The 88181-nt window shown below is 62.3% G+C and carries 81 protein-coding genes, 1 tRNA gene and 3 pseudogenes; 39 read left to right on the forward strand and 46 right to left on the reverse strand.

From position 1 onward, the window contains the following. Positions 1-128: 128 nt before the first annotated feature. Both ATY76_RS09380 and ATY76_RS09385 read right to left on the reverse strand, forming a co-directional pair. Positions 129-504 (reverse strand): annotated as a pseudogene (locus ATY76_RS09380) (hypothetical protein). A gap of 93 nt (positions 505-597) precedes the next feature. After that, a complete protein-coding gene (locus ATY76_RS09385) occupies positions 598-1998 on the reverse strand; it encodes an MFS transporter (RefSeq protein WP_088674486.1) in 1401 nt (466 codons plus the stop codon). Between the two features lie 124 nt (positions 1999-2122). Here ATY76_RS09385 and ATY76_RS09390 point away from each other — a divergent pair, with 124 nt between their 5' ends. Then, positions 2123-3085 (forward strand): LysR family transcriptional regulator, encoded by a 963-nt coding sequence (locus tag ATY76_RS09390; RefSeq protein ID WP_088674487.1) that lies wholly within the window; start codon positions 2123-2125, stop codon positions 3083-3085. 7 nt (positions 3086-3092) lie between these two features. Here the strand turns inward: ATY76_RS09390 and ATY76_RS09395 are convergent, their stop codons facing one another. Together ATY76_RS09395 and ATY76_RS09400 are read right to left on the reverse strand one after the other, a co-directional pair. Then, positions 3093-3473 (reverse strand): VOC family protein, encoded by a 381-nt coding sequence (locus ATY76_RS09395; RefSeq protein WP_088674488.1) that lies wholly within the window; start codon positions 3471-3473, stop codon positions 3093-3095. Between the two features lie 277 nt (positions 3474-3750). Beyond that, positions 3751-4656 (reverse strand): S1C family serine protease, encoded by a 906-nt coding sequence (locus ATY76_RS09400; protein WP_088674489.1) that lies wholly within the window; start codon positions 4654-4656, stop codon positions 3751-3753. Between the two features lie 200 nt (positions 4657-4856). Between ATY76_RS09400 and ATY76_RS09405 the strand changes: the two genes are divergently transcribed. Both ATY76_RS09405 and ATY76_RS09410 read left to right on the forward strand, forming a co-directional pair. Next, complete coding sequence (locus ATY76_RS09405; protein ID WP_088674490.1) at positions 4857-6260, forward strand: PLP-dependent aminotransferase family protein; 1404 nt, start codon at positions 4857-4859, stop codon at positions 6258-6260. Between the two features lie 220 nt (positions 6261-6480). Then, a complete protein-coding gene (locus ATY76_RS09410) occupies positions 6481-6849 on the forward strand; it encodes a DUF983 domain-containing protein (protein ID WP_088674491.1) in 369 nt (122 codons plus the stop codon). A gap of 2 nt (positions 6850-6851) precedes the next feature. On the opposite strand, the gene ATY76_RS09415 is transcribed toward ATY76_RS09410, so the two are convergent. Then, a complete protein-coding gene (locus tag ATY76_RS09415; protein ID WP_088674492.1) occupies positions 6852-7745 on the reverse strand; it encodes a LysR family transcriptional regulator in 894 nt (297 codons plus the stop codon). A gap of 138 nt (positions 7746-7883) precedes the next feature. Between ATY76_RS09415 and ATY76_RS09420 the strand changes: the two genes are divergently transcribed. The 4 genes from ATY76_RS09420 (at position 7884) to ATY76_RS09435 (ending at position 10585) form a co-directional block, all read left to right on the forward strand. Further along, positions 7884-8495, forward strand: coding sequence for a glutathione S-transferase family protein (locus ATY76_RS09420; RefSeq protein WP_088674493.1), 612 nt, complete (start codon positions 7884-7886; stop codon positions 8493-8495). A gap of 52 nt (positions 8496-8547) precedes the next feature. Then, positions 8548-9477, forward strand: a complete 930-nt coding sequence (locus tag ATY76_RS09425; protein WP_088674494.1) for a pyridoxamine 5'-phosphate oxidase family protein — start codon at positions 8548-8550, stop codon at positions 9475-9477. Between the two features lie 74 nt (positions 9478-9551). After that, positions 9552-10013, forward strand: coding sequence for a nuclear transport factor 2 family protein (locus ATY76_RS09430; protein ID WP_088674495.1), 462 nt, complete (start codon positions 9552-9554; stop codon positions 10011-10013). 11 nt (positions 10014-10024) lie between these two features. Next, positions 10025-10585, forward strand: a complete 561-nt coding sequence (locus tag ATY76_RS09435; RefSeq protein ID WP_088674496.1) for a TetR/AcrR family transcriptional regulator — start codon at positions 10025-10027, stop codon at positions 10583-10585. Positions 10586-10742: 157 nt separating this feature from the next. Here the strand turns inward: ATY76_RS09435 and ATY76_RS34440 are convergent, their stop codons facing one another. Beyond that, the gene (locus ATY76_RS34440) at positions 10743-10874 is read right to left on the reverse strand and encodes a hypothetical protein (protein WP_280950928.1); all 132 of its coding nucleotides are present in this window, start codon (positions 10872-10874) and stop codon (positions 10743-10745) included. A gap of 157 nt (positions 10875-11031) precedes the next feature. Here ATY76_RS34440 and ATY76_RS09440 point away from each other — a divergent pair. Both ATY76_RS09440 and ATY76_RS09445 read left to right on the forward strand, forming a co-directional pair. Further along, a pseudogene (locus ATY76_RS09440) lies at positions 11032-11717 on the forward strand (hypothetical protein). 20 nt (positions 11718-11737) lie between these two features. After that, on the forward strand, positions 11738-12043 hold the full coding sequence (locus tag ATY76_RS09445) for a Dabb family protein (protein WP_088674497.1): 306 nt from the start codon (positions 11738-11740) through the stop codon (positions 12041-12043). 156 nt (positions 12044-12199) lie between these two features. Here ATY76_RS09445 and ATY76_RS09450 read toward each other — a convergent pair whose 3' ends face one another. Continuing rightward, positions 12200-13432 (reverse strand): MFS transporter, encoded by a 1233-nt coding sequence (locus tag ATY76_RS09450; protein ID WP_088674498.1) that lies wholly within the window; start codon positions 13430-13432, stop codon positions 12200-12202. A gap of 501 nt (positions 13433-13933) precedes the next feature. On the opposite strand from ATY76_RS09450, the gene ATY76_RS09455 reads away from it, so the two are divergent. The 12 genes and pseudogenes from ATY76_RS09455 to ATY76_RS09515 all read left to right on the forward strand — a co-directional run bounded on the left by ATY76_RS09455 (position 13934) and on the right by ATY76_RS09515 (position 28291). Continuing rightward, positions 13934-14182 carry a hypothetical protein gene (locus tag ATY76_RS09455; RefSeq protein WP_088674499.1) on the forward strand — a complete coding sequence of 83 codons (249 nt, stop codon included), beginning with the start codon at positions 13934-13936 and terminating at the stop codon, positions 14180-14182. Between the two features lie 54 nt (positions 14183-14236). Beyond that, positions 14237-14908 carry a response regulator transcription factor gene (locus ATY76_RS09460; protein ID WP_088674500.1) on the forward strand — a complete coding sequence of 224 codons (672 nt, stop codon included), beginning with the start codon at positions 14237-14239 and terminating at the stop codon, positions 14906-14908. Continuing rightward, positions 14898-16301 (forward strand): HAMP domain-containing sensor histidine kinase, encoded by a 1404-nt coding sequence (locus tag ATY76_RS09465; RefSeq protein WP_088674501.1) that lies wholly within the window; start codon positions 14898-14900, stop codon positions 16299-16301. Before ATY76_RS09460 ends, ATY76_RS09465 begins: the two co-directional genes overlap by 11 nt. 118 nt (positions 16302-16419) lie before the next feature. Then, positions 16420-16845: a hypothetical protein gene (locus ATY76_RS09470; protein ID WP_088674502.1), complete on the forward strand. Its 426-nt coding sequence runs from the start codon at positions 16420-16422 to the stop codon at positions 16843-16845. A gap of 67 nt (positions 16846-16912) precedes the next feature. Further along, positions 16913-18077: pseudogene (ccmI, locus tag ATY76_RS09475) on the forward strand (c-type cytochrome biogenesis protein CcmI). Then, positions 18074-18556, forward strand: a complete 483-nt coding sequence (ccmE, locus tag ATY76_RS09480) for a cytochrome c maturation protein CcmE (RefSeq protein WP_088674504.1) — start codon at positions 18074-18076, stop codon at positions 18554-18556. Before ccmI ends, ccmE begins: the two are co-directional and overlap by 4 nt. After that, a complete protein-coding gene (locus ATY76_RS09485; RefSeq protein ID WP_088674505.1) occupies positions 18553-20547 on the forward strand; it encodes a heme lyase CcmF/NrfE family subunit in 1995 nt (664 codons plus the stop codon). Before ccmE ends, ATY76_RS09485 begins: the two co-directional genes overlap by 4 nt. Positions 20548-20711: 164 nt before the next feature. Further along, positions 20712-21209 carry a cytochrome c-type biogenesis protein gene (locus ATY76_RS09495; RefSeq protein WP_190233624.1) on the forward strand — a complete coding sequence of 166 codons (498 nt, stop codon included), beginning with the start codon at positions 20712-20714 and terminating at the stop codon, positions 21207-21209. A 177-nt stretch (positions 21210-21386) separates the two neighbouring features. After that, positions 21387-22964 carry a Do family serine endopeptidase gene (locus ATY76_RS09500; protein ID WP_088674506.1) on the forward strand — a complete coding sequence of 526 codons (1578 nt, stop codon included), beginning with the start codon at positions 21387-21389 and terminating at the stop codon, positions 22962-22964. Between the two features lie 76 nt (positions 22965-23040). Next, on the forward strand, positions 23041-23787 hold the full coding sequence (locus ATY76_RS09505) for a response regulator transcription factor (protein ID WP_088674507.1): 747 nt from the start codon (positions 23041-23043) through the stop codon (positions 23785-23787). Further along, positions 23784-25196 carry a HAMP domain-containing sensor histidine kinase gene (locus ATY76_RS09510; protein WP_088674508.1) on the forward strand — a complete coding sequence of 471 codons (1413 nt, stop codon included), beginning with the start codon at positions 23784-23786 and terminating at the stop codon, positions 25194-25196. Before ATY76_RS09505 ends, ATY76_RS09510 begins: the two co-directional genes overlap by 4 nt. Positions 25197-25333: 137 nt before the next feature. Then, positions 25334-28291: a bifunctional [glutamine synthetase] adenylyltransferase/[glutamine synthetase]-adenylyl-L-tyrosine phosphorylase gene (locus tag ATY76_RS09515; RefSeq protein ID WP_088674509.1), complete on the forward strand. Its 2958-nt coding sequence runs from the start codon at positions 25334-25336 to the stop codon at positions 28289-28291. Here the strand turns inward: ATY76_RS09515 and ATY76_RS09520 are convergent. The 3 genes from ATY76_RS09520 to ATY76_RS34445 form a co-directional block, all read right to left on the reverse strand. Further along, positions 28288-30597 carry an ATP-binding protein gene (locus ATY76_RS09520; RefSeq protein ID WP_088674510.1) on the reverse strand — a complete coding sequence of 770 codons (2310 nt, stop codon included), beginning with the start codon at positions 30595-30597 and terminating at the stop codon, positions 28288-28290. The genes ATY76_RS09515 and ATY76_RS09520 overlap by 4 nt on opposite strands. A 192-nt stretch (positions 30598-30789) precedes the next feature. After that, positions 30790-33438, reverse strand: coding sequence for an aminopeptidase N (pepN, locus tag ATY76_RS09525; protein WP_088674511.1), 2649 nt, complete (start codon positions 33436-33438; stop codon positions 30790-30792). A 187-nt stretch (positions 33439-33625) separates the two neighbouring features. Beyond that, positions 33626-34732, reverse strand: a complete 1107-nt coding sequence (locus tag ATY76_RS34445) for a methyl-accepting chemotaxis protein (RefSeq protein ID WP_088674512.1) — start codon at positions 34730-34732, stop codon at positions 33626-33628. A gap of 331 nt (positions 34733-35063) precedes the next feature. On the opposite strand from ATY76_RS34445, the gene ATY76_RS09535 reads away from it, so the two are divergent. Both ATY76_RS09535 and ATY76_RS09540 read left to right on the forward strand, forming a co-directional pair. Beyond that, on the forward strand, positions 35064-36002 hold the full coding sequence (locus ATY76_RS09535; protein WP_088674513.1) for a DMT family transporter: 939 nt from the start codon (positions 35064-35066) through the stop codon (positions 36000-36002). A 248-nt stretch (positions 36003-36250) separates the two neighbouring features. After that, positions 36251-37150, forward strand: coding sequence for a hypothetical protein (locus ATY76_RS09540; RefSeq protein ID WP_088674514.1), 900 nt, complete (start codon positions 36251-36253; stop codon positions 37148-37150). A gap of 31 nt (positions 37151-37181) precedes the next feature. Here ATY76_RS09540 and ATY76_RS33665 read toward each other — a convergent pair whose 3' ends face one another. The 6 genes from ATY76_RS33665 to ATY76_RS09565 all read right to left on the reverse strand — a co-directional run bounded on the left by ATY76_RS33665 (position 37182) and on the right by ATY76_RS09565 (position 44569). Beyond that, the gene (locus ATY76_RS33665; RefSeq protein ID WP_176538976.1) at positions 37182-37325 is read right to left on the reverse strand and encodes a hypothetical protein; all 144 of its coding nucleotides are present in this window, start codon (positions 37323-37325) and stop codon (positions 37182-37184) included. Between the two features lie 44 nt (positions 37326-37369). Beyond that, positions 37370-37561, reverse strand: coding sequence for a hypothetical protein (locus ATY76_RS09545; RefSeq protein ID WP_088674515.1), 192 nt, complete (start codon positions 37559-37561; stop codon positions 37370-37372). A 132-nt stretch (positions 37562-37693) separates the two neighbouring features. Further along, positions 37694-38584: a uracil-DNA glycosylase gene (locus tag ATY76_RS09550; protein WP_088674516.1), complete on the reverse strand. Its 891-nt coding sequence runs from the start codon at positions 38582-38584 to the stop codon at positions 37694-37696. 68 nt (positions 38585-38652) lie between these two features. Continuing rightward, a complete protein-coding gene (locus ATY76_RS09555; RefSeq protein WP_088674517.1) occupies positions 38653-39945 on the reverse strand; it encodes an Hsp70 family protein in 1293 nt (430 codons plus the stop codon). 221 nt (positions 39946-40166) lie between these two features. Beyond that, the gene (locus tag ATY76_RS09560) at positions 40167-43283 is read right to left on the reverse strand and encodes an efflux RND transporter permease subunit (protein ID WP_088674518.1); all 3117 of its coding nucleotides are present in this window, start codon (positions 43281-43283) and stop codon (positions 40167-40169) included. Beyond that, on the reverse strand, positions 43280-44569 hold the full coding sequence (locus ATY76_RS09565; protein WP_088674519.1) for an efflux RND transporter periplasmic adaptor subunit: 1290 nt from the start codon (positions 44567-44569) through the stop codon (positions 43280-43282). The genes ATY76_RS09560 and ATY76_RS09565 overlap by 4 nt, the downstream gene beginning before the upstream one ends. A 273-nt stretch (positions 44570-44842) precedes the next feature. Here ATY76_RS09565 and ATY76_RS09570 point away from each other — a divergent pair, with 273 nt between their 5' ends. After that, positions 44843-45721 carry an aminoglycoside phosphotransferase family protein gene (locus tag ATY76_RS09570; RefSeq protein WP_088674520.1) on the forward strand — a complete coding sequence of 293 codons (879 nt, stop codon included), beginning with the start codon at positions 44843-44845 and terminating at the stop codon, positions 45719-45721. Positions 45722-45729: 8 nt separating this feature from the next. Here ATY76_RS09570 and ATY76_RS09575 read toward each other — a convergent pair whose 3' ends face one another. Then, on the reverse strand, positions 45730-46518 hold the full coding sequence (locus ATY76_RS09575) for an SDR family oxidoreductase (protein WP_088674521.1): 789 nt from the start codon (positions 46516-46518) through the stop codon (positions 45730-45732). Positions 46519-46764: 246 nt separating this feature from the next. On the opposite strand from ATY76_RS09575, the gene ATY76_RS09580 reads away from it, so the two are divergent. Together ATY76_RS09580 and ATY76_RS09585 are read left to right on the forward strand one after the other, a co-directional pair. After that, on the forward strand, positions 46765-48429 hold the full coding sequence (locus ATY76_RS09580) for an electron transfer flavoprotein-ubiquinone oxidoreductase (protein ID WP_088674522.1): 1665 nt from the start codon (positions 46765-46767) through the stop codon (positions 48427-48429). A 135-nt stretch (positions 48430-48564) separates the two neighbouring features. Then, complete coding sequence (locus ATY76_RS09585) at positions 48565-49179, forward strand: L,D-transpeptidase (RefSeq protein WP_088674523.1); 615 nt, start codon at positions 48565-48567, stop codon at positions 49177-49179. Between the two features lie 83 nt (positions 49180-49262). On the opposite strand, the gene ATY76_RS09590 is transcribed toward ATY76_RS09585, so the two are convergent. Continuing rightward, on the reverse strand, positions 49263-50168 hold the full coding sequence (locus ATY76_RS09590) for a DMT family transporter (protein ID WP_088674524.1): 906 nt from the start codon (positions 50166-50168) through the stop codon (positions 49263-49265). Between the two features lie 145 nt (positions 50169-50313). Between ATY76_RS09590 and ATY76_RS09595 the strand changes: the two genes are divergently transcribed. Continuing rightward, positions 50314-50787, forward strand: coding sequence for an Lrp/AsnC family transcriptional regulator (locus ATY76_RS09595; protein ID WP_088674570.1), 474 nt, complete (start codon positions 50314-50316; stop codon positions 50785-50787). A 27-nt stretch (positions 50788-50814) separates the two neighbouring features. On the opposite strand, the gene mgtE is transcribed toward ATY76_RS09595, so the two are convergent. Both mgtE and ATY76_RS09605 read right to left on the reverse strand, forming a co-directional pair. Beyond that, complete coding sequence (gene mgtE, locus ATY76_RS09600; RefSeq protein ID WP_088674525.1) at positions 50815-52188, reverse strand: magnesium transporter; 1374 nt, start codon at positions 52186-52188, stop codon at positions 50815-50817. Between the two features lie 256 nt (positions 52189-52444). Next, the gene (locus ATY76_RS09605; RefSeq protein WP_088674526.1) at positions 52445-53680 is read right to left on the reverse strand and encodes an MFS transporter; all 1236 of its coding nucleotides are present in this window, start codon (positions 53678-53680) and stop codon (positions 52445-52447) included. 300 nt (positions 53681-53980) lie between these two features. On the opposite strand from ATY76_RS09605, the gene ATY76_RS09610 reads away from it, so the two are divergent. After that, positions 53981-54925, forward strand: coding sequence for a diacylglycerol kinase family protein (locus tag ATY76_RS09610; protein ID WP_088674527.1), 945 nt, complete (start codon positions 53981-53983; stop codon positions 54923-54925). A gap of 3 nt (positions 54926-54928) precedes the next feature. Here ATY76_RS09610 and ATY76_RS09615 read toward each other — a convergent pair whose 3' ends face one another. Further along, complete coding sequence (locus tag ATY76_RS09615) at positions 54929-56281, reverse strand: glutamine synthetase family protein (RefSeq protein ID WP_088674528.1); 1353 nt, start codon at positions 56279-56281, stop codon at positions 54929-54931. Between the two features lie 83 nt (positions 56282-56364). Here ATY76_RS09615 and ATY76_RS09620 point away from each other — a divergent pair, with 83 nt between their 5' ends. After that, positions 56365-57732, forward strand: a complete 1368-nt coding sequence (locus tag ATY76_RS09620; RefSeq protein WP_088674529.1) for an aspartate aminotransferase family protein — start codon at positions 56365-56367, stop codon at positions 57730-57732. An 11-nt stretch (positions 57733-57743) separates the two neighbouring features. Here the strand turns inward: ATY76_RS09620 and ATY76_RS09625 are convergent, their stop codons facing one another. From ATY76_RS09625 to ATY76_RS09650, 6 genes are all read right to left on the reverse strand, one after another. After that, positions 57744-58046: a type II toxin-antitoxin system RelE/ParE family toxin gene (locus ATY76_RS09625; protein ID WP_088674530.1), complete on the reverse strand. Its 303-nt coding sequence runs from the start codon at positions 58044-58046 to the stop codon at positions 57744-57746. A 4-nt stretch (positions 58047-58050) separates the two neighbouring features. Next, entirely contained in the window at positions 58051-58302 is a 252-nt protein-coding gene (locus ATY76_RS09630; protein WP_088674531.1) for a type II toxin-antitoxin system ParD family antitoxin, read from the reverse strand. An 81-nt stretch (positions 58303-58383) separates the two neighbouring features. After that, the gene (locus tag ATY76_RS09635) at positions 58384-59868 is read right to left on the reverse strand and encodes a glycosyltransferase family 39 protein (RefSeq protein WP_088674532.1); all 1485 of its coding nucleotides are present in this window, start codon (positions 59866-59868) and stop codon (positions 58384-58386) included. Next, the gene (locus tag ATY76_RS09640) at positions 59865-61367 is read right to left on the reverse strand and encodes a glycosyltransferase family 39 protein (protein ID WP_088674533.1); all 1503 of its coding nucleotides are present in this window, start codon (positions 61365-61367) and stop codon (positions 59865-59867) included. Before ATY76_RS09640 ends, ATY76_RS09635 begins: the two co-directional genes overlap by 4 nt. A 12-nt stretch (positions 61368-61379) precedes the next feature. After that, complete coding sequence (locus ATY76_RS09645) at positions 61380-62396, reverse strand: glycosyltransferase family 2 protein (protein ID WP_088674534.1); 1017 nt, start codon at positions 62394-62396, stop codon at positions 61380-61382. Between the two features lie 138 nt (positions 62397-62534). Further along, positions 62535-64028 carry a glycosyltransferase family 39 protein gene (locus tag ATY76_RS09650; RefSeq protein ID WP_088674571.1) on the reverse strand — a complete coding sequence of 498 codons (1494 nt, stop codon included), beginning with the start codon at positions 64026-64028 and terminating at the stop codon, positions 62535-62537. 182 nt (positions 64029-64210) lie between these two features. On the opposite strand from ATY76_RS09650, the gene ATY76_RS09655 reads away from it, so the two are divergent. Further along, on the forward strand, positions 64211-65173 hold the full coding sequence (locus ATY76_RS09655) for a lysylphosphatidylglycerol synthase domain-containing protein (protein ID WP_088674535.1): 963 nt from the start codon (positions 64211-64213) through the stop codon (positions 65171-65173). Here ATY76_RS09655 and ATY76_RS09660 read toward each other — a convergent pair. Genes ATY76_RS09660 through ATY76_RS09675 form a run of 4 tightly spaced genes read right to left on the reverse strand, consistent with a single transcriptional unit; the run spans position 65141 to position 67481 of the window. Continuing rightward, positions 65141-66382: an RNA polymerase sigma factor gene (locus ATY76_RS09660; protein WP_088674536.1), complete on the reverse strand. Its 1242-nt coding sequence runs from the start codon at positions 66380-66382 to the stop codon at positions 65141-65143. The two genes, ATY76_RS09655 and ATY76_RS09660, sit on opposite strands and share 33 nt — an antisense overlap. A gap of 10 nt (positions 66383-66392) precedes the next feature. Continuing rightward, positions 66393-66752, reverse strand: a complete 360-nt coding sequence (locus tag ATY76_RS09665) for a YciI family protein (protein WP_088674537.1) — start codon at positions 66750-66752, stop codon at positions 66393-66395. Between the two features lie 2 nt (positions 66753-66754). Then, positions 66755-67114 carry a YciI family protein gene (locus ATY76_RS09670; protein WP_088674538.1) on the reverse strand — a complete coding sequence of 120 codons (360 nt, stop codon included), beginning with the start codon at positions 67112-67114 and terminating at the stop codon, positions 66755-66757. Positions 67115-67124: 10 nt separating this feature from the next. After that, the gene (locus ATY76_RS09675; protein WP_088674539.1) at positions 67125-67481 is read right to left on the reverse strand and encodes a YciI family protein; all 357 of its coding nucleotides are present in this window, start codon (positions 67479-67481) and stop codon (positions 67125-67127) included. A gap of 155 nt (positions 67482-67636) precedes the next feature. Here ATY76_RS09675 and ATY76_RS09680 point away from each other — a divergent pair, with 155 nt between their 5' ends. Continuing rightward, complete coding sequence (locus tag ATY76_RS09680) at positions 67637-67852, forward strand: hypothetical protein (RefSeq protein ID WP_245309779.1); 216 nt, start codon at positions 67637-67639, stop codon at positions 67850-67852. Between the two features lie 10 nt (positions 67853-67862). Here ATY76_RS09680 and ATY76_RS09685 read toward each other — a convergent pair whose 3' ends face one another. The 5 genes from ATY76_RS09685 to ATY76_RS09705 form a co-directional block, all read right to left on the reverse strand. Then, positions 67863-69365 (reverse strand): AMP nucleosidase, encoded by a 1503-nt coding sequence (locus ATY76_RS09685; protein WP_088674540.1) that lies wholly within the window; start codon positions 69363-69365, stop codon positions 67863-67865. Between the two features lie 88 nt (positions 69366-69453). Further along, the gene (locus ATY76_RS09690) at positions 69454-69633 is read right to left on the reverse strand and encodes a hypothetical protein (RefSeq protein ID WP_088674541.1); all 180 of its coding nucleotides are present in this window, start codon (positions 69631-69633) and stop codon (positions 69454-69456) included. 206 nt (positions 69634-69839) lie between these two features. Continuing rightward, positions 69840-70136 carry a type II toxin-antitoxin system RelE/ParE family toxin gene (locus ATY76_RS09695; protein WP_088674542.1) on the reverse strand — a complete coding sequence of 99 codons (297 nt, stop codon included), beginning with the start codon at positions 70134-70136 and terminating at the stop codon, positions 69840-69842. Next, complete coding sequence (locus ATY76_RS09700; RefSeq protein WP_088674543.1) at positions 70133-70402, reverse strand: CopG family ribbon-helix-helix protein; 270 nt, start codon at positions 70400-70402, stop codon at positions 70133-70135. Before ATY76_RS09700 ends, ATY76_RS09695 begins: the two co-directional genes overlap by 4 nt. 73 nt (positions 70403-70475) lie before the next feature. Continuing rightward, positions 70476-70814: a DUF2147 domain-containing protein gene (locus ATY76_RS09705; protein ID WP_088674544.1), complete on the reverse strand. Its 339-nt coding sequence runs from the start codon at positions 70812-70814 to the stop codon at positions 70476-70478. 442 nt (positions 70815-71256) lie between these two features. Here ATY76_RS09705 and ATY76_RS09710 point away from each other — a divergent pair, with 442 nt between their 5' ends. Next, on the forward strand, positions 71257-71526 hold the full coding sequence (locus tag ATY76_RS09710; RefSeq protein WP_088674545.1) for a sel1 repeat family protein: 270 nt from the start codon (positions 71257-71259) through the stop codon (positions 71524-71526). A 178-nt stretch (positions 71527-71704) separates the two neighbouring features. Here ATY76_RS09710 and ATY76_RS09715 read toward each other — a convergent pair whose 3' ends face one another. From ATY76_RS09715 to ATY76_RS09725, 3 genes are all read right to left on the reverse strand, one after another. Beyond that, on the reverse strand, positions 71705-72820 hold the full coding sequence (locus tag ATY76_RS09715; RefSeq protein ID WP_088674546.1) for a pyridoxal phosphate-dependent aminotransferase: 1116 nt from the start codon (positions 72818-72820) through the stop codon (positions 71705-71707). A 72-nt stretch (positions 72821-72892) separates the two neighbouring features. Further along, entirely contained in the window at positions 72893-73324 is a 432-nt protein-coding gene (locus ATY76_RS09720; protein WP_088674547.1) for a pilus assembly protein PilZ, read from the reverse strand. 234 nt (positions 73325-73558) lie between these two features. Next, entirely contained in the window at positions 73559-73960 is a 402-nt protein-coding gene (locus tag ATY76_RS09725; RefSeq protein ID WP_088674548.1) for a DUF2177 family protein, read from the reverse strand. Between the two features lie 162 nt (positions 73961-74122). Here ATY76_RS09725 and ATY76_RS09730 point away from each other — a divergent pair, with 162 nt between their 5' ends. Continuing rightward, the gene (locus ATY76_RS09730) at positions 74123-74569 is read left to right on the forward strand and encodes a host attachment family protein (RefSeq protein ID WP_088674549.1); all 447 of its coding nucleotides are present in this window, start codon (positions 74123-74125) and stop codon (positions 74567-74569) included. Positions 74570-74631: 62 nt separating this feature from the next. Here the strand turns inward: ATY76_RS09730 and ATY76_RS09735 are convergent, their stop codons facing one another. Continuing rightward, a complete protein-coding gene (locus ATY76_RS09735) occupies positions 74632-75498 on the reverse strand; it encodes a LysR family transcriptional regulator (protein WP_088674550.1) in 867 nt (288 codons plus the stop codon). A 91-nt stretch (positions 75499-75589) separates the two neighbouring features. On the opposite strand from ATY76_RS09735, the gene ATY76_RS34095 reads away from it, so the two are divergent. After that, entirely contained in the window at positions 75590-75841 is a 252-nt protein-coding gene (locus ATY76_RS34095; protein ID WP_088674551.1) for a hypothetical protein, read from the forward strand. On the opposite strand, the gene ATY76_RS09745 is transcribed toward ATY76_RS34095, so the two are convergent. Beyond that, positions 75792-76124, reverse strand: coding sequence for a hypothetical protein (locus ATY76_RS09745; protein WP_088674552.1), 333 nt, complete (start codon positions 76122-76124; stop codon positions 75792-75794). The two genes, ATY76_RS34095 and ATY76_RS09745, sit on opposite strands and share 50 nt — an antisense overlap. Positions 76125-76476: 352 nt before the next feature. Between ATY76_RS09745 and ATY76_RS09750 the strand changes: the two genes are divergently transcribed. Beyond that, entirely contained in the window at positions 76477-76917 is a 441-nt protein-coding gene (locus ATY76_RS09750) for a glyoxalase superfamily protein (protein WP_088674553.1), read from the forward strand. 278 nt (positions 76918-77195) lie between these two features. Here ATY76_RS09750 and iolB read toward each other — a convergent pair whose 3' ends face one another. The 5 genes from iolB to ATY76_RS09775 all read right to left on the reverse strand — a co-directional run bounded on the left by iolB (position 77196) and on the right by ATY76_RS09775 (position 84120). Beyond that, a complete protein-coding gene (gene iolB / locus ATY76_RS09755; protein ID WP_088674554.1) occupies positions 77196-77993 on the reverse strand; it encodes a 5-deoxy-glucuronate isomerase in 798 nt (265 codons plus the stop codon). A 193-nt stretch (positions 77994-78186) separates the two neighbouring features. Continuing rightward, complete coding sequence (gene iolE, locus ATY76_RS09760; protein ID WP_088674555.1) at positions 78187-79104, reverse strand: myo-inosose-2 dehydratase; 918 nt, start codon at positions 79102-79104, stop codon at positions 78187-78189. Positions 79105-79170: 66 nt separating this feature from the next. Next, on the reverse strand, positions 79171-81021 hold the full coding sequence (gene iolD, locus ATY76_RS09765) for a 3D-(3,5/4)-trihydroxycyclohexane-1,2-dione acylhydrolase (decyclizing) (protein WP_088674556.1): 1851 nt from the start codon (positions 81019-81021) through the stop codon (positions 79171-79173). A gap of 196 nt (positions 81022-81217) precedes the next feature. Beyond that, a complete protein-coding gene (gene iolC / locus ATY76_RS09770; RefSeq protein ID WP_088674557.1) occupies positions 81218-83152 on the reverse strand; it encodes a 5-dehydro-2-deoxygluconokinase in 1935 nt (644 codons plus the stop codon). A gap of 92 nt (positions 83153-83244) precedes the next feature. Further along, positions 83245-84120 carry a MurR/RpiR family transcriptional regulator gene (locus ATY76_RS09775; RefSeq protein ID WP_088674558.1) on the reverse strand — a complete coding sequence of 292 codons (876 nt, stop codon included), beginning with the start codon at positions 84118-84120 and terminating at the stop codon, positions 83245-83247. A gap of 207 nt (positions 84121-84327) precedes the next feature. Between ATY76_RS09775 and ATY76_RS09780 the strand changes: the two genes are divergently transcribed. From ATY76_RS09780 to ATY76_RS09795, 4 genes are all read left to right on the forward strand, one after another. Further along, complete coding sequence (locus ATY76_RS09780; protein WP_088674559.1) at positions 84328-85443, forward strand: Gfo/Idh/MocA family oxidoreductase; 1116 nt, start codon at positions 84328-84330, stop codon at positions 85441-85443. A gap of 87 nt (positions 85444-85530) precedes the next feature. After that, positions 85531-86748 (forward strand): FAD-dependent oxidoreductase, encoded by a 1218-nt coding sequence (locus tag ATY76_RS09785; protein WP_088674560.1) that lies wholly within the window; start codon positions 85531-85533, stop codon positions 86746-86748. A gap of 109 nt (positions 86749-86857) precedes the next feature. Then, a tRNA-Ser gene (locus tag ATY76_RS09790) sits at positions 86858-86948 on the forward strand. A gap of 566 nt (positions 86949-87514) precedes the next feature. Next, a partial coding sequence (locus ATY76_RS09795; protein ID WP_141104997.1) for a porin occupies positions 87515-88181 on the forward strand: 667 nt, incomplete at its 3' end.

The raw sequence follows: 88181 nt of genomic DNA on the forward strand, positions 1-88181 counted from the left end.
CTCATTGTTCCGCAGCGCAATTCTTGCTGCCGAACAGCGCGCCGGCTCTTTGTTTTAACGCATGTCGTTGCGGCAAAAGCGCTTCCCTTTGCCCGGGAAAACCGCTGCACACTTTTGCGCGACATGCTTTAGCTGGCGGCGCGCCTTTCGCGTGGCAATCCCTGTATCGCATATCGGTCGTAAACGGGCGTTATCGGCTTCGGCGGCTTCTTCAGCTTGCCGAAGTGGTGTTCGAGTGCAAGCGAAAGCATCTCTGGAGACGTTACACCCTCCTGGAAGAGCTTGATCAGCAGCGTCGCTGCCACATTGAAGCTCGCTCCGTCGTCGATCACGATCTTAGCTTGGTAACCGGCGTCATCGAGCACGGACTGGAGCATGTCGAGATCGGATGACGTAAGATATGGCTTTTCGGAGGTGGAAGACATCGGTCCTCCTTTCGTCGGGGCTAGGGCATCAAACCCTCATCGGCAGCGCCCGTGCTATAGCTGCCGAAGGCGGGATCATGCGCCTTTCGTCCCGGCAACACAACGGGATTCTTGCCGCCGATCACCCGCGCCATCATGGAGGCCCGCACCTATCGGATGCGGGCCGATTGCGTCATTCCGCCGGCTGGTAGGCTGCGGGTCTGGTGGTCGATTTGCGGGGACCGGCAGCCGCGAGCAGGGTGATCGCAAGCGCAAGCAAGCCTACGAAGGCGATGCCGGCGAAGTAGGGATCCCAGCCGAAATGCGGCGATGCGCCGAAGACGGCGGAGGTGGCCGCAAGCACGATGCCGCCGCCGATCTGGAAGGACGCGAAGAGCAGCCCGGAGGCGAGTCCCGACTTGTCATCCTCCACGTCGGAAAGGGCCGCGACCTGCACCGAGGGGTAGGTCATGGCGTAGCCGAGGCCGAGCGGGATCTGCGAGAAGATGACGAGCAGGATCGGATCCACATGTCCGAGCGCGGCGACCCAGAAGATGTAGCTGAACGCTTGCAGGCCGACACCTGCCGCCATCAGTCCGGTGGCGCCGCGGTTCTGCGCGACGCTTGCAAAGCGTGGCGCCAGGAACATCACGAAGACGCCGCCAAGCGCGAAGCAGAAACCGGTCGTGAAGGCCGACCAGCCGATGACGTTCTGATAATAGAGCGTCGCCAGGAACTGGAAGCCGACATAAGCGCCTTGGAACAGGGCGGCAATCGCATTGGCATGCCGGAGCTTGGCCCTGCGGAACATGCCGAGCGGCACCATCGGATCGGCATGGCGCGCTTCGACTGCGAGAAACAACAGCATCAGCACGAGCGACGCCAGCAGCGAAGCCCAGGTCGGGAAAGCCTGCCAGCCGGCGGCTGCGGCATTGGTGATGCCGAAGACGAAGAGCAGCAGCCCTGGCGTGATCGTCAGGGCGCCGGCCCAGTCGAAGGCGGGCCGCGGTCCCGTCCGTTTCGGATCTGCTGGCAGCGCCAGCGGCGCAAGAACGAGCGTCAGGATGGCGACGGGCGCGCCCATGACAAGCGTTGCCCGCCAGCTGAACACCGTCGCGGCGCCGCCGATCACCATGCCGAGCACGAAGCCGGTTGCGCCGGTGGAGGCGAAGACGCCGAGCGCTTTCGCCCGCGCGGCTCCTTCGCCGAACACGGAGAGCAGCAGGGCGAGTGCTGCCGGCGCCGTGAAGGCGGCGGCAATGCCCTTGATCAGGCGGGCTGCGATCAGCGTCGGCCCACTGTCGACGAAGCCGCCGGCGATGCTGGCGGCGGCAAAGATTGCCAGCGACCAGAGGAAGACGCGGCGGTGGCCGAAGACATCGGCGACCCGGCCGCCGAGCAGCAGGAAGCCGCCATAACCGAGCACATAGGCGCTGACGGCCCATTGCAGCGATGTCGCCTCCATGCCGAGTTCGGCCTGGATGGCGGGGAGCGCGACACCAATGGTGGAGACGTCCATGGCGTCGAGGAAATTGGCGGTGCAGAGCAGCAGCAATGCCAGCCATGCGCCATTTTGCGATTTGGAAAGAGTCATCAAAATCGTTCCTTGTTGGCTGCCGCCTCATCGGGGGAGGGTGCCGCAGCGGCAGGGAACGAGAAAATGTACAGCTTCCGATCCTATTGCAAATTGATAGTAGCCATGCCAGGTATTACTCATAATGATGAATGACGCCACGCTCCGCAAAATCGATCTGAACCTCCTGCTGGCCTTTTCCGTGCTGATGCAGGAGCGCAATGTCAGCCGCGCCGCCGAGCGCCTGCTGCTGGGGCAGCCGGGCCTGTCGGCGGCTTTGCGGCGGCTTCGCGAGGCGCTGGATGACGAATTGTTCGTGCGTGTCGGCCGCGGCCTGCAGCCGACGCCGCGCGCCCTTTCCATCGCTCCGGCGATCGAGGATGCCCTGTCGGGCATCGAGCGCGCCATCCGCCCGCAGGCCGAATTCGATCCGGCCAGCTGGCAGGGCGAGTTCCGCATCGGCATGTGCGATAATCTCGAATCGGCCTTCTTCGGCCCGCTTGCCGCCCGGCTGCTCCAGCTATCGCCGGGCGCCCGGCTGATCGGCATTGCCTCGGAAAAGCGCGATGCCGCGCGCCGGCTGGACGAGGGCGTTTTCGACTTCAGCGTCTCCGTGCATGACGAACCGGCCTCCTGGCATATCCGCGCGCCGCTGTTCAACCAGGCGTCGATCTGCATTTACGACGACGCCCAGCTGCGGCTGAAGGCGCCGTTGAGCCTGCAGGATTTTGCCGATGCTGCGCATGTCACCGTCTCGTTCGAAGGCAATGCTTCGACGGGCATCGATATCGCGCTCGGCCGCACCGGCCGCAGCCGCCGGGTAGTGGCGACCGTGCCGCGCTTTTCGGCCCTGCCGACGGCGCTGAGGGCGATGCCGGCAATCGCCACCGTGCCGGAATCGATTGGCCGCTGCATGGCGCAATTGCATGGGCTGACCATTTGCGCGCCGCCGCTTTCGCTGCCGGCCGATCCGGTCACCATGCTCTACCGCCGCGTCGACCAGGCGGACGGCCGGGCGCGCTGGTTCCGCCGTCTGTTCATCGACGTCGCCGGCGAGGCGCTCGAAGCCTCCGGCTGCCGCGTCTCGATATCCAGAGCTGCGGCCTGAAGGTCCGTTACAGCTCGCCTTTGTGGAAATAGGCTTCGAGACGGTAGCCATCGGGATCGATGACGAAGGCAGCGTAGCAGAACCGTCCGTAATCCGGCCGGATGCCCGGTTCGCCATTATCCGTGCCGCCGGATGCGACGGCCGCGGCATGAAAGGCGTCGACGGCGGCTTCGTTCGGGGCGACGAAGCAGAAATGCAGCCCTGAGCGCATGTCTGCGACAATGGGATGCGCGACCTGCATCACCCACAACCCGACGCTTTCCGGGCCATAACCGATCATGCCGTCGGAGTTGGACAACCGCTCATATCCGAGCGGTGCCAGCGCCGCATCGTAGAAGCGGCGGGCTCTTTCGAGGTCTTTCACACCGATGGAGACATGATCGAACATGGACTGCGAACTCCTCTTCGTCGCTTCATGCCTGGAACGGATACCCCCAAGGAGATGGCGCGACCATATCCTCTTTCAACCGCTGTCTCAGGTCAACGAAGATGCACGCCCATCAGAGGATCGGGAAATTGGCGTTCCAGGCCGGCGATACTGTCAATCAGCCTGAAGAAGAAATCGGGCGCACCGACATTGCCGCTCCTCAATCCGAGACCGAGCGGTCCGGACCAGTCGGCAACGAGAACACCTGAAAATCGTTGAGGCGGAGTAAGGCAATGCCCTACTGCAACTGCGGTTTTCTGAGAAAGCTGTTGCGATCGGCGGACTTGATGCGCAGCCATGCTTCCCGGCCATTGCGCAGGATTCGCATGGGAATTTCGGCGCCGGCGGGGCCGCTGCTCCATACCTTGCGATAAAAATCGGCCAGGCCATCGACCTCTTCATCCCGGATTTCGGAGATGATGTCGCCCTGGCGTAAACCTGCCTGCGCGGCGGGGCTGCCTTCGGCGACACTCATGACCACCACGCCGCCATTGCTCTCGGCCGAGAAAGCACCGAGCCAGGGGCGCGGTGGCTTGTTGACCTGGCCGCGATTCAAGAGGTCGTCGAGGATCGGCAGCAGCAGGTCGATCGGCACGGCCATGTTGATATCGGCGGTCTCGCTGCCCTGGCTCATCTGAAGGCGAAGCGAACCGATGCCGAGGAGCTTGCCGTCGGAGTCGATCAGCGCCGCACCGCCCCATGCCGGATGGGCCGGTGCCGTGAAAATCGCCTCATCGAGCAGATATTCCCAGTAACCGGCGAATTCCTGCCTGGCGACGATATTCGCCTCGACGAATTCGCCCATGCCGTCGACAAGCACGACGGGATCGCCCGGCTTGGCTCCGGGTGCATCGCCGAAGGGCACTGCCGGAGCGCCGAGCGTGCCGAGCGCCTGCACCAGGCCGAAGCCGCTTTCCTGATCATAGGCAAGGGGATGAGCGGGAACAACGCGCCCGTCGCGGGTCGTCAGCCATACCTCGTCGGCCTCGGTGATGAGATAACCGATCGTCAGCACCAGCCCGTTGTCCCTGATGACCACACCGCTGCCTTCCCGAACGGTGCCCAGCGTCTCGGCGGTGAAGGCATCTTCCGGAATTGAGGAGCGCACGGCCACGACAGACCGCAGGATCGGATCGATATTCATGCTTTCATCCCAATGGAGCGCCGGCGCGGAAGCTGGAAGCCGCGCATCCCGCTTGAATAGGTAAGAAGATGGACGGGCGGAGGCAAGGCTTGGCGAACGGATTTTCAATGCCGCGTGACGCGTCATATTTTTGATGACAGGAACTTTATGCAACAATATACAGTCAATCCTATCAGCAATCAGCCTGGCATGGATCCGAAATGAAGGATTGGCATCCCGACCTCAGCCGCAGCAGCAGCCCCCGCTACATGGCGATTGCCGATCTGATCGAAATGGATCTGCGCAGCGGGTATCTGGCGGCCGGCGACCGGCTGCCGCCGCAACGCGAACTCGCCAAGCGGCTGAATATCGACTTCACCACCGTGGCAAGAGGCTATGTCGAGGCGCAAAAGCGCGGCCTTGTCGATTCCCATGTCGGCCGCGGCACTTTCGTCACCGGTGGCGCCGACAGGGAACGCCGGGCTTTCGCGCCGGACACCGCGTCCGATCCCCGCCGCGCATCCGTCGTCGATTTTTCGATGAACATGCCGCCGGAGCCGGATGATCCGGAACTGATCGCGCGCATGCGCGAAGGCATGTCTGCGGTTGCGGCAAACCTCGTTCCGCTGCTGCGCTACCAGGGTTTCGGCGGCGCCGGCATCGACAAGGAAGCCGCGGCCGCCTGGCTCGGCCGCCGCGGACTGAAGCCCGCGCAGGAACGGATCTTTGTCACGCCAGGCGCCCATCCAGCGCTGCTTGCGATCTTCGGCCTGCTTGCAAAACCCGGCGAGACCGTGCTTTCGGAAGTGATCACCTATCCCGGCATGCGCTCGATCGCCGCCCAGTTGCGGCTCAATCTCACAGGTCTGCCGGTGGATGAGGACGGTATCCTGCCGGACGCCTTTGCCAAGGCCTGTGAGAGCCTGAAGCCGAGGGCTCTCTATCTCAATCCGACGCTGCAGAACCCGATGACGCTGACGATCCCCGCCGGGCGCCGCGAGGAGATCGCAGCCGTTGCGCGCAAATATCAGGTGCCGATCGTCGAGGACGATGCCTACGGCTTCATTCCCCTGGAGGGTCCGCCGCCGCTTGCGGCACTAGCGCCTGATCTGACCTGGCATATCGGCGGGCTGGCGAAATGCATCGGCGCGGGCCTGCGCCTTGCCTATGTCGTGGCGCCGGACACCAAGGCCGTCTGGCCTTTCGTCAGCGCCATGCGCGCCAATAATGTGATGGCCTCGCCGCTGAACATAGCGCTCGTCACTCGCTGGATCGAGGATGGCACGGCCGATGCGATCCTGCGGTTCATCCGTGCCGAGGCCGCCGCGCGCCAGCAGATGGTCGCTGAAATCCTGCCTGCCGGCAGCTATCGCGCAGATCCGCTGAGTTTCAACATCTGGCTGCCCTTGGTAAACGGCTGGACCCGCTCCACATTCGGCAGCCACATGCGCGCCTCCGGCATCGGTGTAGTGGCAAGCGATGCCTTCACCGTCGAGGGCGCCGCCCCGGAGGCTGTGCGGGTCTGCCTCGGCGGTCCGATCACGCGGGAGAAACTGCAGGGCGCACTGGAATTCATGGCTCATGCCCTCGAAGGCCCGCCCGAGATGGCCGCGTCGTTCTTCTGACGAGCGAGCGCTGAAATCGCCAATCGCCAGAGCTTTCCCACCGCCACGCAAGCGGTTTCAATGCTTTGCCTGAGCGCAGCAACCAGCTGCGGTTAGCTGTCACGGATCTGCGTCATTCTGACAAATTGATTGGTGAAAACTCTTTAATGTAATTATATTGAACGCATACATTTAACGGCATTGATTGCATCAATGCCTTGCGGATCGAAAGCGAGACGTCATGGACACTGAATATCCTCCACTTCCTCCGATGCAGACCGGCATCAGAGGGCGTTGCCCGCGCTGCGGCCAGGGCCATATGTTCAAAGGCTTCCTGACATTGCGGCCGGAATGCGAGGTCTGCGGCCTCGATTATTCGTTCGCCGACCCGGCCGACGGCCCGGCCTTCTTCGTCATCTGCTTCGCCTGCATCCCGAGCGTGCTGCTCGGCGTCTGGCTGGAGGTTGCCTTTTCGGCACCGATCTGGGCGCAGTTCCTGTTCACGGGCCCGTTCATGCTCGCCACCTGCATTCCGCCGCTCCGGCCGCTGAAAGGTTGGCTGGTCGCCAGCCAGTATTTCTACAAGGCGGAGGAGGGCAGGATCGCCTGAGCCTATTTCAGCGTCGCGCGCAGGCGCGGCGTCGCAAAATCCATCAGCGCGCGCAGTTTCAAGGGCACCAGCCCCTGTGAGGGGTAGACGAGATGCACCGGCGCCGGCGGTGGCTCGAAATCGGCAAGGAGCGGCACCAGCAGGCCAATCTTCTCGGCCTGCGCGGCCTGATAGGAGAGAACGCGGGTGATGCCGAGGCCGGCGACAGCGGCATCGACCGCGGCTTCGGCCGTGTTGACAGCAAGCCGGGAGCGAATGGGCACGAGCACTTCGTGCTTCCCGTCGACGAATGTCCAGTTTCGGGTCGAGGCCATGCCCTCGAAGGTGATGCAGTCATGGTTCGAAAGATCGCGCGGATGTTTGGGTATTATATGCCGCTCGAGGTAATCCGGACTGGCATAGACAGCGCGGCGGATCGCACCGAGCCTTGTGGCGATCAGATTGCTGTCCGGCAGGTTGCCGATCCTGAGCGCCAGATCGATATGATCCTCGACGAGATTGGACACCCGGTCGCCGAGCATCAGCCGCAGATTGATCTCGGGGTAGGCCTTCAGAAAATCCACCACGACCGGCAGGACATGCAGCCGCCCGAAGACGATCGGCGCCGTCATCGTCAGTTCGCCCTTCGGCGCGCTGTATTCGCCGGCGGCCGCCCGTTCCGCCTCCTCCACCCGACCGAGAATCTCACGCGCCGCCTCCACATAGGAGCGGCCGGCTTCGGTCAGTGCGACCTTCCGGTTCGTCCTTTGCAGGAGTCGGGCGTTGAGATGTGCTTCAAGATCCGAAACCTTGCGGCTGACGGTGGCAAGCGGCAAGCGCAGATGCCGTGAAGCGGCCGACAGGCTGCCCTGTTCGACGACGGCGAGAAGCACGGTCATGGCGTCGAGGCGGTCCATTTCAGCCTTCCATAAAATGATAGAACGGCTTCCAGATTAGCATTCTAGTGGCACTGGATGGAAGGCAATAGATTTGCGTGCAGATGGCGCAACCGGCCATCGTCGAACGCGTAAGCTTGCCTTCAAGAGGACCCCGTCATGAAGCTTTATTATCACCCGCTCTCCGGCCACGCGCACCGGGTTCACCTGTTTCTATCGCTGCTTGGCGTGCCCTATGAGCTGATCGAAGTCAATTTGGCGGCGGGCGCTCATAAGGCGCCGGAATTTCTGAAGCTCAATTCCTTCGGCCAGGTGCCAGTGCTCGACGACGACGGCACGGTGATTGCCGATTCCTCTGCCATCCTCGTCTATCTCGCGCGCAAATATGGCCGCACCGATTGGCTGCCGGAGGAAGCGGTCGCGGCTGCGCGGGTGCAGAAGTGGCTTTCGGTCGCCGCGGGCGAAATCGCCTATGGGCCATGTGCCGCTCGCCTGGTCACCGTTTTCGGCGCCGATTTCCGCACCGAGGAGGTGATCGCCCGGGCGCATCGCATCCTCTCATTGATCGAGGCAGAGCTCGACGGCCGCCGCTTCCTGCTCGGCAGCGATCCTGTGATCGCTGACATCGCGCTATACAGCTACATCGCCAATGCGCCGGAGGGCAATGTCGATATTTCGGCCTATCCACGCGTCCGCGATTGGCTGGCGCGCATCGAGGCGCTGCCGGGTTTCGTTGGCTTCCGCAAGACGAAGATCGGCCTTGCCGCATAAGAGCCAACGGGGCGGATGGCCGCTCCCGCTTCCGATCACCCCAAAGGAGGTCATGATGGACCAGACAAGACAGGATGCTCCGTCGCCTTGGCACGAAGGCGAGCTCGCCATGCAGCGCAGCGTCGGCGTCGTCGAGCGCATGGACGGGCCCGGACGGAATTTCGTCCGCCGGGCCATGCCGGAACAGCACCGCGCCTTCTTTCCGGTGCTGCCCTTCGTCGTGCTCGGCGCGGTCGATGCGAAGGGTGACGTCTGGGCGACGGCGCGGGCCGGACGGCCGGGTTTCATGTCCTCGCCGGACCCGGAGGCTCTTGACGTCCGCCTGCCGCGCGACCCGGCCGATCCAGCCGACTTTGGCATGGAGGATGGCGATGCGATCGCAATGCTCGGAATCCAGCTGGAAACGCGGCGGCGCAATCGGCTGAACGGCGCGATCCGCAGGATGGAGGCCGAGGCCTTCCGCGTGCGCGTCGGCCAAAGTTTCGGCAATTGTCCGCAATATATCCAGCTTCGCTCTTCTGCCTTCGTCCGCGATCCCGATGTGCCGACAACAGTGCCGCCGCGACATTCCGTTCAGCTCGATGATCGGGCGCGGCGGCTCGTCGAGCAGGCCGACACGTTTTTCGTCGCCTCCTATGTCGACCGCAAGAACGGCGGGCGGCAGGTGGATGTGTCCCATCGTGGCGGTTATGCCGGTTTCGTGCGTGTCGGCGCCGACGGCGTACTGACCGTTCCCGATTTTCCCGGCAATCGGTTTTTCAACACGCTCGGCAATTTCCTGGTCAACCCGAAGGCGGGGCTGGTCTTCGTCGATTTCGAAACCGGTGACCTGCTGCAGATGACGGGAAGGGCAGAGGTGCTGCTCTCTTCGCCTGATATCGCGACCTTCCAGCGGGCGGAACGGCTGTGGCGCTTCACGCCCGAACGCGTCGTATTTCGCCCGGACGCTCTGCCGCTGCGATGGAACTCGGAGCCCGTCTGAAATCCAGTCCAAAGGCGCCTTGCCAATCTTTGTACCGATAGGTACAGTCAAGACTGATAAGTACAGGAGATCCGATGTCCAGCCTCATTCCGCCCTTCACCCTGGAAACCGCCACCCAGAAAGTCCGCCTTGCCGAGGATGGCTGGAACAGCCGCGATCCCGAGCGCGTCTCGCTCGTCTATACGCCCGACAGCCGCTGGCGGAACCGTGCCGAGTTCATCACCGGCCGCGCCGAGATCGTCGCCCTCCTCACCCGCAAATGGGCAAAGGAGTTGGATTACCGGCTGATCAAGGAGATCTGGGCCTTCACCGATAATCGCATCGCGGTGCGCTTCGCTTATGAATGGCGTGATGACAGCGGCAACTGGTTCCGTTCCTACGGCAATGAGAACTGGGAATTCGATGCCGCCGGCCTGATGCAGCGTCGCTTCGCATCGATCAACGACCTGCCGATTCGAGAATCGGAACGCAAATATCACTGGCCGCTCGGCCGGCGACCGGACGATCATCCCGGTCTCACCGAACTCGGCCTCTGAAGGTCGTTCGGGTGAAGACCGTCCATGAACGCGCCGACGTCGTGCCGCTGCTGGCGGAAATCTTCCGCGAACTCGGCTACGAGGGCACGTCGCTCAGCCGGATCACCGAACGCACCGGCATCGGCAAGGGCAGCCTGTATCACTTCTTTCCCGGCGGCAAGGAGGAGATGGCAAGCGCAGTCATTGCCGAGATCGACGCCTGGTTCGAAGACGCGATCTATCGGCCGCTGAGAAACGACGACGCCCGCAAGGCGATCGCCGCGATGTGGACGAATGTGAACGATTATTTTCGCTCCGGCGGCCGCATCTGCCTCGTCGGGGCTTTCGCGCTCGATCACACCAGGGAACGGTTTTCGGCCGCGATCGGCAATTATTTCACCCGCTGGATCGACGCATTGCGTGCGGCGCTGATGCGGGCGGGCTGCACTGGGGAAGAGGCGCAGGCGCTCGCCGAGGAATGCATCTCCGGCATCCAGGGCGCGCTGGTGCTGTCTCGCGCGTTAGGCGACAAAACGGTTTTCACCCGGTCGCTGGAAACGCTGGCGAGACGGCTTGACGCTGCGGTGCAATGAGATCTCAGCCGAAGAGACATCAAAAAACCGGCCATTATCGACTGGCCGGGGCATTGGGCGGGCATTGACGGCGCTTTAGGTGGGGCGTGGCGAAGCGCTGGAAAGAGCGGCTCGATCAAGCGCTGGCCTTACATCGGCGCCGCTTTGAGTATATGTCTCAGCGCTGCTGTTGAGGTTGCTGGGCCGGACGGGGATTTTCCCGTTCAAGGCGAATCTGGCGCCACTCATTTTCCATCTGGTCGACCACGTGCTGGGGAATGGTGGTTTGTGTATTGGCGGGCGTCTGCATCGGAAGTCTCCTCTTTCGGGGTCAAGGCTTCAGGGCAGGCAGATGCATTGCACAAGATAATTGGCGTGTAAATCAGGGGGTTAAACGCTTTAAACGATTAAGTTGATTTTAATCGATTAAGGTGATGTTAACTTTGATACGACAGGTAAAGCGCGGGATGGTTGTCCACATGGATAGGCTACTCTTTTTTGACGCGGTGCGGGGTGCACTCTTCAAAGGGGAAATCACTCAGCTTCAGGTAGTGGGCATCACTGCGATTCTCGACGCTTGGGAACGGCGCTTTGCCGATGCCGACCGTCGGTGGCTCGCTTACATCCTGGCAACCGCCTTTCACGAGACCGCCTATACCATGCAGCCCGTGCGCGAGACGCTGGCGGAAAGCGATGTGCGGGCGATCGAGATCCTCGAAGCGGCCTTTTCAGGAGGCAGGCTGTCCTGGGTGAGGACGCCGTATTGGCGGCCGGACGAGGATGGCCGCAGCTGGCTGGGGCGCGGCCTGGTGCAGCTCACCCATAAGCGGAACTATGAGGCGATGAGCGTGCTGACCGGTATCGACCTCGTTGCCGAGCCCGACCGGGCGATGGAAATGGATGTGGCGGTGACGATCCTGATCGAAGGCATGCTGCAGGGCAGTTTCACCGGCCACAAGCTCGAAGATCACCTGAATGAGACGACCGAGGACTGGCTGAATGCCCGCCGCATCGTCAACGGCACCGATCGGGCGGAGAAGCTCGCGGCCTATGCCATGGCCTTCGATGCGGCGATACGTCTCGATGCTGCATCTGACCGCTTGCGCGGTTGAAGGCCCGGGGCTTGCGTGTTATCGCGCGGCTGACACTCTGAAATCTGACAGGAGCTTCCGCGTGATCCGCCACATCGTCTTCTTCACCGTGCCGGAGGAACATCTGGAGGAGGTGAGGGCCGGGCTTTCGATCCTGACCGGGATTCCCCATGCGCGGCTGCTCGAGATCGGCACCAATGTGAAGACCGATCAGCTGGGCACCGAGATCGACCTTGTGGTCTATGGCGAATTCGACGACGAGGCGGCTCTTGCCGCCTATAAGGCGCATCCGGATTACCAGCTCTCGATCGAGCGCGTGCGGCCGCTCCGGGAAAAGCGCATCGCCGCCGATTACGACAGCCGCACGGCGGTGAAGCAGGCGCTCTGAATTTCGCAGGATCTCGCGGCGTTTCATTAAGATTCAAATCGATGAATGATTTGCTGGAGTCAGATCGCCCGAAGTTGATTCAACATTTGAGCCACCGGATTCAACGTTCGAAAAAGCAGCGGCAAGCGATTCAAAAGATTCGCGATTGATGCCTCATCAAAGCTCCTGGGGCACGACTGGGCTCGGCTGCGAAGCGCGGGCGCCGCGCACCAGCGCCATGAGCATGAGCACGAAGACCAGCGACAAGGCCGCCAGAACGGCGGCGGTTGCGAGCGCCGGGCCGGTGCCGGCGCGGTCGAGGATGGCGGTGAAGATGACCGGGGCGATGGCGTTGGCGAGGTTTTGCGGCAGCGACAGACGCGCCGATTGCAGGCCGAATTCGCGCGGTGAAAACAGCGCGAGCGGCAATAGCGCGCGGGCGACGGTCATGACGCCGGCGCCGAAGCCGTAGAGCAGGATGAAAGAGATCAGCAGCGGCGTCGACGGGCTGGCGGCCAGCATGATCAGAAAACTGCTCGCCATCATGCCGATGCCCATTGCGGCGCTGAGCATGGGGTTGCCGCGTCGGCCAAGCAGCATGTCGAGGAAACGCGCCGAGATGCCAAGGATGCCGCGGGCCGAGCCGAGCTGCAGCGCGAAGGCCGGCGAGGCGCCGGACTGGCGGAAGATTTCGAGCAGCGACGGCGAGATGCCGAAGGTAATAAAGGTCGTGATCGTCGTGGCGGCTGCAATCAGCAGGAAGGCCTTGCGCTGCGCCGTCTTCGACAGCGGCACCGGGGCGATTTCCGCCGCGGCGCCTTCGACATGCGTCGCGCTCGGCTTCGGCAGGGCGAAAAGATGCAGCGGCAGGCAGATGAAGAATTGCAGCGCCGCGCAGACGACGAAGGTAAGGCGCCAGCCGATCGCTTCGTTGAGCAGGCTAAGGATCGGCCAGAAGATGGCGCTCGAAAGCCCGGTGAACAGCATCAGAATGGCGATGACGCGTTTGCCGTTCAGCCCTTCACGCTCGACGACGGCCGTATAGGCCGGCGCCGATAGGCCGAGCGCGCCGCCAAGGCCGATGACGATCCAGCCGGCGGCATAGAGCACGATGCCGCTTGCGGCGGCAAGCAGAAGCAGGCCGAGCGCGAAGATCAGCGAGGCGGCCGAAAGCACCCGAGCGGCGCCATAGCGGCCGAGCCAGCGGCCGGTCGCGGGACCGGCGATGGCGCTGACCGTCATCATGATCGTCAGGCCGGCAAACGCCACCTCGTTCGGCAGGCCGAGATCGGGCGCGACGATGCGGCCCATGACGCCGAGCATGTCGAACGTCGTGCCCCAGCCGATCAGCTGGGTAACGGCGAGGACGATGACCGTCTGCGCCGAGCGGTGGCGGAAGAATTTTGGCATCGGTGCTGAGAAGGCGTGAAATGCGGGAGTTGCGCGAGCGTAGCAGTTTCAATCGGCCGGTGAAAGCCGCCAAACCAGCTTCGCGCTCCGGCCTGCGCTTGTTCTCGCCAGGAGGAAAATAGAAGCGATGGCATGATTGACATGAAAGATCGGTACAATTCCTGGACGATTGAGGCACTGAGATGTGTCGGCGCCGCCCGTGACCATGATGGGCTGCGGCGCAGCCGATTCGGGACTGTGGCCGCGCGTGGTTTCTCGCCGGCTGCCCGTTCTCTTGGGGAGGCATGCAAGCCCCTTGACCATATCGGGCGAAGGGCATCGTTTCGAGGTGTGGGCATTGGCGCCGAGGCTTGCCGCGGCGGCGGTTTCAGCGGCTGAAATCGGCGATCGCCAAAAGGCGAGAACGGTTCTAAATACCCTGCATTACAGCGCATTCATTTGCCATTCAGGTCGCGTGAGTACATATTCGCAGCAAGTTGGATTACCTTGAAAGCATAGCACATGGCCTTTCCTCTGAGCGTCGCAGCATTGGCCGCCGGACTGGTGGTATCGGCGCCCTCACCGGACGCCGCGGAAACATTTGTCGTGCGGGTGGCGGGCGATTGCAGCGCCGCCGCAGCCCAGGTCGTAGAGCAGACGGGCGGCCAGTTGCTGTCTGTGCAACCGGTGGGCGATACCTGCATCATCACCGTTCTCGTGCAGGGGAACGGCCAGCGTCCACGCAAAGTGACGGTAAAGGTTCCGATGTAAGCGGAATCGGCTTATTCAGGACATGATCGATTTGAAGCGGACGAAGGCGGACCGATGCGCATTCTGGTAGTCGAAGACGACGTCAATCTGAACCGGCAGCTTGCCGACACGCTGAAGGAGGCGGGCTATGTCGTCGACCAGGCGTTCGACGGCGAAGAGGGCCATTACCTCGGCGATACCGAACCCTATGACGCCATCATCCTCGATATCGGCCTGCCCGAGATGGACGGTGTGACGGTGCTCGAAAAATGGCGCGGCGCCGGCCGCGGCATGCCGGTGCTGATCCTGACGGCGCGCGACCGCTGGAGCGACAAGGTCGCCGGCATCGACGCCGGCGCCGACGATTACGTCACCAAGCCGTTCCACGTCGAGGAAGTGCTGGCGCGCATCCGGGCGCTGATCCGGCGTGCGGCCGGGCATGCCTCGTCCGAGATCGTCTGCGGCCCTGTCCGGCTCGATACCAAGTCCTCCAAGGCAACGGTCAACGACACGGCGCTGAAATTGACCTCGCACGAATATCGTCTTCTTGCCTATCTCATGCATCACATGGGCGAGGTGGTCTCGCGCACGGAACTGGTCGAACACATGTACGACCAGGATTTCGACCGCGATTCCAACACGATCGAGGTCTTTGTCGGCCGCCTGCGCAAGAAAATGGGCGTCGATCTGATCGAAACGGTGCGCGGTCTCGGCTACCGTATCCAAGCGCCGAAACATGCGAATTAAGTCGCTCACCGCACGTGTGCTGCTGTTGACCACGGTCTGGTCGACGGTAGCGCTTGTGGTGATCGGCCTGCTGATCTCCACGCTGTATCGCAAGAGCGCGGAGCGCGGCTTTCAGGACCTGCTGCGGGCGCAGCTCTATAATGTCATCAATTCGGTGACGATCGGCGACCAGGGCGCGCTGAGCGGCAGTCCGCAGCTCGGCGACTTGCGCTTTGCCCAGCCGAAAACCGGCTGGTATTGGGTGGTGGAACCGCTCGGTACCTATACGACCGCGCCGCTGGTATCGCCCTCGCTCGGTTCGGCGCTCATTCCGGTTCCCTCCGTCGTCGAGGCGCCCTTCGACAAGAATTACGAGCGCTACTATCAGGTAACCGATGCCTCTGGAAACCGCGTGCAGGTGGCAGAAACCGAAGTGGTGCTCGATACCGACGGCCGCGCGGCGCGTTTCCGCGTCACCGGCAATGTCGACGTCGTCGAAGACGACGTGCGCACCTTTTCCCACAGTCTCTATCTGGCGCTTGCCGGCTTCGGCGTCGGCAGCCTGATCGTCAATGCGCTGGCGATTCTCTATGGCCTCAAGCCGCTCGACAAGGCGCGCGCTGCCTTGGAGCGCATCCGCGCCGGCGAAAGCGAGCAGCTGAAGGGCGATTTCCCGCGGGAGATCCTGCCACTCGCCAACGAGGTGAACGCGCTGATCGACAGCAACCGCCGCATCGTCGAGCGGGCGCGTATGCAGGTCGGCAATCTCGCCCATTCGCTGAAGACGCCGATCGCCGTTCTGCTGAACGAAGCGCGGGTGCTGGAAAAATCCCATGGCGAACTGGTGCGCAGCCAGGCGGAATCCATGCAGGGCCAGGTGCAGTCCTATCTCAACCGGGCGCGCATCGCCGCACAACGCGAATCCGTGCTCGCCCGCACCGATGCCGAGCCGGCGCTGGAGCGGCTGGTGCGCGTGATGCGCCGGCTGAACGTCGACACCCAATTCGATCTTACGGTCTCGCCGCCGCATCTTGCCGTCGCCATGGAGCAGCAGGATCTGGAGGAGACGGTCGGCAATCTGCTGGAAAATGCAGCGCGTTTCGCCAAGAGCCGCGTACGGCTTTCTGCCATTGAGGCCGGCGAGGATGTGAAAGGGACGGAGGCGAGCGCGCGCCGCCACTGGGTGGAACTCGCCGTCGAAGATGACGGGCCGGGCCTGGAGCCGGATCAGATCCGGGAAGCGCTGAAGCGCGGCCGCAGGCTCGATGAAAGCAAGCCCGGAACCGGCCTCGGCCTGTCGATCGTTACCGAGATTTCCAACGAATATCAGGGGCGGCTCGAGCTTTCCCGCGGCGAATGGGGCGGGCTGAAGGCGAAGCTTATCCTGCCCGGCGTCACAAAGGATGTTGCATGAGCAACTGCTTGATGTCACAAAGATAGTGGCGATTGCATAGCATGCTTTGCCTTAATGCTGACACGGGGACGCTGCACTTCGATCGGCTGATTTTGACCTCTGATCGTGGTTCGACGCAATGATTTTACGCTCGCAAGGCATGATCGTTTCAGCCCTTTTCGTCGCCGTTGCGCTATCCGGCTGCACGACGACGAAGGGCGCCGCTTCGCGCGGCATTTTTTCGGGCAAGCCTCCGGCTTCGGCCACTTTCATTACTGCGCTCCAGGGCGGCATCGTCGGCCGCAGCGGCGTGAGCCTGAGCGACAGCGATAAGCAGCGGGCGCTCGAGGCGGAATATCGGGCGCTGGAAGGTGCGGCCGTGGGCCAGCCCGTCCTCTGGACCGGCAAGGGCGTCAGCGGCAAGGTCGTTGCGGCAGCACCCTATCAGGTCGGTTCGCAGAACTGCCGGCAATATACCCACACGATCACCGCCGACGGCAAGGAAACGGTAGCGCGGGGCGCTGCCTGCCGCAATGAAGACGGCACATGGTCGCCGCTGGGCTGAGGTGGCTTTCAGTCCATATTGCGGCGAATAGCCTCAAATCTTCGTCATTCCGGCTTTGGCAGTTGGAATAGCGGCGCGCTTCACGTATTTGGGCCGATATGCTGTTCTGGATTCTCGTTGCCGTTCTGACGGCAGTCGTCGCCGCCATCCTGATCTACCCCCTTCTGCGCGGAGCGAAGGCGGCGGAGGATAGCCGCGCGGGCGAGGCGGCGGTCTATCGCGACCAGCTGCGCGAACTCGATCGGGATGTCGACAGCGGCCTGATCACCCCTGAAGAAGCCGATTATGCCAGAGCGGAAATCGGCCGGCGGCTGATCGCCGTTTCTGCCGATGAGCCCGCTGAGAAGCCGAAGCCTGCACGGCATCACCGTTTCACGGAAGTCTTCGTTCTTTTGCTCCTGCCCGTTCTCGGGCTCTGTCTTTATTTGACGACGGGCAGGCCGGACCTGCCGTCGCAGCCGCTGGAAGCGCGGCTGGAAAATCCCGGCACCGATGTGGCCATGCTGATCGCCAAGGCGGAGCGGCATCTCGTACAAAATCCCGATGACGGCAAGGGCTGGGACGTGCTGGCGCCGATCTATTTGCGCACGATGCGGGTCGATGACGCGCAGGCTGCCTACCGCAATGCCATCCGCATTCTTGGCCCGAGCCCCATTCGGCTCGATGGTCTGGCTGAAACGCTGATGGCGGTCTCCGACGGTGTGGTGACGGAGGAGGCGCGCCAGGTCCTCGAACAGTCGCTGACGCTGGAGCCGGACAATCCGCGGGCGCGCTTCTATATTGCGCTGAGTCTGGAGCAGGCGGGACGGCGTGACGAGGCCCGTCAGGCCTTTGAGGCGCTGGCAAAACAATCGCCCCCCGATGCGCCCTGGCTGCCGCTCGTCAGCGAGCATATTGCCATGAACGGCGGTGCGCCGGCCGCCAATCCGGCTGCTCCCGGCAACCCAACCGAGGAAGATGTGGCGGCGGCGGAGGGCATGAGTGCTGGCGACCGACAGCAGATGATCCGCGGCATGGTCGAAAGCCTCGATGCCAAACTCAGCCAGGATCCGAGCAATTTCGAGGGATGGATGCGGCTTGTCCGCTCTTACGCCGTTTTGAACGACAGGGATCGCGCAGCCGGCGCGCTGAAGCGCGGGCTTGCAGCATTTCCGCCGGCCGGTGAACAGGGCAGGCAGTTGCTGGCGCTAGCCAGGGAGCTCGGCATAGCCACGGAAGGAATGACGGAGTGACCCGCAAGCAGAAGCGCCTAGCCGTGATTGGTGGCGGGATGGGTTTCATCCTTGCAGCAGTGCTCTTGGTGATGTTCGCCTTCAGCCAGTCGGTGGCCTATTTCTACATGCCGGCGGATCTGGCGAAGACGCCGGTGGCGCCGGAAACCCGCATCCGGCTCGGCGGCCTAGTCGGTGAAGGCAGCGTCGTGCGCGGTGCCGGCTCGACCGTGGAATTTGCCGTCACCGACGGCAGCGCCAATGCGGTGAAGGTCAAATATACCGGTATTCTTCCCGATCTCTTCCGCGAAGGCCAAGGTGTGGTCACCGAGGGCATGTTTTCATCGGGAACGAATCTCTTCATCGCCGACACCGTGCTCGCCAAGCATGACGAGACCTATATGCCGAAGGACGTCGCCGACCGGCTGAAGACCCAGGGGTTGTGGAAGGAAGGCGAGGGCGCAGAAGGCCAGGGGCAGGAGGCGAAAGCGACGCAATGATCATCGAGATCGGCCATTACGCGCTGGTGCTGGCGCTGGCGACGGCGCTCATTCTTTCGATCGTTCCTGTCATCGGCGCGCGCCGCCATGACCGGGCGATGATGGATGTGGCCACCGTCGGTTCGCTGGTAATGTTCCTGCTCGTGAGCTTCGCCTTCGCGGTTTTGACCTACGCCCATGTCGTCTCCGACTTCTCGGTCGAGAATGTCTGGGAGAATTCGCACTCGCTGGTGCCGCTGATCTACAAATATTCCGGCGTCTGGGGCAATCACGAGGGATCGATGATGCTCTGGCTTCTGATCCTGACGCTGTTCAGCGCGCTCGTCGCCATCTTCGGCCGCAACCTCCCGGAAACGCTGAAGGCCAATGTGCTTGCCGTCCAGGCCTGGATCTCGGTCGCCTTCACGCTCTTCATCCTGCTGACCTCCAATCCCTTCCTGCGGCTCGATCCGGCGCCGGCCGAGGGCCGCGACCTCAATCCGGTGCTGCAGGATATCGGCCTCGCCATCCATCCGCCGCTGCTCTATCTCGGCTATGTCGGCTTCTCCGTCTGTTTCTCCTTCGCGGTGGCGGCTCTCCTCGAAGGTCGTATCGACGCCGCCTGGGCGCGCTGGGTCAGGCCCTGGACGCTCGCCGCCTGGACCTTCCTGACGCTCGGCATCGCCATGGGCTCCTATTGGGCCTATTACGAGCTCGGCTGGGGCGGCTGGTGGTTCTGGGATCCGGTGGAGAACGCCTCCTTCATGCCGTGGCTCGCTGGCACGGCGCTGCTGCATTCGGCGCTCGTCATGGAAAAGCGCGAGGCGCTGAAGATCTGGACGGTGCTGCTTGCCATTCTCACCTTCTCGCTGTCGCTGATGGGCACTTTCCTGGTGCGCTCCGGTGTGCTGACCTCCGTGCATGCCTTCGCCAGCGATCCCTCCCGCGGCGTCTTCATCCTTTGCATCCTGTTGATCTTCATCGGCGGCGCGCTGTCGCTCTTCGCCTTCCGCGCGCCGCGGCTCTCGGCCGGCGGGCTGTTTGCGCCGATCTCGCGCGAGGGTGCGCTGGTTCTCAACAATCTGATTCTGACGGTAGCCTGCGGCACGGTGCTGACCGGCACGCTCTATCCGCTGCTTCTGGAGACGATTACCGGCGACAAGATCTCCGTCGGCCCGCCCTTCTTCAACATGACCTTCGGCCTGTTGATGGCGCCGCTGATCGTCATCGTGCCCTTCGGACCGCTGCTCGCCTGGAAACGCGGCGATCTGCTCGGTGCCCTGCAGCGGCTCTATGTCGTGGCGGGGCTGGCCTTTGCGGCGGCTGTGATCCTCTTCTACATCGAACATGGCGGGCCGGTGCTCTCCGTGCTCGGGCTGGCGGCCGGGCTGTTCCTGATCCTTGGTGCGGCCGCCGATCTCTGGTATCGCGCCGGCATCGGCAAGGTCGCCATCGGCGTTGCCTGGCGCCGTCTTTCCGGCCTGCCGCGCTCGGCTTTCGGGACGGCATTTGCCCATGCCGGGCTCGGCGTCACCGTGCTCGGGATCGTTGCGGTCACGACGTTCCAGAGCGAGCACGTCATCGAGATGAAGCCGGGGCAGACGGCGGAAGCCGGCGGCTACAGCCTGCATTTCGACGGCATGCAGCCGGCAACCGGGCCGAACTACAGCGAGGAGCGCGGCCACTTCACCATCCGGCGCGCTGGTATCGCGGTTGCCGAGACCTGGTCGGCCAAGCGCCTTTACACCGCCCGGCAGATGCCGACGACGGAAGCGGGCATCGTGACATTCGGCCTCAGCCAGCTCTACGTTTCGCTCGGTGACGCCACCAATGACGGCGGCATCGTCGTGCGCATCTGGTGGAAGCCCTTCATCCTCTGCATCTGGGGCGGAACCCTTCTCATGGCCCTCGGCGGTTTCATCTCGCTGTCCGACCGGCGCCTGCGCGTCGGCGCGCCGCGCAGAAAGGCCAAGGCGAAGCCAGCAGCACCCGCGATGGAGCCGGCGGAATGACCGACGCTTCCTCCTCCTCATTCCTGTGCTTGTCACAGGAATCCAGCGCGCCCAAGTCCTTGGGCGCAGGAGACTCTTATTCGCCAAAAGGTCTATTCACGGCGCCGACGCGCCGTGGCTGGATTCCTGTGACATCCCTCGGGCGGAGCCCTGAGGACACAGGAATGAGGGAAGGAGAGGTTCGGCGCGTCTCACAAGGGTCGCGGCTGCTCTCCTGGTTTTTCCTTGTTCTCTTCATCCTTTTCACACCCTTCTCCGCCTTCGCCGTCAATCCAGACGAGGTGCTGGCCGATCCCGCCCTTGAAGCACGCGCCCGGACACTTTCGGCGGAATTGCGCTGCATGGTCTGCCAGAACCAGTCGATCGATGATTCCAACGCCGATCTCGCCAAGGATCTGCGCCTCTTGGTGCGCGAGCGCATCAAAGACGGCGACAGCGACGATCAGGTGTTGAACTATATCGTCTCGCGCTACGGCGAATTCGTGCTGCTGAAGCCGCGCTTCAATATCAAGACGGTGCTGCTCTGGGGGGCGCCGGTGCTGCTGGTCATTGCCGGCGGCTTGTCGCTGCTGGTCTTTGCCCGTAAGCGGGTTGGCAAACCGACGGGAAGCAAGCTGACGCCGGAAGAACAGGCGCGGCTGAGCGAGCTTCTGGATAAGTGACGCCGAAGCCGCAATCCTTCGTCGTGATGCTCGGATGCGGGCAAGCAAAGATCTCAAACATTACGAACTTTTCATTGGGCGGACAGTTCGCAGTAAGGTGCGGCGTCCTATATCTTCAGTCATCGACTGATCCGGCGCTGCCGGTCTGAAGATTTAAGAACAAGAGAAGGTGCTCCAATGCTCAAGAATTTCAACGGACGTCCGTCCCTCGCCACCGTGCTCAAGGCGTCTACTGTCGCCGGTATCGCGGCCGCTGTGCTCGCAACTGGCGTTCCGCTCGAAATTACCCGGTCCTATGCTGAAGCCGTCAAGGTTCAAGCGCCCGCGGTTCCGAGCTTCGCCAACGTCGTCGATGCCGTTTCGCCGGCTGTTGTTTCCGTTCGCGTCGAAAACCGCGTCAATCCCGTCGCCGACAACAATGACGGCTTTTCCTTCGATTTCAACGGCCGCGGCTTCGACGATCTTCCTGACGATCACCCGCTGAAGCGGTTCTTCCGGCAGTTCGGTCAGGACCCGAACGACCAGCAGGGTCATTCGCGCCGCTTCGGCCAGGGCCCGAATGGTCCCGGCGGCAAGGGTCGTCTGCGTCCGGTCGCCCAGGGCTCCGGCTTCTTCATCTCCGAAGACGGCTATATCGTCACCAACAACCACGTCGTTTCCGATGGCCAGGCCTTCGTCGCCGTCATGAATGACGGCACCGAGCTCGACGCCAAGCTGATCGGCAAGGATCCGCGCACCGACCTCGCCGTGCTGAAGGTCGACGGCAAGGGCAAGAAGTTCACCTACGTCAACTGGGCCGATGACAACAATGTCCGCGTCGGCGACTGGGTCGTCGCCGTCGGCAACCCCTTCGGTCTCGGCGGCACGGTGACGGCCGGCATCGTCTCGGCCCGTGGCCGCGATATCGGCTCCGGTCCCTATGACGATTACCTGCAGGTCGATGCCGCCGTGAACCGCGGCAACTCCGGCGGCCCGACCTTCAACCTCAGCGGCGAAGTCGTCGGCATCAATACCGCGATCTTCTCGCCCTCGGGCGGCAGCGTCGGCATCGCCTTCGCCATTCCGGCCTCCACCGCCAAGGATGTCGTCGCCGACCTGATGAAGGACGGCCAGGTCTCGCGCGGCTGGCTGGGTGTCCAGATCCAGCCGGTGACCAAGGACATCGCCGAATCGATTGGTCTTTCCGAGCCGAGCGGCGCGCTCGTCGTCGCCCCACAGGCAGGATCGCCCGGCGACAAGGCCGGCATGAAGGCCGGCGACGTCGTGACCGCTCTGAACGGTGAAACGGTCAAGGATGCGCGTGATCTCAGCCGCCGCATCGGTGCGATGCAGCCGGGCAGCAAGGTCGAGCTTTCGGTCTGGCGCGGCGGCAAGGCCCAGTCGCTCACCGTCGAACTCGGAACGCTGCCGGCCGACCAGAAGGATGCGAATGCCGATGACGACAACCAGCCGCAGCAGCCCCAGGCACCGGCCTCCGAAAGGGCGCTTGCCGATCTCGGCCTGACGGTCGGTCCTTCCGATGACGGCAAGGGCCTGGCGATCACCGGCATCGATCCGGACTCCGACGCCGCCGACAAGGGCATCAAGGAAGGCGAAAAGATCACCTCGGTCAACAATCAGGAGGTCTCCAGCCCCGACGATGTCGTCAAGGTCCTGAACCAGGCGAAGAAGGACGGCCGCACTCGCGCGCTGTTCCAGATCCAGTCCAGCGAAGGAAGCCGCTTCGTAGCGCTTCCGATCAACGGCCAGGGCTGATCTCCCCGGGAAACTGGAGCCGTGCGGGCGAAAGTCCGCACGGCTTAATTCATCTGACCTTTGAAGGACGATCTCGATGAGCGCCGCCCCGCAGGAACATGCTTTGAGCCTTGCCGAAACGCAGCCGGCGGGTAATGTCGGCCGCATGAAGATTCTCATCATCGAAGATGATCTCGAAGCCGCGGCCTACCTCACGAAAGCCTTTCGCGAGGCGGGCATCGTCGCCGATCACGCCAGCGACGGCGAGAGCGGCCTGTTCATGGGATCGGAAAATACTTACGACGTCATCGTCATCGACCGCATGCTGCCGCGCCGGGACGGCCTCTCCGTCATCAGCGAATTGCGCCGCAAGGGCATTCATACGCCGGTCCTCATCCTCTCCGCTCTCGGCCAGGTCGACGACCGCGTGACCGGCCTTCGCGCCGGCGGCGACGATTATCTGCCGAAGCCCTATGCCTTCAGCGAGCTGTTGGCGCGCGTCGAAGTGCTCGGCCGCCGCAAGGGAACGCCGGAGCAGGACGTCGTCTACCGCGTCGGCGATCTCGAACTCGACCGGCTTTCCCACGAGGTGCGCCGAGGCGGCAAGGAAATCCCGCTGCAGCCGCGCGAATTCCGCCTGCTCGAATATCTGATGAAGAATGCCGGCCAGGTGGTGACCCGCACCATGCTGCTCGAAAACGTCTGGGACTACCACTTCGATCCTCAGACCAACGTCATCGACGTGCATGTCTCGCGCCTGCGCTCGAAGATCGAGAAGGACTTCAGCCAGCCGCTCCTGAAAACCATTCGGGGCGCGGGGTACATGATCAAGGATGAGGGATGAGCCGCTTCCGGGTTCTCTTCAAGTCCACCGCAGTCCGCCTTTCGGCACTCTATATCCTGCTTTTCGCCATCTGCGCCGCAACGCTCGTCTTCTATGTGACGGCGATGTCGGAGCGGCTGCTGACGGGCCAGATCCGCGACGCCGTCAAGCAGGAGGTGGAGCAGGTGCAGCGCGCCTATGACGCCGGCGGAATGAACCTTCTCCTGCGCACGATGGAGCGGCGCGCCCGCCAGCCCGGCGCCAATCTCTACATCATCGCCGGCCCCTCCGGGGATATCCTTGCGGGCAACGTCGCATCTGTCCAGCCGGGTGTTTTCGAGGAGATCGGCTGGACATCGGCTCCCTTCGCCTACCAGCGCTATACCGACGGCGGCGGCGTCGAGCGCCGCCATAAGGCCATCGCCAATATTTTCGTGCTCGACAACGGCTTGAGAATCCTGATCGGCCGCGACCTTGGCGACCCGGAGCGGTTTCGCCTGCTGGTACGCCAGGCGCTGATGGTTGCCTTGGCGATCATGGGGCTCGGCGCGATCATCATCTGGTTCGGCATCGGCCGCAACGCCCTGAAACGCATCGATCGCATGTCGGATGCGAGCAAGAAGATCATGGCCGGCGACCTCTCGCAGCGCCTGCCGGTCGGTGGATCCGGCGACGAATTCGACCGGCTGTCGATGTCGCTGAACACCATGCTCGAACGCATCGAGAAGCTCAACGAGGGTCTGCGGCAGGTTTCCGACAATATCGCGCATGATCTCAAGACGCCGCTGACGCGGCTGCGCAACAAGGCGGCCGATGCGCTCGACATGAGCGACGGCGATACCCGGCGCGCAGCGCTGGAAGGCATTATTTCCGAATCGGACCAGCTGATCCGCACTTTCAACGCGCTGCTGATGATCTCCCGGGTCGAGGCCGGATCGGTCGCGGCGGAGATGTCGCCGGTGGAGCTCTCGGCCATCGTCGCCGACAGCGCCGAGCTTTACGAGCCGGCGGCGGAGGAAGCCGGGCTTGGCTTGAGATCCAGCATCGAGCCGGATGTCGAGGTGCTGGGCAATCGCGAGCTGATCGGTCAGGCGATCTTCAACCTGCTCGACAATGCCATCAAATATTCCTCCGACACGGAAGGAGCAGGCGAGGTGACGTTGAAACTCGCCCGGCACCCGGACGGGATCTGCCTTTCGGTGGCCGACCACGGACCGGGCGTTCCGGCCGACAGGCGTGACGACGTGGTGAAACGCTTCGTTCGCCTCGACGAAAGCCGCACCAAGCCCGGCACCGGGCTCGGGCTTTCGCTTGTTGAAGCGGTGATGGAACTGCACAATGGCCGGCTGGAACTCTCCGATACCGATCCCGGCAAGCCCGAACAGCGCGGCCTGACCGTCAGCATGATCTTCCCGGCCAAGGCTGCCTGATTTTTCCGCCGAAATCCGATCGGCTGAATCGCGTATTGGCGGTTTGCCGCCGGGGCTCTAGTTTATTGGCGATCGAAGGAGGTGCTCCCGCGATTCTGCGTGGACGGCGTCCTTCAGCGGTAAGACAGGGAGAGCGCATGCTGACGAAATCGACGCATGGCCTGAAGGATGTGGCCGAAGGACTGCTGCGTCCGCTGAGCCAGACGGAGCTGAAGCTGGCGCTGGCCGACCTCCAGGAGGCCGGTAAAAGCGAGCCGTCGGTGGCCGCGATGCTGAAGACGGAGGGGCCGCTGCGTGATTTCATCGCGGCCGTGCTGACCCTGTCGCCCTATCTGCGCGAAATCGTCAATCTCGATCCTGCCGTGCTGGCGGGCGCCGTCAGCGAACCGCTGGAGCCGCAGATCGAGGCGTTGGTGGCCGAGGCGCGCGGCTGCTGGCAGCCGGACGGCGAGGGAACTGCACCCACCGAATCCGCGGTGATGAGCAGGCTGCGCATCATCAAACGCAAGGTGGCCTTCCTCGTGGCGCTTGCCGATCTCTCGCGTATCTTCGACGGGCGGGTGACGACAGCCTGGCTGAGCAGGCTTGCCGAGGCTTCGGTCGCTGCCGCGATCGACCATCTGCTGCTCTCCGCGCATGAGGGCGGAAAGCTAAAGCTGCGGGATCCGGCGAAGCCGAGCGAGGGCTCGGGGCTTATCGTGCTCGGCATGGGCAAACTCGGCGCATCCGAACTCAACTATTCCTCCGATATCGACCTCGTCGTCTTCTTCGACGAAGAGGCCGGCATCGTTCCCGACCCGGATGATGCGATCGAGATCTTTCCCCGGATGATGCGGCGGCTGGTGCGCATCCTGCAGGAGCGTACGGCGGACGGTTACGTCTTCCGCACCGATCTCCGGCTACGCCCCGACCCCGGTTCGACACCGCTCGCGATTCCCGTCGACGCGGCGATGATCTACTATGAGGGCAGGGGGCAGAATTGGGAGCGGGCGGCCTTCATCAAGGCGCGCGCCGTGGCCGGCGACCTCACGGCAGGCGGCGAATTTCTGCGCGGGCTCGCCCCCTTCGTCTTCCGCAAATATCTCGACTATGCGGCGATCGCCGACATCCATTCGATCAAGCGGCAGATCCATGCGCACAAGGGTCACGGCGCAATCGCGGTGAAGGGCCATAACGTCAAGCTCGGCCGCGGCGGTATCCGCGAGATTGAATTCTTCGTCCAGACCCAGCAGCTGATCGCCGGCGGCCGTATGCCGGCGCTGCGCAGCAGGGGAACGGAAGAAACGCTTGGCGAACTCACCAAAGCGAAATGGATCGACGCGGAAACCCGTGACGAATTGACGGAGGCCTACTGGTTCCTGCGCGATGTCGAGCACCGCATCCAGATGGTCCGCGACGAGCAGACCCACTTGCTGCCGGAAACCGATGCCGATCTGAAGCGCATCGCCTTCATGGCGGGATTCACCGATACGCCGAGCTTCGCCGAGCGGCTGGTCGGCGTATTGAAGACGGTGGAGCGACGTTATGCCCAGCTCTTCGAACAGGAGAGCAAGCTTTCCGCTGAAACCGGAAATCTCGTCTTCACCGGCCAGGGCGACGATCCGGATACGCTGGTGACCCTGAAGAAGCTCGGCTTCGACAGACCCTCCGACATTTCCCGCATCATCCGCACCTGGCACTACGGCCGCTACCGCGCGACGCAATCGGTGGAAGCGCGCGAGAGGCTGACCGAGCTGGCTCCGGAGCTCCTGCGCGTCTTCGGTGAAAGCAAACGCGCCGACGAGGCGCTGCTGCGCTTCGACAGTTTCATCTCCGGCCTTCCCTCCGGCATCCAGCTCTTCTCGCTGCTCGGCAGCAACCAGGCGCTCCTGTCGTTGATCGTCAACATCATGTCCTCAGCGCCGAAGCTGGCCGAGGTGATCGCCGCCAAGCCGCATGTCTTCGATGGCATGCTTGACCCTGGTCTGATGGCCGAACTGCCGACACGCGATTATCTCGGCGAGCGGCTGAAAGGTTCGCTCGTCCAGGCGCGCCACTATGAGGAAGTGCTCGACCGGCTGCGCATCTTCGCCGCCGAACAGCGCTTCCTGATCGGCATCCGCCTGTTGACCGGCGCGATCAACGGCGCGATGGCCGCGCGCGCCTTCACCCATCTGGCAGACCTCATCATCGCGGCGGCGCTCGATGCCGTGGTCAGCGAAATGCGGACCGCGCATGGCGCTTATCCCGGCGGGCGCATTGCCATTGCGGGCATGGGCAAGCTCGGCAGCTTCGAGCTGACGGCGGGTTCCGATATCGATCTGATCCTGCTCTATGATTATGACGGCACCGCCTCCGAATCCGATGGGGTAAAGCCGCTCGATGCGACGCGCTACTTCACCCGCATCACCCAGAGGCTGATCGCCGCCCTGTCGGCGCCGACCGCCGAAGGTGTGCTCTACGAAGTCGACATGCGGCTGCGCCCCTCTGGCAACAAGGGTCCGGTCGCCACCCGCATCAATGCTTTCGGCAAATATCAGCGCGAGGAGGCATGGACCTGGGAGCATATGGCGCTCAGCCGCGCCCGGCTGATCTCAGGCGACGGCAGCCTGATCGCCGAGGCGGAACATATCGTCCGGGAGGTGCTGACTTCAGATCGCGATATCGCCAAGGTGGCGCGTGACGTGGCCGAGATGCGCGATCTGATCGAAAAGGAAAAGCCGCCTTCCGGCCCCTGGGACCTGAAGCTGATGCCCGGAGGCGTCATCGATCTCGAATTCATCGCGCAATATCTGGCGCTGATTGCGCCGACGAGGGGCGTCGGAATCGCCGTAAATGGAATGAGCACCGGCGAGGCCCTGAAGGCGCTCGGTGACAGGCTGATGCCGGCGGCCGATCTCGACATCTGCCTAGAGGCCTTCGCGCTCTACACCAGCCTTTCGCAACTGATCCGCCTCTGCATCGACGGCCTGTTCGACCCGAATGACGCGCCGGCCGGCCTCATCGAGCTCGTCTGCCGCGCCGGTGACTGCCCCGACATCAGGACGCTGGAAGGGGAGGTGAAGCGGCTTTCGAAGGCGGTCAGGAAGATATTCCTGACGACGGTGAAAGCCTAGACGTCATCCGGAATACGCAGCGAGATCACCGTGCCCACCGCTTCACGGGAGCGGATCTTCATGCGTCCGCCATGCAGCGAGGTCAGCGAGCGGGAGATGGCAAGCCCGAGGCCGGAGCCGCCCTTGCTCTTGGCATACTGGCTCTGTACCTGCTCGAAGGGCTGGCCGATCTTGGAGAGCGCCGAGCGCGGGATGCCGATGCCGGTGTCGGCAATGGTGACGAGGACGGCGCCGTCAATGCGGCGTGTGCGCACCGCGATGCGGCCGCCATTGTCGGTGAACTTCACCGCATTGGAAAGCAGGTTGAGAAGCACCTGTTTCATCGCTCGGCGGTCGGCCGTCAGCGTCAGGCCGGAGGAGATGCGCTGGTCGATGACGATGTTCTTTTCGGCGGCCGGAATGGCGGTGAAGCGCAGGCTTTCCTCGATCAGCGGCACGAGATCGATCCGCTCGCGGTGCAGCTTGAGGTGACCGGCTTCGATCTTCGACATGTCGAGAATGTCGTTGATGACGTTGAGCAGATGTTTGCCGCTGTCGTGGATATCGCGGGCATATTCGTCGTATTTCGCCGAGCCGAGCGGCCCGAACATCTGGTTCTGCAGGATTTCGGAGAAGCCGAGGATGGCGTTGAGCGGCGTGCGCAGCTCGTGCGACATGTTGGCGAGGAATTCCGATTTCGCCTTGTTGGCCGCCTCGGCGCGGTCCTTCTCCGCCTGGTAATTGGCGTTCGCCGTCGAAAGCTCGGATTTCTGGATCTCCAGCGTCTGGCGCGAGGCGGAAAGATCGCCGATCGTCGCCATCAGCCGGCGTTCGGATTCGCGCAGCCGCTCCTGATGGCGTTTCATCAGCGTGATGTCGGTGCCGACCGAAACCCTGCCGCCGTCGCGGGTGCGTCGTTCGTTGATCTGCAGCCAGCGCTCGTCGGCAAGCTGCACTTCCGTCGTGCGCGAATAGCCGGAGCCATCGGCATCGGCGATCCGCCGCTCGATGACAGGGCGGGCGGCGGCGGCATTGACGATCGAGCGCTCGGTGCCGGGCACCAGCACACTGTCCGGCAGGCCGTAAGCTTGCTGGAAGTGCGTATTGCACATGACCAGCCGATCATTCTTGTCCCAGAGCACGAAGGCCTCGGAGGTGCATTCGATGGCGTCGGCGAGCCGCTGGTCGGCTTCCGCATAACGCTGGGCGAGCCGATGCTGCTCGGTCACGTCCATGGCGATGCCGATCAGGTGCATGCGGCCGGAATTGCTGCGGATCACCTGGGCGCGGGCGCGCATCCACACATAGTGGCCGCCGGCATGGCGCATGCGGAAGATCTGATCGACCTGGCCGGAGTGGCCATTGGCGATGGCACGCGCGATCTCGTAGAGCCCGCCATCATCGGGGTGCATCAGCCGCGCGGCCTCGCCGAAGCCCATCGTCTTGTCGGAGCCCGGCAGGCCGAGCATGTCGTACATCGAGCGAGACCAGAAGAATTCGCGGTTCTCAAAATCGAAATCCCAAAGGCCGCAGCGGCCGCGCGACAACGCCGTCTCGACGCGCAGGTTCGATTCCAGGAAGATGTCGTCGGCGTCGCGTGCGCGCTTCACCTGCGTGTAATAGGCATAGAGGATGACGAGCAGGATCGAGGAAATGCCGGCAAACAGCGTCACATTGAGCGCTAGCTCCTCGCGCCAGAGCCGGCCGACCTCCTCGAGCGAGGTGGCGGCGACGATATAGCCGCCGGCATTGCCCACCAGCGTGATCTCGGCATAGTGCGGCACGCCGCCGATCGTCGTTTCGATGACGCCGGCCCGATCGCCGAAACGGCGGATCGCCGAAACCTCAGGAAAGAAATCGCCGACGTTGTTGCCGACATGCGGGAGCCCGGCGGTCGTCGCCGCAAAAACCTTGCCGCTTGCCTGCACGAGCAGCACGAAAGCGCCGTTGTCCAGCCGGTCCTGAGGCAGGTACTTGGCGAGGCGGGCCTGCGCCTTGCCGATATCGCCGCTGTCGAATATCTCTGCCGCATCGTCAAACACGGCGGCGGCGGTCGCTGCCGAAAGTGCCGTGGCATGGCGAGCCGAGGATTCCAGACGCGTGTATTCGCTCATCATGCCGAAGAAATGCGAAGCGGCGACGACGGAGAGGAAGGCGACGATCAGAGCCGGAATGGCGCGCTTCAAGGCAAGCTCGGCCTTCGGCAGGTGACGAAGAAGCGGCTCCGATTTTGCCTGACCGGAAAGGCTGTCGCGCCAGGCTTTCAGCCCGCCAAAATCGACACGCAGCCGTCCTCCGGCCACGGTTGCCCGCCGCACGTCCATCATCTCTTCGCCTTGTCCCTCGTGTGATTCGCGCGCCGCTCGCTCGAACCTGACCTAGAGAATCATGGGTGATTCGCCTTGTCCAGAGGCAAAGGTAAAAATCCGTTAACTATTTATATTCTCGTGTTTTTCGGGTGATTCGAATCACTGGCCGACCAGCCGCCGCACTTCAGCGTCGCGGCTGGTCGAATGAAACTACCCTTTAAGCGTGCGTTCGACGATATCGCGCACGTCGGTTGAAAGAGCAGTAGATCGCTCGATCTCGGTGAGTGCGGCGCGCGCATGATCGGCGCGCACCGGTTCCAGCGCGCGCCAGGAACGCATGGAGGTGAGAATGCGTGCGGCAAGCTGCGGGTTGCGCCCGTCGATATCGAGAATCTGGCCGGCGAGGAAACGGTAACCTTCGCCGTCGGCGCGGCCGAAACCGGTCGGATTGGCAAAGGCGAAGGTGCCGACTAGCGAACGCATGCGGTTGGGATTGGTCCGCTTGAAGAGCGGATTGTCCATGAGGGCGCGGACCCGCTCCAGGGTTTTCGCACCCGGAATCCCGGCCTGGATCGCAAACCACTTGTCGATGACGAGCGCATTCTCCGCAAAACGCTGACGGAAGGCGGCCAGCGCTTCGTTCGTCTCCGCGCTGTCGGGGAAACGATGGGCGAGGATCGTCAGCGCATGGCTGAGATCAGTCATGTTGTCGGCCGCGTCGAAAGCGGCCTTGGCGCGGGCCGGCGTCTGTTCGGCATACGAAAGATAGGTCAGCGCGCTGTTGCGAAGGGCGCGCAGGCCGGCGCTCTTGGCGTCCGGGCTGAAACCGCCGGATGCCGTCGTCGCTGTATGGAGCGCGGCAAAGACGCCCTTTCCGGCATCGGCGATCTGCTTCAGGATCGCCTGACGGCCGGCATGGATGGAGTCGGGATCGTTGTTGCCGCCGAGTTCGCGGGCGATGTCGGATTCGCTCGGCAGCGCCAGTGCCTGGGCCCGGAAGGCAGGCTCGAGCCTCTCGTCGGCGGCGGCCGCGATCAATGTTTCGATGAAGGTCGCCTCGCAGACGACAGGCTTGCCCTCGCGGGCGTCGCGGGCCGCTTTCAGCAGGTTCGGCAGCGCCAGATCGGTCAGGGCCTGCCAGCGGGCAAAATGATCCGTCTCATGGCGGGCGAGATGCGCCAGATCGGCCGGGCTCTGGTCGAAGTGAAGGCTGATCGGCGCCGAAAAGCTGCGGTTGATCGAAACGACCGGCCGTGAGCCGATGCCGTGGAACACCACCGTCTGCGTGCGGCCGGTCAGGTGCAGCACGTCGTCGGTATATTCGGCGCCCTCGACCGAGGTCGGCTCGATCTTGCCGCCGTTTTCGCCGAAGAGCGCGAGGCTCAGCGGAATATGCATCGGCTCTTTGTTCGCTTGGCCGGGAGTGGCGGGCGTCATCTGCTCGAGCGACAGGGTGAAGCTGCCGGCTGCCGCATCATAGCTGCCCGATGCGGTGACGAGCGGGGTGCCGGCCTGGTGATACCAGAGCGAGAATTGTTTCAGGTCGCGACCGCTTGAATCCTCGAAGCATGTGACGAAATCCTCGATCGTCACGGCTTGGCCGTCGTGACGGTCGAAATAAAGATCCATGCCCTTCTTGAAGCCATCCTTGCCGAGCAGCGTCGCGATCATGCGCGTGACTTCGCTGCCCTTCTCGTAGACGGTCGTCGTGTAGAAATTGTTGATTTCGCGATACTTCGTCGGCCGAACCGGGTGGGCGAGCGGACCGCTGTCCTCGGGAAACTGCTCCGATTTCAGATGGCGCACTTCGGCGATGCGCTTGACCGGACGCGAGCGCTGGTCGGACGAGAACTCGTGGTCGCGGTAAACCGTGAGACCTTCTTTGAGGCACAGCTGGAACCAGTCGCGGCAAGTGATGCGGTTGCCGGTCCAGTTGTGGAAATATTCATGCGCGATGATCGCCTCGATATTGGCGTAGTCGGCGTCGGTCGCGGTCTCGGGATCGGCAAGGACGTATTTATCGTTGAAGATATTGAGGCCCTTGTTCTCCATCGCGCCCATGTTGAAGTCGGAGACCGCGACGATCATGAAGATGTCGAGATCGTATTCGCGCCCGAACCGCTCTTCGTCCCACTTCATCGAGCGTTTCAGCGCGTCCATGGCATAGGCCGCGCGCGGCTCCTTGCCGTGCTCGACATAGATCTTCAGCACCACCTCGCGGCCGGACATGGTCGTGAACGTGTCTTCGACGACGCCGAGATCGCCGGCGACGAGGGCGAAAAGATAGCTTGGCTTCGGATGCGGATCGAACCAGGCGGCGAAATGCTTGCCGGGGCCGTAGCCGGCGCCGCCGAGGAAGTTGCCGTTCGACAGCAGCAGCGGGTTGGCGTCCTTGTCGGCGATGATGTTGACCGTGAACGGCGCAAGCACATCGGGGCGATCAGGGAAATAGGTGATGCGGCGGAAGCCTTCCGCCTCGCATTGGGTGCAGTAGATGCCGCCGGTGCGGTAGAGGCCCATCAGCTGCGTATTGGCCTCAGGGTTGATGATCGTGGTGATCGTCAGCTCGAAGGGGGCACTTTCCGGCAGATCGCGCACGGTCAGGCTTTCCGGTGTCGCGTCGTAGCGTGAAGGATCCAGTTCCACCTGGTCGAACAGCAGCCCCGACAGCGTCAGTTCATCGCCGTCGAGAACGATCGGCGCCAAGGGGTCGGCGCCGGGGCGGCGGTGAAAGATGAGACGTGCCTCGACCTTCGTCTCCGTCGGGTCGAGTTCGAAAGTCAGGTCCACGCGTTCCAGCACGAAGTCGGTGGGACGGTAATCTGCCAGATGAATGACCTGGCCGGTATCTGTTCGCATGGTGTTTCCTGAAGACCGTTATTGGACACTGCGGAATACAGAGGCGGGCGCACTCTGCCATAAATTTGCCGGGCATGATTACATTAAAGTCTGAACTAAAGTTAAAGCAAATTGCCCGCGAACACGAAGTTCGCGGGCAAAATATCTTATTTCAAACTGATGAAGTCAGCGCCCGGAAGAAAGGCCGCTATTTCAGATTGAGCGCCGCCTTGATCTCCGCGTCGCTGTCCGTCCGCTGCACGACCACGCCGTACCAGCCGAGCCCGTCATAATCCTCGTAGCCGAGGGTGCGCGCGAAGGCGACGATGGAGCCGTTATTGTCATAGTAGCTGCCTTTTGCCTGGCCCGAGGGATTGGCGAGCGCGAAATGGGAAAAGAGCAGGGCGGGATTGGTGGTGGCGATGACCCTGCTCTTGCCGTCGAGCAGCATGACCGTCGTCTTTTCCGCCAACTGCGGCGGCAGGTTCGCCTCTTTCTCGACGATCGCCTGGCCCTGGTTCTGCCAGTCGAAATAGACGCCGAGCGTGCCGATCAGCTTTCCGTTCAGTTTGCCGCCTTCGCGGATGCCTGTGGCATAGACGAGCGCATGCCTGTTGTTATGGAGCGGGCTCGCCTTGACCTCGTCGACGATATAGGCGTCGCCGGAGGCGCAGGCCGAAGCGGCGCGGAACCACGGATCGCCGGCAAGGCTCGTGCTGGCGATCTTGCGCTGGAAATCGGGATTTGCGGATGCGATGACCTTGCCCGAAAGGTCGGTCATCACGAGATCGAGATAGACGGTATAGAAGCGGTTGATGGCGCCGAGCCGCTCCGCCGCAAACGCGACTGTGTCTCGGCCGGGCTCCTGCAGCGCATGCCAGAGCGCCGGATCCGTCGCCCACCAGCGCACGTCGGCGGTGCGCTCGAAGAGATTGCGGACGATGAGCTGCACCAGCGTCTGAGCAAGATCGGTGAGGCGGACGCCCTCCATCTCCTCGACCAGCGAATCGGCCATGGCGCGGCTGAGGCCGATGCGGCCGAGCACGTTGCTCTCGAACCTGCCGGTGATGTCGGTGGCGATCTGCGCCAGCCGCTGCACCTCATTGGCAACGACCGCAAAGCCCTTGCCGGTCTCGCCGGCTCTTGCCGCTTCGATCAGCGCGTTGATCGCCAGCAGTTTGATCTGCTTGACGATATGGGTGTTGTCGGCGCTGAACCGCTCGAGATCGATGCTGATGCCGTCGGTGACGATGCGCATGGAGCGCGGCGTCGCGTTCTGCGACTGGGCAATGGTTTCTGCGCTGAGCGGCTTCATCAGATGATCCTGGACGGTCGGGCAATCGTTTGGCGGTGAAGAAAATTTCTAGATAAGCGTGGGAAAACGATGCTTGGCTATGGTTTTCAATTGGTTAACGAGGCGCGCCGAGTGCTGAACATTTTAGGGGGAAATAGCCCAAGGGAGAGAATTTCAGCGCCATAGGCGCGGCCGGGCTTGCGGCGGGAGGCGATTTTACGATTCTCCCTCACTGCCTGCGGTTTTTTCGCCCATTAGGATTTTCTTTCGTTACGATGGAAGGTGTTCCGCAGCGTTCCCGAGTCGAACGCGTCTCCCCATTCTGTTCAAGTCAGCATCAAGAGCCAGGATCATGCACTCGGTTCTCAAAAACCCGATGAGAGGCATTGCGCTGAAAGTCTCGTCGGTCGTGGTCTTCCTGGCCATGCAGACCTTCATCAAGCTGGCCGGTTCGGACATCCCGCCGGGTCAGGTCACTTTCTGCAGGTCCTTCTTCGCGCTCTTTCCGATCATGGCCTACCTCGCCTATATCGGGCAGTTGCGCGCCGCCTTCTACACCGCCAATCCGGTCGGCCACCTGAAGCGCGGCACGATCGGCATCCTGTCGATGGCTTTCGGCTTTTACGGTCTCCTGCATCTGCCGCTGCCGGAAGCGATCGCGCTCGGTTACGCCTTGCCGCTCGTCGCCGTCATCTTCGCTGCGGTTTTCCTCGGCGAGACCGTGCGCATCTATCGCTGGAGCGCCGTTCTGATCGGCATCGTCGGCGTCGCCATCGTCTCCTGGCCGAAACTCACCCTGTTTCGTGATGGCGGCATGGAGGCCGAACAGGCCATCGGCGCGCTCGCGGTACTGCTTTCGGCCGTTCTCGGCGGCATGGCGATGATCCAGGTGCGCCGCCTCGTCGAGGAGGAAAAGACGGCGACGATCGTGCTTTATTTCTCGCTCACCGCATCGGTTTTTTCGCTCGCCTCCCTGCCTTTCGGCTGGCTCGTCCTGCCATGGCCGTCGGCGCTCTATCTGATCGCTGCCGGCTTTTGCGGCGGCGTCGCGCAGATCCTGCTGACGGAAAGCTATCGCCACGCCGATGTCTCCACCGTCGCGCCGTTCGAATACACCTCGATCCTGCTCGGCAGTATCGTCGCCTATTTCGTCTTCGGCGACGTCCCGAGCGTCACCATGCTGATCGGAACAGCCATCATCGTCGCCGCCGGCATCTTCATCATCTACCGCGAGCACCAGCTGGGCATCGAGCAGCGAGAGGCCCGCAAGGCCTCGACGCCGCAGGCCTGATCGGTGTGTAAGCTTATGATATCGAAGATATTTAACGCAGAGATTGTGGTTGTTTGAAATTTGCGCGTACAGAGCGAAAACGGTGGCGAATTCTTGTGATATCGCTCGGCGGCAGAATATGATTGTTGAAGATGAGCGAATATCATTTATTCGAAGCTGCGCATGTCTGAATGGCCGCTGATGCCGGAGAAGCTTTCGGTTTCATTGCTCCGAACGCTGGCCTGCGAGCGGCGGTGGAGAGAAGCATAATGGCGTTCACGGCGGAGCAATTGGTAAGGAATCCTTCCTTTCTGATGAGCATCCGCTTTTTGGCTGGGCAGTTGCGCGGCATGTTCGATGCCGGTCCGCGGCTGGCGCGGTTGCTCGCTTCCCAGCAGCGGTGGCTTCTGACCCAGACCGCCTTTGCCCTCAATCTGGAATATGATCCGAGCGATCCGACGTCGGGCTTGACCGCAGTGCGGCTGACCGGGCGCATCACCGCACACAAGGTGGCAAGCCGCAACACGGTGCTCGCCTTCATCGAAGAGCTCCATACCTACCGCTTCATCACCCACACGCCTGGCGACGAGCGGCGGCGGCCGCGTCATTTCGAACCCGCCGAAGTCAGTTACCAGGCGATGTTTGCCTGGATCCACTCCAATCTCGCTGCGCTCGACCTGCTCGATGGCGGTGAAAGGGCTGCCGTTTTCCAGGCAAATCCATCCCTGATGAGGCTCATCCAGCCGCGTATCGCCCGCCATTGCCTGGAAGATGCCGCCTGGCGCGAACCGCCGGAGCAGGTGGCGCTGTTCCTCTGGACGGAGGCCGGCGGCCTCGTCGTCGACCACCTCATGGCCCGGATGGATATCGAAAACGCCGAGCCCGACAGGTTCCCGGTCGGCCGCGTCGAAACCCGCGCGCTCGCCGCCGATTTCATGATGTCGCGCACCCATCTGCAGCGTTTGCTGGCAAAGGCCGCGCAGCGCGGCTGCCTCGGCTGGCAAGACGAAACACGCAAGACGCATCTTTGGGTATCGCGGGATTTCGTCGAGCAATATCGCGCCTGGCAGGCGGTCAAATTCGCCTATGTCGACGAAGCTTTCGAGTGGGCTACCGCATCGATCGGAAAACCGGAATCGATATCAGGAAAGCACAATGCGAGGACTTAGAGTGAGCCCGGATCGATGGGATGGCTTCTGATCAGAGAACGATGGCCGCGACGCTTGCGCCGGCATCGGCCGGCTTGACGGAAAGCTCGCGCTCGTATTCCCGCGCTGCACAGACCGCGACGCGAATATGTTCGAAGGTCTCGATGTTGCGCAGGAGCGATATCAGGATCGTCATCTTGTTACTCTTACAGGTAAAAGGCAGGCAGAAGCGCCTGCCGCTCAATATTGCTGGAAGTCGGAGAAGATGGCGGTCGGGCGCGCCGTGCGGCTGTTGATGCCGGTGCCGCGGGCAATCATCTGTTCGTTCGTGGCAAAGCCGAGACGGCTGTAGCCCTGAGTGGAGCGAACTGGATCGCTGGCTAGGCGAAGGGTTTCAAACCCGCAATGGATAGGACGAAATCTCTTGTTCATGGCCTTGGTTCCTGTGATTCCTCCCAAGACACAGGCCTATATTGCAATGCAACATAGATTCCGCAATGCATCCTAGCGCGATGCAGCCATGCGAAAAACGCATGGATCGATTCATAAATTATTCAATTTCGGCTAATTTCTAAGCAGAGAAAGGGACTTAAGCTTTGCCTGAAAAGCCAGCAGGTCGTTCCAGGCGAGCCGCTTGTTGACGGGCGCGGTTAACAGATCCTGAGGATGCAGGCTGGCGATCGCGGGAATGACGCGGTCGGCGACCGCAATTTCCTTCCAGCGGCCGCGCAGCCCGTGGATAGTATCGTTTTCGCCGAAGAAGAAGCGCGCTGAAAAATTGCCGAGCAGCAGGATGACCTGGGGTTCGGCCAGCGCGATCTGCCGCTCGATGAACGGGCGGCAAATGTCCATTTCGGCCGCCGAGGCTGCGCGGTTGCCCGGCGGACGCCAGGGAATGACCTGCGTCAGCAGAACGCTCGAGCGGTTCAGCCCGATCGCCGCCAGCATCTTGTCGAACAGCTGGCCGGATTTTCCGGAGAAGGGCGCGCCTTCGCGATCGTCTTCGGCGCTCGGTGCCGAGCCGATAACCATGATGCCGCTTTCGGCGTCGCCGTCGGCAAAGATGGTCGAGCGGGCGCTATGTTTGAGATTGCAGCCGTTGAAGCCTTCGAGTGCGGTCTTGAGTTCGCTGAGCGAGCGCGCGCTTTCGGCCACGAAACGCGCCTGCTGCACCGCCTCGCCATCCGGTATCGCAGGTTGCGGACTGGAAGCCGGGGCCGGACGCGCCGCTGCACTTGGACGCGGCGTTGCCTGCCGCTCTCCGGGAGACAGGCGTTCCCCCGCGCCCGGCTGCTGTTGCGCCTGAGCAGCCGGGCGGCGGGCGGCCTTCATCGCCTCGAATTCGGCGAAGCGGTCGATCGCCTCTTCCTGCAGCAGCCACTCCACGCCGGCATCCGCATGGAAATGCAGAAGCGCTGCGAGCTCGGCGGGGGAAAGGTCGTTGGCGGAGATCATGCGGCAAGTCTAGCGGAGAGAAATGGGCATTGAAAGGGCGGGCGACAGATTGCCCGCTCCTGCCTGTTCTATTGCACAGTCCATTGCGCGATGTCGTCGCGTTCGCCGATCAGCGCCAGGCCATGGGCGATCGACAGCAGCTCGCCGCCGCTTTCGATCCGGTCGCGTTCGAAGCGCTCGGTGAAGATGCGGCGCACGGCCGGCACGAAGGACGTGCCGCCAGTCAGGAACACTTTGTCGATCTCCGACGCCTTCGTCTCGGTCTTGTCGAGCACCTCGTCGAGCGCGCCTTCGATGCGGGCAAGATCCTCGGCGATCCAGCCCTCGAAGTCGCTGCGCCGGATGCTGCGATGTCCGCCACGTCCGAGCGGCGCGAAATCGAAAGGCGCTTCTTCAGAGGCCGAGAGCGCCATCTTGGTCGCCGAGACCGCCTGATAGAGCGGATAGCCCTCGTCGTGGTCGATCAGGTCGATGAAGATTTCGAGCTTTTCCGGCTCCAGGCTGGTACGCACCAGCTTCTTCAGATCCTCGAATTCGCGTGTGGTCTTGAAGATCGACAGCTGGTTCCAGCGGCCGAAGCTGGAATAATAGTTGGACGGGACTTCAAGGATCTTGTCGAAGCTTTTGAAATGGCTGCCCTTGCCGATCTGCGGCGCGACGATGTTGTCGATCATCCTGTAGTCGAAATGATCGCCGGCGACGCCGACGCCGGAATGGCCGATCGGTGTTGCCGTCAGCCTGCCGGCGATGGTCTCGAAGCGGATCAGCGAATAGTCGGTCGTGCCGCCGCCGAAATCGGCGACCAGCACGGTCGCATCCTGCTTCAGGTTCTGCGCGAAATAAAAGGCGGCGGCGACCGGCTCGTAGACATAGTGGATTTCGGGAAAGCCGAAACGCGACAGCGCCTCGTTGTAGCGTTCGGTCGCCAGGTCAGGATCGGGGCTGGCGCCGGCAAAATGCACCGGCCGGCCGGTGACGATGCGGCTGACGTCGGACGGCCAATTGTCGCCGGCATAGTTGCGCAGCCGCCTGACGAAAACCTCCATCAGATCCTCGAAATTATGCCGCTTGGCAAAGATCAGTGTGCCCTGGAACAGCGCGCTGGCCGCAAAGGTTTTGATCGACTGCAGAAAGCGGCATTCGCCGGGATTGTCGATGAACTGGCGGATCGCCGCATGGCCCGCCTCCACCTTCAGCGCCGACGCGCCGAGCTGCGCATCCTTCATGAAGGACAGCGCCGTGCGCATGCTGTCGGCCGTTCCCGCCGTGCTCGTGAACGCCATCGAGCGCGTCGCCCCGCCATCCGCCATGGCGAGAACCGTATTGGTCGTGCCGAAGTCCAAACCCAGCGCCTGAGCCATGCCCGCACCTCTTTCATGCCGATTGTTATTGAAGACGGAGCGTTGCTCCGCGAAAGGGCGTGTCAGCGCCCGGATCAAGGAGGGCGGGTGATGCCACAGAGGCGTGACACATTCAAGAGGATCGAAAGCGGATGTGGTCGCTGGCGCACTTCTTCTCCCGGGCAGGGAAAAGAAGTGCGCCGCAAGGGCTGATGGGTGATGCCGAACTCAGAGGGCCGTCATCATTCGGCAGCCATTGCCCTTGCCTCCCGTACCACCGGTTCCTCCACCTTTTTTCCGCCCATCAGGCGGCCGAGGAAGTTTCCGAAGCGGTCCATCTCGACGAAGATGACTGGGGTGATGAACAGCGTCAGCATCTGCGAGACGATCAGGCCGCCGACGACGGCGATGCCGAGCGGCTGCCGCAGCTCCGAGCTTGCGCCGGTGCCGAGCGCGATCGGCAGGGCGCCGAGCAGGGCGCAGAAGGTGGTCATCATGATCGGCCGGAAGCGCCGCACGCAGGCCTCGTGGATTGCCGCCGTCGCCTTCTCTCCCGTGGTGCGCATGGTCTCCACCGCCACGTCGATCATCATGATCGCGTTCTTCTTGACGATGCCGATCAGCATCAGCAGCCCGATCAGGGCGATGATCGACAGGTCGAAGCCCATGATCTTCAGGGCCAGCAGCGCACCGAAGGCCGCCGCCGGCAGGCCGGAGAGAATGGTCAGCGGGTGGATGAAGCTCTCATAGAGCACGCCGAGCACGACATAGATGGTCAGCACGGCCGCCAGGATCAGATAGGGTGTATTGCCCTGCGACTGCTGGAAGATCTCCGCCGTGCCGCCATAGGAGGTGAAGACGTCGGTCGGCATGCCGATGTCCTTCTTGATCTGGTCGATCGCCGCCGTCGCGTCGCTGAGCGAGACGCCCTCCGGCAGGTTGAAGGAGACGGTCGTCGAGACGAGCTGGCCGGTCTGGTTGATGGTGACAGGACCGGTGGTGCGCTGGACATGCGCGAAGTTCGAAAGCGGCACCAGGCTGCCGTTGGACGAGGCAACGCGGATTTCCGACAGCTTCTGGTCGTCCCAGGGCTTACTCGTGTCGTATTCGACGATGACATCATAACTGTCGCCGGTCGACTGGATTTCCGCAGCCGCATATCCGCTGAAGGATTCTTGCAGCGTCGTGCGCAGCGTGTCATTGTCGATCCCGTAGGCGGCCGCCCGCTCCGTATCGATGACAATATTGGCCTGCAGGGCGTTGTTCTGGGCATCCGAGGTGACGTCGGTGAACAGCCGCTCCTTGCTCATCGCCGCCTGGACCTTGCCGGCCCAGAGGTTGGTCTGGTCGGCGCTCAGCGCCTGGATGACCAGCTGATACTGGCTGGCAGTCTGGCGGCCGCCGAAGCGCAGGCTCTGGTTCGGTGTCACAAAGGCCTGTATGCCCGGGATCTTGTTGATTGCCGTGCGCAGTTCGCGCAACGTCTGATCGAGCGGCGGGCGCTCCTTCTTGTCCTTGAGCTCGACGAACATCGAGCCGTTGTTCTGCGGCTTGTTCGGGTTGCCGCCGATCGTCGACATCACGTGGTTGACGGCCGGGTTCGCCTTCACGGCTGCCGCCGCCTGTTTCTGCAGCGCCTCCATGGCGGAATAGGAAATATCCTGCCGGGCCTGGGTGCTGATCGTCAGGCGGCCGATATCCTCCTGCGGGAAGAAGCTCGTCGGCAGCGTCATGAAGAAATAGATAGTCAGCGCCACCGAGCCGAGGAAAACCCCGAGGATCGTCAGGCGATGGCGAAGGCACCAGCCGACCGCCCTGTCATAGCCGTTAAGCGTCCGCTCGAAGCCGGCATCGAAGAGACGGATGAGAAGCGGCGGGCGGCTGTGATTGTTGGAGAGGCGCGAGCCGAGCATCGGCGTCACGGTCAGCGAGACGATCGCCGACGAGATGATGGCGATGGCGACCACCATGCCGAACTCGTTGAAGACGCGGCCGACGACGCCGCCCATCAAGAGGATCGGGATGAAGACCGCGATCAGCGAAACCGACATGGAAATGATGGTGTAGCTGACTTCGCCGGCCCCCTTGATCGCCGCCTCCCGCACCGGCATGCCTTCCTCGACATGGCGCAGGATGTTTTCCAGCATGACGATCGCGTCGTCGACCACTAGACCCACCGCGAGCGTCAGCCCGAGCAGGGAGATGTTGTCGATACTGTAGCCGAGCACATACATCATGCCGAAGGTCGCGATCAGCGACAGCGGAACGGCAAGCCCCGGAATGATCGTCGCGGTCGCATGGCCGGTGAAGAGGTAGATGACGAGGACGACGAGGCCGATGGTCAGCAGCAGCGTGAACTTCACGTCTGCGATGGCCGCGCGAATCGGCTTTGCGGCATCGTTCATGACGACAGTGGTGACCGATGAGGGGATTTCGGCGTGAAGCTGCGGCAGCTTGGCATTGATCGCATCGACGACATCGACCGTATTGGCGTCCGGCTGACGCTGGATGGCGAGGATGATGCCGCGCTGTCCGTCATACCAGCTGCCGGTATATTGGTTCTCGACGCTATCCTGCACATCGGCGACATCGCCGAGATGGATCGGCGCGCCGTTCGGATTGGCGATAACAAGCGAGCGGAACTGGTCGGCATTGGTGCGCTGGGTGTTCGCGGTGATGGTCATGCTCTGCGAATTGTTCTGCAGCGTTCCCACAGGCTGCTGACTGTTGGCCGCAGCCAGCGCCTTATTGACGGTATCGATGCCGATGCCGCGGGTCAAAAGCTTGTTCGGATCGACCTCGACGCGCACGGCATAGGTCTGCGCACCGTAAACGCTGACCTGGGCGACGCCGGGCAGCGTCGAAAGCGACGGCGAGATGATGTCTTCGGCGATCTCGTCGAGCTTGCTGCGCGGCATGGTGTTGCTTTGCACGGAGAGCAGCATGACCGGCGCATCGGCCGGGTTGGTCTTGCGGTAGCTCGGCGGCGTCGTCAGATTGTCGGGCAGCTGCCGGGTCGCATGCGAGATTGCGGCCTGCACGTCGGCCGCCGCCGCATCGATATCACGGTTGAGGTCGAACTGGAGCACGATGCTGGTGCTGCCGAGGGAGCTCGATGCGCTGATCTCACTGATCCCGGGAATGGTCTCGAACTGCTTGATCAGCGGCGTGGCGACCGAGGTCGCCATAGTCTGCGGCGAGGCGCCGCTCAGCTGCGCCGAAACGTTGATGGTGGGAAAATCGACCTGCGGCAAGGCTGCGACCGGCACGAGCTGATAACCGGCAAGGCCGGCCAGAATGACGCCGATGGCAAGCAGCGTCGTCGCGACGGGGCGCTGAATGCAGAAATTGGGGATCATTGCTGACCTCCCACCACGATCGTCTGGGACTGCTGCTGCCGAGGCTCATCGGCGGAAGCGACATCGAGCGTCTTGTCGTCGAACTGCTCCTTGATCGCCTGCTGGTCGCTGAGCTCGCCCTGACCCTCGACGACCACATGGTCGCCTTCCGAAAGGCCCGATTCTATCGCGGTAAAGCCGCCATTGGCCCGGGCGACGCTGACGGGGGTCAGATGGGATTTGCCGTCCTTGGCGACGAAGGCGAAGAAACCGTCCGGGCCGGGGCTGACGGCAACCGTCGGCACGACCACCTGCTGTTCGGCATTGTCGAAATGCACGACGATGTTGACCGACTGGCCGGGCCAGAGCGCGCCGGAGGCATTCTCGAATTTCGCCTTGGCGAGGATCGTGCCGGAGGCGGTGTCGACAGTGTTGTCGTAGAAGCTGATCTCGCCCTTGCGGACCTGCCCCTTGCTGGAGGAGGGAACCGTGCTGACCTCGACCGGGCCGGCTGCGAGCGCGTTCTTCAGCTCGCGCAGATAGCGTTCCTGCAGGTGGAATTTCACATAGATCGGATCGTATTTCGCGATGGTGACGATTGCCGAGCCGGCATTGACGAAAGCCCCCTTGCTGATGGCGATGTCGCCGAGCCGGCCGTCGAAGGGCGCGCGAATGTCGGTATTCTCGAGAATGATCTGATCCGAGGCGAGCGTCGCCTTGTCCGCGTCGACCGTGGCCGCGGCGGTGTCACGGGCGGCTCTCGCCTGATCGAGGCTCTGCTGGGTGCCTGCCTTCTGGTCGAACAGGTCCTGCGCCCGCACCAGCGCCGTCTCGGATTCCGAAAGGGTCGCGGTGTCGCGCACGATCATCGCATTGTCCTTGTCGACGGCGGCCTTGGCCGTCCGGTCGTCCAGCTTGGCGATCAGGTCGCCGGTTTTGACGGTCGCCCCATCCTGGCCGTTGATGCTGACGATCAGGCCCTGCTCCTGCGCCGCGATGGTCGTGTTATCGTCGGCATCGGCCCATCCGGACGCCGTCACATCCGTCGGCAGTGCCGTTTTCACCGCGGCGACCGTTTTGACGACCGTCGGGCCGCCGCCACCGCGCCGGCGGCCGCCGCCTTGATGTTGCCCGCCATCCGCTCCCTGATCGGCCTGCGCCTGCTCTCCGCCGGTGCTGCCTGACGGCTGTTTGATCAGCTTCGAGAGGTAAGGCACCTGGGCGGCATAGGGAATGAAATTGCCGAATTGCCAGAGGCCGACGGCGGCAACAGCGACAACGCTGACGGTGATCCAAAATTTCTTCATGGGCGAGACCGGTCTTGGGCAAGGTTGCGAAAATTTTATGCCCTGATTGAGCCGCTTATATTGCGGCGCAAAAAAGACATAATTGCCCGGTCGCGATCACTAAGTGGTTATAAGGGCTTAAATTTTTGTAATGAATATTCCGTAATATTCAAACTATACTAATATAGGAGCAACCGCGTGCGTTTCGACGGGCGATTTCGCAAGAAAGATGACGTCGATCCACAGCCCGCCGATTGCAAAACAAGAGGCGGCAAAAGAGAAGGTAGGGTCGTCATGGCTGAGTTGGACGCCAGCGAATTTCGCTCTCTCATAACAAGCGTGTTTCCTCATCTCACCGGCGCGGTCTTCCGGCTCACGGCGAAAAGCTGGGATTCGATGGCGGTCGATGTGGACGACACGCTGATCTTCAAGTTTCCCCGTCATCTCGGCGCTGAAAGAGCGCTGGTGAAAGAAGCTGCCGTACTCGCCATCATCAGGCCGTCGCTATCGATGGCCGTTCCCGATATGCGCATTCATGACGGGCCGCCGATCTTCTCCAGCCATGCGAAGCTCGAGGGCGAACATCTCATTGCCGAGGATTATGATGCGCTCGGCGAAGGTAATCGTCAGCGTCTCGCGGACGATCTCGCGCGTTTTTATGCCGAGCTGCACGAGCTCGATGCCGATCGGCTGCGATCGGCCGGCGCCGCTACAATACAGCCATGGCAATCGCCGGAAGCGGTGCGAACGAAGGCCTTGCCGCTGCTTGCGCCTGATATCCGGAACTTCGCGCAGGCCGTCGTTGCGGACTTCGAAGCCTTGCCGCCGGATCCTTACGGCAATGTCTACGGTTTCTTCGACGGTCACGGCTGGAACATGGCCTTCGACTATGCGCAGGGCAGGCTCAACGGGATCTACGATTTCGCCGATTCCGGTTTCGGCCCGCTGCACCAGGAGTTCATCTATTCGAACTTCATCTCGGCCGATCTGACCGCGCGCATCGTCTCGGCCTATGAGGGGCTGACCGGACGCAAACTCGACCGGCGGCGCATCGCGATCCTGACAGGCTTCCATCGGCTTTCCGAACTCGCCGAACTGGCAGACGATCCTCTGAATGTCGAACAGATGGCGCGGAGCGTGGCGGCATGGGCCGCCGCCTCCCGCCTCGGCTGAAAGCGCCTTCAGACGGATCGCGCCGCGCCGCCATCGCAGCGGATGAGCGAGCCGGTGATGTAACTTGCCGGCTGGCTGCACAGGAAGGCGGCCGTGGCGCCAAATTCCTCGACCTTGCCGTAGCGGCCGACCGGGATGCGCGCCTCCTTGTCGGCGCGGATTTCCTCTAGGCTCTTGCCCGTCCGCTTGGCGGCAGCACCGTCGAGATCGTCGAGCCGCCTCGTCAGGATGCTGCCGGGCAGGAGCAGGTTGGTGGTGATGCCGAAGCCCGCCACCTCGGAGGCAAGCGTCTTGCTCCAGCCGGCAAGCGCCGGGCGCAGCGTGTTCGACAGCGCCAGATTAGGGATCGGTTCGATCACGCCTGAGGAGGCGACCGTCAGGATGCGGCCCCAGCCCTGCGCCTTCATGCCGGGCAGCAGCGCATTGGTGAGCGTGATCACGCGGGCGACCATGGAGAGGAAATAGGTTTCGAGCTTTTCGGCCGTCATGTCCTCGGTCGTGCCGGGTGCCGGGCCGCCGGTATTGTTGACGAGGATATCGAGCCCTCCGAACTTCTCCTTCACCGCCGTCGTTGCCGTCTGCACGAAGCCTTCATCACCGAGATCGGCCCAAATCCAGTCGGCCTTACCTTTGCCTTCGGCATTGATCGTCTTGCAATTGGCCTCCAGCTGTTCGCCGCTGCGCCCTGAGAGCAGCACGTTTGCTCCTTCCCGCGCCAGGGCCGTGGCAATGCCGAGACCGAGACCGCGTGAGGAGGCGAGAACGAGCGCGCGTTTGCCTTCGATGCCGAGATCCATGACTTTCCCTCCGATATCTACGAGCGATGTATGCGCACGCGAGTGAAAAGAAAAGGGAGGCTGGCCGCTTGCCGCGGTTTGATAATTGACGTTAACGTAAACGTTATATAATCCTGCTTGGGAAACAAAGTCATTGGGGGAATTGGAAGATCGGCTGTCGTATCTCGGCTCGACAATCCAATTTCGTTTTGACAAGAAGTGCCCATGAGGGATGACGGCCGCCTGCGGCCAAGCGGAGACGAATGGATGAGCGAGATGACAGATCTGCCCGAACGCGAGAGCATGGAATTCGACGTGGTGATCGTCGGCGCCGGTCCGGCCGGTCTTGCGGCGGCGATCCGGCTGAAGCAGGTCAATCCGGAGCTTTCGGTCGTCGTCCTGGAGAAGGGCGCCGAGGTCGGCGCCCACATCCTTTCCGGTGCGGTGGTCGATCCGATCGGCATCGACAGGCTGCTGCCCGGCTGGCGCGAGGATGCCGATCATCCGTTCAAGACCGAGGTGACCGACGACCAGTTCCTGTTGCTCGGTCCCGCCGGCTCGATCCGCCTGCCGAATGTGATGATGCCGCCACTGATGAACAACCATGGCAATTACATCGTCTCGCTTGGCAATGTCTGTCGCTGGCTGGCGGGCAAGGCGGAGGAACTCGGCGTCGAGATCTATCCGGGCTTTGCCGCCGCCGAAGTGCTCTATGACGACAAGGGTGCGGTGATCGGTGTCGCCACCGGCGACATGGGTATCGAGAAGAACGGCGAGCCGGGGCCGAACTATACCCGCGGCATGGAGCTGCGCGGCAAATATACGCTGATCGGCGAAGGCGTGCGCGGCTCGCTCGCCAAGCAGCTGATCGCCAAGTTCGACCTGCAGAAGGACCGCGAACCTCAAAAGTTCGGCATCGGCATCAAGGAGCTCTGGCAGGTCAAGCCCGAGAACCACAGGCAGGGGCTGGTGCAGCATTCCTTCGGCTGGCCGCTCGGGATGAAGACCGGCGGCGGCTCCTTCCTCTATCACCTCGAAGACAATCTGGTGGCGGTCGGCTTCGTCGTCCATCTGAACTACAAGAACCCCTATCTCTATCCTTTCGAGGAGTTCCAGCGCTTCAAGACCCATCCTGCCATTCGAGGCACCTTCGAGGGCGGCAAGCGGCTCTCCTATGGCGCGCGCGCCATCACCGAGGGCGGTTACCAGTCGGTGCCGAAGCTTTCCTTCCCCGGCGGGGCGCTGATCGGCTGTTCGGCCGGTCTCGTCAACGTGCCGCGCATCAAGGGCAGCCACAATGCGGTTCTCTCAGGCATGCTGGCGGCCGAGAAGCTGGCGGCTGCCATCGCGGCCGGCCGCAGCCATGACGAGGTCGTGGAGATCGAGAGGGAATGGCGGGCGACCGACATCGGCAAGGATCTGAAGCGTGTCAGGAACGTCAAGCCGCTATGGTCGAGGTTCGGCACGGCGATCGGCGTTGCGCTCGGCGGTCTCGACATGTGGACGAACCAGCTCTTCGGCCTTTCGCTCTTCGGCACGCTTGGTCACGGCAAGACCGATGCGCAAAGCCTGGAGCCGGCCTCGCAGCACAAGCCGATCGCCTATCCGAAACCGGATGGCGTTTTGACCTTCGACCGTCTGTCCTCGGTGTTCCTGTCGAACACCAATCACGAGGAGGACCAGCCGGTGCATCTGCAGGTCAAGGACATGAGCCTGCAGAAGGCCTCCGAACTCGGCACCTATGCCGGCCCGTCGACGCGGTACTGTCCGGCCGGGGTCTATGAATGGGTGGAGAAGGACGGCGACAAAATCTTCGTCATCAACGCCCAGAACTGCGTGCACTGCAAGACCTGCGACATCAAGGACCCGAACCAGAACATCAACTGGGTGCCGCCGCAGGGCGGCGAAGGGCCTGTCTATCCGAATATGTGAGGCGGATCGGCATCGCGGCCGACAATTTCACGTGCTGACGTCTTCGTGATCGGCCGTTCGCGGCCGCTCTTAGCCATTCGTTAACCATAATTTCCTTAGCTTGCGACATCTTCTTGACGCACTAAGGACACATTCATGACGATCTCCCGCCGGGGCTTTCTGATTGCTCTGCCTCTTGTTGTGGCCGGCTGCTCTTCGACCGGTTTGAACAGTCAGACGAATTACGCAGCGCTTCCCGATGAAAGGTTTCCGCTGAAGCAGGTGCCGATCGACCGGATCAAGCCGGAGCTTCGGCGTCAGGAAGTCGCCTACGACACCGCGCATGCGGCGGGCACGATCGTCGTCGATACGCCGTCGCGCCGCGCCTATTATGTGCTTGGGAACGGCCGGGCGATGCGCTACGGCGTCGGTGTCGGTCGCGAGGGGCTGGCATTTGCCGGCAACGCCTATGTCGGGCGCAAGGCCGAATGGCCGAGCTGGACGCCCACCGAAAACATGCAGCGCCGCGAAGAGCGCTACCGCCGGCTCGCCGGAGGCATGCCGGGCGGCCCGAACAATCCGCTCGGCGCACGGGCGATGTATCTCTATCGCAGCGGCAACGATACGCATTTCCGCATTCACGGCACAAACCAGCCGGAATCGATCGGTCTTGCCATGTCGAGCGGCTGTATCCGCATGATGAACCACGACGTGATCGACCTCTACAGCCGCGTCGATGTCGGCGCCAGGGTCGTCGTCATCCAGGCTTGAGCGAGCGAAGCAGATTCATTGAAAAAGCCGCCGCAGCGATGGCTGCCGGCGGCTTTTGACTTAGGGCGGCTGACGCTGGCGCGTCAGTGACGGCGTGCGGCAATCCCAGTCGAGAGCGCCACGCCGATGCCGGTGATCACGGCGGCGCTGATTTCGGCGGTGCCGACCGTTTCGCCGAGCAGGAAGCCGCCGCCGAGCGTGGCCAGAACCGGCGTCAGCGCCGTGAAGGCGGCGGCCTGCGTGCCGCCGAGGGTTCGCACGGCCGTGCCGTAGGCGACCATGGCGACGAGACCGGAAAGAATGCCTTGGCTCAGCACCTGCAGGCCAATTTCCGAAAGCGGGGCTTGCGGCAGCGAGATGCCGAAGACGAGGGCCAGCACGGCCATGATCAGGAAGGACCAGGCGGCAATCAGCGCACTCGCCTGAATGGCCGTCAGGCCCGAGCGGCGGAAGGCATGCGTATAGCTTGCCCAGAGCACGGCGCCGGCCGGCAGCAGGACGAAGCTCGTCCAGGGCAGCGAGGCATCGGCGAGGCTGCGGGCCAGCAGGATGAGGACACCGCCGACGATTGCGAGCAGCCCGGCGATGCGCGTGACATCGGGCCGTTCCCGAAACAGCAGGATGCCGATCAATGCTGTGGCAAGCGGCATCGAGCCGCCGAGCAGGATGCCCGAAGAGGCGGCCGGTGTAGAGTGAATGGCAAGCGTCGTCACCAGGAAGAAGATCGCGCCGCAGCCGGCGACCATGATCGCCAGCAGATGAAGCGGCAGGCCCTTCGGCAGCAGGCCGATCCGCAGCCAGACGGGCGAAAGCGCGAGCGCCGGAATGCCGAAGCGGATGAGGCCGATATCGATCGGGCCGAGCGATGTCGCGGCGCTGTGGCGGGTCGCCAGAAACCAGGTCGCCCAGATCAGCACGGTAATGGTGCCGGCGGCATAACCGAGGGACTGCGAAGGCGATTTGTCGTTTGAAAATGCGATCGTGCTCATCGTCCTAATCCTTTCCTCCGTCCGGATCCTCTCCGGTTGAAAGAAAGATTAGCGCCAGATGCCGGGGCATGTCCTTGCTATCTGTGGCTTGAAAATCGTGCTATACGCAATCTTCTGCCAAATGATGCCGATGGATATTATAAAAATGCCAAATCTCGATAAATTCGATATCGCCATCCTGAAGTGCCTGCAGGAAGATGCACGGGCCACGAATGTCGAGATCGCCGAGAAGGTGAACCTTTCGCCGTCGCCCTGCCTGCGCCGCATCCGCAATCTCGAGCGAACAGGCATCATCCGCGGTTACACCGCCGATATCGACCGCAAGGAAGTCGGTCTCGGCCTGACCGTCTTCGTTGAATTCAAGGTAGTCCATCACAGCCGCGAAAATTCCGAGGCGCAGCAGAAGGCGCTGCTGGCCATCCCCGAGATCGTCTCCTGCTTCCTGATCTCGGGCACAGCCGATTTCCTCGCCGAAGTGGTGGTGGAGGATCTCGCCGCCTATGAACGGCTTCTGACCGAGACGCTGCTGACCCTGCCCAATGTCAGCGACATCCGCTCGAACTTCGCCATCCGCAGCATCAAGACCCATGGGCCGTTGAAACTGCCCGAGGGAAAGTGATTTCCCTCGGGCTTGCTGCGGCATGCGTTAGAGCAGCGTCCCGCTGAGGATGAGCAGCGCCACCGAGAAGTAGATGACGAGCCCGGTGACGTCGACCAGCGTGGCGACGAAGGGGGCCGAGGCGCTGGCCGGATCGAGCCGCAGCTTCTGCAGCACGAAGGGCAGCATCGAGCCGCAGATCGAGCCGAAAGTGACGATCCCGATCAGGGCGGCAAACACCGTGATGGCAACCATCGGCCAATGCGGGCCGTAGTCGTAGAGCCCGGCCGACTGCCAGAAGACGATGCGGATGAAGCCGACGAGGCCGAGGATCGCGCCGAGCACGATACCGGTCGGCAGTTCGCGCAGCAGCACCTTCCACCAGTCCGAAAGCTTCAGCTCGCCGAGCGCCAACGCCCGGATGATCAGCGACGTCGCCTGCGAACCGGAATTGCCGCCCGAGCTCATGATCAGCGGGATGAACAGCGTCAGCACGACAGCCTTTTCCAGTTCGCCCTCGAAATGCTGCATGGCGCTTGCCGTCAGCATCTCGCCGAGGAAGAGGGCGGCAAGCCAGCCGGCGCGCTTGCGGATCATGCCGGCGAAGCTGATCTTCATATAGGGCTGGCCGAGCGCTTCCATGCCGCCGAACTTCTGGGCCGCTTCCGTCGTATCGGCGATCATCGTATCGATCACGTCGTCGACGGTGACGATGCCGAGCATCTGCCCATGTTCGTCGGTCACAGGCAGAGCGAGCAGATCGTGCTTGCGGATCAGCCGGGCGACATCCTCCTGCTTCATCAAGGGATCGGCCGAAACGGGCGCGCCCTTCTGAGCCACCGTCAGGATGGAGGCGTCGGGCTCCCCAGTGATGAGGCGGCGCAGCGTCACCACATGCATCAGTGCATGGCTCACCTCGTCGAGCACATAGATGGCATAGACGGTCTCGCGCGAGCGTTCGACCTGGCGCACATGGTCGAGCGTCTGGGCGACGGTCCAGCTGTCCGGCACGCTGACGAATTCCGTCGTCATGATGCCGCCGGCCGTGCGCGGCGGATAGCCCATCAGGTGCTGGATCGCGATGCGAACCGGCTCGTCGAGGCTGGCAAACAGCCGGGCGCGGGTCTCGCCGTCGAGTTCGAGCAGCACGTCGGCGACACGGTCGTTGGACATGCCGTGCAACAGCCGTGCTGCATCCTCTGCGCCGAGCAGCGCAAGGATCTCAGCGGCGTGACGAAGCTCCGGCCGGTCGAGGATGTTGACGGCATAGTCCAGCGGCATGCCGGTCAGCACGCGTCCGGCATCCTGGACGGTGAGCGCGTTCAACGCTTCGACGCGTTCTGCGATCGTTGCGCCGCGGCTGTTGTTGATGAAGGCACGGGCGGCATGGCCTGCCCGAAGTGGGAAGCGATTGATGTTCATTGAGGCTCGCCTTTCCGTCGATCCGCCGTAGCGTCCCGAACGGGCGAGCCGACAGGAGTCGGTCAGCGCACGAGGGCCGCGTACGGCAAAGGCAATCGACTGCTACTGTCGCTTGGCATCGTTAAGATGGCTCCGTTGAAATCCGTGGAAGACGAGTGTCATCCACGTGTCATGCTAGGTGGTCCCGAATGCGGAATAAGTCAAGCGGGAGAGATGCTTAACGCCAGAATGTCGCACCCCTGGGCGGGCCGCATGATCAGGCTGAGGCCCCCTGCGGGCTGCGGCCGCGCCGCTCCAGGCGGAACGACGCAGCAAAGACGAAGAGGCCGAGGAAGGACAGTGCCGCGCCGACATAACCGGTTGCCGCAAAACCGTAGCCCCAGGCGATGACGAGGCCGCCGAGCCAGGCGCCGATCGCGTTGGCGATGTTGAAGGCGGAATGGTTGGAGGCGGCCGCAAGCGTCTGCGCATCGGCAGCGACATCCATCAGCCGCGTCTGCAGCGCCGGGCCGGCGGCAAAACCGCAGCCGACCAGGAAGACCGAGAGGCCGAGCATATAGGGGTTGGCGGCGGTCAGCGAGAAGGTGGTCAGCACGACGATATTGTAGACAAGCGAGCCGCCGATCGTGCCGAGCAGCGATTTGTCGGCAAGCCACGAGCCGATGAAATTGCCTGCATTCATGCCGACACCGAAAAGCACCAGCATGATCGCGACCGCGCTTTCGGGCAGCATCGCGACTTCGGTCGTCGTCGAGGCGATATAGCTGAACATCGCGAACATGCCGCCATAGCCGACGGCGGCAATGCCGAGCGTCAGCCACACCTGCGGCCGGCGGAAGGCGCCGAGTTCGCGCAGGAAGCTCGCTTCTTCGGAAACCCTGTCCTTCGGAACGTAAATCCAGATCAGCGCCACCGTCAGCAGGCCGACGATGCCGACCGACCAAAACGCCACCTGCCAGTCGAGCGACTGGCCGAAAAACGTCGTCAGCGGCGTGCCGAGAAGCGTCGCGACGGTGAGCCCGAGCATGACGCGTCCGACGGCGCGTGCCCGCCGATAAACCGGCACCATCGAGGCGGCGACGAGGGCGGCGACGCCGAAATAGGCGCCGTGCGGCAGGCCGGTGACGAAGCGCAGGACTGTGAAGGATTCGAAAGTCGGCGCCACGGCGCTTAATATATTGCCGATGGCAAAGACCAGCATCAGCGTCAAAAGCAGCGTGCGGCGCGCCATCTTCGCGGCGAGCACGGCAATGACCGGCGCCCCGACGACGACGCCCAGCGCATAGGCGCTGATGACGTAGCCGGCCTGCGGGGTCGTGACGGAGAAAGTCTCGGCGACGTTGGGTAGCAGTCCCATGATCGCGAATTCGCCGGTGCCGATGCCGAAGCCGCCGCAGGCGAGCGCCAGTTGAACCAAGGCTACGGTCGTTGCCGACGGCAGCTCGTCCTCCGGCTGGGTTCCGATGGAATCATTGATGGCGATCTCACTCATGAGAGCTCCTCGGGACGGTTCTGCTTGGCAATGGCCCCAGGCGCAAGCGCGGCCGCAAGGCGATCGTGATACATGGCGGGAAGTGGAGACGATCTCTCCGATATCTGATCTATCCGTGATATACCCGCGGGCGTCGAGTGCATTTTTCGCAGTGCAGCGTCCTGCTATGTGCATATGTCCGTTGCAATATTTGCATTTCTGCTGTTCTTGCGGAAAAGCGGCTGTGCTTGAAATCCCCAACGCCGCAACCATCTCAGGGGCAAAGGCAGGAGCAGTTCCGCGCCAGGGACGGGAGCCCTTATGAAGCTTGTAGGCTTTTTCAATCGCGACGGCGGCACCTTCAGGACCACCGACATGGCGGCCTACGAAAAGAGGGCGGAGGCGGCCTTTCGGGATGCCGGCCATGATTTCGATGCCATTGTCTTTTCGGGCAAGGAAATCATTCCTGCGATGGAACGAGCGGCCAAGCGCGACGATATCGACGGTATTGTCGCCGGCGGTGGCGACGGGACGATTTCGGCGGCGGCGTCGATCGCCTGGAAGAACGGCATAGCGCTCGGCGTCGTGCCGGCCGGCACCATGAACCTTTTTGCACGCTCGCTGCGCGTGCCGCTCGATATCTGGCAGGCGCTCGACGTATTGGCGTCCGGGGAGGTCGATAATGTCGATATCGCCAGCGCCAACGGCCGGCCCTTCATTCATCAGTTTTCGGCAGGCCTGCATGCCCGCATGGTGCGCTACCGCAACGCCTACAGCTATCGCTCGCGGCTCGGTAAGATACGGGCAAGCACCAAGGCCGCTCTCGGCGTGATCTTCAATCCGCCTGAGTTCGAGGTGGAGTTCGAGGCGGCCGGCATGCGCGAGCGCCGCTGGGTGTCGGCGATCTCGGTCTCCAACAATCCGTTCGGCGAAAATGCGCTGCTCTATGCCGATAATCTCACGAGCGGCGAACTCGGCTTCTATACGGCAAACCCGCTGAAGCCGCTCGGCGTTGCCCGCCTCGCGATCGACATGCTGCGTGGCAAGGTGCGTGAAAATGCCGATGTCATGGTGATGCATCCGGCCGAGGTACACTTGCATTTCCCGAAACTACGCCGCAAGGCCAATTGCGTCATGGACGGCGAATTATTGCCGCTCCAACGCGATGTTTCGATCCGGCTGCATCCGGGCGAGCTGAAGGTCCTCGTCAAGCAGGGGCTCGCAGCGCAGGTGGAGGAAGGCGAACGCCGTGAGCCCGCTGCGTGAGCTTCAGAGCCGCGGCAGATAGGTGCGGTAGTCGAAATCCGATACTGTCCGCAGATGCGTGAGCGCTTCCTTGCGCTTGCTATCGCCGTAGAGTGCCTGGTAGCGCGCGCCGAAGATATCGGCGATGAATGGCGAGGCGCGGAAGATCTCGACCGCGCTCAGGAAATCATGCGTCAACCGCGTCGTATTTGTCGGCGTGTACGACGGCGTCGTCTCCTCGCCGGGATCGAGTTCGCAGTCGAGGCCGTTGAGCATGCCGCCGAGGATCGCCGCAAGCAGCAGATAGGGATTGGCGTCGGCGCCGGCGACCCGATGCTCGATGCGCGCGGCTGGCCCGTCCTTGTCAGGTATGCGGATCGCGGTGCCGCGGTGGCCGGTGCCCCAGGTGAGATCGACGGGTGCGAAGGAGCCCGGCTGGAAGCGCCGGTAGGAATTGGCGAAGGGGGCGAAGACTAACTGCGCCTCGCGCATGGTCGAAAGCAGTCCGGCCGCGACCGATTTCAAAAGCTTCGGGTCGCCGCCCTTGGCATCAAGGATATTGCGGCCTTGCTCGTCGACGATGCTCGCATGCACATGCAAGCCGGAGCCGGCATGTTCGGAATAGGGCTTTGCCATACAGGTCGACTTCAGCCCGTGGCGGCGCGCCGCCTGCTGGGCGATGCGCTTGAGATAAAGGCAATCGTCGGCCGCAGCCAGCGCATCGGGGCGGTGCAGGAGGTTGACCTCGAATTGGCCGGGACCGAACTCCGCCGTCGTCGCATCCGCCGGCAGTCCCTGCGCTTTGGCATAGGCTCTCAGCGTCCCGAGGTAATCGTCGAGCGCATCGACGGCGCTCATGTCGTAGAGCTGGAAGCCGTTCGGTTCGCCGCGATAGGTGAGGCTTTCCGGCGGGGAGGGGCGTCCGGTCTCGCGCCAGTCCCCGGCCATGACGTAGAATTCCAACTCGGTCGCCACGACGGGTGTCAGCCCGCGCGCGGCATAGCGCTCCAGCACCGAAGCGAGGATGCCGCGCGGATCCATGAAGCTCGGGCTGCCGTCGAATTCGTGCATGGTGGCGAGCACCTGCATCGAGCCCTCCGGCGCCCAGGGCATCGGCGCGAGGCTGCGCCGATCTGGAATGACCTTGCCGTCGGGATCGCCGATCGTCAGCGACAGGCCGGTAATGTCGTCATTGTCATCGCCCCAGATGTCGAGCGATTGCGTCGACGTCGGCAAGCGGATCTCGCCGGCCCAGACCTTTTCTTCAGCGGCGAGCGGCAGTTGCTTGCCGCGCAGCTCGCCGTTCATGCCGACGATCAGGATCTCGAAACGCGGATCGCCGCCCTCGGCCTTGCCGTCCATCCTGTCGCTCGCCATGGCCTTGAAAATCCTCCGGGACAAGGCCAAGCTCCTATCCCATCGACAACAGCCTTTCAATCCGCGAAGGTCTTTCACCAGTCATGCCCGATACTTACCCGCCCTCGAACCTTGCCGCCATCGACGCCGCGCACCACCTGCATCCCTTCTCCGACATGAAAAAGCTGAATGCCGACGGCACGCGTATCATCCAGCGCGGCGAGGGCGTCTACATCTTCGACGATCACGGCAGGAAATATCTCGACGGCTTCGCCGGCCTCTGGTGCGTCAATATCGGCTACGGTCGCCGGGAGATCGCCGAGGCCGTCGCAATGCAGATGAACGAACTGCCTTATTACAACACCTTCTTCGGCACCAGCTCGACGCCGACGGTGCTGCTGGCGCAGAAGGTCACCTCCCATGCCGGCGATCGGTTCAACCATATCTTCTTCACCGGTTCCGGCTCGGAGGCGAACGACACCTGGTTCCGCATGGCCCGCGTCTATTGGAGCGCCGTCGGCAAGCCGTCGAAGAAGATCGTGATCGCGAGGAAGAACGGTTATCACGGCTCGACCGTCGCCGGCGCCAGCCTCGGCGGCATGAAATACATGCACGAGCAGGGCGACTTGCCGATCCCTGGCATCGTCCATATCGGCCAGCCCTACTGGTACGGCGAGGGCGGCGATCTCTCACCTGCCGAATTCGGTCTCAAGGTCGCTCGCGAGCTCGAAGCGAAGATCGACGAACTCGGCGAGGAAAATGTCGCGGCCTTCGTCGCCGAGCCGGTCCAGGGCGCTGCCGGCGTCATCATCCCGCCCGAGACCTACTGGCCTGAGATCGACCGCATCTGCAAGGCACGCAATATCTTGCTGGTGACCGACGAGGTGATCTGCGGTTTCGGCCGTCTCGGTGCCTGGTTCGGCCATCAGCATTTCGGCGTCGAGCCGGATCTGGCGCCGATCGCCAAAGGTCTCTCCTCCGGTTACCTGCCGATCGGCGGCGTGCTCGTCAGCGATCGCATCGCCGACGTGCTGATCAACGAGGTCGGCGATTTCAATCACGGCTTCACCTACTCCGGCCACCCGGTCTGCGCTGCCGCCGCACTCGAAAACCTGCGCATCATCGAGGAGGAAAAGCTGGTTGAACGTGTGCGCGACGATATCGGCCCCTATTTCGGCAAGGCCTGGGCGGCTCTGGCCGACCATGATCTCGTTGGCGAGGCTCGGAGTATCGGCCTGATGGGCGGCCTGCAGCTGGCCGCGGAGAAGAGCACGCGCACCCGTTATGACAAGCCCGATCGGATCGGTGCGCTGGTGCGCAACCATGCGCTCGCAAATGGCCTCGTGCTGCGCGCCACCGGCGACCGCATGCTGGCCTCGCCGCCGCTGATCATCACTCACGCGGAGGTGGAAGAGATGGCAAAGATTACCAAGCTGGCGCTGGATTTGGCCTGGAAGGAGTTAAAAGCGTGATTTCGCTCGGCCTAGAGTTCGAAATCCTGCGACTTGATATCCTCGGCGCCATGCTTGACACGTAGGACCACGATACGGTCGTGATAGGAGCGATAGTAGATGCAGCGGTTCCGATAGGGCAGGCCGCGCAAGCCTTCCGCAATATGGTCGCGGGGAGATCCGGTGAAATCCACTTCGGCGATCCACGCGATCTTTGAGGTCAGGTCAGCCAGAAATTCCTGCGCGTAGTGAGGGCTGCTCTCGGCGATGTAGCGACGAATATTTCGCAGATCCTCCATGGCGGATGGAGCGATAATCAGACGTTTCGGTTTGATGGCCTTAACCTTCGTTCATGACGTCTTTGAGGATATCTGCGCCGTTGGCATATTCCTTGCCGAGGCCAGCCTCAATCTCGGCGTCGGCCGTCTGAATATCCCTGCGCAGCGCCTGCATTTTCAGTTCGTGGTCGGCGAGCATGCGGATGCCTGCCCGCACGGCCTCGGTTTCCGTGCCGAACCGACCATTGCGAACCAGATCCGACAGGATCCCGTCATAGGTGTCGCCAAGAGAAAAGGTTTTTGCGCGTGCCATGTCAATGACTCCCTACCGCTGAGTATATGGTAAAATGCAATACTTTTACAATATCGCTCAGCCCACCGGAGTGTTCCAACATCACTGTTGATCGACCCAAGCATAGCCGAAACGATAGCTATCGTTGCCGCGTCGGTAGAGATAGGGCATGTCGATAACCGACGCCTCAGGTGCGGTTACACCGAGAACGGTTTGGAGCCATTGTGCCATGGCCGGCGGGAGAGCTTCGCCGCCCGCCTTCGGCGGCACGAGCCACACAAGAAGAAGCGGCCGGCGGCCCGAGATATCGGGCTTGAAGCCGGGATAATCCACGGAAAGGACCGGCACGCCAGGAATATCCTGCCTGAGATTGCCGGCGAGCAGGCTGTCGCCGGCAAGGATCGCTGCCGGTTCGGCCTGTTTGCGCAAGGTTGCGAGCATCTCGGCATAAGGCCTGTTCAAGCGTTCGTAATGACCTGAGAAGCGCGCGCTTGCCACGCTGCCGTAAAGGGCGACCGGCACGCCGATCATGATGACGGCGACGACGGGCATGAAGCGCCGGAAGGCTTGGCCGGTTTCGACGGCTGCCGCTTCGACCTTCAGGCAGAGATAGAGCGGTAGGATGAAGAGCATCGGCACCAGCCAGCGATCCTTGATGCCAGCCGCGCCGCCGAAGACGATCAACAGCAGAATGCCGATGACGAAGACGAGCATCATCCGTTCGAGGAGCCGCGTCCATTCCGATTGGGCGGCGAGCGCCAGGCGCAGATTCCGGCCGAACACGGCCGCGAATACCGCCACGGTCAATCCGGCGAAGCTGAGGATGGCGAGGACGAGCGAGCTGACGCCCATGGCCACCTGCATGGGATAGCTCGCATTGTCGCTCGCGGTCATCTTCTCCAGGGTACGGGCGGTGGCGAAGTCGAGATTGTCCTTCAGCCAGAAGAGATGCGGCAGGGTGATGATAAGTGCTACGACAGCGGTTACGGCCAGCCGCCGATCGAATATCCGCGCCCGCCAGCGCGCATCCGCCAGCGCGGCGATCAAGGCTGCGGCCGGCAGGATGGCGAAATTATACTTGGCGAGCAGTCCGAAACCGATGCCGATGCCTGTTATCAGATAGGAGGCGAGGCTTGGCTGCTTCAGACTGCGGACGAAACCGTAGAAGAAGATGCTGGCCGAGAAGAACACCGCGACCGTGTGCGTCAGGTCGCGCTGCATCTCGAAAACCATCTGCGGGATCGTCAGCAGCCCGAGTGTCGCGATCGCCGCGAGCGCCTTGTCGCGCAGGACGAGCCGTGCCGTCAGGCCGTACAGCAGGTAGGAGATGAAGAGCAGAAGGTTCTTCACGACGGACAGGGCAACAAGCGAAACGCCGGCAAACTGGAAGACGCCATATTGCAGCCAGTTGTAAAACGGCGGCTGCGGGCCGTAGCCGGCGGCGAGCCATTGCGAGCGGAAGACCTGTTCGGCCTCGTCGAGATCGAGCGAATGCGAGGTGGCAAGCCGCACGCTAACCTGAAGCACGAAATAGGCGGCGAGCAGCAGGAAAATCCAACGCATGTGGCGAAGGCTGGTCTCGGTCATCTACTTGCTCCCGGCTGAACCCAGGCGTAGCCCAGCGCGAAATTATCGCCCTGGCGGCCGAAATAATAGGGAAGCGACAAGGCGCCGATCTCCTGCGGCAAAATGCCCGCTGCCGCGAGCGCCGATGAAAACCGCTCCGGCATGACGGCATCCGCAGCCGTCGCCGTCTTCTTGCCGCGCCAGACGATCAGCACCGGTCCGTCGGATGTCGCATAGGCGGGGATGCCGGCAACCGGGAAGTCAGGGATAACGATGGGCACATCGGGAAGCTGCAGGCGCATGTTTCCGCCGATATAGGTATCCGAGGCAATCACCAGCGCGGGCTTGGCCTGCCGCGTCATTTCGCGCACGAGATCGGCCATCGGCACGTTCGGCCGGCTATAGGTGCCGATCAGCCCGGCGCCGACGACGCGGAAGCCGAGCGCGATCAGCACGCAGCCCATCAATACCGGCACGACGGGCCGGAAGCGGCGCAGTCCGGCGGAAAGGTCGAGCCCGGCCGCCTGCATCTTCGCCAGGAAATAGATCGGCAGCACCAATAGGAACGGGTCGAGCCAGCGTTCACGCACCATGGTGGAGCCGGTAAACAGCACGATCAGAAGGATTCCCGCGAGGCTCGCCAGCATCATCCGTTCCATCATCCCAGTCCAGCGGTTTCCGGACGATAGAGCCTGGAAGAAGTCCCGACGGAAGGCGGCGGCGAAAATCGCGACCGGCAGGGCTGCAAAGGCGATGATGGCGACGAGAAAGGCAAGAATGCCCTTGCCGATCCGCAGGGCGCCGGCCGGTTCGTTGCCGGCGGCCATCTTGACCAGAGTATCGGAGGAGGCGAAGTCGAGATTGCTTCGCAGCCAGATCGCGTGCGGCAGGACGATGGCAAGCGCAACGACGATCGCGAGGAGCACCCGCCAGTCGAGCACCCTACGCCGCCATTCGGCGTCGGGCAGGATGGCGATCAGCGCGACGGCGGGCATCAGCGCGAAATTATACTTTGCAATCAGTCCGATGCCGGTCGCAAACCCGAGCAGCAGATAGCTGACGATGCCGGGCCGGTCGAGCGTACGGAAGAAGCCGTAGAGGAAGAGCGAGCTCGCAAAGAGCAGCGCCGTCGTGTGGGTCAGGTCCTGCTGGGCCATGTAAGAGACCTGCGGCAGGGTGATGAGCGCCAGCATCCCGACCGCGGCAAGCGCCTGGTCCTTCAGCGCCTCGCGCCCGGCGAGGCCGTAAAAGAGGTAGCACAGGAAGAGCAGGATATTTTTCGGGACGATCAGCGCGCCGATCGACATGCCGGTCAACGAAACGACGGCATATTGCATCCAGTTGTAGAAGGGCGGCTGCGGGCCGTAGCCCGCCAGCAGATATTGCGAGAAGAAGGATTGCTCGGCCTCGTCGAGCTCCAGCGAGTGCGGGAGCGCGAGCCGCAGGGCGATGTTCAGCACGAAATAGGCTGCAAGCAGCAAGGCCGCGGTTCTGATCGTCCTCGTCGCGCTTTCCAGCATCGTGCTGCCGGCTTAGGCTTGGCTTTGATCGTCGAAGATCTGCCGCACGATATAGTTCGGAGACGCGTCGTCACGATAGTAGGTGCGCGCAATCATTTCCGCCAGGATGCCGGTGGTGATCATCTGCACCGAGGAAAGAAGGAGCACGACGCCGACCATCAGCATCGGACGTGTGCCGATATCGTTGCCCAGAATGAATTTGTCGAAACCGAGATAGAGCAGGATCAGCATGGCAACCGCGCCGAGGCCGAGACCCAGCGAACCGAAGAAATGCCCCGGCCGCGCCTTGTAGCGCATGAAGAACATGACGGAGAGCAGGTCGAGGATGACGCGGAAGGTACGCGAGATCCCGTATTTCGAAACGCCGTGTTCGCGGGCATGGTGGGTGACGGCCATCTCGCCGATGCGCGAGCTCGGCACGACGCCGGCGACCCAGGCCGGGATGAAGCGGTGCATTTCGCCCATCAGCTTCACCTGCTTGATGATAGAGGCACGGTAGATCTTCAAGCTGCAGCCGTAATCGTGCAGCTTGACGCCGGTGATGCGGCCGATCAGGTAGTTGGCGCACCAGGAGGGGATCTTGCGCAGGAACAGACCGTCCTTGCGGTTCTTGCGCCAGCCGACCAGAAGGTCGAGTTGGCGCCGCTCGAGCTCGGAGACCATCTGAGGAATATCCTTCGGGTCGTTCTGCAGATCGCCGTCCATCGTCGCGATCAGCCGGCCCCTGGCGGTATCGATGCCGGCCTGCATGGCGGCGGTCTGGCCGAAGTTGCGCTGCAATTCGACGATCCTGAGCGATAGCCCCTCGCGCCCGACATACTTGCGGGCGTTGACGAGCGTCGCATCGGTGCTGCCGTCGTCGACGAGGATCAGCTCCCAGCGATGGGGATATTGCGCCATCGCCGCGACGATGCGTTCGACCAACGGGCCGACGCTTTCCTCTTCGTTGAAAACGGGCACGACCAGCGACAGCTCGAGCGATTGTACCGGATCATTCGTCCCGCGAATGGGCTCTACCGTTGTCTGCAACTTTCATCTCCAAAAGGCCGGGCGGCCTGGCAGTTCCTACTGCCGCCACCGCGTTTGCGGAAGCCTACTACATGAACTGTCCGTCCGTTGCCAGCGGCCAATGCCGGTTTCCCCGCAATCGGCCGACTTGCCGCAGCGCTATTTCGCGCCTCCCTCCACCCAGGAGTAGCCAATGGAGAAGGTATGTTTGCCGTCACCGAAAAGATAGGGCAGCGTCAGGGTATTTATCTCTTTCAGATAAATACCCGATTTGACGAGATCGTTGGCGAAGCCGGGAGAAATGGTCGGATCATTTGCGGTTTCGCCGCGCCAGACAACCAACACCGGCCCCTTCGCAGCCGCATATTCGGGAACCCCCGGACCGGGGAAGAACGGGATCACGACGGGAACGTCGGGAAACTCCAGCTTCATGTTGCCCGCCACGAACTTGGTCCCGGCCACGATGAGAACCGGTTTGCGGGTCGCGGTCAGCTCGGTCACGTAGTTCGCGAAGGGGACGTTCGTTCTCGTATAGGTGCCGACATATTGAATGGCGACAATCCGCAGCAGCAGGATCGACAGGATGACGACCATGAAAACCGGCACGACGGGCCGGAAGCGTGTAAGACCGGCGGAAAGATCGAAGCCTGCCGTTTCCAGTTTCAGGAACAGATAAATCAGCAGGACGAGCAGGCACGGGTCGAGCCAGCGCTCGTGGATGTCGCTCGCGCCGGCAAAGACGACGATGCCGGCGAAGGCGAGCAGGCTGACAACCATCATCCGCTCGATCACCCGGATCATCGGATTGGACGAGGAGAGCGCCCGGAAGAAATCCCGCCGGAAAGCGGCCGCAAAGAGAACGATCGGCAATGCGACGAAGCCGAGCACGGCGATGACGAGGGACAACAGCCCCTGCCCGATGCGGGGAAGGCCGGCAGCGGCCTCGTGCTCGGCGGTCATCCGCTCCAATGTCGGGGCCGAAGCGCTGGCGAGATTATCGGGCAGCCAGAGCGCATGCGGCAGCACGATCAGAATGCCGATGACGACTGCCGGCAGCAGACGCCAGTCGAACAGACGGCTGCGCCATTCCCGATCCGGCAGGACCGCGATGAAGGCGGCAAACGGCAGGATGGCGAAATTATACTTGGAGATGACGCCTATGCCGGTGGCGATACCGATGACGAGATAGCTGCCGATCGTCGGCTGGCGCAGCGTGCGGAAAAAGCCGAAGAGGAAGAGCGAGGTCGCAAACAGCAGAGCAACCGTATGGGTGAGCTCGCGCTGCGCCATCAGGCCGACCTGCGGCAGGGTAATCAGGCTCAGCATGGCGATGGGCGGGAGAAGACGGCTTTTCAGCACTTCACGGGCCGCCAGACCGTAGAAAAGATAGCAGCCGAAGAGAATGATGTTCTTCGGAACCGAGAGCGCCCACATCGTGATGCCGGTCACCGAGACGACGGCGTACTGGATCCAGTTGTAGAAGGGCGGCTGCGAGCCGTAGCCGGCCAGAAGATATTGCGAATAGAACGATTGCTCCGCCTCGTCGAGATCGAGGGTGTGAGGCAAGGCGATGCGGAGCGCGATGTTCAGCAGGAAATAGACTGCCAGAAAAATGCTGGCGCTCTTGATGCTTTTGGTAATGCGCTCCAACATCGATCTCCAAGTCAAGCCGGCAAGGCCTCGCCATCTTTCGGTCTGCCGCGCGGATCGCCGGCTCGAGGCGGTCCCGCCGTCGCCGCCATCAACTCCGCCGTTGTGCGCAACCTTCATTTCTCCTAAAACGCCGGGGACGGAGCCGAGGCCCGTGCCGACGCCAAGCGAGGAATGCCTACTACATGAAGAGTTCGATCGTTGAAAGCCAGCAGTCTTGGTTTATGCGCAATCGCATGACGGCGCTGACGGTCGTAATTGTCGCAGCCTATGCGCTCTTCGTGCAATGGTTCTGGGGCTGGCCCGTCATCATCAGTCAATGGGCCGATGTCGGGGCAGGTCCCGTGATCGGCGCGCTTGCGGCTCTGACGGGCACCTATTTCCTGCGCACCTGGCGCATTTACGACTATTTTCCGCAGGAGACCGCGGGCCGGTTCGCGACGCTGTTCCGCGTTACCCAGATCCACAATCTCCTGAACATCATGCTGCCTTTCCGGACCGGCGAAACCAGCTTTCCCCTGTTGATGCGCACGGAATTCGGCATTCCGCTGACGCGCGGAACCTCGGCGCTCCTCGTCATGCGGCTGCTCGACCTGCATGCTCTTCTGGCTGCCGCCGGCATCGGCTTTGCGCTTGCCGCGGCTGATGCGCGCCTCGCATGGTCGCTCTGGACGGTCTTCCTGCTGCTGCCGGTCGCAGCCTTCGCAGCGCGGAAGCCACTGTTTCGGGTTGCTGCCAAGCTGTTGCCGGCAAAGGCGCAGAAATTTGTCTTCGAGATCGAAAACGGCTTGCCGCTGAATGCCGTCGCCTTCGCGCGCGCCTGGGCGATGACCATCGTCAACTGGCTGGTGAAGGTGCTCGTGCTCGCATGGGCGCTCGGCCTGATGGGCGTATTGCCTATGGCGGCGAGCTTCGGCGGTGCGCTCGGCGGCGAGCTCTCCTCCGTCCTGCCGGTGCATGCGCCGGGCGGGGTCGGCACCTATCCGGCGGGCATCACCGCCGGCGCCATTGCGCTCGGAGCTTCGAGCGAGCGGGCGGCGCTCGCTGTGCTGGCGCAGGCGAGCGTCAACGCCCATCTGCTGATCATCGTCTCGGCGCTGACGGGAACGGCGATCTCACTGCCGCTCGGGCGCCGCGGCAAGCTCTGAAATCCTTTTGCGAAGAAAAGCCTGCTCCGGCTCCTGCCGGCAGAGCGACAGCGCCGTTTCATAGGCTGCGATCGCCTCTTCTTTGCGGCTGAGACGGCGCAGGAAATCGGCGCGGGCCGAATGGGCGAGATGATAGGCCTGCAGCTCCCGGCGTTTCAGAATGGCATCGATCAGTTCCAGGCCTGTCGCCGGCCCTTCCGCCATGGCGATCGCCACGGCGCGGTTGAGTTCCACGACCGGTGAGGGCTGGGCCGCCAGAAGCAGGTCGTAATAGAAGGCGATGCGCCGCCAGTCGGTTTCTTCGGCGCTCGGCACCTTCGCATGTTCGGCGGCGATCGCCGCCTGCACCGTATAGGTGCCGATCTCGCCCGTCCGCATCGCCTCGGCAAGGAGCGCCAGGCCTTCCGTAATCTTCGCGCCATCCCAGAGCGAGCGGTCCTGATCGGCCAGCAGCACCAGCGATCCTTGCTCGCCTTGACGGGCGCTGCGGCGGGAATCCTGCAGCAGCATCAGAGCGAGAAGTCCGGAAACGTCGGGATGCGGCAGCAGCGTCAGAAGCATCCGCGCCAGCCGGATGGCCTCTCCGGTCAGGTCGGCGCGGACGATCTCGTCTCCCGAAGAGGCGGAATAGCCTTCATTGAAGACGAGATAGATGACATGCAGCACCCGATCGAGCCGCTCAGGCAGCGCCTCGCGGTCCGGCACCTCATAGGGGATGTTCGCGGTCCGGATCCTGCCCTTGGCGCGCACGATCCGCTGGGCGACCGTCGGCGCGGGAACGAGAAAGGCATGGGCGATCTCTTCGGTGGTCAAGCCGCAGATTTCCCGAAGCGCCATCGCCGTCTGCGCATCCGCGGGAAGAGCGGGGTGGCAGCACGTGAAGATCAGCCGCAGCATATCGTCCTCGATCGGTTCCATCTCGCCGATTTCCGTTTCGTCGACTGTGTAGAGACTGTCCTCGATGTGCTGCTGCGAGGCATCGAAGCGCGCCCGGCGGCGGATTGTATCGATTGCCTTGAAGCGTCCCGTCGAAACGAGCCAAGCGAAAGGGTTGCCGGGAATGCCGTCAGCCGGCCAGGTCCGCGCCGCCGCGGCAAAGGCGTCGTGCAGCGCTTCCTCGGCCCGGTCGAAATCGCCGAGCAGACGGATCAGCGTCGCCAGAACCCGGCGCGATTGCGATCGGTAGATTTCCTCGATCACGCTTTCCAACAGGCGATCCTTACTCTGGCAGGGTGAGCAGCCTCACCGGACGCAATTCGATCGATCCGACGCGGACGCTTGGAATGCCCGCGACGACCTTGCGCGCCTCTTCGAGATCGGCGGCCTCGATGATGTAGATGCCAGCCAGATGCTCCTTGGTCTCGACGTAAGGGCCGTCGGTCGAAGACAGAATGCCATGGCGCACTCTCAGGACCGAGGCGCTGTCGGAACCTTCCAATGCATCGGAATGGATCATGATGCCTTTGCGCTGAAGCTCCTCGTCATACTGGAAATGTGACCTCACGAGCTCGTCGCTCTCGGCCTGACTGAGCGTGCCATCCATATCGGCGGGATTATAGATGAGGCAGACGAAGCGCATGGCTATTTCCCATCCTGGATGGAATAGGCCGGGCGGACTTCGATCGAGCTATATCTAAGGATTGGAAAACTGGACGCGATGGTCTTTGCCTCCTCGATATTCTCGGCTTCGATCAGCACGAAGCCGCCGAGATGCTCTTTGATTTCGGCAAATGGGCCATCGGTCGCGGCGACTTCGCCGTTGCGCAGGCGGACCGTGATCGCCATCGATGGATCATGCAAGGCGAACGCCGCCTGCAGATGACCGCTGTCGCGCCAGCGGTTGTCGCTAACGATGCACTCCTGTGTGAGCGCATCCCATTCGCTCTGGGGAACCAGCTTGCTTTTTTCCGTGTCGAACCAGATCTGGCATAGGAATTTCATCGGTCTCTCCTCATTGAACTGCGAATTCGTGGACGGGCCGCACCTCGATCGCGCCGAGCCTGGCGAGAGGGATGCCGGCAGCAATGCGGATCGCATCGTTGAGATCCTTGGCCTCGATCAGGATGAAGCCGCCGAGCGCCTCCTTCGTCTCGGCGAAAGGGCCGTCCGTCACCGACATTTCGCCGCCGCGCACCCGAACCGTCACCGCCGATTGCGGCGGCTGCAGCGCCTGGGCGACGATCATATTCCCGCTATTGGCAAGGTCCCTGTCATAGGTCAGCGAATTCGCATCGAGCTCGGCCTTCTCCTCTTTGGTCATGGCGTCGAGTATCGCGCCATCGAACCAGACCTGGCAGAGATATTTCATCGCAGGCAGCCTCCTTCGCCGTGTTCCATATCCCTGGACGAATGATCTCCAAGCATTTCGACAGCGGCGGGAAAAATATTTTGTGCCGGTCATGTGTCGAAAGCGCAAGGCAGCACTCGACAAGGCTTCATCGAAACCTGTCGAGGAGAACGGCAATGACTATTCTTGAAATCGCACTCGCAAGCCAGATCTGGGCGCGCCGCCATGAGCAGCACCGGCTGGAGTTCACCGAAAGCGACGGGCTGAAGGTTCTCTTCCGCACCGCCTTCGTTTTCGTCGCCTTCACCCTGCTGATCGCAGGGCTGAACCTTGCCGCCGGCAGACCGCAGATGCTTGCGCAGCATCCGGCGCCTGTCGTGGCGGAACGATGAGGAAAACGGCCTATTGGAAGGCCGTTTCGAAGAAGCTGCGCAGCTTGCGCGAATGCAGGGCTTCCGGCGGCATGGCGGCAAGTTTCTGGACGGCGCGGATGCCGATCTGCAGATGCTGGTTGACCTGCGTGCGGTAGAAGGCAGTCGCCATGCCCGGCAGCTTCAATTCGCCGTGCAGCGGCTTGTCGGAGACGCAGAGCAGCGTGCCGTAGGGAACGCGGAAGCGGAAGCCGTTGGCCGCGATCGTGGCTGATTCCATGTCGAGCGCAATCGCACGCGCCTGGGAAAGCCGCTTCACCGGCCCGCGCTGGTCGCGCAGTTCCCAGTTTCGGTTGTCGATGGTGCCGACGGTGCCGGTGCGCATGATGCGTTTCAGCTCGAAACCCTCGTAGCCGGTGATTTCGGCGACGGCGGCCTCCAGCGCCACCTGCACTTCGGCAAGCGCCGGGATCGGCACCCAGACCGGCAGGTCGTCGTCGAGCACGTGGTCCTCGCGCATATAGGCATGGGCGAGAACATAATCGCCGAGCCGCTGGCTGTTGCGAAGGCCGGCGCAATGGCCGAGCATCAGCCAGGCATGCGGACGCAGCACGGCGACATGGTCGGTGATCGTCTTGGCGTTGGAAGGTCCGACGCCGATATTGATCATCGTGATGCCGGCATGTCCCTTCTTCTTCAGGTGATAGGCCGGCATCTGCGGCAGGCGGGCGAGCGTGGCATCCGTCTCCGGCACGCTTGAACCAGGCAGGGTGACGATATTGCCCGGCTCGACGAAGGCCGTGTAACCGTCGCCGCCCTCCGCCATCAGCTTGCGCGCCCAGCTGCAGAATTCGTCGATATAGAACTGATAGTTCGTGAACAGCACGAAATTCTGGAAATGCTCGGCATGGGTCGCCGTGTAGTGCGACAGACGCGCGAGCGAATAATCGATGCGCTGCGCGGTGAACGGCGCAAGCGGCGAAGGCTCTCCCGGCGGCGGGATATATTCGCCGTTGGCGATCTCGTCATCGGTGGTGTTGAGATCGGGCGTATCGAAGATGTCGCGCATCGGAACGTCGACGAATGCGGAGGCCGATGCTTCCACATGCGCGCCCTCGCCGAAGGCGAAGTGCAGGGGGATCGGCGTCGTCGATTCCGAGACGACGACCGGCACATTGTGGCTCTTCATCAGAAGCGCCAGCTGCTCCTTCAGGTAATGCTTGAAGAGCTTCGGCCGCGTGACAGTCGTCGTGTAGATGCCGGGCGCCGTGACGTGGCCGTAGGAAAGACGCGAATCGATATGGCCGAAACTGGTCGTCTCGATGCTGACCTGCGGATAGAAGGCGCGGTAGCGCGAGGTGATCTCGGCACCCTGCGCAAGTTCGGTGAAACTCCGGATCAGGAACGCCGTATTGCGCTCGTAAAGCGCCGTCAGAGTCTCGACCGCCTTGGCGGGATCATCGAAACTCTCAGGCTGGAAAGGAGGTGGGGAGGATACGTCGAGTGGCGATAAAGGAGAGATTCGTTTGCTCATGACGCATTATAGAGAGTTGTTGTTGACAAGCAAACGACGTGCACCGGCGAAGGCAGGATTATTTTATCGGCTGGCGTGTCCGGGCCGGTTACTGCACCGATGGCGCGCAGAAGCTGCCTTTGGTCTCCAGGCAGGTATAGGTCGCCCCGAAATGCGATTGCGTGCCGCCGCCGCCATTATGCACGACGGCCGCCGAAAATGTGATCGCGAAGATCGCTGCAAACAGTGTGACGATGCTAAGGCGTCTTGCCAGAATATAGAGGTTCATTGCCTTGCCCCCGATACGCAACTTTATCGTGACAAGAGTTTTGCCATGCCGCGGCTGAACGAGTGCTGAGATGCCGGTTCATCCGCCGTTCAGCTTGCCGGGCAGGTTTGGGCCGGCCGAGGAGGGGGCGAAACGCGCCGGGATCGGCGTGCTTGGCCGGCTGGCGGCTGCGCAAGCGCTTTATGATACGCTTCGTGTTGCTTCGGCTATTCCTCTGCCGGCCAATCTCGCGCGGTGTGGATTACACGCAGGATGACGATGCTTTCGCGCCCTGCGATTGACCGCAGCTCATAGGAAATTATGTAGGGGAGCCGAGCGAGGGATTTTTCATAAGTGCCGCTTACTCGTCCTGGCCTGCCGGTTGCAAACTCACCGAGTTTTTTACCAACATCTTCGATGGCATCCACGACCCTTTCGGCCGCATCGGGGTTGTCCTTCGCGATGTAACGCAGAATTTCCAGATTATCCTGGTGGGCTTCCCTCGACCAAAGAACCGGCCTCATCCGCGCGGGGTTTTCCGACGCTTGGCATCCTCGATGATTTCACGCATTTCGGCGACGGCTTGCTCGTGCGGCATGAGGCGTCCGGCCTCCGCATCGGCCATGCCGCGCTTGATGCCATCGATGATTTCAAGCTCTCGCTCGACATAGGCCGCTACGGCCTCGCCGGCGAGGAACGATTTGCTGCGTTGTGTGTCGGCCGCAATTCTGTCGAGCTTTTCCTTGACGTCGGGGCGGACTCGAATTGTCATGGTTGTGCTGCCAGCCATTTCGACAACTCCTGTGTTGAGATGTGTACAATCTAACAAAGATCGGCGTTGCTCGCTATCCGCCCCCTGTTTTTCAGAGCCGCGTCCAGGTCTGCGTCTTGCAGAGGATCTTCAATACGCAACCCTGCATCTTGAGCGAGTTGCCGGAAACCTTGCCGGCGCCGCTATAGGTCTTGTCGGCGGCCGGATCGGTGATCTCACCGGCATAGCTGCCGCCGGTTCCCGCAAGCGTGCCGATCTTGCGGCCGCTATATTTGCCCGTCTTCAGCGTCACGCAATAACCGCCGCCGCAGGGCGCGATCGCGGCGGTTTCACCGGATGCCGTCTTCCAGTTGCCGACGATCGGCTCCTCGGCATAAGCCATGCCGGCAATCATTGCGATGGCGGCTGTCAGAACAAAGCTGCGGATCATCTTTTCCTCCCTGATGTCCTCAATCGGCTGCGAAAATAACTGACGCGAACGTAAAGGTAAATATGCGTGGTGGTCATCTTTGCTGCCGGAAATTCAGGGACAGACATGCGTTTGAAGGGCGAACAAAGATATCGCCTGCTGATTTCATGATGAACGATCCCTTTATTTCCAATTCTGAATCTTTCGTAAAATCCAAGCGAAAATCCCTAAAGCCCAGGGAATCCGATGTTTAACAAAAATCCAATTTTACCAAGCGTTTGCACTTTGTTTGTCTCAAATTAATCATGCATTTTAGGCGTTTTTTGAAAGCCGTTCGGCATACTGAACCCATCAAACGAGCGGGGCAAACCCGCCGGACCGGAAGGGCTTCAAACCGCGATAGACGGCAAGGCCCGAAGGTAAAACAGGGTAAGTCGTAAACAGGCTAACAGGGATAAAACCGATGGCACGCTTTGAAATGCACAATGCTGAAACGGCCACCATGGGTGGCGACAACAACAGCGCCGATGTCTTCTGCGAAATGGGTCTGATGTATGCGACCGGCCGCGGCTGCGATGTCGATCTCGTTGCCGCCCATAAGTGGCTGAACATCGCCGCGATCAAGGGCAACGACCGCGCCGCCGAGCTTCGCGCCGATTTGGCCGCCACCATGAACAAGATGCAGCTCGCAGCAGCGCTGCGTGCCGCCCGCGAATGGATGACGGTTCACTGAGACCGTCTCCGGACGGCATTCGACAGGAATAACAACCTCGAAAGAGGGGGCTGGCGGGTCGCTTTGGACGGGCCGCGCCGGGAGAAGAGAACCGCGGCCGGATCCTCCACCGGCCGCGGTTTTCGTTAAATTGTCAGCACGATGCCGTCCGAAAACTGCTGATACTTTTCGGCACGCCTTATCCGCCGATCTTTTTCAGCACCTGCGGCAGCGCTTCCTCGAAGAGCGCCATATCAGGCTCGGGCCCGACGCTGACGCGGATGCAGCGGTTGAGGGGCGCGACACCCGGCATGCGGATGAAGACGCCGTGCTCCATCAGGCCGTCGACGATCGCCCGGGCATGAGCGCCATCGCGGCCGGTGTCGACAGCCACGAAATTCGTCGCCGACGGCAGCGGCTGGAGGCCGTTTGCCCTGGCGATGGCGCCGATCCGCTCCCGCGCCGCGTGGATTTTCCCGACGACCTCGATGAGATAGGCCTGGTCCTTCAGCGCTGCGAGCGCGGCGGCCGTCGCCAGCCGGTTCATGCCGAAATGATTGCGGATCTTGTCGAAGGCCTGCGCCGTGCCAGGCGTCGAGATGACGTAGCCGGTGCGCGAACCGGCAAGTCCGTAGGCCTTGGAGAAGGTGCGGGTGCGCACGACGTTCGGCAGTTCGATGAGCGAGGCGATCGACGGCAATGAATCGGCCGGTCCGGTCTCGCTGTAGGCTTCGTCGAGCACCATCAGCGTCGTTTCCGGCAGCGCCCGGGCGAAAGCGATAATGCTGTCGGCGCCCCACCAGCTTCCCATCGGATTGTCGGGATTGGCGAAATAGACGAGCGGCGCGTTTTCGCGCCTGACGGCATCGAGCAGCCCGTCGAGATCCTCACGGTCATTGACGTAGGGAACCGTCACCAGCCGGCCGTCAAAGCCTGCGACATGGAAATTGAAGGTCGGATAGGCGCCGAGCGAGGTCACGACGGGCGCACCCGGCTCGATCACCAGCCGCACGATCTGGCCGAGCAATTCGTCGATGCCGCCGCCGATGGCGATATTGGCCGGGGCCACGCCGAGATGGGCGCCAAGCGCTTCTCTCAGCGCGAAATTCTCCGGATCATTGTATTTCCAGACATTGCCGGCCTCCTCGCACATCGCTGCCAACACCGAGGGGGCCGGGCCGAAACCGTTCTCATTGGCGCCGATGCGTGCGAGCACGGCACGTCCCCGCTGGCGCTCGATGGCCTCGGGACCGACGAAGGGAACTGTGGAGGGCAGGGCGCTGACAAGCGGCGTGAAGCGCGAAAAAGCGGACATGCGGAGGCGGGTTCCCGGGCAGATTGACGGTCGGCGCAACAATAGGCCCGGGTGCGGCCAAGGCAAGCAAGATTATTTCTGCAGCTCGAGGGTTGCCGGCGTTGAGGCGCGGAAGATCGGCGCGCGCTTGGCTTCGAGCGCCTCCATGTTGCCGATGAGGAAATCCGCACGGACGACTCGGCGCAGAACTTCGGGGTCCATGATGTTGATGAACCGCACGCCGATACGTTCCTTGTGCCGATAGACTTCGGCGCAGCCGATGCGATAGGCAAGGCCGAGGATGTTGAGATAATAGTGTTTCGGCAGGCCGACGGCGGTCGAGACGATCAGCGTCGCGCCGCCCTGCGAGATGTCGATGATCTCGGCGCTTCGCATGGAGACGCCGGTCAGGCACGGCCGGACGGCGACGATCCGGGCCGGGCGCTTGACGTGGAACTCTTCCCAGCGCAGGTCGTAAACGGCGGATTTGACCGTGGCCAGGTGTGTAGCGCGGAGCATAGTCATTCACATTCTCCGTCAGTCAGGACGCATGGGGTTCTTGATTTCAAGCGGGGCCTTGAATCCAAGCAAGTTGGTCTTGATCCGATCAAGCGTCATCTCGATCTCAGCCAAGGTCACACGAATGTTTTGCGCATTCGTCAAAGATAAAATGACAATTTTAACGAGTTCGAACTTTGTGCTTTAGCGGGACGCCCGATGTGCGTTATCGGGACGGGGCTTTCATCTCCGCTGCTCGCTTCAGCCGATGATCCTGACGGCGAAATATCCGGCGGCGGAAGTCAGCGCCGTCAGAACCGTACCCCAGGCCATATCCACCAGACTGAGCGTCAGCGGCCAGTTGCGAAGCGTGGCAAGGTTGGTGATGTCGTAGGTGCCATAGGCCGCCAGTCCCAGAATGGCACCGTAGAGAAGGGCTGCTGTAACCGACCCTGCCGACAGCGCCGGCAGTACGGCCAGGATCACCACCGCGGCGGCGAAGAACAGGTAGAACAGCGCTGCGACCGCCAGATTGGGCGAGGGCAGCATCAACTCTCCCAGCTGATCGCGATAGAAATTGCGAGCGACGAGGCCAAGCCATATCCCGTCGCAGACGAGGAGCGTGAACAAGACGCCGGCATAAGCAAGAAGCGTTGTCTTCATTATCGATCTCCCGAACATCTCCTTCTACGCAGCAATGAGCGGCCGGATCGCCGCCCGATCGATTTCGGCGCGATTTTTCGAACCCTTTCAACGGCCGGGCGTTCTGCCCTGATCGATGACGCGGCGCGCGCGCTTCGAACGACGACAGTGAGGAATCAAAAAATGACCGACGTCAGAGTCCCTCGGGAATCATGGGTGGTAGTCTGCAACGGAGCCAAGGCTCTGATCATGCAGAACGCCGGCGATAACAAGCAGATGAACCTGAAGGTGCTGGAAACCCTGAAGCAGCCGAGCGAGCCGGATCGCGAGATCGGCACCGACAAGCCCGGCCGCAGCCACGCCGCCCACGGTCTCGGCGGTAGCGCCGTCGAGGAAACCCATTGGCAGGATCAAGCCGAAGCGCAGTTTCTTAAGCACGTGGCGGAGAGGCTGGACGAACTAGTGCATGAAAAGGATGCCCACCGCATCATCCTCATCGCGCCGCCGAGGGCGCTCGGTGTGCTGCGGCCCGCGCTCAAGGCCGATACGCAGGCGGCGATTTCGGCGGAACTGACGAAGGACTATACCAACATGCCGGTCGACGAGATCGAGCGGCATCTCGCCGCCTGAGGCCGTCGATAGGGTGAATCAGGAACGCGGGCTGAACGGCCCGCGTTTTTCATATTCCCATGTCACGTCAATGGCGTCTTTCCGGCAAACAGGTCTTCGTGATCGGCAAACAGCGTCGCCAGGCGGTCGATGACGGTTCTGACCTCCGGCCGTTGCCGCTCGTCGTCATGCGCGACGATCCACATCTCATAGGTCAGTTCATCGATGACAGGTCCGGCGCGCATGAGCTTGCGCTCCTGATCGCCGATGAAACAGGGCAGCACGCCGCGGCCGGCGCCTCCGCGGATGAGGTAAAAGAGCATATGCGGCGTGTTCGTCCAGCTGGTGATCCAATAATCCGGCTGTTCGAAAGTCCACTTGTCCGCCGGCGTAATGGCGATATCGGTGCCGAGCGAGATCCAGTTGCAGTTGGCCTCGTCATAAGAGGCCGCCTGATAAACCGCATGCGCCACCCTGACCGAACGGCGGATCGCGACGTTGCCACTCTCCGGCCGGCCGTGGCGGATGGCGATATGCGCTTCGCGATAGGTGAAATCCGCGCCCGCGTCACAGGTCTTGTAACACATGCGGAAATTGTCCTTCGGCGTCCAGACGCTGGCCAGATGGTCGGCGATGAAGCGCGAGGTCCAGCTGTCCACGACCGTCGATACGATCGGTAGCGTCAATACCTCGCCGCGCCAGTCGGAGATGGCGCGTGCCGCATCCTGCATCAGCCGGACGCGATCGAGCAGCTCCTGTCCGTCCTTCGCCAGCAGATAGCCGGTAGGGCCGCGGGTGAACAGCGAGCGGCCCGTCACCCGTTCGAGCGCCAGCATGCGCCGGCCGATCGTCGGTGCGCTGAGACCGGTGCGCGCCGCGGCGGCCGAAAGCCCGCCGCTGGTCGCAACATGGAAGAAGAGTTGGAGATCGTCCCAGCTTGCGTCTTTCATGGATGAAAACCCCCTTTCCCCAGCGCCTCTACATCGCAAGGGTGCGAAGCCTTAGCTCAAGTGCTCCAGCAAATAGATGGAGGACGAAGCAATGCTTCTCAACTGGGTTGTTCTTTCCAATGAATTGCAGATCCATAATCGCCGGGTGCGGCGCGATCCCTTCGCCGATCCGCTTGAGGCGCCGGAATGGCGGGGATTTCTCTGGCTCGTCCCTCTTCTCGCGCGCCTGGCCGCAAGGCCGTACGCCGAAACGAAGGCGCCGTGCCGCGATGAACCGCGGATCGAAAAGAGCTTCAGGTTTCGAAGCTCAGCCGCAATACGTGGTGCAGGAATTCCGGATTGAGCAGCATGTTGAAGCTGACCGTCACGAATTCGCCTTCGCGCTTGACCACGGTCGCGCCGATCTCGTCGTGGATGCCGAGGATTTCGAGGAAGAAATGGCTCGGCATCTCCAGGTTTGGGCTCACTTCGAGCAGCGCGCCGGCGAGTGTGATCGTGCGGATCAGGCAGCGGACCTGCGTTCCGGTGCTGAGGTGATGGCCGACGAAGATGATGTTGCCGGGCCTGTCGAGATTGAATTCCCGGTAAGCGCGTTCCGGCTTGGGATGTTCTGTGTCGAGGTGCATCTGAAAGGCCCTTTTAGCCTCCGCTTGTCGTCTGATAAAATTAGCAGGAGAATACTGACGGCTGGTGAATAATATCACTAAGATTGCAGACTTTTCAGCAGATTGCGGAAAAAACGCACCGATTTTGGCCAGATTTGCCCCAAATTTGCTCATTCCATGCGCGTGCATGCGTCATTCTTGACATGCTGGCGGCCTTCGCGCATAGAAAGGCCGGTTGGAGGCGCCGGCCGCTCGCGGATGAAAATCCATGGTGAAGCCCTCGCGATCATGGTCACGGCCCTTGTGCATGCTGACTGGCGGCAATGCGAGCACCCATCCACAGTCGAAGAGCATGCCTCCAAAGGCTCACTCCATGACGACCACCTATCCTGACATTGAAGAACTGAAAACCCAGGCCAAGCGCCTGCGCCAGGCGATGAACGATCGCGGCACCGCGCTGACTCATAGTGCGGCTCTGGAACTGATTGCCCGCCAGCACGGCGCGCGTGACTGGAATACGCTGGCAGCCCTTGCCGCAAAGCCCAATGCCAGTCCGAAGACGCAGCTCTTCGTCGGCGCGCATATTCGCGGGCGCTATCTCAATCAGCCCTTCACCGGTGAGATTTTGGCGCTTTCGGCCTTACCGGGCGGCGATCTCCACAAGATCACTATCCATTTCGACGAGCCCGTGGATGTCGTCACCTTCGAGAGCTTTTCTGCCTTCCGTCAGCGTGTGTCCGCGCAGATCGATGCCGATGGCGTCTCGCCGAGGAAAACCTCGAACGGACTGCCGCACCTGGTGCTTGATCTCTAGACTGCTCGTGTTTCTTTGATGCTTTCCGCCGCTGCGGGCAAACAAGCCGCCGGTGAACGACTTCGAAGTCGCGCGTCGATTTTCGAGAGCAGTTCACCGGCGGCTTTGTCGCCTATTCTTTGACGGCCGCCACTGCCAATGTCGCGGCTTCGGCTCGTGTGGGCCGGTATTAGGAATCGAGCTGTGCATGGTAAGCCTCCATCCTGGTTTGAATGGAGGCAATGAACCATCAGCGGCGGCTCTGCGCTGTCAGATTATTTAGCGATTCGACGCGGCCTTCACGCCTTCAGCAGCCATTCGTGCTCGGCGGCATTGTGGAACTTCCAGATCCGCTTCGGCCCGGCCATGACATTGAGATAATAAAGGTCGTAGCCGTGCGTTGCCGCGCAAGGATGATAGCCCTTCGGCACCAGCGTCACGTCGCCGTCTTCGATCGCCATGGCTTCATCGAGCGAGCGATCGTCGGTATAGACGCGCTGGAAACCGAAGCCCTGCGGCGGATTGAGGCGATGGTAATAAGTCTCTTCGAGGAAGCTCTCGTTCGGCAGGTCGTCCCGGTCGTGCTTGTGCGGCGGATAGGAGGAGGTGTGACCGCCGGGCGTGATCACTTCGACGACGAGCAGCGAATGCGCCGAGCTGTCGTCCTCAGGCATGATATTGTTGACGTAGCGGACATTCGTGCCCTTGCCGCGCGTCACCTGAGGATGCGTGCCGGGCGGAATCGCCTTGGCCTCATAGGTGCCGCCGCCGGGCGCCGAGCAGACTGCCAGCTCCAGATCGGTCTCGGCCGTCACTGACCACGTCGATTCCAGCGGGATATAGAGCGCATGCGGAGCGCCGTCGAAGGGGCTCATGCGGCCGCCGAGCGTGCCGAAATCCTTGGTGCCGGCGGATGCCTTGCCCTTGCCCGTGACCCAGACGAGGCAGACTTCCCGATCGCCGGTCTCTCCCGAAACCGTTTCGCCCGGCTTCACCCGATGCAGATCGAAGCCGACATAGGTCCAGCCGGCATTCTCAGGAGTGACATGCGTGACGCGGCCATGTGTGCCGGACGGTTTCACCTTGAGGTTTGGCATTGGTGTTTCTCCTCATACGTTACAAAATCCCCGCCCCAAACCCCTCCCCACAAGGGGGAGGGGCTTAATCTGCGGCGCTGTCTCGCTCATGTTGCGACGTTCCTTTTGCAAGGTGGCGCTGTCTGGAGCAGAGCGGTGCCTCAAGTTAGGTCCCTCCCCTTGTGGGGAGGGGTTGGGGAGGGTTTTATTTTCGTTATCCCTTCGGGAAACCTTCGGTTTCCACGGTATAGCCCGCCGCCGTCATGACGCGCATCAGTTCCGCATGGCCGATCTCGGCCATCTTCTGCGGCGGCGCCTTGCGCGGATCCTGTTCGGCTTCGACGACGAACCAGCCCTCATAGCCGTGGTCGGCGAAGCGCTGGACGATGGCGCCGAAATCGAGCGAGCCGTCGCCCGGCACCGTGAAGGCGCCAAGCGCCACTGCATCCAGGAAAGACTGGCGGCTGCGGTCGAGACCATCCACAACGGATTTGCGGATGTCCTTGACGTGAACGTGGTTGATGCGGGCGTGGTGATTGTCGATGGCGCGCAAGACATCGCCGCCGGCAAAGGCCAGGTGCCCGGCATCGAGCAGCAGCGGAATGCCTTCGCCCGAATTACGCATGAAAGCATCGAGTTCCGGCTCGGTTTCGACGACGGCTGCCATGTGGTGATGGTAGGAGAGCGGCATGCCCTGCTCGGCGCACCATTCGCCGAACTCCGTGACGCGCCGCGCATAGGCCTTCATTTCGTCGTCGGCGAGGCGCGGCTTGGTCGCGAGCGGCTTGGACCGGTCGCCCTGGATCGAACGGCCAACTTCGCCGTAAACGATGCAGGGCGCATTGACCGCCTTGAACAGCTCGATCATCGGGACGATGCGGTCCTTGTTGGCCGCAAGCTCCTCGTTGACGAGTGTGCCGGAGAACCAGCCGCCGCACAGCGTCACGTCGGCGGCGCGCAGGATGGGCAGCATCTCCTCGGGATTGCTGGGGAAACGGCGGCCCTGCTCCATACCGGTGAAACCGGCGCCGCGCGATTGCCGCAGGCATTCTTCGAGGGACACATCGTCGCTGAGTTCGGGAAGGTCGTCGTTCCACCATGCGATGGGCGACATGCCGAGTTTGGCCTTCATCAATATTCTCCTTAAAGACATTGCTGAGGAGCGGGTGCGCTCCTCCGGAAAAATGGCGGTAACTATTCAGCCGATGCGCTGGGAAGCGCGGGCTTCGACATAGCCCTTGCGCGCCTTGTTGACTTCCTCGCGCGGGCTGACTTCCGGCACCGCGACATCCCACCAGTGGCCGCCGGCCTCGGTGGTGATCAAAGGATCGGTGTCGATGACGAAGACCGAAGTGCGGTCGTTCTTATTCGAATTGGCGATTGCCTGCTCGAGTTCGGCGATGGAGCCGACCTTGACGGCGATGGCGCCCATGCTTTCGGCATGCGCGCGGAAATCGATCTCCGGCATCACTTCGTGATAAGAGTCCTTGAGCAGATTGTTGAAGTTGGCGCCGCCGGTGCCCATCTGCAGACGGTTGATGCAGCCATAGCCGCGATTGTCGAGCACGACGATATTGATCTTGATGCCGAGCATGACCGAGGTCGCGATCTCGGAATTCATCATCATGTAGGAACCGTCGCCGACCATGACGACGACCTCCCGCTCGGGACGCGCCATCTTGGCGCCGAGCCCGCCGGCGATCTCGTAACCCATGCAGGAGAAGCCGTATTCCATGTGATAGCTGCCGGGCGCCGTCGCCGGCCAGAGCTTGTGCAATTCGCCAGGCAGGCCGCCGGCGGCGCAAAGCACCGTCGTGTTCTCGCCGCCGATCGTGCGCGCCACCGCGCCGATCACCTGCGCATCGGAGGGCAGGGCGGCATTGGTCGTCGCCATGGCCTTGGCAGCCGCATCCATCCAGATCTTCTTTTCGGCAGCGGCCTTCTCGGCCTGCGCTGCCGACGCCTTCCAGCCGGAAAGCCCCGCCGAAAGCGCCTTCAGCCCCTCGCGGGCGTCTGCCACAACTGGGTGGCTGTCGTGCTTCACCGCGTCATAGGCGGCGATGTTGAGGCCGATCATCTTGAGGCCATCATTCTTGAACAGCGCCCAGGAGCCGGTGGTGAAATCCTGGCAGCGGGTGCCGACGGCGATGACCAGATCCGTATCTTCCGCAATTGCATTCGCAGCCGAAGTGCCGGTGACGCCGACCGAACCGAGCGCCAGCGGGTGGGTCTCGTTGATGGACGACTTGCCGGCCTGGGTGACGACGACGGGAATGGCGTGGGCTTCGGCAAAGGCCGTCAGCTCCTTCGTTGCCTGCGAATAAAGCACGCCGCCGCCGGCGACGATCACAGGCTTCTGCGATGCCTTGATCAGCGCGATGGCATTGGCCAACTCGTCTGCATCCGGCTGCGGCCGGCGGGTGGTCCAGACCTTTTCCTCGAACAGGCTCTCCGGATAATCGAAGGCTTCGGCCTGAACGTCCTGGCAGAGCGACAATGTCACCGGGCCGCAATCGAGCGGATCGGTCAGCACCTGCATGGCGCGCTTCAGCGCCGTGATGATCTGCTCCGGCCGGGTGATTCGGTCGAAATAGCGCGAGACCGAACGGAAGGCGTCATTGGCCGAAACCGTGCCGTCGCCGAAATCCTCGATCTGCTGCAGCACCGGATCGGGCGCGCGGTTGGCGAAGACGTCGCCGGGCAGGAAGAGAACGGGAATGCGGTTGACATGCGCGACACCGGCGGCCGTCACCATGTTCAAGGCGCCGGGGCCGATCGAGGTCGTGCAGGCCATGAAGCGCGTGCGGAAATTCGCCTTGGCATAGGCAATCGCGGCATGCGCCATGCCCTGTTCGTTATGGGCGCGATACGTCGTCAACTCGCCGCGCACCTGATAGAGCGCCTCGCCGATGCCGGCGACGTTGCCGTGGCCGAAGATCGCCCAGACGCCGCCGAAGATCGGCACCTTCTTGCCGTCGACAACAGTCATCTGCTTTTTGAGGAAATGCGCGACGGCTTGAGCCATCGTCAACCGTATCGTCTTGCCCATCGGGGTCTCCCGCAATTCGTTCTCTTTACGTTTTCCCCTCCCCAACCCCTCCCCACAAGGGGGAGGGGCTAACCTCCTCGGCTATCTGCATTACCGCCGCAACCTTTCATCCAGAAGATGTTCGGTCCCGGCGTGGGGCGGTGCCTCAAGTTAAGTCCCTCCCCCTTGTGGGGAGGGGTTGGGGAGGGGCTTGTTCTTAATACTGCCCGCGGGTTTTCAGCCACGCCTCTGTCAGTTGCTGGAAGCGGCCAGCCATGTCGGCGGTCGCTTCCTCGTCATTCATGGCGCCGGAAAGCCAGGCGCGCGCCGCATCGGCAAAGATCGTCCGGCCGACGGCGAAGCCCTTGACGGAAGGAGCGGCCAGCGTCGCCTCGAAGCAGGAAATCAGCTCGTCGGCGGGCGCTTCGAGCCCAAGGAGCACGATCCCTCGGCACCATGGATCATTCTTGGCGATCACCGCATCGATCTTTTTCCAGGCTTCGCGCGAAGCCTGCGGCTCCAGCTTCCACCAATCCGGCTTGATGCCGAGCGCATAGAGCTCTTCCAGCGCGGTCGCGACCGTATCGTCGGTGAGCGGTCCGTTCTTGCCGGCGATGATCTCCACCAGCAGCTCGCGCCCCACTTTGCGCGCAGCTTCGAAAAGCGTGCGCAGCTTCTCCTGCTGTTCCGTCTTCAATTCCGCCGGATCGTCGGGATGATAGAAGCACAGGCACTTGATGCAATGGCCGAGCGGCCATTCGACAAGCTGGGAGCCGATATCCTGGCTGAATTCGAAGCGCAGCGGCTTCGAGCCCGGCAGTTCCACCGGCCGGCCGATCCAGGAGAAGCTCTTGGCCGCTGCATCGAAGAAGGCATCGCGGCCGAAACGTTCGTCGATCAGCATGCCGTAGCCGTCGCGGCCGTTGGAAACCCGCGAAGCCGCCTCGACCGCCAGCCGCTTGAAGGCGACGATCTTCTCGTGGCCGACACCGAGTTCGTCGGCGACGCTGACGAGCTGCGAACGGTGGTCGATCGCCAGCGCCATCAACAGCGGGATTTCGCCGCGCCGGGTCGATGCCCAGTGGATATGGTTGATCGCCTCGTCCTTGCGCAGCGCCCGATGTTTGCTGCCCGTCTTGAGGAAGAAATCGAGTTCCGCCCAGGTCGGATATTCCGGCGAGCAGAGCAGGCGGGAGACGGCGAAGGCGCCGCAGGCATTGGCCCAGGTGGCGCAGGTCTTCAGCGGCTCGTCACGCAGGAAGCCGCGCAGGAAGCCGGACATGAAGGCATCGCCGGCGCCGAGCACGTTGAACACTTCGATTGGGAAACCCTGGCCGACAATGCCGGCTTCGAGGTCATCGGCGATCGGTCCGTCATAGACGATGCAGCCCATGGCGCCGCGCTTCAGAACGATCGTCGCCGGCGTGAGGCGACGAATTTCCTTTAGCGCGCCGAGCACGTCGTCGGCGCCGGAGGCGATCAGGATTTCTTCTTCGGTGCCGACGATGAGGTCGCAATCCGGCAGCGTCTCTTTCATTTTGGAAGAAACGCGATCGGATTTCACATAGCGCTCGAAACCTGCGGCATGGCCGGCGAGCCCCCAGAGGTTCGGCCGGTAATCGATGTCGAAGATTACCTTGCGGCCGTTCTCCTTGGCGATGCGGATCGCCTTGCGCTGAGCCGCCTCGGTATTCGGCCGCGAGAAATGCGTGCCGGACACCAGGACCGCGCGCGACGATTTGATGAAATTTTCGTCGATATCGCCTTCATCCAAGGCCATGTCGGCGCAGTCGGAGCGGTAGAAGATCATCGGCGAGACGCCCTCGGCCTCGACCGCAAGCAGCACCAGCGCCGTCAGCCGCTCCTTGTCGGTGACGATGCCGTCGGTCGCGACACCTTCGCGCGCCGCCTGCTCACGGATGAATCGTCCCATCTGTTCGTCGCCGACGCGGGTGATGAGGCCTGACTTGAGGCCGAGTCGCGCGGTGCCGATGGCGATATTGGACGGGCAGCCGCCGACGGATTTGGCGAAGGAGGCAATATCCTCCAGCCGCGAACCGATCTGTTGACCATAAAGATCGACCGAGGAACGGCCGATCGTGATTACATCAAGCGCCGGCTCCGGCTGTTGGTCCGGATTCGATTGTACCATGATGTCCTCCCGCTAGATTTTGCGCGGCTTCCTGTGCCTGCGAATTTTCAATAATGAAACATTGGTTCCGCGATCTTGTCAATTCAGAATGTTTATTCCATTTTCGCTTTTGCAGGTTTTGAGTGCTGGCGCTTGCGCCGCCGCTCGGCGATGGCGACCGGCAGCGCCATGGTGAGCGCCATCGAAGCTGAAAGCGAGCGGAAGCCGGCGAAATCGGCCTCAGCCACTTCGAACCAATGCGTGGCGCAGGCGGCAAGCGGCGAAAAAGCCGAATCGGTGATCGCGATGACCGGGACGCCGCGGTCGGCAAGTTCCTGGCTCTGGTTGAGACTGTCGGCCGCATAGGGCGAAAAGCTCGCCGCGATCGCCGCATCCTTCGCTGTTGCGAACTGCACCATCTCAGGATCGACGCCGTTCGGCGATGCGACGATCTGGTGACGGATGTTGAGCTTGGAAAAAGCGTAGGTCATATGCGCCGTCAGCGGGTAGGAACGCCGCTTGGCGATCAGATAGATCGTCTCGGCGGCGGCAAGGATGTCCACGGCTTTTGTGAAAGTGTCCGTCTGCACCGTCGCCGCCAGCCGGTTGACCGATTGATTTGCCGCGGCAATGAAACCCGAGAGCAGATTGGCGTCCTCATCGTCGCCGCTCGCCTGCTCCAGCGTGACGAGCCGCTCTTCATAACTCAGCGTCCGGTCGCGCAGCCTTTCGCGGAAGATGCTCTGCAGATCGGAAAAGCCTTCATAGCCCAGATGGTGGGCCAGCCGAACGAGAGTCGAGGGCTGGACGTCGGAGGCGGCGGCGATGCTTGCCGTCGTTCCGAAGGCGATCTCATCGGGATTGCTGAGCGCGAAGGCGGCCACCTGCGCAAGCCGCTTCGGCATACTCGCCTTGCGCTCGATGATGGTGCTGCGCAGACTTTCGAAATCGCGCGGCACGCGCGTGCGACCCTGGGGACCGTTATCCATGCTTGCGGCTCACGATATGAAACAAATATTCCATATTGCCGAGCATAGACGATTTCAAACGGTGCGCCTAATTGTTTTTAATCGCCTGTAAATCAAGGCTTTTGAGACAGAAATCCCGAGATGGCGCGAAATGTACCGCGAGTCGTCTCTTGTCAAAATGATCCAAATATTCCAAAAATCGCCCCGCAGCTCTGGAGGAGACGGAAAATGAAGCCACTCGGCATCGGTTTGATCGGCACAGGCTATATGGGCAAATGCCATGCGCTGGCGTGGAATGCTGTGAAGACGGTGTTCGGCGATGTCGAGCGTCCGCGCCTCGTTCATCTTGCCGAAGCCAATGCCGCACTGGCCGAAGCGCGCGCCGGCGAGTTCGGCTTCGAGAAGGCGACGGCTGATTGGCGGGTGCTGATCGCCGATCCGGAGGTCGACGTCGTTTCCGTCACCACGCCCAATCAGTTCCATGCCGAGATGGCGATCGCGGCGCTTGAGGCGGGCAAGCACGTCTGGTGCGAAAAGCCGATGGCGCCGGCCTATGCCGATGCCGAGCGCATGCTGGAAACGGCGAAGAGATCCGGCAAGGTCGCCGTGCTCGGCTATAATTACATCCAGAATCCCGTCATGCGGCACATCAAGACACTCATCGGTGAGGGCGCCATCGGCACGGTCACGCATATCCGCGTCGAGATGGACGAGGATTTCATGGCCGATCCCGATGCGCTTTTCTATTGGAAGAGCGAGCTTTCCTCCGGCTACGGCGCACTCGACGATTTCGCCGTGCACCCGTTGTCGCTGCTCTGGTATCTTTTCGGCCACGTCGAGGCCGTCATAACCGATATGGTGAAACCCTACGCCGACAGACCGCTAAACGAGAGCGGCCGCCGCGCCGTCGAAAATCATGACGGCGCCAGCGTTCTGATGCGGATCGGTGGCGGCATTTCCGCCGTATTGATGGCGAATCGCGCCGCCTGGGGCCGCAAGGGCCGCATCGCCCTGCAGATTTTCGGTTCGAAAGGCTCGATCGTCTACGATCAGGAGCGCATGAACGAATTCGAACTCTATCAGGCCGAGGGGCGCGGCTCCGAACAGGGTTTCCGCAAGATACTGGCGGCGCCCGCCCATCGGCCTTATGATCGCTTCATCCCGGCGCCTGGCCATGGTCTCGGTTTCAACGATCTGAAGATCATCGAATGCCGCGAGCTGATCCGGGCAATTTCAGGTGAGCCGTCGTCGATCGTGACATTTGAAGACGGTCTCAGGATAGAGAAGTCGGTGCATGCCATGGCACAGTCTTTCCATGAGCGTCGCTGGATCGAGATCGGCTGAATGTAAGAGGCCGCTTTCCGTTGACGGCGTATAGGGCAGGGGATAGGCCTTGGCGTGAGTGTCGGGCCTCGTTTCAGGAGTGAGATCGTGACGGATAGAGTGGTGATCATCGGCGCTGGACAAGCCGGTTTCGCATTGGCGGCCAAGCTGCGTGCGCTGAAGGATACGCGTCCGATCACGCTCATCGGCGCCGAGGACGTCGCTCCCTATCAGCGCCCGCCGCTTTCGAAGAAATACCTGCTCGGCGAAATGAGTTTCGACCGACTGCTCTTCCGCCCGGAGCATTGGTATCCGGACAATGACGTGGATCTTCGCCTTTCAACCTGGGCCGAACAGATCAATCGGGACACCAAGCAGGTCCTGCTGCAGGACGGTTCCGTTCTCGATTACGACACGCTGGTGCTCGCCACCGGCTCGACCCCACGCCGGCTGCCGGCTGCGATTGGTGGCGACCTCGAAGGCGTCTATGTGGCTCGCGACAAGCGCGATGCCGATCTGCTCGCCGACGAGATGCGTCCCGGTCGCCGTGTCCTCATCATCGGCGGTGGTTATATCGGCCTCGAGGCGGCCGCCGTCGCGCGCCACCGCGGCCTGGAGGTCACCGTCATCGAAATGGCTGACCGTATCCTGCAGCGCGTTGCGGCGAAAGAGACCGCCGACATCATGCGCGGGATCCATCAGGGTCATGACGTGGTGATTCGCGAGAAGACCGGGCTCAAGCACCTGGTCGGCAAGGACGGCCGTGTCGCTGGCGCGGCCCTTTCCGACGGATCGACCATCGATGTCGATTTCGTCGTCGTCGGCATCGGCGTCGTGCCGAATGACCAGCTCGCCAAGGAAGCCGGTCTCGACGTCGCCAACGGCATTGTCGTCGATGAATTTGCCCGCACTTCCGACCCGTCGATCTTTGCGGCCGGCGATTGTGCTGCGTTGCCCTGGCAGGACGGCCGTATCAGGCTCGAATCCGTGCAGAACGCGGTCGACCAGGCCGAAGCCGCGGCAGCCGTCATTGCCGGCGGCAGCGAACCTTACGAGCCGAAGCCGTGGTTCTGGTCCGACCAATATGACGTCAAGCTGCAGATCGCCGGCTTCAATCTCGGTTATGACGAGACGCTGCAGCGTCCCGGCGCCCGGGAAGGCGCCCATTCGATCTGGTATTTCAAGGAGGGCTCGTTGATCGCCGTCGATGCGATCAACGACGCGAAGGCCTATGTGACGGGCAAGAAGCTGCTGGAATCCGGCGTCAACCCCGACAAATCGATTCTCGCGGATCCCTCTGCCGATCTGAAGAGCCTGCTGGGCTGAGGCTTCGGCAGGATCGTAGCAAGACGCGCGCCATCTCTTCCTTGCCTACATGTATAAGGGAGAAAAAGCGCTTGCTTCACCTGCCGAATGGCTCTATCAGGCTCCCACCGGAGAGGTGGCCGAGTGGTCGAAGGCGCTCCCCTGCTAAGGGAGTATACGTCAAAAGCGTATCGTGGGTTCGAATCCCATCTTCTCCGCCATCCAATTTCCCAGCATAATTAGGTCCTTGGTTTCTGGCAGCGACGCCGTTTCGCATAGCCGGCTATATCTACTGCCCGGCCGGCGGGAAATGTTTCCTCTTCCGAACGAGAGAATCGCCTGCGGGAATCACCCGTTGCGACTCATGCCCAGCTGGATGACGGAAGCGGCTTCCGTGACCGTTCGGTTACGCTTCAGGCGACGTCATCATCCTTCCAAGGATTGAATCCCGTCAGAAAAGTGTTGTGAATGTGTCGCCGAGGGCGTGTCCAATGCTTTGGGGATCCCGGCTAAGCAGCCGCAAAATCAGGATTTTCTTAACAAAGCATAAAGGAAATCGGCGCCGGTTGCCCGACTTGTGTCCTTTCAGCAACAGGATTGCGGGAAGGCTCTTTCAAACTCCCTGTTCGAGTAAGTTGGTGATTGCGTGACGGCCCCCGTCTTGTATTTTCACCCTCGGAAGCAAGGGCGGCTGACCGTCCACTTCTTGAAACGCGGGGATGGGGCAGGGAACGCTGCTCAGCGAAAGATCCCAAACCCGATTGAAACTTTGAATTGGAGGTCATTTATGAACATCAAGAGCCTTCTTCTCGGCTCCGCTGCTGCTCTCGCAGTGGTATCCGGCGCTCAGGCTGCTGACGCTATCGTCGCTGCTGAGCCGGAACCGGTTGAATATGTTCGCGTCTGCGACGCTTACGGCACCGGCTACTTCTACATCCCGGGCACCGAAACCTGCCTCAAGATCGAAGGCTACATCCGTTTCCAGGTTAACGTTGGCGACCGTCCGGGCAATTCGGTTGATCGTCCTAACGATTCCGATTGGGATGCAGTCACCCGCGGCCAGGTTCAGTTCACGGCCAAGAGCGACACCGAATATGGTCCGCTGACCGGCGTCATCGTCATGCAGTTCAATGCTGACAATGCCTCCGACCAGGAAGCTCACCTCGACTCCGCTTACCTCGACGTCGCGGGCTTCCGCGCCGGTCTGTTCTACAGCTGGTGGGACGATGGTCTCTCGGGTGAAACCGACGACATCGGTTCTGTCGAAACGCTGCACAACTCCATCCGCTATCAGTACGAAAGCGGCGACTTCTATGCCGGCCTCAGCGTCGACGAACTGGAAGACGGCGTTTACAAGACTGGCGAAACCTCCAACAACGTTGGCGTTGCCTTCGGCGTTGGCGGCACTGCCGGCGCATTCAGCTACCAGGTCACCGGTGGCTGGGACTTCGATA

The sequence above is a fragment of the Rhizobium sp. R339 genome (genome assembly GCF_002211395.1).
In the GTDB taxonomy this organism is placed as follows: Bacteria; Pseudomonadota; Alphaproteobacteria; order Rhizobiales; family Rhizobiaceae; genus Rhizobium.

Bases quoted from the DNA above. Each gene is read 5' to 3' on its own strand.
- ATY76_RS09385 (WP_088674486.1), bottom strand. From the start codon at position 1,998: ATGACTCTTTCCAAATCGCAAAATGGCGCATGGCTGGCATTGCTGCTG.
- ATY76_RS09390 (WP_088674487.1), top strand. From the start codon at position 2,123: ATGATGAATGACGCCACGCTCCGCAAAATCGATCTGAACCTCCTGCTG.
- ATY76_RS09395 (WP_088674488.1), bottom strand. From the start codon at position 3,473: ATGTTCGATCATGTCTCCATCGGTGTGAAAGACCTCGAAAGAGCCCGC.
- ATY76_RS09400 (WP_088674489.1), bottom strand. From the start codon at position 4,656: ATGAATATCGATCCGATCCTGCGGTCTGTCGTGGCCGTGCGCTCCTCA.
- ATY76_RS09405 (WP_088674490.1), top strand. From the start codon at position 4,857: ATGAAGGATTGGCATCCCGACCTCAGCCGCAGCAGCAGCCCCCGCTAC.
- ATY76_RS09410 (WP_088674491.1), top strand. From the start codon at position 6,481: ATGGACACTGAATATCCTCCACTTCCTCCGATGCAGACCGGCATCAGA.
- ATY76_RS09415 (WP_088674492.1), bottom strand. From the start codon at position 7,745: ATGGACCGCCTCGACGCCATGACCGTGCTTCTCGCCGTCGTCGAACAG.
- ATY76_RS09420 (WP_088674493.1), top strand. From the start codon at position 7,884: ATGAAGCTTTATTATCACCCGCTCTCCGGCCACGCGCACCGGGTTCAC.
- ATY76_RS09425 (WP_088674494.1), top strand. From the start codon at position 8,548: ATGATGGACCAGACAAGACAGGATGCTCCGTCGCCTTGGCACGAAGGC.
- ATY76_RS09430 (WP_088674495.1), top strand. From the start codon at position 9,552: ATGTCCAGCCTCATTCCGCCCTTCACCCTGGAAACCGCCACCCAGAAA.
- ATY76_RS34440 (WP_280950928.1), bottom strand. From the start codon at position 10,874: ATGCAGACGCCCGCCAATACACAAACCACCATTCCCCAGCACGTGGTC.
- ATY76_RS09450 (WP_088674498.1), bottom strand. From the start codon at position 13,432: ATGCCAAAATTCTTCCGCCACCGCTCGGCGCAGACGGTCATCGTCCTC.
- ATY76_RS09455 (WP_088674499.1), top strand. From the start codon at position 13,934: ATGGCCTTTCCTCTGAGCGTCGCAGCATTGGCCGCCGGACTGGTGGTA.
- ATY76_RS09460 (WP_088674500.1), top strand. From the start codon at position 14,237: ATGCGCATTCTGGTAGTCGAAGACGACGTCAATCTGAACCGGCAGCTT.
- ATY76_RS09465 (WP_088674501.1), top strand. From the start codon at position 14,898: ATGCGAATTAAGTCGCTCACCGCACGTGTGCTGCTGTTGACCACGGTC.
- ATY76_RS09470 (WP_088674502.1), top strand. From the start codon at position 16,420: ATGATTTTACGCTCGCAAGGCATGATCGTTTCAGCCCTTTTCGTCGCC.
- ATY76_RS09485 (WP_088674505.1), top strand. From the start codon at position 18,553: ATGATCATCGAGATCGGCCATTACGCGCTGGTGCTGGCGCTGGCGACG.
- ATY76_RS09495 (WP_190233624.1), top strand. From the start codon at position 20,712: ATGAGGGAAGGAGAGGTTCGGCGCGTCTCACAAGGGTCGCGGCTGCTC.
- ATY76_RS09500 (WP_088674506.1), top strand. From the start codon at position 21,387: ATGCTCAAGAATTTCAACGGACGTCCGTCCCTCGCCACCGTGCTCAAG.
- ATY76_RS09505 (WP_088674507.1), top strand. From the start codon at position 23,041: ATGAGCGCCGCCCCGCAGGAACATGCTTTGAGCCTTGCCGAAACGCAG.
- ATY76_RS09510 (WP_088674508.1), top strand. From the start codon at position 23,784: ATGAGCCGCTTCCGGGTTCTCTTCAAGTCCACCGCAGTCCGCCTTTCG.
- ATY76_RS09515 (WP_088674509.1), top strand. From the start codon at position 25,334: ATGCTGACGAAATCGACGCATGGCCTGAAGGATGTGGCCGAAGGACTG.
- ATY76_RS09520 (WP_088674510.1), bottom strand. From the start codon at position 30,597: ATGATGGACGTGCGGCGGGCAACCGTGGCCGGAGGACGGCTGCGTGTC.
- pepN (WP_088674511.1), bottom strand. From the start codon at position 33,438: ATGCGAACAGATACCGGCCAGGTCATTCATCTGGCAGATTACCGTCCC.
- ATY76_RS34445 (WP_088674512.1), bottom strand. From the start codon at position 34,732: ATGAAGCCGCTCAGCGCAGAAACCATTGCCCAGTCGCAGAACGCGACG.
- ATY76_RS09535 (WP_088674513.1), top strand. From the start codon at position 35,064: ATGCACTCGGTTCTCAAAAACCCGATGAGAGGCATTGCGCTGAAAGTC.
- ATY76_RS09540 (WP_088674514.1), top strand. From the start codon at position 36,251: ATGGCGTTCACGGCGGAGCAATTGGTAAGGAATCCTTCCTTTCTGATG.
- ATY76_RS33665 (WP_176538976.1), bottom strand. From the start codon at position 37,325: ATGACGATCCTGATATCGCTCCTGCGCAACATCGAGACCTTCGAACAT.
- ATY76_RS09545 (WP_088674515.1), bottom strand. From the start codon at position 37,561: ATGAACAAGAGATTTCGTCCTATCCATTGCGGGTTTGAAACCCTTCGC.
- ATY76_RS09550 (WP_088674516.1), bottom strand. From the start codon at position 38,584: ATGATCTCCGCCAACGACCTTTCCCCCGCCGAGCTCGCAGCGCTTCTG.
- ATY76_RS09555 (WP_088674517.1), bottom strand. From the start codon at position 39,945: ATGGCTCAGGCGCTGGGTTTGGACTTCGGCACGACCAATACGGTTCTC.
- ATY76_RS09560 (WP_088674518.1), bottom strand. From the start codon at position 43,283: ATGATCCCCAATTTCTGCATTCAGCGCCCCGTCGCGACGACGCTGCTT.
- ATY76_RS09565 (WP_088674519.1), bottom strand. From the start codon at position 44,569: ATGAAGAAATTTTGGATCACCGTCAGCGTTGTCGCTGTTGCCGCCGTC.
- ATY76_RS09570 (WP_088674520.1), top strand. From the start codon at position 44,843: ATGGCTGAGTTGGACGCCAGCGAATTTCGCTCTCTCATAACAAGCGTG.
- ATY76_RS09575 (WP_088674521.1), bottom strand. From the start codon at position 46,518: ATGGATCTCGGCATCGAAGGCAAACGCGCGCTCGTTCTCGCCTCCTCA.
- ATY76_RS09580 (WP_088674522.1), top strand. From the start codon at position 46,765: ATGAGCGAGATGACAGATCTGCCCGAACGCGAGAGCATGGAATTCGAC.
- ATY76_RS09585 (WP_088674523.1), top strand. From the start codon at position 48,565: ATGACGATCTCCCGCCGGGGCTTTCTGATTGCTCTGCCTCTTGTTGTG.
- ATY76_RS09590 (WP_088674524.1), bottom strand. From the start codon at position 50,168: ATGAGCACGATCGCATTTTCAAACGACAAATCGCCTTCGCAGTCCCTC.
- ATY76_RS09595 (WP_088674570.1), top strand. From the start codon at position 50,314: ATGCCAAATCTCGATAAATTCGATATCGCCATCCTGAAGTGCCTGCAG.
- mgtE (WP_088674525.1), bottom strand. From the start codon at position 52,188: ATGAACATCAATCGCTTCCCACTTCGGGCAGGCCATGCCGCCCGTGCC.
- ATY76_RS09605 (WP_088674526.1), bottom strand. From the start codon at position 53,680: ATGAGTGAGATCGCCATCAATGATTCCATCGGAACCCAGCCGGAGGAC.
- ATY76_RS09610 (WP_088674527.1), top strand. From the start codon at position 53,981: ATGAAGCTTGTAGGCTTTTTCAATCGCGACGGCGGCACCTTCAGGACC.
- ATY76_RS09615 (WP_088674528.1), bottom strand. From the start codon at position 56,281: ATGGCGAGCGACAGGATGGACGGCAAGGCCGAGGGCGGCGATCCGCGT.
- ATY76_RS09620 (WP_088674529.1), top strand. From the start codon at position 56,365: ATGCCCGATACTTACCCGCCCTCGAACCTTGCCGCCATCGACGCCGCG.
- ATY76_RS09630 (WP_088674531.1), bottom strand. From the start codon at position 58,302: ATGGCACGCGCAAAAACCTTTTCTCTTGGCGACACCTATGACGGGATC.
- ATY76_RS09635 (WP_088674532.1), bottom strand. From the start codon at position 59,868: ATGACCGAGACCAGCCTTCGCCACATGCGTTGGATTTTCCTGCTGCTC.
- ATY76_RS09640 (WP_088674533.1), bottom strand. From the start codon at position 61,367: ATGCTGGAAAGCGCGACGAGGACGATCAGAACCGCGGCCTTGCTGCTT.
- ATY76_RS09650 (WP_088674571.1), bottom strand. From the start codon at position 64,028: ATGTTGGAGCGCATTACCAAAAGCATCAAGAGCGCCAGCATTTTTCTG.
- ATY76_RS09655 (WP_088674535.1), top strand. From the start codon at position 64,211: ATGAAGAGTTCGATCGTTGAAAGCCAGCAGTCTTGGTTTATGCGCAAT.
- ATY76_RS09665 (WP_088674537.1), bottom strand. From the start codon at position 66,752: ATGCGCTTCGTCTGCCTCATCTATAATCCCGCCGATATGGATGGCACG.
- ATY76_RS09670 (WP_088674538.1), bottom strand. From the start codon at position 67,114: ATGAAATTCCTATGCCAGATCTGGTTCGACACGGAAAAAAGCAAGCTG.
- ATY76_RS09675 (WP_088674539.1), bottom strand. From the start codon at position 67,481: ATGAAATATCTCTGCCAGGTCTGGTTCGATGGCGCGATACTCGACGCC.
- ATY76_RS09680 (WP_245309779.1), top strand. From the start codon at position 67,637: ATGACTATTCTTGAAATCGCACTCGCAAGCCAGATCTGGGCGCGCCGC.
- ATY76_RS09685 (WP_088674540.1), bottom strand. From the start codon at position 69,365: ATGAGCAAACGAATCTCTCCTTTATCGCCACTCGACGTATCCTCCCCA.
- ATY76_RS09690 (WP_088674541.1), bottom strand. From the start codon at position 69,633: ATGAACCTCTATATTCTGGCAAGACGCCTTAGCATCGTCACACTGTTT.
- ATY76_RS09695 (WP_088674542.1), bottom strand. From the start codon at position 70,136: ATGAGGCCGGTTCTTTGGTCGAGGGAAGCCCACCAGGATAATCTGGAA.
- ATY76_RS09700 (WP_088674543.1), bottom strand. From the start codon at position 70,402: ATGGCTGGCAGCACAACCATGACAATTCGAGTCCGCCCCGACGTCAAG.
- ATY76_RS09705 (WP_088674544.1), bottom strand. From the start codon at position 70,814: ATGATCCGCAGCTTTGTTCTGACAGCCGCCATCGCAATGATTGCCGGC.
- ATY76_RS09710 (WP_088674545.1), top strand. From the start codon at position 71,257: ATGGCACGCTTTGAAATGCACAATGCTGAAACGGCCACCATGGGTGGC.
- ATY76_RS09715 (WP_088674546.1), bottom strand. From the start codon at position 72,820: ATGTCCGCTTTTTCGCGCTTCACGCCGCTTGTCAGCGCCCTGCCCTCC.
- ATY76_RS09720 (WP_088674547.1), bottom strand. From the start codon at position 73,324: ATGACTATGCTCCGCGCTACACACCTGGCCACGGTCAAATCCGCCGTT.
- ATY76_RS09725 (WP_088674548.1), bottom strand. From the start codon at position 73,960: ATGAAGACAACGCTTCTTGCTTATGCCGGCGTCTTGTTCACGCTCCTC.
- ATY76_RS09730 (WP_088674549.1), top strand. From the start codon at position 74,123: ATGACCGACGTCAGAGTCCCTCGGGAATCATGGGTGGTAGTCTGCAAC.
- ATY76_RS09735 (WP_088674550.1), bottom strand. From the start codon at position 75,498: ATGAAAGACGCAAGCTGGGACGATCTCCAACTCTTCTTCCATGTTGCG.
- ATY76_RS34095 (WP_088674551.1), top strand. From the start codon at position 75,590: ATGCTTCTCAACTGGGTTGTTCTTTCCAATGAATTGCAGATCCATAAT.
- ATY76_RS09745 (WP_088674552.1), bottom strand. From the start codon at position 76,124: ATGCACCTCGACACAGAACATCCCAAGCCGGAACGCGCTTACCGGGAA.
- ATY76_RS09750 (WP_088674553.1), top strand. From the start codon at position 76,477: ATGACGACCACCTATCCTGACATTGAAGAACTGAAAACCCAGGCCAAG.
- iolB (WP_088674554.1), bottom strand. From the start codon at position 77,993: ATGCCAAACCTCAAGGTGAAACCGTCCGGCACACATGGCCGCGTCACG.
- iolE (WP_088674555.1), bottom strand. From the start codon at position 79,104: ATGAAGGCCAAACTCGGCATGTCGCCCATCGCATGGTGGAACGACGAC.
- iolD (WP_088674556.1), bottom strand. From the start codon at position 81,021: ATGGGCAAGACGATACGGTTGACGATGGCTCAAGCCGTCGCGCATTTC.
- iolC (WP_088674557.1), bottom strand. From the start codon at position 83,152: ATGGTACAATCGAATCCGGACCAACAGCCGGAGCCGGCGCTTGATGTA.
- ATY76_RS09775 (WP_088674558.1), bottom strand. From the start codon at position 84,120: ATGGATAACGGTCCCCAGGGTCGCACGCGCGTGCCGCGCGATTTCGAA.
- ATY76_RS09780 (WP_088674559.1), top strand. From the start codon at position 84,328: ATGAAGCCACTCGGCATCGGTTTGATCGGCACAGGCTATATGGGCAAA.